Here is a 109,593-nt window from a genome sequence, read left to right on the forward strand (position 1 = left end):
GCTTCCAGGCCGTCGATCACCGAGCGCGCCTGCTTGCCCGAGCCGCCATGGCTGACGCGGACCGCCAGCTTCTGCTTCGCCTGCGTCTCCCACTGCCTGGCGAAGACGGCGTTGACATCCTGGTACAGCTCGCGTGTCGGATCGTAGGACACGTTGAGCAGGGTTGCGTCCTGGGCCTGCGCGGCAAGCGGCAGGATCAGGCTGACGGCCGCAGCCGCCAGGGCGGATTTCAGAAACTGTCGTCGCATGATGAAGTCCCCTTCTGTGTGTCTGGTGAACGCAATCTTTAACGAGGCCAATCCTCAGCGCGGGATGTCGCCCTTGATGGTGGTCCGGTGCAGCGTGCGGCGTTGGCCCGGAGTCGGGCCAACAGCCAGATGCACGGTGGCGCGGTTGTCCCAGAAGACCATGTCGCCCGGCCGCCACTGATGGCGGTAGACAAAGGCCGGCTGTGTGGAATGAGCGAACAGGAACTTCAGGAGTTCCTCGCTTTCGCCCTCCGGGATGCCCTCGATGGCAGAGGTAAAGCCCTCGCTGATAAACAGCGCCTTGCGGCCGGTTTCCGGATGGGTGCGCACCACCGGATGACTGCTGGGCGGCACCTGACGCTTCTGGTCTTCGGTCAGCGCATTGCGGGCATTGGAAACGGCACGCAGCGCATCGTATTTCAGCGTGTAGGAATGCACGGCATTGCGGCCGGCCAGACGCTGCTTGATCTCTTTCGGCAGCGTCTCGTAAGCCTGGTACATGTTGGCGAACAGCGTGTCGCCGCTGCCATCCTGCGGCAGCTCGCGCGCCAGCAGCATAGAACCCAGGCTGGGTTCGGCCACATAGGAGAGATCGGAATGCCAGTAACGGCCGGCATCGCCCAGGCCGATCTTGCGCCCGTCTTCCACCACGTTGGACACCACCAGGATTTCCGGATGGCCGGGCAGATGGAATTCCTTCAGCACGTGAATCTGCAGTGTATTGAACCGCCGACTGAAGGCGATCTGCTGCTCCGGCGTCAGGGTCTGCTGGCCACGGAAGACCAGAACCTGTGCATCAAGGAAGCTTTCACGCACGGCATTGAAGGTCTCGTCATCCAGTGGGTGCGAGAGATCGAGGCCGTGAATCTCACCACCCAGCGGCGCGTCGAACCGGCGATAGGCAAAGGCCGGCTTGGTCTGTGCAATACCCATGTGTCCCTCTTCTCTTAGCGCTGCATGCCCCAGCGGCGCACGGTGATGCGCTCAAGGCTGCGGAAAATGATGCTTTCGACCAGCAGGCCGATACCGATCACGGTGAGCAGGCCGGCAAAGACATTGGCGATTTCGAGCTGATTGCGGTTCTCGAAGATGAACCAGCCCAGACCACCCGAACCCGAGCTGACGCCGAAGACCAGCTCGGCGGCGATCAACGTACGCCAGGCGAAGGCCCAACCGATCTTCAGGCCGGTGAGAATGGCCGGGAACGCCGCCGGGATCAGAATCTTGAAAGCATAGCGTGGGCCGCGCAGGCCGAAGCTCTGCCCCGCGAGCCGCAGCGTTTCGCTCACGCCCTGGAAGCCGCTATAGGCATTGAGCGCCAGCGGCCAGAGTACTGCATGGATCAGCACGAAGATCAGGCTCTTCTCGCCCAGACCGAACCACAGCAGCGCCAGCGGCAGCAGCGCGATCGCCGGCAGCGGGTTGAACATGGCGGTGAGAAGACTGAGCAGATCAGTGCCGATGCGGTTCGAAATCGCCAGCAGCGTCAGCACGGTGGCCACTGCGATGCCGGCGAGATAACCGGCCAGCAGCAACTTCACCGAGGTCCAGGCGCGGATCAGCAGCGGCCCGGTGACGAAGCCATCCCACAGCGCCACGATGGAATCACGAAACGTCGGAATGATCAGCGGGTTGTTCAGGTAAGCCGCATAGACCTGCCAGATCGCCGCCAGGATCAGCAGCAGCGAAACCTGGCGCACCGCATCGATGCGGAAGATGCGTTCAGCCAGGTTGAGCTTGCGCTCGACCTCAACATCGCCGAAAGCGGCCTCGACCGGGCGGATGAATTCGGGCCGCTCCAGCGGATGCGGCAGGATGCCCTCAGCCATGCGCGCGGACCTCCTCATGACTGCCTTCGCTGTGAACCGGTGTATCGCCGAACAGCAGATGGTGGATGCGACGGCCCAGCGCGGTCTGTGCCTCGCCGCCGGCCGGACCATGGTTTTGCGGCACGTTCAACTCGGCGCGCACGCGACCGGGATGCGGCGACAGCAGCAGGATGCGGCTGCCGACAATGATGGCTTCCTCGATGGAATGGGTAACGAACAGCAGCGTGAAGCGCACGTCCTCCCACAGCTTCAACAGTTCATCCTGCATCTTGCGGCGGGTCAGCGCATCCAACGCCGCAAACGGTTCGTCCATCAGCAGGACTTTCGGTTCCAGCGCCATGGCGCGCGCAATCGCCACGCGCTGCTTCATGCCGCCCGACAACGTGTGCGGATAGGCGTCGCGGAACTTGTAGAGCCCGACCTTCTCCAGAAGATGATCCGCCTTCTCCACTGCGATGCTGCGCGGCACGCGGTTCTCGGTCAGCGGGAAGACCACATTCTCGCGCACGGTCTTCCAGGGCAGCAGTTGGTCGAATTCCTGGAACACCATCACGCGGTCCGGGCCCGGCCGGCGCACCGGCGCACCATCCAGCAGGATTTCGCCCTCGACCGGCGGCAGGAATCCGGCGATCGATTTCAGTAGAGTCGACTTGCCGCAGCCGCTTGGCCCCAGCAGCACGAAACGGTCGGAGTCATGCACATCGAAGCTGGCGCGCTGCACGGCGGTGACCAGGCGGTCGGCCGTCTTGTACTGCAGGGTCACGCCACGCGCCGACAACAGCGGACTGGGCAGGCGGGCGATGCTGGCCGGGCTCATCGGCTCAGCTCCCGGTCTGCGGATGAATCTCGGGGAAGAAGTAGTCCTTCCACGACGCCGGCTTGTTCTTGATCGCGCCGGTGCGATGAAGAAAATCGGCGATCTGCTGGGTGTTGAGCGGCGCCCAGCTCAGCTTGACCGACGGATCGCGCAGCAGCTTCTCGATGCCTTCAACGGTGTAGCTGCCTTTTTCCTCTTCGACGAAGATGCGCGCCGCTTCCTTCGGGTCGCGGTTGATGATCGCAAAGGCTTCTTCAAAGGCGTTGAACACGGCCTGATAGGTCTTGGGGTTTTCCTTGCGGAACTTGCCTGTGGTATAGAGCAGGTTGACGCTGGCCGGGCCACCGAGGATGTCCCACGACGTCGTCACGCGATGGATTTTCGGGTTTTCCAGCTGCTGGAAGTTGAACGGCGGCGTGCCGAAATGCGCGGTGACCTCCGACTTGCCCGACAGTAGCGCCGCCGTGGCCTCCGGATGCGGCAGCGTCACCGTCAGCGTATCGAGCTTGTTGTGCTGGCCCGGGCCCCAGGCCTTCTCGGCAGCGATCTGCAGCCACAACGACTGGATCGAAGCGCGCACGGCAGCCACCGCGATGCGGTCCTTTTCGGTGAAGTCCTTGATGGTCTTCACATTGGGATTGGTGGTGTTGAGGAAAGCGGCCGAGGCATCGAGCGCGCCAACCGCCTGCACATCCAGGTTGCCGCGCGTCTTGTCCCACAGCACCAGCACCGGCGCGATGCCGGCGGCGGCGTAATCCAGGCTGCCCGAGAGCAGCGCATCGTTGCTCGCGGCGCCGCCGCTCAGGCGCGCCCAGGTAACCTTGGCCGCCGGCAGGCCCTGCGCCACCGTATGCTTCTCGATCAGTTTCTGATTGCGCACGATGATCTGCGGCAGGTAGCCGATGCCGAACTGCTGCGCGATGCGCACTTCATTCGTTTCGGCCCGCGCCAAAGGCGCGGCGAGCGTCAGCGTGGCGACAAGTCCAAGGGCGGAAGCGAGACGGGAAAAGCGCATGGTCGATCCTTTTGTTGGTCCGGGGAGACGGACAGAAGTCTGACCATGAGGAATAAGGCGCGGTTCCAATTTCACAAACGCAAACGTTCTTGAATCTCGATATACATTTATTTGCGTGATTTTTACGCGGGACCGCGTGAAACTGGGCGCAGACACAGACTGCTGGAGGCTTTGCCATGGCGCTCGATATCCGTCCCCTTTCTGCGCAGTTCGGCGCGGAAATCCTGGGCCTCGACCTGGCGCAACCGCAGAACGAGCGACTGCTCGGCCGCGTGGTGGATGCCTGGCGGCAGGCGCGCGTGGTGGTGATCCGCAACCAGGGCCATGCCAGTGACAGCGACTTGCTGCAGTTCAGCCGCGCCCTTGGCCGCCTCGATCCGGCGCCGAATTTCGACACCGAGAAATCCAGCCTTGATGGCTTCGCCGAGATTGCGGTGGTGTCGAACATCAAGCGCGAGGGCAAGGCGCTGGGCGGCCTGGGCGATGGTGAACTGGCCTGGCACAGCGACATGACTTATGTGCAGGATCCGCCCGTCGCCTGCGCGTTGCTGGCACGCGAGCTGCCCGAGAACGGCGGCGGCGATACATACTTCCTTGATCTGCTCGGCGCCTACGAGACGCTGCCGACGGGTTTGAAAACCACCATCGCGCGCCACAGCATCTTCCACGATGCCGGCTATACCAGCGCCGGTACCGCACGCACCAATACCAAAGCGGGCGCCGGCACCTGGCATCCGATCCTCAACAGCGATCCGGTCAGCGGCCGGCCGTCCCTGTTCCTCGGCCGCACGCTGAACCGTCAGGTCGACAAGCTGGAAGCTTCAGCTGGCCATGCACTGCTGGATGATCTGTGGACGCATGCGCGCCAGGATCGCTTCGTGCTGCGGCATCAGTGGAAGCCCGGCGACCTGCTGCTGTGGAACAACATCGCCGTCATGCATCGCCGCGACGGCTTTGATCCGTCAGCCCGCCGCCGCCTGCATCGCACGCAGATCCGCACGCTGCATCCGCATTGGGAACCCTTTGCGTCCGTCGCCTAACCGGCGACTTCGCTGCGCAGCCAGTCGATGAAGGCCGTTACCTTGGCCAGCTGCAGCTTGCGCTGCGGGCCAACGATGTAATAGGCGAAGTCGATCGGCGTCTGGTCGCCGAACAGCCGCACCAGACGGCCGGCCTTGATATCGGCTTCGGCCAGCGTCGCCTTGGCCAGCGCCACGCCCTTGCCATGTAGCGCCGCTTCCAGCACCAAGCTCGATTGCGTGAAGCGCGCGCCACGATTCCAATCGACATCGCTGATGCCGGCCGCACGCAGCCACATCTGCCAAGTGGGGCAGGACTGGTCGTCATCGGGACTGTCGTCATGCACCAGCGTGACCTGCGCCAAATCCTGCGGCGATTTCAGTTTCGCGGCGAGCTCAGGCGTGGCAACGGGGAAGATCGCTTCGGGCAACAGGCGCTCGACCTGCAGGTCGGGATAGCGGCCCGAGCCGTAGCGGATCGCGAGATCGACATTGTCGTTGGCGAAATTGGCGAGCTGGTTCGAGGCGGCAACGCGCACATCGACCATCGGGAATTTCTCCTGGAAGCGATCGAGCCGCGGCACCAGCCACTTCACGGCAAACGACGGCGCCACCGAAACCGTAAGCACGCCGCCCTCGCCCAGCGTCTCAAGCTGGCTGATCGCATCACCCAGACGCTCGAAGCCGTCGCGGATGCCCGGTAGGCAAGCCTGCCCCGCATCGGTGAGGATGATGCTGCGGCCGTTGCGGCGAAACAGCGGCAGACCGAGATGCGCTTCCAGCGTGCGGATCTGATGACTGACGGCCGCCGGCGTGACGCAGAGTTCATCGGCCGCCTTGATCAGGCTGAGATGACGCGCGACAACCTCGAAGGTGCGCAGAGACATCAGCGGCGGCAGGCGCTTCTTGGCTTGGCGCGGCGACAGGATACTGGCGGCGGGCGGACGTGCCGCCTTGCTGCCGACGATCGTGTTTTTGCCATTCATAGACACGCTCTGGGGGATGCTCTGGCGCAGCATGGGGCGCGCTCCGACTCTCATTTCACATTCATGATATGAGAGCAGAAATATCTATCGCATGTCTATCGTAAAATAATTTATATAACTTATTAATAGTGTGCATTATAAAACTTAGCAATACCAATGACTAAGTTCAGCAGCTCTCGCAGGTTTCCTGCATCTCACGCTGATGCTCCTCGGGGGGACCGGACGGTGCTGGGGGATTACCCAGGTCGGTTTTCACCGTGGCCCCACCTTCCAGGGTGCGATGGACCGGGCATTTGTCGGCAATCGCGAGCAACCGCGTCGTCTGCTCGGATGTCAGCGCGCCTTCCAGGCTGATGCGGCGCGTGAAGACATCGGATGGTGTGCCGCCACCCTTCTCTTTCGCATGACCCACCGCGACCTTCACGCGCGTCAGCGGCAGCTGCTTCAGATCGGCATACAGGCGCAGCGTCATCGCCGTGCAGGCGCCCAGGCCGGCACTGACCAGATCATAAGGTGACGGGCCCGTGCCCATACCGCCGGCCGAGACCGGCTCGTCGGCGAAGAAGGTCGCGCCGGGCGTGCGCACCGCGACCTGGAACTTGCCGGCGCGGGTTTCCTCGATGATGACGCCCTCGCCGTCCCTCAGGGGGGCATCCGCCATCGCCGGAGCGGCGGCGAGATAACGCGAGGCCCATGCGGTGATCACCTCGGCCGCGTAATCGGCATCAGCGGGCCGGGTCAGCAGGTGATCCGCGCCATCAAGCGACACGAAGCTTTTCGGATGTTTCGCTGCCATAAAGATCGAGCTGGCATTGTTGATGCCAACCGTCAGGTCCTGCGGCGCATGCAGCACCAGCAGCGCCTTGTGCAAATGCGCGATGCGGTCCTTCTGATCATGCCGATGCAGGTCGTCGACGAAGGACTTGCGCACCGTAAATGGCCGCCCGCCCAAATCGACCCGTGCCTCGCCCTCGGCGATGATCTTGTGCAGCGTGTCGCCGAACTGACCGGTGACATGCTCCACATCGAAGGGCGCCGCTATGGTCGCGACCGCCTTGATCTCCGGCATCTCAAGCGCTGCCGCCAGCACGGCCGCGCCGCCCAGCGAATGCCCGATCAAAATCTGCGGCGCAAAGCCGGCTTCGGCCATGATCTTTCCAGCCGCGACAATATCCTGCACATCGGCGCTGAAAGTGCTGTCGGCGAAATCGCCTTCGCTGTCGCCCAGGCCAGTGAAGTCGTAGCGCAGCACGCCGATGCCACGCGCCGCCAGCGCGCGGGTAATGCGCACGGCGGCAATGGATTTCTTGGTGCAGGTAAAACAGTGCGCGAACAGCGCATAGGTCTTCACCGGACCATCGGGCAGTTCCAGTCTGCCGGAGAGTTTCTGTCCCTGCGCGCCGGTGAAATCGAAATTGCGGCTCTGCATGACGTCAGCCCAGCTTGGTGTGAATGGGCGTGCCGGATTTCAGCGTCAGGGTCACCGGCGTGCGTTCGGCGATATCAGCCAGCCGCGCTTTCTGCACATCGTCCAGCGCGCCCTCGAAGGTGAGCGTGCGGTCGATGCGGCCCTGGTCCTTCTCGCGCGTGTACAGCAGAGAGACATGCGCCGCCTTCAAATCCCACTCCTTGCGCTCGGCATACATCTTCAGCGTAATCGCCGTGCAGGCGCCGAGTGCCGAGAGCAGCAGCTCATATGGTGCGGGACCGACATCCCTGCCACCAAGCCCGGTGCCCTCGTCCGCCACCACGGCATGATGCCCGGCCTTGATGCTGACCGCATAACGGGCGGTTCCGATACTGGCTTGAGCGCGGGCCATGGCGGTCTCTCCTGATCTCGTCTGCAGATGAGCGGTTATATCAGAAAGACGGCGAACCGGTCCTGCGCTGCGGTGTTTCTGTTTACAGGAATACCGTCACGTATGAGGAACCGATGAGCGCAACCCAGACCCAACCGGCCCAGCAGACTGAGGCACAGGTCTCGGCCATCGTCTGGGCCTATTACGATGCCTTCCGCGAACGACGGCGCGATGTGGCCGAGACACTGACGGCGGAGCGCTTCACCTTCACCAGTCCCTATGACGACCACATCGACCGCACGGCCTTCTTCGAGCGCTGCTGGCCCAATGGCGACCGCTTCAGCGATTTCCGCGTCGAACTGGTGCAGGCGACAGCGGAGGGCGCCTTCGTGACCTATCTGTGCACGACGCGGGACGACCTCTCCTTCCGCAACACCGAATACCTGACCGTGGTGAACGGCCAGGTGGCGAGCGTGGATGTGTACTTCGGCGCCAGCTATCGCAACCGGCAATTCGTGGCCAAGGCGCCCGAGAAAAGCTGACGTTCCTATTCTGCTGGCCTACTTTGCAGGACGGCGCCCACCCCTCAGCGGTTTGGGAATCGGTGCACCCGGCAGGGGCTCGACGAACAGTTCGACCATGCGCACCCGGAGCACACGCGCCAGGCGTTCAAGCAGGTCGATACTGGAGTTGACCCGGCCGCGTTCGATGCGCGCCACCATGGAGGCATCAACCTCTGCATCACCGCCCAGCGCCTCGATCGTCAGACCCCGCTCTACGCGAATACGCCTGACATTCCAACCAACTACCCGTCGTGCTTCCATGAAGCGGAAACGAACAGCTTGAGTCAGAGTAATACAGGGCATATAGTCCCTGCGGTTGAGGAAGTATAGAATAGATCATCCAATGGTATGCAGACTGGTTCTGGTTGTCGTTCACCGGTTTCGTTCTGTCCGGCTCCGATACCATACCCGGATATGACACCGAAGATGATGGTTTCACGTCGCCGATCTGCGGACCAGTTCCGCATGTCCCGATGGTCATGGATACGTCAGCGGGCGTAACCGGCAGGCAGGCCGGCGACGTCCACGGAATGGGTGGATATGAGCTGCGATCTGAGCCATGCGCCGACGCGCAAGGATGGCGAAAGCATGCCGCCGGAGGATTTCGAACTCCGGCTGCGCAGCAGGCGCATGCGCCTGCTGACCGAATGGCTGCAACATCGCCTGGGCGCATCGGTCGAGATCGACCTGTCGAAGGTCAGTTGCCGCGTGCGCGAGATGAGCGACCGCGACCTGCTGCTCACCGTGGTGCGCCTGGTGACGCCGGCCGGCGTCGCCGCCAATGAAGTGATGCACGCCTTCGAGCGCTGCGCCGCCGAAGCGCGCCGCCAGTTGCTGGCCGAACGCGCAGGGCCGACGCCGTTTCACATGGCGTGATCGACTGCGCGCGACGCGCATCGTGCCGCGCGGCATCTGCAGAAAACCGATTGTCAGCTGATCGCCGGAAGTGGCGACCCCAACGGGAGGAAGAGACGTTTAAATCATATTGTTATATATCAATAGCTTATTAAAATAATCAAATCAAAAAATTCCTAGAAAATTTCCTAAACTTACGCCGTAAATGGATCGTTTAGACCCTGAGTGATACTGCACTCATGGCAAATCAAACCCTTACGCTTGTTGTCCCCATTACTCCCAGCCTTAAGACCTTTTTCTTCAGGTTTGGTAGAATTTCCACTAGGTACACGAGTCTCTTTTTTGAGTCGGGCAAATGGCGAAAAGCGATCTTCTTCTATCCTTAGTCAGGGCTGGAGCCTCTGGCGATAAGGATATGCTGAAATCGACCGTTGAGGCGATGGTCGCGGACGAGCGCGCCAAAAGTCACAACGGGTTGGCCGACCGTCTTCAGCGTGTGCTGAACACCATCTCCGTAAGCCCTCCCGCTCTCACCGCCTCTTCTAACAGCGTAAGTTCTGGCCGAGAGGCGGTTCTAGAAAAGCAGCCGCAAGTCAGGCTCGAAGACCTGATATTACCATTGCCGGCCATGCATACTGGCCAACAGCTTATTGAAGAACACCGGCGTGCTTCCGTATTACGCTCACACGGCGTCGAGCCTCGCCATCGCGTGCTGCTATCTGGCCCTCCAGGAAATGGCAAAACCTCTTATGCAGAGGCTATCGCTGAAGCTTTAGCACTGCCGTTTTTTGTCATTCGATACGACGTGCTAGTTGGCAGTTTCTTGGGTGAGACAAACACTAGGCTGCGCCGCCTCTTCGATTATGTGAAGACGCAACCGTGTGTGCTGTTTTTTGATGAGTTTGATGCCATTGGCAAAGAACGTGGCGATACGCATGAAACTGGCGAGATTAAGCGGGTAGTTTCATTCCTGCTTATGCAGCTTGATCAATTACCCAGTTATGTCGTCGCCATAGCAGCAACTAATCACGCCGAATTGCTAGATCGGGCTGTCTGGCGGCGTTTTGAGATACGCCTGGACTTCCCACAACCCACCCACGCCTTACAAGCTCATTATATTGAAAGGCAAATCTCTCATTGGGCCGAACTGCCTGCGTTACACCCGGATGCAATTTCTAAGCGTCTGGGTACTGCTAGTTTCGCAGAAACCCAAGATTTCCTTCAAAACGTGCGCCGCCGATATATACTCGCGCTAGGGGAAACTAGCGTCGACGATGCTCTCAAATCCGAGCTTGATTTGTGGGCATCTCGCGTAAAACCGGCAGAGCAGAATGGAAACCGACCCAACAAAGCCGCTGTTAAGGCTGGCAGCCGAGGACAACGGCGAGCGGGAACCAGGCACACGAGGGGCACCAAGAAGGCCTGATCCGTACGGCGTCCCGCATCAAAATCGACGTTTTGGCCCAAGACTTCAGCGCCTAGCACAAGTTCTACAACGTGGCGCGGCTGCTCAACTGCAGTTGCGGCAAGATCCTGCGGCGATTGCGCCTGAATCCTTACTCGTCTTTGAAGTTCGAGGATCTATTCAACGATTTGCTGAAGCAGCACGGCGTGTGCCAGGTCTGGAGTTTATCGACGAAGAAGAGCTTCCTGGTGACGACGACGATGTCACTCCTGTCGCCTATCTCTTCGTCCCCGACGCCGTCGCATTGGGACAAATCCTGAGCCTATGGGCCCGGTGGGTTGCCGGGCAACCGATGCAACGCGGCTTTACTCCTTGGCGCGATGTGTTCGCTTTATTACGAGACTTACGTCGATGGGGACCAGATGATCGCGTCTCTCACGAAGAACAGTCTATTCTGGAAGATCAAATCGAGGGTCGAGGAGAAAACGAGCTCGTCCGTATCGAAGTAGAACTTGTATACCGCGCCTCCGAAGATTCCGGAACTACAGCGCGCCGAGAACTAGAAGCAGCCATTCGCGCAGTCGGCGGCGCAATCATTTCTTCATTTCGACTCCCCGATATTGCATATCATGCAGTGCTCGCTGATTTGCCAGTTTCAGCCATACGGCAAATCATCGCACGGAGCCAGGATGGACTGGCTGGCCTAGAGCCGGTAATGCACATTCGTCCTCAAAGCCTCGCCAGTTCAATTCAAGTAGAAGAAGTGAACACCGAGGCAGTACGGCAACAACCTGAGCCAGAGGGCGCACCAATACTAGCAATTCTTGACGGCGTGCCAGTCGCCAACCATCCGCTTCTAAATGGCCGCCTTAATGTTGAAGACTTGCATGATTTGGAAGGGACGACTCTTGTCGAGCATCGCACCCACGGGACTGCGATGGCTTCCCTTGTCGTGCACGGTGATAGAAACCGCAATGAATCCGCTTTACCGCGTACGGTCTTATCAATTCCGATTATGGAAGGTGATGAAAACGGCGAAAACATACCAGCCGATAGGCTCGCCGTTGACGTAATTTACACCTCAGTCCGTGCTCTCCGGGAGGGTAGAGAGGCAATTGGACGCAACGTCATCATTGTGAACTTGTCTGTCTGCAATGAGCGCAGATCGTTCCATGGTCAGATTTCAGCATGGGCGCGTCTGCTGGACCGCTTCTCGTGGCAATACGGAATTTTATTTGTCGTTAGCGCGGGAAATTACAGAGAGCGCTTTACCGTCCCCCCCTATCGCACCTCCGCCGAAGTTGAGAGGGCCGCAGTGCGCCAAAGAGCCAATCACTTTTTGTCCGCCGTTGAGAGACAGAAGGGCGAACGCAGGATTTTATCACCCGCTGAAACGGTAAATGGAATCACAGTTGGTGCCGCGAACCAGGATGCTGTTCCTGGTAGGGAGCGCGTTCTACCTGCCAATAGCGTGTATCCTTATCAAGAATTTGACATGGCTAATCCGAGTAGCCGTCTCGGACCGGGCTTTAGTGACGCCGTCAAACCAGACGTCTTATTCTCTGGGGCACGAGAGCATTATCGCTTTTGGCGAAGCGGCGGCGACGTGGTTGAAGTTGGCCCGGTCGGTCCAGTTCGTGCTGCTGGTATTCGCGTTGCAGCGCCTCCAGTAGGAGGCAACCCTCGTCAGGAAGGCTTTACAAACGGTACTAGTGCTGCAGCCGCCTTGGCCTCCCGAACTGCGCACCGAATACACGACGCATTGGAAGAAACATATGGCAATGACTTTTTAGCATTGTCTGCCACCCAGCGTGCGTTAATTCTAAAAGCTCTCACTTGCCATCAAGCTTTATGGCCTGACACTACACGCGAGTTCATTGTCGGCGTGACCGGACCGGCCGACAATCATCAACATGTCGAGCAAAGAGACAATGTACGCCGCTACCTTGGGTACGGACTTGTCAATGCGGATGATGCAGTAGCTTGCGCTGCGGACAGAGCTACTTTCTGGGCAACCGGTACCCTCGGTCGCGAAGCTTCAATGAAAGTCCAAGTTCCAATTCCACAATGCATGGCGGGACAAGCCCGTCTCCATTCCCTCTCCGCAACACTTGCCTGGTTCACTCCCGTCCTACCGGGACGTCGTGCGTATCGTGCCGTCAGACTATCACTTATGGAACCAACCGAGCTGGAACGCCTGCGCGTGGATCCCGCCAGATCCCAACCTGATCACAATCAATCACGTCGCGGCACTTTGATTTCTAGGCGGTGGATTGGTGAACGCGCTCCTGTCGTATCGCAGGACATGATGTGTGAAATTGCCATCCAAAGAGAGAAAGAAACGGCGCGTATTGACGAGCAAGAGATCCCATTTGCTCTGGCTGTTACCGTTTCCATGCCGGAGGTAGCTCAAGTATACGATCAAGTACGCCAGCGTCTCGCTGCACGAGCTGGCGTCCGCCCGGTGCGTGCATAAACATCTGCAAGAGATAGCATCCCAGTCTGGCGCGCCAAATTTCTAAATAGGGACTACTAGAGAATTATATCTCTACGACGCCGAGGGCGAGGACCGCCCCAATACTCTCTAGTTTTTAGAGCATCAAATCCGCCACCTATAACAAGCGCCGAACATTTAACCTCTACAACACCATCATTTTTCGCAACGTCCATTACACGGGCAATACTAAAGCACACCGTCCTGCCACGCAGATGCACTCCACGAGAGGAAGACGACATTGCTTCATATCTATCTATCATGTACCAAAATCGTACATTGTTCGCTGTTCGACTAACGATAGCAGTCTGTCCCCTGCCATCGCTCCGCTTGCCATCCGATTTAAAAGTGTGCGCCCCGTGAAAACACACAAGCATCCCAGGAGAAATAACAGCTTGAACAAACCCAGAGTCTAGGCAGTCCGAGAAATTGGCAATGCTCACGCCCCGTAAAGTGGCCCTTATTACTTCTTCGACATAACTTGTAAGCATAATTATGCCTTCAAAGTCATACATGTAGAATTGAGTGCCACTACCCAACCAGCTATCCGGGTTCTTCAAAAGCCCCGTGGGAAAAATATATCCCTTCAGCCAACAATACCGGTAATGCGACAAACTTCTAAAATTGACCTTTACTTCCAAAGCAAGCTCGAAAAGACGCTGTACATTGGCATAGTCCCAACGCACCCCATCTACTTCTGATAGCTCCAAAATCAATCGAGTATCAGCCCCCTTTACTTCACTCTCCCAATTGTCTTTCGCCTGCCGCAAAGCATCAGTGGTTAGATTCCGACTGAGGTCATGTTTAGTGTGAGCTTCACCATGATGCTCGTGGCATAGGACTGCTAAATTTTCGGCCGAGTGATCACGACTACTTGCCCACGAGTCGATGTGATGAAGAATTATTTCTTTTTCCGATTTCCTACAAATGCAGCAAGTGTACTTATTCCTAAACAGGACCTGATGGATTGTATCAGTCGGTATGGGGGGCCGTTTGTCTCGAAGAGATTCGATCTCAAAATCAGCCAGCCCAATTGCAGTCAGTTTTGCATCTGACATTCTCTGCAACTTCGCAACAGTATACTTTTCTTCTGACAAACGTGCGGCCGTATCAGACCTAAAGTTTCGCCCCAAAAGCGCAAGAGATGTTGAACTCATATCTGCCTCCCAATTTTTATATCCTACCGCACGCCTCAATCAGATAAGGGCAACAATAATAATAAGGGTGCTTTATTGGCTTTTTGAAAGCTGGCTTTTCAGCCCCCCGCCCAGTCCGTTTTCTCTGTCTATGCGGCCGAAGAGATTCACGGGGACAATTCCTAAGCCTCTATGCCGTTAAACTAGCTCGGGACAACATGATCGCCCACACTGAAGGCAAGGTGGTGAGTGTTCCGTGAGATATTGTGCTTTATTAAAAGCTAACTCTTCCGTTAACATGCCACACCTCCAGACAACACGGAGGTTAGCCGACGATGACTCCCGACTTGGGGCTTGAATATCACCTATCCGACCCTGCCATCATTCAACGGGTCTTTGGCTCTAAATATCCCGCTGCCGCAGCTGAGCTAATCAGGCTCATTACCATATCGAACGCATGGCTCGATAAGAACGGATGGACCTCACAGCCGTTTTCGCGCGAACGATTGATGGACTTACTAGGGTATCTAGGATTAACCGAAGACTTCTACCGGGCGAATATCATTAAGTACGTGCTCCGATATCCAGACACGACTAGAGACCTTCAACGCACGAAGGATTCTGTTGCTTACGCCCTGGCGCTAGCGCAGTACCGCGAATGGATAGAGACGGCGCGGAACACTCGAATTAAGAGAGAGCTGGAAACCGAACCAGGGTTCTACGCTGGGTAAAAAGTCCCGGCCTTCACACCACGGCAAGGTCCCAATAACAATAACAATGGGCTTTAGCGGTTTTTTGAAAGCCGTATTTTAAACCCCCGGGGGGTCTGATTACTGATGGGTGGGACTCCTGCGCCCCCCCTCTTCGCTTGGAGAGTGAAGACGCTTCAAGAGAAGGCGGAACGTCAAGCCGCAAGCATGCACAATAGGCTTTGAACAGACGACGCATACCATTTTCCATTACGTGGCGTTGGTATTCGGCGCGCGTTTAACGCGTGAGCAATCGCATTGGCACTGGTGATACCCTCAGCTTGGATAGCAGCAACATCGGCTGCAAGGTCGGCTGCTCGCTCTCGGGCTTTGGCGGTAACGGCCTGTGCCGCTTGCTGTCGGATTTCATCGGAGGGCTTGGGGCCGCCACGCCAACCGCCTAGTACCCTGCCCCGAGCCTTCGCCGCCTGAAGCGCCGCCTTGGTGCGATCAGAAATCAGCTTCCGTTCGGCTTGGGCGACCACGGCCATGATGCCAACTACCATTTCGTTGGCTTCGGGCATATCGACGGCGACGAAGCGCACACCTGCCTTCTGTAGCCCCAGCAAGAAATGCGCGTCACGAGACAAGCGGTCGAGCTTAGCGATTACCAGCGTTGCGCCATGCACGCGGCAGGCTCGCAGCGCCTTCTGAAGCTGGGGGCGATCAGACCGCCCACCGCTCTCCACCTCGGTGTACTCGCCCTCTAGAGACCAGTGACCGCCATTCAGCCAATCCTTGACCGCCTGGCGCTGCGCATCGAGGCCCAGTCCGGAACGGCCCTGCCGGTCGGTCGAGACGCGGTAATAAGCGACGAATTTGCCTGATGGCATGAATATAGCCTATCTAACTACGTTCGTTGTCAGATTTACTATAGCATGCTGAAAACCTAGAAAACCAGCCCCAGTTTGCTGAAGAACGCGGCTGAGGTAGTATCAATTCGTGGATAAGCCATTGTTACACAATACTTATTCCACAATTGTAGAATTACTTTTTCGGAGACGTGCAAATGAGCCAGCAACGACGCGGAAAAACCGTCCACAATTGTAGAATTACCATTCCGAGCCCCGGCTACATGGGCCGGGTGGATAGCTCTGGCCCGACCGTCAAAACACGGGTGGTGGTCGAGGGCTTCAGTGTTGGTCCCCGCCAGCCGCGCATCGGCCTGGAGATCACCAGACGGCCACTCAAGGGCCGAAACATCACAGCCGAGGCGAGCACGCTGCTGTCTCTTGCAGAGGCATTGGCACTTTGCCGACACCTTCATGCAGCGATCATGACGGCACAAGAACAAGCCTGACTCATGACCACTATATGTTGTGCCATTCAGATAAATCAGTGGCATAGCTGGTAGATCATATGATTGTCCTGAAGACCTTTCTTCACACGCTGGAAGGCAAGGCTTGGGCGGAGCTGTGGGCGGCATCAGAAATCACGTCCCTGCGTCGCCCAGCCTCACCGGCAGCAGACTGCTTCATAGACCTACTGTTGGCCGAGGTGCTGGCATCGGAAAAGCGGGTTCGTGATCGCAAGAAAAAGCTGACCGCCTTCCGCGACTGTCTCTCTGGCATCGCTGGCGACCTTCTCGCCGCAGCCCGAAGCCGAGACAAACTCCGCAAGGTCTATTCACCGGAGTTGATCGACAGTGACACGGAGGTACTAAGCCGCCATGACGGTTGGTGCTACCGGTCAATGGCTGAAGGGTCATTTCGGCACAACGACGATGCCCCCTCATACGCTGACTTCAAAGCCTGTGTCACGGCGCTTGAAGCTCTGGGGTACCTGGAAAAGAAGACAGGCTATTCGCGGCCGGTAGGAGAGTTCAAATACCAAGTCGGCTACACGACCCGCTTCAGGGCCCTGCCTCTCCTCGTAGACAAGGCAACAGCCTCAGGTATTCAGCTAGCAAAACTGACTAACCATTTCCGACAGCTTGCCCCTAAGCACGTTCTTGAGCTCCGTGGAACGTCGGAAGGCTGGAGTAATAACAAGAAGCTCAAGGGCAAACGCCAGCGCCTACCCGACACCCCAGCCATACAGGCGATGAAAGCCGACATACAGGAGTTGAACGCCTATTTGAGCGGCCGGATCAAAGGCGCAAGCTTCATTGGCTATAAGCGCATCTTCAATGACGGCAGTCTCACCCGTGGAGGTCGCCTGTATTCGGTGGGTAATGAAACCTATGTTTACGACAGCAAGGCCGACCGGCTGAAGATGACCATTGATGGTGAACCGGTCTATGAGCTGGACCTAAGGGCCAGTCACCTGACCATGATCTATGGTCTCTTCGGTGTTCCGTTCAATCCTGCTGTAAGTGACCCCTATAGTGTCTCTGGGATAGAGAGACAGATTGCCAAAATCTGGCTCACCTATGCCCTGGGTAAAGGCGCATTACCCGAGCGATGGGGCAAAGGGATTCTCGCTAAGAACCCTGCTTTGCAAAAATACCCCATCACCCCCGTCCAGGAAGCAATGCTTGAACATCACCCTGTCTTACGAGACTGGCTGAGCGGTGAAAGAGACTCCAAAGACCTTCAGTACCTAGAAAGCGAAGCCATCTTTGCAACCATGCTCCGTTTAAAACGGGAGCAAGACGCCCCTTCACTGACGGTTCATGATTCGCTGATCGTAAAAGCCAAGGATGCCCGGCAAGCAATCATAACCATGAAAACCGAGTTTCACCGGCAGTGTGGGATTGTCCCTCATGTGACGATTAATGCCCCACCTGGGATGACTGTCTTCCTTAAACCGGAGGATATAGGTCCGGGGTTATCTCAGGAGTTCTAATACCGTCTCAATAATAATAGGGAGCCATAACCAGCCGGATTAAGGAGGGTTGGTGAAGCCTGAGGGGGAAATTCGCCCATGCCACAAAAGGCATTTCTAGACTCGTACAGAGGCCCTGCGTTTCACGGCCAGGGTAGTAGCCCATACGCCATCGAGGCGCTGTAGAGTCAAAAGAACGGCGGCCAGGGCCCATCCCTTTGGTGGGCTACACCTTGTCCTAATTCCAGTCCGACAAGAATCCCCAAACGAGCGGCCTGGAAATTCCCACAACTTACGATGTGCGAGTTTTACCGGTCTTTCGCTTGGGCTGTTTGCCAAGCATAAGGTCTAAAGCCTTATCGAAAGCAGCTTTGACCTGCAACAGAGCATGGCCCTGGCCGTATGTAGCCGCCACGTCTCCGGCCGCGTGACCCAGTGCCCGATTACGGAGGTCTTTATCGACCTCGATGTACCGGAGCACGTCTTCCATGGTGTGCCGGAAGGAATGGAAGACTTCGGCCTCACCAGTCTTCACCCCGATTTCCGTCAGAAAGCGGCTAGCCCATTTTGAAACGGCGCTGCTAAGTGCCTTCACGCCGCCGTAATCAAACAGCATTGCGCGCTTTTTCCGCTCGTCGGTCAGGTAGGCCTTAAACCCATTGTCCAATAGGTACTGCGGGATTGGGAGGTAGCGCACACTGGCGCTCGTCTTCACCTCACCCCGGATGTGAAGGCAGAAAACCCCGTCTCGATCCTGAAACTGCGCTGGGGCCGCCTTGGCAATTTCACCGAGGCGCGCCCCAGTCGCGAGAGCTATCAGCGTGATCCATGCACGTGCCTTGTCGTCTTCGCCGCCCAGTCCCGCGAGCGCAAGGCAGGCCTGAGCAACCTTTTGCACCTGCTCATAAGAGAATGAAGCACGCTTAGTAAAGCCCTGCTCATCTACTGATGTTTTCGGGATCAGGATGTCGGCTGCGGGACTCTGTTCAATAATGTCGTGGTCACTGGCGATCCGCAGCAGTAGCTTGATGTAGCCGAAGTGCTTGTGCCTTGACCCTTGCGCGAAGGGTTCTCCATCGGCCTGCCTGTAGTCATACAGCCAGGTCCGGAATGTCCGCATGTGAGCCTTCGTAAGCGCAAACAACGGAACAGGCTCTCCTAACGACTCTTGCAGGTATCTCACTGCGCGGCGGCACTCGCGTACCGCACTCTCAGACGGGTTACGCTCTTTGCGCCAGACTTCGATTACCTTTTCAAACGCGTCCGGCAGCGGTTGTGCATTTACACCCTCGTAAACGGCCGAGAGCTTGGCAATGTCATCCCGCAGCCCTTTAACGATCATCGCTTGAATTGGGGTGCCGTCAGAGAGGTGCGGTAGCTCACCGTCGTCTTGGAGCATCTTCGCGTCTGCTAGGATCGCAGCCGGAGGCAATCCCTCAAGATCGTTCTTCAGCTCATTCAGCAGCTCATGCACTGCTAGACGCGTAACGGTGGTGTCGCCAGGGAAGCGTTGCTCATACAGCAGCGCGCCCAGGACTTCTTTGACACGGCGCTTCACGTGCGGCTGGTTAGCCTGTTCCCGATGCGCGGCGTCAAATACCTCGTCGGTGTAAACCGCGAGCTTGCGCGCTTCCTTCTCAGCGAGGGCGCGATCTTTGATTCCTTTTAGGTGTCGGTCGAAGACGGCGAATCCGACCAGCGCCCGAATCTGCTTCGGCACAGGCCGTCTGAAGCGAAAACCACCGTTGTTCTCGTACAGGTATTTCACGCGGCACCCGTCGTCTGGCGAACGGAAAATTCCTAAGAGTGTCCTAGGAGAATTCCTAAGACAGTCTGGCTAAGTGCCTGTATTATTGCAATCAGTGTGTTGGTCTGTCCATCCAGAGAGGATGGCGACCCCAACGGGAGTCGAACCCGTGTCTTCACCGTGAAAGGGTGACGTCCTAGGCCTCTAGACGATGGGGTCGGCCTGTGGCGGATCGAATCAAACGAACCGCATCGCCGGTCGCCCGGCGTGAGGCGCTGTGTAATGGGTCCGACCTGACAAATCAATAGTCGCTGCTCTGTTGCCAGGCACACCGCGCCGATGCTGTTGGGACACCTTCGTTTTTCCGATTCCGGGGCGCGTCGAAGGCACCGAAACACCGGGCCTGAGTGAAACCAATTTTCATAATGGTTCACCTCATTCCACCCTTCCGTGCCGGAAGAGGCAGCAATTCGCCCATTAAATTGGCATTTGAATCATATGTTTAGGATTGCGGCATCCGAACCATTGTGTTTAGGTTCGTATTCATGAACGAAATGTTGCCGCGCTCGCCCCAGGCGCCAATTCCGGGGCAAATACAGGGTCAGACCGGACAGAGTCATCAGACGTCTGCCCAAGTCCCGGCCCAGCCGTTGCATACCGCCGCCGAGGCCGTCGCCATGCTGCGGCGCCTGCTGGTGGAACAGGCCGGCTTCCCTGAAAAGCCGCTGCCCACCGAGCGCGATCTATCGGCACGCTGGGGCATCAGCCGCCGCATGGTGCGCCAGGCGCTGGCCGAACTGGAATCCGAAGGCAAGATTTGGCGCCGCCAGGGCAAGGGCACCTTCATCGGCCCGGCACCCTCTTCCTCCGCGCCGACGCTGAGCCGTCTCGCCAGCCGCACGAACTTCTATGAGATCATGGAAGTGCGTCTGCACATCGAGCCCAGCATCGCGCAACTGGCAGCCCACCGCGCCAGCGCCGAACAGGTGGCGATGATCCGCAAGCTGGCCGAGCGCGTCGCCGCCGCCGGCCTCGACACCGAGCCGGCCACGCTGGAACGCTGGGACAGCGCGTTTCATCGCAGCCTGGCCGAAGCTGCTGGCAACCGCCTGTTCCTCGACCTGTTCGAGGTGATCGACAAGATCCGCTACGACGCGTCGTGGCAGAGCATGCGCCAGCGCGCCCGCACGCCCGAAGGCAAGGTGCGCTCGGCCAACCAGCATCTCGAGATCGCCGACGCCATCGCGGAGCGCGATTCCGCCAAGGCCGGCGCGATCATGCGCCAACACATCGCCTCGCATAGAGAAGCCCTGCTCCGGGCGATGAACGACGATCAGGGCCTGTCTCACGCACCATCCAGTCCTTCTGCCAGCACCCCGGACCCCTCATGACCAAGATTCCGTTCGCTTTCACCACCCGCCCCGAAATCAAAGGCAACTTCGGCGTGGTGGCCACCACCCATTGGATCGCATCGTCTGTCGCCATGGGCGTGCTGGAGCGCGGCGGCAATGCCTTTGATGCCGCCGTCACCGCCGGTTTCGTGCTGCATCTGTGCGAGCCGCATCTGAATGGCGCTGGCGGTGACCTGCCCGCCCTGCTGTGGAGCGCCAAGCACAACCGCATCGACGTGCTCTGTGGCCAGGGACCGGCGCCCGAGAAGGCGACGATCGCGCATTTCAAGGGACTGGGCCTCGACCTCATTCCCGGCTCCGGCCTGCTGGCACCCTGCGTGCCCGGCGCCGTCGACGGCTGGCTGCTGATGCTGCGCGACTACGGCACCATCGATCTGGCCGAAGCGTTGGCGCCTGCCATTCATTACGCCGAAAACGGTTGCCCGCTGGTACCGCGCGTGATCGACACCATCGGCACGGTGCAGAAACTCTTCCAGGATGAATGGAAGACCTCGGGCGCATTGTGGCTCGACAAGAGCGGTAACCTGCCCAAGCCTTACGCGATGTTCCACCAGCCCGGCCTGGCCGCCACCTATCGCAAGCTTTCCACGGCCGGCAGCGGCAGCCGCGAGCAGCGCATTGAAGCGGCACGCAAGGCATGGCGCGAAGGCTTTATCGCCGAAGCCATCGACAAATTCTCGTCCGGCACCGAAGCCATGGATGCCTCGGGCCGTCGCCATCGCGGCGTGCTGAGCGGTAACGACATGGCCAAGTGGCAGGCCTATATCGAAAAGCCGCTGACCTATGACTATCACGGCTGGACGGTGGCGAAATGCGGCCCCTGGAGCCAGGGTCCGGCCTTCCTGCAGCAGCTCGCGCTGCTGAAGGGTTTCGACCTGGCGAAGATGGACCCGGCAGGTCCGGACTTCATCCATACGCTGGTGGAAGCATCCAAGCTGGCCTTCGCTGACCGCGAGGCCTGGTATGGCGATCCCGATCATGTGGATGTGCCGATGGCGGCGCTGTTATCCGACACCTACAACGCACAGCGTCGCAAGCTGATTGGCGACACGGCATCTCTGGAGCTGCGCCCGGGCGATCCGATGGGCAAGGCGGCGAAGCTGACCTCGATCAAGGCCGGTGAAGCCGGTGGCGTCGGCGTGGGCGAGCCGACCGTCGGTCGTCTTGAAGGCAGCGACGGCAAGGTCACCGGCCGCGGCGCGGCCAGCGGCGACACCTGCCATATCGATGTGATCGACCGCTGGGGCAACATGGTCTCGGCCACGCCCTCGGGCGGCTGGCTGCAGAGCTCGCCGCTGATTCCGGAACTGGGCTTCTGCCTTGGCACGCGCGCGCAGATGTTCTGGCTGGAAGAAGGCCTGCCCAATTCGCTCAAGCCCGGCAAGCGCCCGCGCACCACGCTGTCGCCCTCGATGGCGCTGAAGGACGGCAAGCCGGCATTGGCCTTCGGCACCCCCGGCGGCGACCAGCAGGACCAGTGGTCACCCCAGATGTTCCTCAAGGTCGTGCATCATGGCATGAACCTGCAGGAAGCGATCGACAGCCCGGCCTGGCACAGCGAACACTTCCCCTCCTCCTTCTATCCGCGTCCGTCCAAGCCCGGTCATCTCGGCCTGGAAGGCCGCTTCGACAAGACGACCATCGAGGCATTGAAGGCGCGCGGCCACAAGGTGGAGGTCGGCGGCGACTGGTCCGAAGGCCGCCTCACCGCCTGCGGCACCACCGAAACGTCCGAGGGCACGCTGCTGACCGCCGGCGCCAATCCGCGCGGCATGCAGGGCTACGCAGTTGGTCGATGAGGACCGGCCGATGAGCGGAGTTCGCTGATCATGACATGGTCGATTGTCGCCCGCGATCCGGCGACCGGCGCCTATGGCGTTGCCGTGACGACAAAGTTCTTTGCCGTCGGTGCACTCTGCCCGCATGCGAAAAGCGGTCATGGCGCATTGGCGACACAGGCGCTGATCAACCCCACCTACGGTTCGCGCGGCCTGGCGATGCTGGAAAACGGCATGGCCGCCTCCGATGTGGTGAACTGGCTGGTTTTTTCCGATGAGGGTGCAGCGGCGCGGCAGCTTCATGTGGTCGACCGCGAAGGCCGCACGGCGGCTCATACCGGCGATGCCTGCATCGGCTGGTGCGGCCACAAGACCGGCGACGGTTTCTCGGTCGCCGGCAACATGCTGGCCGGTGAAGCCGTGGTGGCCACCACCTATGAAAGCTTTGCCGCCAGCACAAAGCCCTTCGCCGAGCGCTTTCTCGATGCGCTGGATGCCGGTCAGGCCCAGGGCGGCGACAAGCGCGGCAAGCAGTCAGCCGCGCTGCTGATCCATACCAGCGAGGATTATCCGACGCTCAGTCTGCGCGTCGACGACCATGCCGAGCCGCTGGCTGAACTGCGTCGCCTCTACGGTGTGTCACAGGGACGTTATGCCGCTTTTCTCAAGTTTTACGCTACGACGAGGAACCCCAGTGGAATCTGGGACCGCAGCGTGATCGAGGCGGAAGTGCAGAAACATGAAGCCATGATGGGGACGCGCTGATGGCGCTGCTCGAAGTTGATGACCTGCGTACCTTCTTTGCCAGCGACGGCGGCGAGTTCCGCGCCGTGGACGGCGTATCCTTCACGGTCGACAGCGGCAAGACCCTGGGGATCGTCGGCGAAAGCGGTTGTGGCAAGTCTGTCACCTCGCTGACCGTAATGGGCCTGTTGCCCAGCCGTGGCGCCCGCATTGCCAGTGGCAGCATCCGCTTTGCCGGACAGGACCTGAGCACCATTGCCAAGGACGAGATGCGCGATCTGCGCGGCAATCGCCTGGCGATGATCTTCCAGGAGCCCATGACCTCGCTGAACCCCGCCTTCACCATCGGCGACCAGATCATGGAAGGCCTGATCCGGCACAAGGACATGAGCAAGGCACAGGCGCGCGAGGCCGCCATCGCCATGCTGCGCAAGGTGAACATTCCCGCGCCGGAAAAGCGCGTGGACGATTATCCGCACCAGCTGTCGGGCGGCATGCGCCAGCGCGCCATGATCGCCATGGCGCTCGCCTGCGGACCCGAACTGCTGATCGCCGATGAGCCAACCACGGCACTGGATGTGACCGTGCAGGCGCAGATTCTGGACCTGCTGCGCGAATTGCAACGCGACCTGGGCACGGCCATCATGCTGATCAGCCACGACATGGGCGTGATCGCCGAGATGGCCGACCATGTCGCTGTCATGTATGCCGGCCGCATCGTCGAGCAGGCCCCGGTCGAACAACTGTTCGCCACGCCGCAGCATCCCTACACCATTGGCCTGCTGGGCTCGATCCCGCGCCTGGACCAGACCAAGGACCGCCTCGCCGCCATTGAAGGCAGCGTGCCAGATCCGATGAATCCGCCCGATGGCTGCCGCTTCAATCCGCGCTGCCCGTTTGGCGATGCGGATTGCCGCGCCGCCATACCGGAGCTGCGCGAGATCGCGCCGGGCCATGCGGTCGCCTGCATCAAGGCACCCCTGCTATGAGCAACCTTCTCGAAGTTTCCGGCCTGACCAAGCATTTCACGGCGCGCACCAACTGGTTCGGCCGTCCGGTCAGCCATGTCAGCGCCGTCGACGATGTGGATTTCAGCCTGAAGGCCGGCGAGACACTCAGCCTGGTGGGCGAAAGTGGCTGCGGCAAGTCGACCACCGGCCGGCTGGTGCTGCGCCTGATCGATCCCACCGCGGGCACCATCAAGTTCGATGGCCGCGACATCACCACGCTGCAGGGCACTGCATTGCGCGATCTGCGCCGCGACATGCAGCTCGTCTTCCAGGATCCTTACGCCTCGCTCAATCCGCGCATGACGGTGGGCGATATCCTGAGCGAGCCGCTGATGCTGCACGGCCTGGTACCGCCCGGTAAGCGCAAGGCACGCGTGGAAGAACTGCTGAGCCTGGTCGGCCTGCGACCAGCGCATGCCCGGCGCTATCCGCATGAATTTTCCGGCGGCCAGCGTCAGCGCGTCGGCATCGCCCGTGCCCTGGCTGTCGAACCTCACCTGATCGTCGCCGACGAGGCCGTTTCGGCGCTTGATGTCTCGGTGCAGGCGCAGGTGCTGAACCTCATGAAGGACCTGCAGGCGCGCCTGGGGATCGCCATGGTCTTCATCGCGCATGATCTGGCCGTGGTGCGTCATATCGCCCAGCGCATCGCCGTGATGTATCTGGGCCGGATCGTCGAGGTCGCCACCACGACCGAACTCTTCACCAATCCGCGCCATCCCTATACGCGCGCGCTGCTCTCGGCCATTCCGGTGCCGCAGCCCAATGCCGTGCGTCAGCGCGTGATCCTGACCGGCGATGTGCCAAGCCCGATCGATCCGCCGGCCGGCTGCCGGTTCCATACCCGCTGCCCCTTCGCCGTCGACTTGTGCCGCAGCAAGGTGCCTGTGATGGAAGATATCGGCGGCCACACGGTTGCCTGCCACCGCTGGCGCGAGCTGCCGGTCGCGGCACCATTGCCGGTGGAAAGCGTTTCGTCCGGCGCCGAACGGCTGGCGCGGCTGCAGGCCCGCTTTGTCAATGCCCATTCATCTGTTTCCGACCAATAACAAGGAGAGGCTGAAAATGTTGAACAAGACCACCTGGGCGGCGCTGGCCGCAGTCCTGCTTCTAGGCACGGCGACCGCCGCGTCTGCGCAGACGCTGAAATTCGGCCTGGCCGAAGACCCGGATGCGCTGGACCCGACCCTGGCCCGCACCTTCGTCAGCCGCGTCGTCTTCTCGGCGCTCTGCGACAAGCTGGTCGACATCGATCCGGACCTGAAGGTCATTCCGCAGCTGGCCACCGAGTGGAAGTGGTCGGACGACAACAAGGCGCTGACCATGAAGCTGCGCCCGAACGTCACCTTCCATGACGGTGAGAAGTTCGACGCCGAAGCGGTGAAGTACAACATCGACCGCCACAAGACCCTGCAGGGTTCGCAGCGCCGTGGCGAGCTCTCGGCTGTTACCTCCGTCGATGTGATCGATCCGCTGACCGTGCGCCTCAACACCCAGGCGCCCTTCGCGCCGCTGCTGGCCACGCTGACCGACCGCGCCGGCATGATGATCTCGCCCAAGGCCGGCAAGGAGCTTGGCGACAAGTTCGCCACCACGCCGGTCTGCGCCGGTCCGTTCAAGTTCGTCGAGCGCATCGCCCAGGATCGCATCGTCGTCGAGAAATATGCCGGCTACTGGAACAAGGACAATGTGCACCTGTCGCGCATCGAGTTCCGCCCCTTCATCGATGCCACTGTCCGCCTCGCCAATCTGAAGTCAGGCCAGCTTGACATCCTGGAGCGTCTGGCCGGTACCGATGCCAAGGAAGTGCAGAAGGACAAGCGCCTGAAGTTCGGCTCGATCACCGAGATCGGCTATTACGGCATCACCATCAACATCGGAAAGAGCGACAAGGCGAAGTCGCCGATCGGCTCCAGTGAGAAAATCCGTGAAGCCTTCGAGCTTTCGCTGGACCGCAACGGCATCTCGCAGGTGGTGTTCGATGGCCTGGCCACGCCGGGCAACCAGTGGGTTCCGCCGAGCAACGCCAACTATGTGAAGTCCGTTCCGATTCCGAAGCGTGATGTGGCCAAGGCCAAGCAGCTGCTGAAGGAAGCCGGTAATACCAATCCGGTGGTCAATCTGGTGACGCCGACCACCACCGATGCCCGTAACATCGCACAGGTGGTACAGGCGATGGCCAAGGAGGCCGGCATCGACGTTCGCATCCAGGCAACGGAGTTTGCGACCTCGCTGAACATGGCCGACAAGGGTGATTTCGAGGCCTACATCCTGGCCTGGAGCGGTCGTCCCGATCCGGACGGCAACCTGTACAGTTTCCACGGCTGCAAGCAGCCCCTGAACTATTCGGGTCTGTGCAATCCGGCGCTGGACGAAATCCTCAATGACAGCCGCCTGACCACCGACATCGCCCAGCGTCGCGTGGCCTGGGAAAAGGCAGCCAAGATCGTCAATGCCGAACGCCCCATCATCTACATGCTGCATCGCAAGTGGCTCTGGGCCTATTCCCCGAAGCTGACCGGCTTCAAGGAATATCCGGACGGCCTGATCCGCTTCGTCGGCATGAAGAACAGCTAAGCCTGCCGGGGCCGCAGAGATCTGTGGCCCCGCCCCTCTCTTTACGTTCGTGACCAGACAATGACCCGCTTCCTGTTCCGGCGCATCGCCATCCTGCTTCCGACACTGCTGTTCGTGTCGATCATCATCTTCGGGCTGCAGCAACTGCTGCCCGGCGATCCGGCCATTGCCATGGCCGGCGAGGAGCGCGATCCGCAGGCCATCGCGGAAGTCCGGGCCAAGTACAACCTCGACAAGCCCCTGCCGGTGCAATACTGGCTGTGGATCAGCGGCGTGCTGCAGGGCGACTTCGGTGAATCGATCCGCATCCAGCTGCCGGTCTCGCAGTTGCTGGTCGAGAAGCTGCCGGTCACCATCCAACTTGCCGTGATGGCCATGCTGGTGGCGCTGGCCATTGGCCTGCCGATGGGTGTGATCTCGGCGCTGCATAACGGGCGCTGGCCCGATTACCTCGCCAATGTCATTGGACTATGGGGATTGTCGACACCGAATTTCTGGCTCGGCATCATGATGATCCTGTTGTTCTCGGTCGAACTCGGCTGGCTGCCGGCCTCGGGCTACATCAGCCCGCGCGAAGACCTGCTGGGCAATCTTGAATCGATGATCATGCCGGCCTTTGTGCTGGGCAACGCCATCTCCGCCGTGATGATGCGCCATACCCGCAGCGCCATGCTGCAGGTGCTGTCGAGCGACTATATCCGGACCGCCCGCGCGAAGGGCCTGTTCGAGCGTGTGGTGATCGCCAAGCACGGCTTCCGCAATGCTGCCGTGCCTGTGATCACGCTGGGTGCGCTGGAATTCGGCCAGCTGCTGTCGGGCGCGGTGCTGACCGAGCAGATTTTCTCCATCCCGGGTTTCGGCAAGCTGATCGTTGATGCCGTGTTCAACCGCGACTACGCGGTCGTCCAAGGCGTCGTACTCTGTACCGCCACGGCCTATATCGTACTGAACCTGCTCGCTGACATTGCCTATTTCCTGGTGAACCCGAGGCTGCGCGCATGAGCGATGCCGTGATGTCAGCCCCCGTTATCAAGAAACCCGTCGTGGAACAGAGCCCGGCGCAGCGCGCCTTCCGTCGTCTGCTCAAGCGCAAGGGCGCCGTGGTCGGCCTGGTCGTCGTCGTGCTGTTCCTGCTGGCCGCCATCTTCGCACCGCTGATCGTGCCCTATGATCCCATCGAGGCCAACTGGGGCGCGGTTCGCGGTGCGCCATCATGGGCCAACTGGTTCGGCGGCGACGAACTCGGCCGCGACGTGCTCAGCCGCGTCATCTTCGGCGCCCGCGCCTCGCTGCTGGCCGGCGTGCTGTCAGTTGCCATTGCGCTCGGCCTCGGTATTCCGATCGGGCTGTTGTCCGGTTACGCCGGTGGCATCGTGGATGGTGTCCTGATGCGCATCACCGATGCCATGCTGGCCGTGCCCTTCCTGATCCTGGCGATTGCGCTGGCCGCCTTCCTCGGCCCCAGCCTAACCAATGCGATGATCGCCATCGGTATCTCGGCCACGCCGATCTTCGTGCGCCTGACGCGTGCGCAGGTGCAGGCGGTGCGCGTGGAGGATTACATCGAGGCGGCGCGTGCCGTGGGCAACTCGTCGCTGCGCATTGCCTTCCGCCATATCCTGCCCAACATCCTGCCGGCACTGATGGTGCAGGCGACGTTGACGATTGCCTCGGCCATCATCGCCGAGGCCAGCCTCTCCTTCCTCGGCCTAGGCCAGCAGCCGCCAGCACCCAGCTGGGGCAGCATGCTGAACTCGGCCAAGGATTTCCTGACCCAGGCGCCGTGGATGGCAATCTATCCCGGCATCTCGATCTTCATCATCGTGCTGTCCTTCAACCTGCTGGGCGACGGCCTGCGCGACGCGCTTGATCCCCGCCACCGGGAGTGAAGCTCTTGCCCTGAACGGCCGGCGTGCCTACCATTCGCCTATAGCGAGTGGAGGAGGCCCATGGGTCACGATCACGATCATTCTCACAGTGGGCATTCTCACAGCGGGCACGATACCGACTGGAAGCATGATGGCGTACGGGTGATCCGGGGCGACCAGCTCGACCCGACCACGGCAGGACAGACGACGGGTATGAATCGCGCCACCGCGATCAACAACGCCCGCGTCGGCGCCCAGAAGATCTGGGCCGGCACCGTACATATCCATGCCAATGCCAAGACCGGCGCACATCACCATGGCGATCTGGAAAGCGTGATCTACGTGGTCAAGGGCAAAGCCCGCATGCGCTGGGGCAACAATCTGGAATTCACCGCAGAGGCTGGCCCGGGCGACTTCATCTTCGTGCCGCCCTTCGTGCCGCATCAGGAAATCAACGCCAGCACCGATGAGGTGCTGGAATGCGTACTGGTACGGTCCGGCCAGGAGCCGGTGGTGGTCAATCTGGACATCGAGCCGGCCGAAAAGCCCGAGAACGTGCCCTGGGTTGATCCCATCCACGCCCATCCGGACGCCAAACGCTGATTCCCGACATGTCGCATTTCGACCGGTTGTTAGGCACCGGCAACCGCCGCGGTATCATTTCCTTTTCACTGGCCGTCTTCCTCTTCGTCATCAACGAAGTGCTGTGCAAACTGGTTTTTGGTGATGTCCCGGCCAGCCAGATTCTCGCCATCCGTGGCCTGATCGCCACCACGATCATCCTAGGCGTGATCATGGCCACCGAGGCCAGACGCCGCATCGGCCGGATGTTCGATCGTCAGGTGGTGCTGCGCAGCGGTGTCGACCTGGTCAGCAGCTATCTCTACATGATTGCACTGTTTCACACGCCGATCAGCAACGTGATGGCGATTCACATGTCCTCGCCCCTGATGATGACGGCAGCGGTCGCCGTACTGCTGCGCGAGCCGGTGGGCTGGCGGCGCTGGGCCGCGGTGGTGGCCGGCTTTCTTGGCGTGCTGCTGGTGGTGCAGCCAAGTGCTGCGAACTTCAACGCCTATTCAATTCTTGGCGTCGGTGCGGCCATCTTCATTGTCGCGCGCGACCTGATGACCCGGCGCATTGCGGCCGAAATCCCCTCCTCGATCATCATTCTTACCAATGTCGGCCTACTGACCGTCGTGGCGCTCGGCCTGACCCTGGCCGAAGGTTGGGTGGCGATGAGCTGGCGCGGTCTCGGTTTCCTGGCGCTGGCCGCCTGCTGCATCGCACTTGGCTATCAGCTCGCCGTCGATGCCTTCCGGCATGCCGAAGTCGCGGTGATCGTGCCGCTGCGCTATACCGGCCTGCCGCTCGCCCTGCTAGTCGGTTATCTGGTCTGGGGCGATGTGCCGAACGAACTGGCCGCAGTTGGCATCGCCCTGATCGTGGCCAGCGGCCTGTATATCCTGCACCGCGAGCGGGTGCGGGGCATCACTCCACCGGCAGCCGAACCGCCGCCCTGATCAACTCGGCAGCGCGGCGTCTTCCAGCAGGAACTGCACGCGCTTTTCGCCGCGCCAGTGATTGGGCCGTAGATGGCCGCCCACATGCAGCGCTGCGCCGGTCTGGCGCGCCTGCAGTAACGCGGCGCCGAGTTCATTATCAATGGATCGGAACGCCATGGCATTGAGGCGCGGACCACTGCCGTCGCCGGTGGTGATCAAGCAGCGCACATGTTTCTCTGCCACCACATCCGCCTGCACCACGCGCACGCCGGTCAGCGCAAAGCGCGGCTCCGAATTGCCTGAGCCATAGGGGCCGAGCTGTTCCAGCTTGTCGCAGAGTTCAGCATTGCAGCCACCGATGGCCAGCGCACCATCGAAACCGAGCGAGGATGACGCGCCAGCCTTTGTTACAGCGGCGGCAAGGCGCTCGTTGAGGAAGGCCTTCAGCTCGTTCAGCTTGGCAGCCTCTACCGTCAGGCCCGCCGCCATGGCATGGCCGCCGCCATTCATCAGCAGCCCGGCCTGCCCGGCCGCGACCACCGCCGCGCCAAGATCGACGCCGGGGATCGAACGGCCCGAGCCCTTGCCGATGCCGTTTTCATCCAGCGCGATGACAAAGCTCGGCCGCCCGGCCTTTTCGCGCACGCGCGCCGCCACGATGCCGATCACGCCCGGATGCCAGCCCTGCCGCGCCACCAGCGCCAGTGCTGCCGTCTCGGGTACATGTTCGAGTTCCTGCATGGCCTCATGCAGCACGCCGGCCTCGATCTCCTGTCGCTCGCGATTGTAGCGGTCGAGTTCGCCAGCCATCTGCTGCGCCAGCCGCGCATCGTCGGTCGAAAGCAGCCTTGTTCCCAGATCAGCCTGGCCGACGCGTCCGCCGGCATTGACGCGCGGCCCCAGCAGGAAGCCGAGATGATAGGCACCCGGCGGCTCGCTGACACCGGCCACATCGGCCAGTGCCGCCAGTCCGACATTGCCGCGCGACCGCAAGATTTTCAGACCCTGCGTCACCAGCGCACGATTGAGGCCGGTCAGCGGCACGACGTCGCAGACGGTGCCCAGCGCAACCAGATCGAGCCAGGCCATCAGATCAGGTTGCGGGTTGTCGCTGGTATAATAACCGCGCTCGCGCAGGCGACGGTTGACGCCGACAATCAGCAGGAAGGTGACGCCCACGGCGGCGAGCTGGCCGAAGCCCGGCGTCTCGTCCAGACGGTTGGGATTGACCACCGCGACAGCCCTGGGCAGTTCCGGCTCGGCCAGATGATGATCGGCGACGATGACGTCCAGTCCAACACTGGCAGCGTCTTCGAGAGGCGCGAAGGCCAGCGTGCCGCAATCAACGGTCACTACCACCTTCACGCCATCCTGCGCCAGCCGGCGCAAAGCAGGCGCATTTGGACCGTAACCTTCCTTCAGGCGATCCGGGATGTAGACACGCAGCTCGCGCCCGATGGCGCGGAAAAAACGATTCAGCAGTGCTGTCGAAGTCGCACCGTCAACGTCGTAATCGCCGAAGACGGCAACCTTCTCGCCTTGGACGATGGCATCAGCCAGCCGGTCGGTGGCGACATCCATGTCGCGAAAACGCGAAGGATCGGGCAGCATACGCCGCAGTGACGGATTGAGATGGTCTTCCAGGTCCTCAATGGCGATACCACGCCCGGCCAACACACGGCCGAGGATTTCCGGCAAGCCGGCCTGCTGCGCCAGTGCCATGGCCAGACGGTCATCGGTATTGCGCAGACGCCAGCGCTGCCCCTTTACGGAACTCGTGACGCCCAGGAAAGCCGGCACGGTATCGACCAGCATGGTCAAGTGACGCTGGGAGTACGGATCACCGCCTCGATGCGGCGGATGGTGCCGGTCTGCGAGCGCATGACCAGCGAATTGACCCGGAAGCCGCCGCGCACGCGCTTCACGCCCTGCAGCATGGTGCCGTCGGTGACGCCAGTGGCCGAGAAGATGACATCGCCCGAAGCCATGTCGGTCAGGCTGTATTTGCGGTCCAGCTTCTCGATCCCCAGACGCCGCGCGCGGCTGCGCTCATCCTCGTTGCGGAAGATCAGGCGCGCCTGCATCTGGCCGCCGATGCAGCGCAGCGCCGCAGCCGCCAGCACGCCTTCCGGCGCGCCGCCCGAGCCCATGTAGATATCGATGCCGGTGGCAGGATCGGTGGTGGCGATAATGCCGGCCACGTCACCATCGGAGATCAACGACACACGCGCACCGGTATCGCGCACCTGCTGGATCAGGTCCATATGCCGCGGGCGATCAAGAATACAGACCGTCAGTTCCGACACCGCCACGCCCCGGGCATTGGCCAGTCGCTTGAGGTTTTCCGCCGGTGGCAGGTCAAGGTCGACGACATTGTCTGGCAGGTCGGCGCCGACTGCGATCTTGTCCATATAGACGTCGGGCGCATTGAGGAAGCAGCCGGCATTGGCGAAGGCGATGACGCAGAGGGCATTGCCGCCACCCTTGGCGGTCGCCGAGGTGCCTTCCAGTGGATCCAGCGCGATATCGATCCGCGCACCTTTGCCGCGGCCGACCTTCTCGCCGATATAGAGCATCGGCGTGGAATCGCGTTCACCCTCGCCAATCACGATGGTGCCGTCAATATCGAGATCATTCAGCGCCGTGCGCATGGCGTCGACGGCGGCCTGGTCGGCCGCCATCTCGTCGCCAAGACCGGTCAGCCGCGCCGCCGCGATGGCGGCGGCTTCGGTGACGCGTACGACTTCAAGCGTGAGGTTGCGTTCCACCGAAATCGTCACGGCGGGACTTTCCACTGCCTTCTCCGGCTTGGCTTTCTTAACGCTGGCTGTCTTGGTCGCGGCCATGGCGGCCCCCGTCTGTCAGAGCGGTTCGATACGGATCAGCGCCGGCGCCTGCAGCACCGAACGTAACTTGCCGATCTTCTTCATCGCGCGGGTCATATCGGCCTCGCGCGCCTCATGGCTGATCAGCATGACGGCAACCGGCTGGTTCTCGGCTTCCGAGCGGCCACGCTGCACTAGGCTTTCAATGGAGATCTTCTCGTCGCGCAGCACGGCCGACACATCAGCCAGCACGCCGGGCTGGTCGCGCACGATCAGGCGGATGTAGTAGCGCCCGACATGCTCGGACATCGCGGCCGCCTTCAGCGGCTGCAGGCTGGCCGCCGGCACACCGAATGCCGGCGCATAGCGGCCAGCCGCCATATCGGCAAGATCGGCCACCACGGCCGAAGCCGTCGGGTTGCTGCCGGCGCCACGGCCTTCAAACATCACGCGACCGACGTAGTCGCCTTCGGCGGCGACGGCGTTGAACACGCCGTCCACATGGGCAATCGGCGTGTTGGCCGGCACCATGCAGGGATGCACACGCTGCTCGACGCCCTTGGGCGTGCGGCGGGCAATCGCCAGCAGCTTGATGCGGTAGCCGAATTCCTTGGCAAAGGCGATATCGACTGCCGAGACGTTGCGGATGCCTTCCACATGAACGGCCTTGAAATCGACCTTGGTGTTGAAAGCCAGCGAGGTCAACACTGCCAGCTTATGCGCGGCATCGACGCCGTCGATATCGAAGCTCGGATCGGCTTCGGCATAACCAAGCTGCTGCGCTTCCTTGAGCACGTCGCGGAAATCGCGGCCGGTCTCGCGCATTTCGGTCAGGATGTAGTTGCAGGTGCCGTTCAGAATACCGGTGATGCCCTGCACGCGATTGCCGATCAGGCCCTCGCGCAGTGCCTTCAGGATCGGAATGCCGCCGGCGACCGCCGCCTCGAAGCCCAGCGGGGCGGCCTTCTGCTCGGCCAGGGCGGCGATCTTCGCGCCATGCATGGCCAGCATCGCCTTGTTGGCAGTGACCACGCCCTTGCCCGCTTTGAGCGCGGCCTCGACCAGATTGCGCGCCACGCCATCGGCGCCGCCGATCAACTCAACCACGACCTCGACCTCGGGGTCGGCCACCAGATCGATGGCCTTGGCATGCCAGCGCCAGTTGCCCTTCGGGATGTCGCGCTTCTTGCGCTTGTCGCGCGAGGACACGGCGGCGACCTTGATCGACCGCCCGGTACGCGCGGCCAATGCATCGGCATGCTGATGCAGCAGGCGCAACACGCCCTGCCCCACCACACCCAGACCGGCTACGCCGACTCTCAGCGGCGCCGGGGCCGTCTTGTACGCCTTAACCATTCACGGCCGCCTTCTCGTCCGGGAGATTGGACGGCGACGCCAGCAGCTTCTTGATGTTCTTCACGGCCTGCCGCGTGCGATGCTCGTTCTCGACGAAGGCCAGACGCACGAAGTTGTCGCCGTATTCGCCGAATCCGATGCCCGGCGCGACCGCCACTTCGGCCTCGCGCAGCAGCAGCTTGGAGAACTCGACCGAGCCCATATGCGCATAGCGCTCCGGGATCGGCGCCCAGCAGAACATCGACGCACCCGGCATCGGAATATCCCAGCCGGCAGCGTTCAACCCCTTCACCAGCACATCGCGGCGCGACTGGTAGGTCTGGCGGATTTCCTGCACGCAGTCCTGCGGGCCGTTCAGCGCCGCGGTGGCGGCTACCTGGATCGGCGTGAAGGCGCCGTAATCGAGATACGACTTCACGCGCGCGAGCGCGCCGACCAGCGTGGAATTGCCGGCGCCGAAACCGATACGCCAGCCCGGCATGTTGTAGGTCTTGCTGAGCGAGGTGAACTCAATCGCAACATCGCGCGCACCCTTCACCTGCAGGATCGAGGGCGGCGGATTGCCGTCGAAATAGATTTCCGAATAAGCCAGGTCGGAAATCACCCACATGTTGCGCTTCTTGGCGAAGTCGACGATGGCCTCGTAGAAAGCCAGATCGACCGTCATCGCCGTGGGATTGGCCGGGAAGCTGACGATCAGCGCGATCGGCGCCGGCACGCTGTGACGATAGGCGCGATCCAGACCGGCGAAGAAATCGAAGCCCGGGCCGATCGGCACGCTACGCACATTGGCGCCGGCGATGACGAAGCCGAAGGCATGCATCGGATAGCTGGGATTGGGCACCAGCACCGTGTCGCCCGGCGCCGAGATCGCCATGGCCAGATTGGCCAGACCTTCCTTGGAACCGAGCGTGACAATGGCTTCCTTTTCCGCATCCAGCGTCACGCCGAAACGGCGGCCATAGTAATTTGCCAGCGCCTTGCGCAGGCCGGGCACGCCGCGGCTGGACGAATAACGATGCGCGCGCGGATTGGTGGCAGCCTCCACCAGCTTGGCCACGATATGCGGCGGCGTGGCGTTGTCGGGGTTGCCCATGCCGAAGTCGATGATGTCCTCACCGCGAGCTCGTGCGGCAGCCTTCATACGGTTCACTTCCTCGAACACGTAGGGCGGCAGGCGCTTGATGCGGTAGAACTCGGTATCCATGGTCTTCGGGTCCACTGACAATACTGATTGCAGGAAGTTTACAGGGCTTCAGTTACACGAAGGCGCGGCAGCTGTTCGCCCCGCGCCCCCGCCGATCCTTAGCTGAAATCTGTTTAGTTTACGATGTAGATTTCAACCCGGCGGTTTTGATCGGTAGCTCGTGCTGCCGTCTCGTAATAAGCCGGTGCAGTCGACGCGGTCTGGCTGTCGAGCCGGATCTGCGCGGCCGGAATGCCGCGACGGCGCAGTTCGGACGCGACCTGTTCGGCGCGGCGCTGCGCGACGACACCCTGATTGGCCGGCGCATAGCTGACCACGCGCAGCGTACCCTTGCCGCCCACGCCCTTGGCGTATTCGGCCACCTTGTTGACCAGCGCCTTGTCGTCGCTGCCAAGCGAGGTCTCGTTGCCGTTGAAACGCACGATGGCCAGAAGCTGCGACGAGCCGGGCAGCGGCACCGATGCATAGGACGCACCACCACTGCCCTGCTGCAGGCCGGTCGGCAGGGTCGTCGCCGAGGACTGCGCCAGATACTGGGAGTAAGTGTCATTCGTATTGGCCGGACGTGCGGCCTGCATGGCCTGCGGCTGCTGCGCCATCTGCTGAGGAGGCGGCTGCAGCGTCTGCTGGCCGTTCCCCGGCTGCACGGCGCCGCGCGGCTGGGCCGACGGTGCGGCAGCCGGAAGCTGGGTCACCGGTGCGCGGGGCGCGGGCGGCGGCGTGGTGGTATCGGCCGGACGCGCGCGCAGTTCCTCGTCGGTATAGCGGGAATTGCTGCGGTCGGCGGCCAGATTGTCGAGCGCCTGGCGGCGTTCGCCGGTGGATGTGGTCTCGACCGGACGAGCCGGCACACGGGCCAGATTGGGGAAACGGTCGCTGTTCGGGGCATTGCCCGACGTGGCGCTGGCCGCGGTCGGCGGGGCATCGTCGTCATCGCCGCCAAACAGCTGCGTCGGGTCCGCCCAGGTGCCGCAGGCGCTGAGGCCCAGCATGGTGGCCAGCAATGCCGCAGCCGTAGCGCCGCGCAGACTGAGAGCAAAATGGCCCCGGTCGCGCAGACCCTGCATGCCCCGCGTCGCTATGCCGGCGGAAGCCGTGCCGATCCCAGCCATATGTTCCTACCCCTTAAAGCCCAAAAAAACGCCCGGGTCACCCCGGGATCACCCTGGTCGGCCTGACAGCCTTGCAGGGGGATTCCCTATCCCTTAACCTCAATCCGTGCCGAGAAAATCCGGCCAAGAGCCGGAATCGTACAGGCGAGGAAACGGGCCCCGAGAATAAGGACTGTCGGATGGCGAAGCAACCGGACAGTGGCAGACCGGACAGCAACTTAAAGCCTGACAGTGATATTCCGCTGCCGGACCCGGCTGTCTGGGCCCAGACCTGGGCCCGGGTGGCCGAGCAGAGCCAGAAGCTGCTGGCCGATTATACCGCCCGGCAGCAGGCCGAGGCGGCCCAGAATCCCCAGGGCAGGCCCCCTGCCCCCGCCAATCCCGACCCGCTGAACCTAGCCGGGGCCTATATGGAGATCGCCCAGAAGCTGATGGCCGATCCGGCCAAGCTGGCCGAGGCGCAGATGAAGCTGTGGCAGGACTACGCTGCGCTCTGGGCCAATGCCACCGACCGCTTCCTGGGCAAGGAAACCGCCCCGATGGTGCTGCCCGACAAGGGCGACAAGCGGTTCAAGGACCCCGCCTGGCAGGATGGCGCCGTCTTCGACTACCTGAAGCAGTCCTACCTACTGACCGCACGCTGGGTGCAGAAGACTGTCACCGATGTGGACGGCGTCGATCCCAAGGTCGCCCGCAAGGTCGACTTCTATACCCGCCAGTTCGTTGATGCGCTGTCACCGTCGAATTTCGCACTGACCAATCCCGAAGTCCTGCGCGCCACCATGGACAGCAAGGGCGAGAATCTGGTCAAGGGGCTGGAAAACCTGCTGGAGGACATCGACCGCGGCCACGGCAAGCTCAACATCAAGATGGTGGACTCCAAGGCCTTCACCGTGGGCGAGAATATCGCCGTCACGCCGGGCAAGGTGGTCTACCAGAACGACCTGATGCAGCTGATCCAGTACGAGCCGACGACCAAGGAGGTCTACAAGCGACCGCTTTATATCGTGCCCCCCTGGATCAACAAATTCTACATCCTCGACCTGAAGCCGCAGAATTCCTTCATCAAGTGGATGACGGAAAAGGGCTACACCGTTTTCGTGGTGTCCTGGAACCAGCCCGACGAGACGCTGGTCGACAAGACCTTCGAGAGCTACATGCGCGAAGGCATCCTTGACGGCCTCGATGCCGTGAAGAGGGCCACCGGCGAGGATGAGGTCACCGCCATCGGCTACTGCATCGGCGGCACGCTGATGGCCTCGGCGCTGGCCTGGATGGCCGCGAAGAACGACGATCGCATCAAGGCCGTCACCTTCTTCGCCGCCCAGGTCGACTTCTCAGAAGCCGGCGAACTCAGCGTTTTCACTGACGAAGATACGGTGAAATACCTGGAAAGCCTGATGTCGGAAAAAGGCTATCTCGATGGTGGCGAGATGGCGACCAGCTTCAACATGCTGCGCGCCAATGACCTGATCTGGTCGTTTGTCATCAACAATTACCTGCTGGGCAAAGAGCCCTTCCCCTTCGACCTGCTATACTGGAATTCCGACTGCACGCGCATGCCGGCCAAGATGCACGGCTTCTACTTGCGCAACATGTACCAGCAGAATCTGCTGTCGCAGCCTGGCAAGCTGGAACTGGCCGGCGAAAGACTCGATCTGCGCAAGATCAAGATTCCCGTCTATATCCAGGCCAGCAAGGACGACCATATCGCGCCCTACAAGTCGGTCTACAAGGCGACGCAGCTTTATGGCGGTCCGGTGCGCTTCATGATGGCCGGCTCGGGCCATATCGCCGGCGTGATCAATCACCCGGATGCCAAGAAGTACCAGCATTGGCTGAACGACACGAAAACCAATCCCCCCAATGTGGAGGACTGGATCAAGGATGCGAAGGAATATCCCGGCTCCTGGTGGAGCGACTGGGACAAGTGGCTGTCTGCCAAGTCCGGGCCGAAGGTGCCGGCGCGCAAGCCGGGCGACGGCAAACTCAAGGTAGTCGAGCCCGCACCGGGCTCGTTCGTGAAAAAGCGTATTGTAGGCTGAGGATTTTCAGATGCTGTTCATGATCGATGTGAAGTTCAATTTCACCAGCCTGGGCGATAAGGCACAGCAGCTCGTGCGTGCCGAGTGGGATGAAGAAGAGCGGCTGCTGGCCAAGGGCCAGTTCGTCGGCATCTGGCGTAAGGCCAACGGCATGGGCACGATGTTCATCATCGACGTGCCGACCAACGAGGCCGCCGGCAACCAGGTCCGCGCGATGCCGCTCTACCCCTTCTTCACCGACGTGACCGTCACGCCGCTGATCGGCCATCCGAACTTCCCCCAATTCGCGCGCGGCGCGTCGGCGCATGAAAAGCCCGACAGCAACCCCAAGCCGGACAGCAACCTGTATCTAGTGGATGTACGCATCGAATATCTGCGCGCCGGCGACAAGTTCCAGGAACTAGTGCAGGCGGAATGGCGCAAGTCGGAAGAGATGCTGGCCAAGCGTCAGCTCGTCGGCGTCTGGCGCCGCGCCAACGCGCTGGGCACCATGGTGTTGTGGAACCTGCCCGATGCCGATACCGTGGCGGCCACGCTGCGCGGCATGCCGCTCTATCCGTGCTTCACCAAGGTGGATGTAATCCCGCTGGCGATGCATCCGAACTTCCCGCAATTCGCCCGCCCGGCCGAGACGCACGAGAAGCCGGCGTAAGCGCAGATCGCCGATCAGCCGCCGCCAAAGCATTCCTTGCCGATCTGCGCACTGGCCTCGACGCCGAGCGCCTGCTGGTTGCCATTGACCTTGCCATCCATGGCCAGCGCCTTCACCTGCATGGACACGGCATTCAGGATGCCGGGCTGACCGGACTGGCATAGCTTTGCATTGTCGGGGTGCGCCTGTTTGGTGGCAGCGACCACATTCGCGACTTCGGCCGGATCTTCGGCGGCACGAACGCCCAGCGCCACCAGGATCAGCAGGAGCGCGGCGGCCGGCGCCGCAATCGGCACAGTCATCTTGGCTGGCATTTTCATGGCTGATCCCTTCACACGCATACGGCCCGGACAGCCGCCTGACAGGTATCGAGTTATAGCAAGGCCTTCCTGTGTCGTTGCGGGCGCAGAGGGGGTATTTCGCAGCCCTTTTGGGGTATGCGATTTCATTGAAAAGCCAGGTCTGGGCCGCTGCCGCCGGCTGACATTCTCTGCCACTTGCGGTATGCTGTGTCGAAACATACCGGATGTTGGGTTGACATCCGGTTCGGCACGACCGGGGGTAGCAGACAATTTAATGGGACGGATGCTGGAAGGCGCACCGCAACTGACGCTGGAAACGCTCCAGGCGCTGTATGCCTATTGGGCCGGCAAGCGCGATGGCCGCCCCATGCCCGACCGTGCCGATATCGACCCCATCGAGATGAAGCCCTGGCTGGGCAACCTGATGCTGGTCGAACGCAAGGACGACGGTGACTACTTATATCGTCTCTACGGCTCCACCTTTGTGAACCAGTTCAAGGTCGACATGACCGGCAAACGGGTCAACGAGCTGCCGGCCCAGCAGGCCGAACTGCTGCGCACCGAATATGACGCTGTGGTACACAGCCGGATGCCGATGTCACGGCGCTATACCGCCACCTTTGATTACACCTCCCGCGACAAGCGCTCGCAGTGGCAGGTGGAGCGTAGCTGGGAGCGCCTGGCCCTGCCCCTGACCGCCGGATCCGACGAGGTCCGGATGCTGCTGGTCGCCGCCTTCCCGATCGAGCCTTCGGCGGAAGACCGCTACACCCAATAATCTGCGGAAAACAGACATTTTATATGGCTGCTTACCCCCCTGGATTTGACAAGGGGGATTCCATCGCCCATGTTCCCCGGGCCGCGACGGGTCCCCGTTCGCCCCCATTTTTTTGATTTTTTGTTGGAAAACCGCGCCTTATGAAAGTCGTAGTTGTCGAGAGCCCGGCGAAGGCCAAGACCATCGAGAAGTACCTCGGTCCCGGCCATACGGTCCTGGCCTCCTTCGGCCATGTCCGCGATCTGCCGGCCAAGGACGGTTCGGTCGAGCCGGACAAAGACTTCGCCATGCACTACGAAATGTCGGGCCGCGGATCGGAATCAATCCGTGCCATCGCCGGTGCGCTGAAAGACGCCGACACCCTGATCCTGGCGACTGACCCGGATCGCGAGGGAGAGGCGATTTCCTGGCATGTGCTGGAAGCGCTCAACAACCGCAAGGTCGTAAAGAGCAAGACCGTGCGGCGCGTGGTCTTCAACGAGATCACCAAGTCCGCCGTGCTGGAGGCGATGGCCAATCCGCGCGACATTGATATGGACCTGGTCAATGCCCAGCAGGCGCGCCGCGCGCTGGATTACCTGGTCGGCTTCACCCTCTCGCCCGTGTTGTGGCGCAAGCTGCCCTCGGCCAAGTCGGCCGGCCGCGTGCAGTCGGTGGCGCTGCGCCTGATCTGCGAGCGCGAGACCGAGATCGAAGCCTTCCGTGCTCGCGAATACTGGACCATCGGCGCCGATTTCGGCACCAAGTCGAGCCAGACGGTCAACGCACGCCTGATCGAGCTGGGTGGCAAGAAGCTCGACAAGTTCGACATCAATAATGAAACTGCCGCCACCAGCGCCGTCGCCAAGCTGACCGGCCTGAGCTATTCGGTCGCCGACGTCTCGATCAAGCCGGCCAAGCGCAATCCGGCACCGCCCTTCACCACCTCGACCCTGCAGCAGGAAGCGGCCCGCAAGCTCGGCTTCTCGGCGCAGATGACCATGCAGATCGCCCAGCGTTTGTATGAAGGCGTGACTATCGGCGGCGAGACTACCGGTCTCATCTCTTATATGCGTACCGACGGCGTCAGCATGGCCGACGAAGCCATCCGCGCCGCCCGCGACGTAATCGCCGAGGATTTCGGCCGCGAGGCCGTGCCGGAAAGCTGGCGCGTTTACAAGACCAAGCAGAAGAACGCGCAGGAGGCCCACGAGGCGATCCGCCCCACAGATTTCCGTCGTCGCCCCAAGGCGGTCGCACGCTACCTCGATGAAGTGCAGCTCAAGCTGTATGAACTGATCTGGGTGCGTGCGCTGGCCAGCCAGATGGAATCCGCCGAACTGGAACGCACCACGGTGGATATCACCGATGCGAAGAAGACCGGCGTGTTCCGCGTCACCGGTACCGTCGTGCTGTCGCCCGGCTTCCTCAAGCTCTACGAGGAAGGCGTCGACGACAAGACGGGCGACGATGAAGAAGGCGCACGCCTGCCGAAGATGGCCGTCGGCGAAGCGCTGAAGGAAAACGGCATCAAGCCGGAACAGCATTTCACCGAACCGCCGCCGCGCTATTCGGAAGCCAGCCTCGTGCGCAAGCTGGAAGAGCTCGGCATCGGCCGGCCGTCGACTTACGCCGCCATTCTGGAAGTGCTGAAGGCGCGCTCCTACGTGAAGCTGGAAACCAAGCGCTTCTCGCCGGAAGACGCCGGCTGGCTCGCCTATGCCTTCCTGGTCTGCTTCTTCGAACAGTATTTCGCCTACGATTTCACCGCCGGCCTTGAAGAGAAGCTGGACGAGATCGCCGAGCACAAGCTCGAATGGAAGAAAGTGCTGGAAGATTTCTGGCAGGACTTCAGCCTGCATGACGCCAAGGAAAACCCAATCCCCTTCTCGGTGAAGGATGCGGTGACCCGCATCGACGAGAAGATGGGCCGTCGCGGCGAAGTGCTGGATGCCATCAATGCGCTGCTGGAAAACCATTTCTTCCCGCCGCGCGAAGACGGCAAAAGCGCCCGCCTCTGCCCCGCCTGCAACAAGGGCCAGCTGGCAATCAAGGCCGGCCGCACCGGCGCCTTCATCGGCTGCTCGGACTATCCGGAATGCAGCTACACCCGGCCCTTGAGCGCCGGCGGCAACGGTCATGGCGACATCGCCATCTCCGGCCCGCAGGAAATCGGCGCCGATCCGGCCACCGGCCAGATGATCACCCTGCGCCAGGGTCCCTTCGGTCCCTACGTGCAGCTGGGTGAAGCGGAAGGCGAAGGCAAGGCGAAGACCAAGCCCAAGCGTGCCTCGCTGCCCAAGGGCGTGACCATCGAAGACGTCACGCTGGAAATGGCGCTGAAACTGCTGGCGCTGCCGCGCATCGTCGGCATGCATCCGGTCACAGCTAAGGAAATCCTCGCAGGCCTGGGCCGCTTTGGCCCCTACCTGCTGCATGACGGTGCCTATACCAAACTGAAGGACGCCATGGAGGCGCTCGAGATCGGCATCAACCATGCCGTCGAGAAGATCGCCGAGGCCGATGCGCGTCGCAAAGGCCCGCGCCAGCGCGCCGAGCTGAAGGTGCTGCGCGACGTGGGCAAGCATCCTGATGACGACGCACCGATCCAGGTGATCGATGGCCGCTATGGCCCCTATCTGAAGCATGGCGCCACCAACGCCCCGATCCCGCGCGGCACCGAAGTCGATGCGATGACCATGGACATGGCCCTCCTGGCGATTGCCAGCCGCGCCAAGAAGGGTGGCAAGGGCAAGAAGAAAGCCGCTGCACCCAAGGCGAAGAAGGCTGCCGCTCCGAAGGCGGCAAAGGCCGCCAAGGCTGACAAGCCCGAGGCCAAGCCCAAGGCAGCCGCCAAGAAGGCTACCGGGGCCAAGAAGGCCGCACCGAAGAAGAAAGCTGCGGCCAAGAAAGCCGTAGCAGCGTAAGCGGCGTGGCCAAGAAGAAAGATCATCCCGGTCTTCCGTCCAAACAGGACATCCTGAAGTTCATTGCCGACAATCCCGGCAAGGTGGGCAAGCGCGAGATCGCGAAAGCCTTCGGCGTCGGTCCGGAGCTGCGCGTCCAGCTCAAGGGCCTACTGCGCGAACTGAAGGCCGAGGGCGACGTCAACACCACGCATGGCAAGCGCATGACGCCGAAGGGCGAGTTGCCCGAGGTGACGCTGGTCGACATTTTCCGCATCGACCGCGACGGTGACCTGATGGGCCGGCCGGTGGAATGGACCGGCGAAGGCGAAGCGCCGCGTATCGTCTTTGAAGTCAGCGGCAAGCAGCGCCGCCGCGAGCTGGCCGATGTCGGCGTCGGTGACCGCGTGCTGGCCCGCCTGCAGCGCGCCGGCCGCAACCGTTATGTCGGCCGCGTCATCAAACGGCTGGAAAAGGAAGAACAGCCGGTGCTGGGCGTCTTCGCCCTCACCGAGACCGGCGAAGGCCGCCTGCAGCCGACCGACAAGAAGGTTCGGCACGAATACATCATCGCGCCTGAACATCGCGGCCACGCCAAGGCTGGCGAGATCGTGGTGGCACAGCCGATGTCCGGCCGCCGGTTCGGACTGAAGACCGCTAAGGTGATCGAGGTGATCGGCAGCAGCACCGATCCGAAAGCGCTGAGCCTCATCGCCATCCACACGCTGGGCATCCCGACCAAGTTCAGCGATGCCGCCCTGCATGACGCGCAGAAAGCCAAGCCGGTCACGCTGGGCAAGCGCGACGACCTGCGCGACATCCCGCTGATCACCATCGATCCGGAAGACGCGCGCGACCATGACGACGCCGTCTTCGCTGAACCCGACGACGATCCGAAGAATGCCGGCGGCTGGCATGCCATCGTCGCCATCGCCGATGTCGCCCATTATGTGCGGCCGGGTGCCGCGTTGGACCACGATGCGCGCCAGCGCGGCAACTCCACTTACTTCCCGGACCGTGTCGTGCCGATGCTGCCCGAGGCGCTGTCAGCCGACCTCTGCTCGCTGGTCGAGGGCAAGGACCGCGCCTGCATGGCCGTGCATCTGTGGTTCGACGCCAACGGCAACAAGATCCGCCACAAATTCGTGCGCGGCCTGATGCGTTGCGCCGCCGGGCTGAACTATCGCCAGGTGCAGATGGCCATCGACGGCGAGCCCGACGAAGCGGCGAAGCCCTTCCTCGAACCGGTGCTGAAACCGCTCTACGCCTGTCATGCCGCCATGAACAAGGCGCGTGCCGCACGCCAGCCATTGGCCATCAATGCGCCTGAGCGCCGGGTGGTAATGGGCAAGGACGGGCATATCGCGGCGATCAAGCCGCGTGAGCATATGCTGAGCCACCAGGTGATCGAAGATTTCATGATCACGGCCAATGTCGCGGCCGCCGAGGAACTGGAAAAGCGGAAGCAGCCCTGCATGTACCGCGTGCACGAGCAGCCATCCGACGAGAAAATCGACAGCCTGCGCAAGTTTCTCGCCACGCTGGATTACCGCCTGGCCAAGGGCCAGGGCCTGCGGCCCATGCATTTCAACGCCATCCTCGAGGCCGCGAAGGGCAGCGAGCATGAGCGGCTGATCAACGAAGTGGTGCTGCGCAGCCAGATGCAGGCGACCTACTCGCCAGAGAACCGCGGCCATTTCGGCCTCAACCTGAACAAATACGCGCATTTCACCTCGCCCATCCGCCGCTATGCCGACGTGCTGGTGCATCGCGCGCTGATCCGCGGCCTTGGTCTGGGCGACGAGGGCCTGCCACCTGAGGATGATGCGAATTTCGAGGGCATCGCCGAGCATATCTCGCTGACCGAGCGCCGCTCGATGCAGGCCGAGCGTGATGCCCTGAACCGCTTCGTCGCCGCCTTCATGGTCGATCATGTCGGCGCCGAATTCGAGGGCCGCATCACCGGCGTCACCCGCTTCGGCCTCTTCGTCGAGCTGGACGAGACCGGCGCCGATGGCTTCGTGCCGATCGCCACGCTGGGCGACGACTATTACGAGCATGACGAGGCCCATCGCGCCCTGGTCGGCAAACGCACCCGCAAGCGCTATCGTCTGGGCGATGCTGCCACCGTGCTGCTGGCTGAAGCCACACCGGTGACCGGCGGCCTGCGTTTCGAGATCGTCGGCAGCGGCGGCGCACGCCCGCGCCGCCAGCATAGTGGCGGCGACGCAAAACCCGTGATCAAGAAACCGACCAATCGCCCGAGCTGGGCCAAGCACAGGAGCAAGAAGAACCGATGATCCGCCATCTTGCTCCTGCCATCGTCACGCTTCTGATCGCAGCGCCCGCCCTCGCCTTCGACCTGCAGGGCCATCGCGGCGCCCGCGGTCTTGCCCCCGAGAACACCCTGCCGGCTTTCGCCACGGCGTTGTCGCTGGGCGTCTCTACCCTGGAATTCGATGTCAACCTGACCCAGGACGGCCATCTTGTGGTCGGCCATGATCCGATGCTGTTGCCGCATCTGGCGCGCCTGGACGGCAAGTGGATCGCCACGCCCGGCCCGGTCATCTGGCAGACGCCGCTGGCCGAGCTGCAGCGCTATGATGTCGGCCGGCTCGATCCGAGCAGCCGCTATGGCCAGACCTATCCGGACCAGAGGCCGGTGGATGGTACGCGGATGCCACTGCTGGGCGATGTCTTCGCGCTGGTCGCCAAAAGCGGTAACACCGCCGTGCGTTTCAACATCGAGACCAAGATCAACCCCGCAAAGCCGGATGAGAGCGCGCCGCCTGAGCGCTTCGCTACCGCGCTGGTGCTCGCCATCCACAGTGCCGGCCTCGCCGGCCGTGCCTCGATCCAGTCCTTCGACTGGCGCACGCTGAAAGTGGCAGGCCGTCTCGCGCCGGAAATCCCGCGCGCCTATCTCACCATCGAGGGCGGCAATTCCGACAATGTGCAGCGTGGCCAGCCCGGCGCCAGCCCCTGGCTCGGCGGGCTGGATGCCGATGACCATGCCTCGACGCCGGCGCTCGTCAAAGCGGCAGGCGGACAGATCTGGTCGCCCTTCTGGCGCAATGTGACGCCGGAGCTGGTGGCCGAGGCGCAGCAACTGGGCCTGCAGGTAATCCCCTGGACGGTGAACGACCCCGCCATCATGGAACAACTGATTGCCATGAAGGTGGACGGCCTGATCTCGGATTATCCCGACCGCCTGCGCAGCGTCATGCAGGCCCGCAGCCTGCCCCTGCCCGCGCCCACGCCCGTCTCTCCCTAAGCCTGGTCCGCCATAAAACTGCCCTATCCGCAGGCCATGATCCTCCCTGCGGCAAATTTGCCGCAGGTGGGTTTTCAGGGCTTCCCAGGCCCGGCTTACAGGGCTACAAGGGCGCCGCGCTGCACCGCCGGGACAGCGCCGGAACACCAGGGACGGCCAGCATGATCACTGCCTACCTGCCGCAAAGCGGCCAACTACAGCGCCTTGAGCTTACCCCCAACTCGACCCTCCCCGAGGGCGTCGTGTGGATCGACCTGCTTGAACCAAGCCAGGCCGAAGAGAAGGCCATTGAGACGCTGCTGGGCATCGAAGTCCCGACCCGCGAAGAGATGCAGGAGATCGAAATCTCCAGCCGTCTGTATCGCGAGGGCGATGCCAGCTTCATGACCGCCAACGTGCTGTATCAGGCCGAGACGCCGCAGCCGCTGACCACCGCCGTCACCTTCATGCGGACCCCGCGCGCCACCGTGACGCTGCGCTACGCCGATCCGCTCGCCTTCCGCCAGTTTGTCGCCCGCGCCCAGCGCCAGCCGCCGCTGATGGCCTCGCCCGATGCAGCGCTCTGCGGCATCCTAGATTCGATCATCGACCGCGCCGCCGACGTGCTTGAAATCGCCGGCAAGGATCTGGATGGAATCTCGCGCACCATCTTTGGCTACAAGAAACAGACTGATCAGCCGCAGACCGCCGAGGTCGATCTTGAAGAAGCCGTGCGCACGCTGGGCCATGTCGAGGACCTGACCTCGCGCATCCGCGACAGCCTGCTGTCGCTGACGCGCCTGATCGCCTTCCTGACGCTGACCATGGCCGAGCAGCGCGGCACCAAGGAAAGCCGCGTCTGGCTGAAGACGCTGGCGCGCGACGTGCAGTCACTGAACGAGCAAGCCGCCTTCCTGGCGCACAAGGGCAACTTCCTGCTCGATGCGACGCTGGGCCTGATCAACATCCAGCAGACCAAGATCATCAAGATCTTCTCGGTCGCCGCCACCGTGTTCCTGCCGCCGACCCTGATCGCCAGCATCTACGGCATGAACTTCAAGACGCTGCCCGAACTAGAATGGGCGCTGGGCTATCCCTTCGCGCTGGCATTGATGGTCGCTTCCGCGATCCTGCCCTACTGGTGGTTCCGGCGGAAAGGCTGGCTGTAATGCCGCTGTCGCTCGACGACCTGATCGAGCGGCCGACGGGACAGGCGATGTGGCGCGGCTGGAAGCAGCGCTGTCCACAATGCGGCACCGGCCGGATGTATGGCCGATTCCTGAAGGTCAACGACACCTGCGCCGACTGCGGCCTCGACATGGCCGGCCACCGCGCCGACGATGCCCCGCCCTATTTCACCATCCTGATCGTCGCCCATATCATCGTGCCACTGATGCTGCTGCTGGAACAGAAGGTCCAGCCGCAGGAATGGGTGCATATGGTGCTGTGGCTGCCATTGACCGTACTGCTCAGCCTGTGGCTGCCGCCCCGCATCAAGGGCGTGCTGATTGGTTTGCAATGGGCCAGACGTATGCATGGCTTCGGCAGCGAGCCGCACTGAAGCTATACTGTCCCCGATGGGAAACGCCGACTCGAAGCTGCAAGCGATCCGCGATGCCGCCACGCTGGTGCTGTATCGCCGGCAGGGTAACCGCCTCGAAGTCCTGATGGGCGAGCGCCATGGCGCCAGCGCCTTCATGCCCAACCGTTATGTCTTTCCCGGGGGGCGCCTCGATCTGGCCGACTACCGCATTCGTCCCGCCGCGCCGCTCAATCCGGTCAGCACCGCGCGGCTGGATCGCGCCAAGGGCACCGGCCCGCGCAAGGCGCTGGCGCTGGCGCTCGCTGCCATCCGCGAGACCTTCGAGGAATCCGGCCTGCGCATCGCCGGCCGGGCCAAAGTGCAGAAAGACCTGCCACCAAACTGGACCGAATTCTGCGCCGGGGGCCTCGCGCCCGATCCTTCCACGCTCCTCTATATCTGTCGCGCCATCACGCCGCCCGGACGGCCGCGCCGCTTCGATGCCCGCTTCTTCGCTGCCCCGGCCGAGGCGGCCGAGGGCGCGCTGCGCCCCTCGCCCGAACTGGACAAGCTGACCTGGATCGCCCCGGCCGATACCGGCGACCTGCTGCTGCCCGGCATCACCCAGTTCGTGCTGGCCGAGTTGGCGGCCTGGCTCAGCCCGGCTGCCGCCGCCGATCCGGCCCGACCGGTGCCCTTCCACTACATGCGCCGGGGCCAGAGGCAGCAGGACCTGGTATGACCCGGCCGGTCATTCCCCGGGATGCCGCCAGTTTGGTGCTGGTCCGCCGAAGCCCCGCCGGGCCGGAGGTCCTGATAGGCCGGCGCGCTGGGAAGCATCGCTTCCTGCCCGGTGTTTACGCCTTCCCGGGCGGCCGGCTCGACTCATCTGACAGATCAGAAAAGCCAATCAAGCCGTTGATCATAAAACATGATCGTATCGATGAAGTTCTGGCCATAGCCGCCGTTCGCGAAACCTGGGAAGAGACCGGCATCCTGCTCGGCCAACTGGAACATGGCCGGCTGCGGCCCGACCTGTCGGGCCTGCGCTACCTCTGCCGGGCTATCACACCGTCGGACAGCCCGATCCGTTTCCATGCCCGCTTCTTCCTGCAGGACGTCACCGGTTTGCCAGTCATTCTGGCCGGTTCAGGCGAACTGCTGGACCTGGCCTTCCGACCGGTCCCGGTGGCGCTCCGGCTGCCGCTGGCCGACATCACCGAGTTCATACTGGGTCTGGTGGCCGGGCTGGAACCGGACCTGCAGCCCAAACGCACGGCTTTCTGGCGCTATCGCCAAGGTAAGCCCATGATCCGTTGGGATAATCCTGGTAGTGTCTCAGTTTGAAAGTTTCCGGTAAGCGCCTGAGCTTCCTTTAAAAAGTGCCGTGAACTAGACTTTCTCCCGCAAAAGGGAGCGATTCATGGCCAACGGCGCTTTTAAGTCATTGCTTGCATTCTTCAATTTACCGGCGCGCGTAGAAGTGCTGGAGGTCAAGGTTGAGGAGTTGAGCACACTGGGGCGTGCCGCCTTGGAACTGGCCAATGCTGCGGACGCCTTAATCGCCGCCGTGAAGTATTACGTCGGCCCCCTGCTGGGCAATCTCCGGGAGCCCATCCGGGAACTAGAGGATAAATCCCGGGCTGTCCGGGGGCTCTTGGCCAAGGAGGCCGAATAAGCCCCGAGAGGGGTTTATATGGTCAACACTCTGCCTATCCCGCGCCCGATTGAATTCATGTTGCGCGGTTATAGCGTCCTCCAGATGCGGCACATTCTGAAGCACTGGAATAATCTCAGCGAAGATGATCTTACCCGGTTGGGCTTTAGCGCCCTCGGTTCTGAACCAGCAGTGTTCGAATCTGGGCTATTTCACTCCCCACCTTCGCCAGCCCATTCTCCCGCTGGGCCGCATTTGACAGTTGTTCAAGGTGACCTTCTATCCGATCCAGATAATGAGCGATGAACTCCAGGGCTCGCGCTTGACGGTCAGCGGCCGTTATATGCGCCCCACCATCATCGCCGAATGAAAACGTAGCTTTCTGACTTGCCATCTTCCCCTCCTATTTTAAGGGGGAAACGATACTCGCCTTAATCAGCCAAGGCAGCGATTTCTTCGAGCGTCCACAAATGATCGCTCACACCAGCCTGCATAGCGGGGCTCACGCGCAGGCTCTTATGGATGCGGCCGAAGTTGTAGAACATGAAATGCAGCGCAATTGCGTGGCTGTGGTTCTCGACTTTCTTTGAAAAGCCGTTCGTCAGGCGTGTGAAGCGCCGCATGGACATCCGCATAGTCAGGTTCTGGCGCTCTACGAAGCTAGTGGAAATGTGCTTCTTGTCGGGCCGCCCTTCCAGCACTTCCTTCTTGATGCCAATGCATTCGCCGGGGCTGTATTTCCCCTCACGCGCGACACTGCGGTACTGCTTGATCAGCGCGGCATAATCGATATCCGAGCCGAAGGTGATCTGAACCGCATCCGGATAGGCGTGGTGGCCATCGCTGGTAAGTTGGATGCGATCCGTCATGCGGACCCGCAGATCGTCGAGAAACTCAACGGCCGCTTCTCGGCTGCGATCCGAGACGAGCCACGACGGGACAATCTTGGTATCGGCGCAGATGCTGGTCCAGGTCCACACATCGCCAACACCAAACTCGCCCTTCATTTCATCGGGGACGTTCTTCTGCTTGGCGTAGACGAAGGACCAGATCTCATCGACCTGAATGCGCTTGCACGGCAGATTCCGCAGTGCCTGGTCCTGATAGGCCGCACAGGCCGTACCCACATCTACCAGCAGCTTCGTGACGGTGTTGATCGACACATCCGCCAGTCGCGAAGTCGCCCGCAGGCTGGTGCCCTCAACCAGAAGGCCGAGGATTTGGGCACGCTTCTTGATGTCTAGCCTGTTCAGTTTCAGTAATCCCCGAAATCGAACTCTGGAGTTTCGTGCAATCTAGGTGCGGAGCGTTGAAGGGCACGATAAAAAGGTGCCCAAGTCGTGTGGCCCTTCATCATGAACATCAAGTTGCTGATGTGCTCTCGCAACTTCGGGTGTCCATGTTCGCGAGTTAGCCATTGGTGATGCTTTCTTGCGCGTCGGCCTGTTTCTTCGACGACCGGGTTCTTCTCGCGCAATGCCTCTAATACCCCAGGAGCCAATCTGGAATAAACGATATCGTTTGTTATGTGACCCAATACTCCCGGCTTAGCCAATGAATCTGGGTCATGCTTCCAGCCTCGTAATCGGAAAACTTGCTCGTAAAATTCATCTGGGAAAGTTTTCGCCCACTCTGCCCAATGTTGGGCGAGATACTTCTCCAGCAGTTTATTAAGTGCGTCGCGTGCTCGCACATTCTGAAACCCGGTGGCTTCATCAATCCAAGCATCGATGCCCATTCGGCCAAACGCATACAAAAGCGCTTCGCAATAACGAGCATATCGTCTCTGCACTTCGGTTCGCAGAAGCCCAGCAGAATGAGCTTTGGAGAAACCAACGCAGAAATCGTAGAGGACGTTTGACTGATACCCATGCGTGGGTGTGTTGGTGAGGGAGAGAAATAAAATCGGATTTTGGATGTCCACCAAAATATTGTTTGGAATAAATGAGTTAATTGCTGGATCGGCCAGAATTTTGACTAATCGATGTCCACTATTTGCACCACGTCCTTTAGCGCCGATGACCGCCAAAAAACCACGCTCCGACATGACGCGGCGGCCATCAGATAAATTGTAGACGGGGACTACATACCCTCCGACCGGCTGCTCACCAGCATGAGTAGCCTTTGGCAAATCACCAGGGGCGTCACGAATTGCAGCCCAACGGGCCTGAGCGCCTTGGCGCGCTATTGCGCGCCGTTCCTCGGGACTCAGTCTCTTGGCTCGCTCATCGCCCCCCTTTTTTTGACGCGCACTATCATCCGCCATCCGCGAAGCCTCCATGCTTGCAGACCGAAATTACCTCCATGCTTGCTTTTAAGCAAGCATAATAATAATTCTATGCTTGCTTATTCCAGCGTGCTTTTGCAGCTTTTTTAGCAATCTGCTGACGCTTTTTAGACGTTAAACTCTCAGCACGAGCTTTGCCGCCCTTGAGGCCGCCTAGGCGCCCCAGGGCCACGGCAGCGGGGTTCTTGCCAGCATCTGGCTGAACCGGCTTCTTGGCCTCCCCGGTGGCCATGTCGGCGACCAGCTTGGCCAATTGGTTAATATCGCGGGGGCGTTTGGGTTTCGTCACCATGTTGCGATTATAGCAACTTACGGGCTGACCTGCATTACCGGTCAAGCATCCCCTTGATAACTCAGGGGGTTCAAACTGAGACAGTACCATAATCCTTAAGAGATTGACATCGGGGTGCGAATCCCTATGCTGCGCCGCCAATCCCAGCCACACGCTATTTTGGAACACGAGTCATGGCCAAGCCGACCACCCTCAAGATCAAGCTTCTGAGCACCGCCGACACCGGCTTCTTCTATGTGACCAAGAAGAACCCGCGCACCAAGACCGAGAAGCTGTCGTTCAAGAAGTACGACCCGGTGGCGCGCAAGCACGTCGAATTCAAGGAAACCAAGATCAAGTAAGGTTTCCCGTCCAGAGCGCGTTTCGCGCCGGACCTGAAATGCAAAAGCCCCGATCTTCAGCGGGGCTTTTTGTTTGCCTTGAAAGCAGTAGCCGTCAGACCTTGCGGTAGACGATGCGGTTGCGACCGCCGTTCTTGGCCTCGTAGAGCGCATCGTCGGCGCGCTTGAGCAGGGTATCCGCCGTATCGGCGTCATTCGATGACGTGCAGCCGATCGAGCAGGTCACCGTCAGGTCCCCCGCGCCGCGTGTGACGATCGGCTTGGTGCCGATGGCCTGCAGCAGACGGCTGGCCACAACCTCGGAGGATTCCAGATCGGTGTCGGGCATCAGCACGACAAATTCCTCACCGCCGTAACGGCAGGCCATGTCAATGCCGCGGATGTTGCGCACGATGCGGTTGCCCAGCTCGCGCAGCACCTCGTCGCCCACCGGATGGCCGTGGGTGTCATTGATCGACTTGAAGTGATCCAGATCGAGAATCGCCACCGCCGTGCCATGCTGGCTTGCACTCTGGCTCAACAGCGTAGACAGATGCGAGGCCATATAGCGACGGTTGTACAGGCCGGTCAGCGGGTCGGTGACCGCCATCTCCATGCTCTGCTGGTAATGCAGGCGCAGACGATCCTGATAGCGCTTGCGGCGCACCTGGGCGCGCAGGCGGGCGATGAATTCGTTGCGGTCGATCGGACGCACGACGTAGTCCGTGACACCGATCTCCAGCCCCTTCACCAGCTGCTTCTGGTCGTCCGGTCCCACCAGCAGCAGGATCGGCACGTTGCGGGTTTCTTCCGTGGTGCGAAACTGCGAGCAAAGCCGCAGGCCATCGGGATTCTGCAGGCCCAGGCTGATCACGATGGAATCGTATTCGGTCTGGCGCGCACGGCTCAACGCTTCCATGCCGTCGGCCAGAATCTCGATCTGAAACTGGCCTTCGATCATGCGCTGCAGGCGTACCTGGTCGCGCGGATTGTCTTCCACCAGCAGAATCCGCGCCGAGACGTAATCTTCATCCAGGCTGGGCACCGGCGGCGAGATCACGCCGAGCGATGCAGACGTCCGTTCGCGCATGCGTAGCTCGTCGAGCATCAGCTTGACACGCAGCAGCGAGCGAACGCGCGCGAACATGGCAATGTCATCGACTGGTTTGGTCAGGAAGTCATCGGCGCCAGCGCTCAGGCCCTGCACGCGATCCTCGGGATCGCCCAAGGCGGTCACCATGATCACCGGCACATGGGCCGTCTCCGGATCGGCCTTCAGACGGCGACAGACCTCGAAGCCATCCATGCCAGGCATCATCACATCCAGCAGGATCAGATCAGGCTTCTGGGCGACAGCCGCCCGCAGCGCCTCCGGGCCACTGGCGGCGGTGATCACTTCGTAATATTCGCTGGTCAGCTTCGCTTCCAGCACCTTGATGTTGGTGCGGATGTCGTCGACGACCAGAATGCGCGCGGTCATCGGTCTACTCTATCTGCTGCAAATCAGGTTTTGGGCTCGAGAAACTGCTTCACCGTCTCGATGAACTTGCCCACCGAGATCGGCTTGGCGATATAAGCGTCGCAACCGCCTTCGCGCATCTTCTCTTCGTCACCCTTCATGGCAAAGGCCGTGACGGCCACGACAGGGATGGTGCGCAGGTTGTCGTCTTCCTTGATCCACTTGATGACTTCCAGACCGGAAACTTCCGGCAGCTGGATATCCATCAGGATCAGATCGGGGCGATGCTTGCGGACCATGGCCAGCGCTTCCATGCCGTCCTTGGTCTGCAGGGTCTGGTAGCCATGGGCATCCAGCAGGTCGTGGAACAACTTCATGTTGAGTTCGTTGTCCTCAACGATCAATACGGTCTTGCTCATCAGCCCCCGTCCCCGGATAGTGTCTACTGCCTACGCCCGACACGATTTTCCTGTGTATCCAGTATTTTGTAGCATTCTGATCGGTCCGGGCCAAGCCGTTTACGATGACATTAACGCTGACAGATGAGCCTGAAATCCACACCTTTGCCTGAGCTTCCCGCCCCGGTTGCCGAACAGCTGGCCACTCTGCCCCTGCAGGCCGGCAAACCGCTGCTGATCGTCGATGCCGACGAGGTGCTGTTTTACTTCATGCGCGGCCTGGAAACCTTCCTGGCCACCCGTGAGCTCTATTTCGACTGGGCCTCCTATGCCCTGCACGGCAATATCCGCCGTCGCGGCGACGACAGTCCGGTGGATGCCGAGGTTCTGCATCCCCTGCTGCAGCGGTTCTTCGCCGAGGCCACCGAGATGATGGACCCGGTCGAGGGTGCGGCCGATGCCCTTGCGGAACTGGGCAAAGCAGCCCAGATCGTGATCCTGAGCAATGTACCGATGGCGGCGCGGGCCGCACGCAGCCGGGCACTGGCCAGACATGGCATGCCCTTCCCGCTGATCGCCAACAGCGGTCCCAAGGGGCCAGCCGTCGCCGCCATGCTGCGGCAGACCGCTGCGGCAGCCGTGTTTATCGACGACATTCCACACAACCACAGTTCGGTCGCCCAGATGGCACCGGCGGTGCACCGCCTGCATTACATCGCCGATCCGCGGCTGGCGGCCCTGCTCGGGCCCGCGCCGGATTGCCATCACCGGATCGAAAGCTGGCCGCTGATGCAGACCCACGTGACGACATTGCTGACAGAAACGTGATGGGCATGCGGATCGGAATTGATCTCGGCGGCACGAAAATCGAAGCCATCGCACTGGATGAAGACGGCAGCATCCGCGCACGCCGTCGGGTGCCTGCACCGCGCGGCGATTACAACGCCACGGTGCAGGCGCTGCGCGACCTCAGCCTGGCCGTCGAATCCGAGGCTGGCGCACAGGGGCCGATCGGCGTCGGCATCCCGGGCACCATTTCGCCCGCCACCGGGCTGATCAAGAATGCCAACTCGGTCTGGCTGATTGGTCATCCGCTGGACCAAGACCTGACCGCGGCAACCGGCCGGCCGGTGCGGCTCGCCAACGACGCCAACTGCTTTGCGCTGTCGGAAGCCAGCGACGGCGCGGCAACCGGCCATGGCGTCGTATTCGGCGCCATCCTCGGCACCGGCTGCGGTTCAGGGATTGTCGTGGATGGCCGCGTGATCAGCGGGCCCAATGCAATTGCCGGCGAATGGGGCCACAATCCCCTGCCCTGGCCGCAGCCCGACGAACTGCCCGGCCCGCAATGCTATTGCGGCAAGCGCGGCTGCCAGGAGACCTATATGTCCGGCACCGGCCTGGAGCGTGATTTCGTCGAGGCGACGGGCCGCGCTCTGAAAGGCAGCGAGATTGCCGCCGCCGCCGAAGCTGGCGATGCGCAGGCGGAGGCCGCGTTGCAGCGTTATGAGAACCGTCTGGCGCGCGGACTGGCCACCATTCTCAACGTGCTGGATCCCGATGTGGTGGTGCTGGGCGGTGGTCTGTCGAATCTCGACCGCCTATATCGCAACGTGCCGCGCCTGTGGGGCGCCTTTGTCTTCTCGGATGTGGTGACGACGCCGCTGGTGAAGAACAAACACGGCGACAGCTCTGGCGTGCGCGGCGCGGCCTGGCTCTGGCCACCAGAAGCAAAGGGCGGCTCGATACTTTAGCAGGCGTCGCGCGGCTTTATTTCCAGCAGCTTCAGCGATGCGCGGATCGCCCAGTCGCCATAATCGAACACGATGTCGTCGGCGACGCCATTCTCATACAGGCGATAGGCGATCTCGTATTCCGGCGTATCGGACTGCTTGTCAGACGAGAAATACGCCAGACGAATGCGCCAGGAACGCTGGCCTTTCAGCGGCCCCAGCACCGGATTCTCACCGGTTTCCACTGCCATCTCGCCGCCGATAAAGCCGCCAACTTCACTGTATGAGTCGGCTGACGAACCATCATAGACCGAGGTCTGCAGCCAGTTGCCGCCGCTGCGCGCCAGTCCCAGCAGCCGCACTGTATGATCGGTGGGGAACAGCGTGCCGGCCGGCAGCGACAGATCAGTATCCTCGGGCAACGTGAAGCGCACTTCGCCACCCGTGCCGCCCTTCAGTTTCGCCTCGCCGTTCAGCTCCTGCTCAAGGTCGCCGTTGACCTCGTCCTTCATCTTGAAGCGGAACCGCTGCCCATCCAGCGCCTCCCAGGAATTCAGAGTCATGTTGGTCAGCACGGCACCGTCTTCGGTGCTGGTCTCGATCACGAAGCGCTGGTTCAGCACATAACCGTCGCAGGCGTGGACGAATTCCAGGCTCAGGCCACCGGCGACGCCGTTGCGGTAATTGCGGGGGTCAAGACGGGCGACAGAGAGGGTGTAAAGCGCCCGGTGGCTGACCAGTCCCTTGGCAATGGCCTGAAGCTCGGCGCTGTTATCGACCGCCGGAGCGGGACGAACCGGCAGACCGGCCAAGCCAAGCAGCAAAAACAGCGAAAACAACGCGCGGCGCATCGACACGGCCAAATCCGGGCTGGGGGTAAATCCAAAAAACGCTGTTCGAGAATAGCCTTAGCCGAATTGGAAAGAAACATGTCGCTCTGCACACAAACAGCAACCCGACTGCGCACCCGTCCATGCAACATCGGCAACGCGCCGCGATTGAGCACGCGGGGACGCCATTCCCGGCCCGTCCGGCCCGCTTGGTCCATCTCGCCGCCATTTGGCCTTGCTGCCCCTGCGATGATCGGCAAAATCTGCCTGAGTCCATCTAAATAAATGGCTGTTTTCCGTCATTTTACCCTTGGCACACCGCTTGCTATGCCTAAGGGGCAAGAGTGGATGAGTGTCATGAAACCTGCCAACGACAGTTCTGTTTTCAATCTGGCCGCCCCGCACGCGGAGAGTCACACCACGCCGGGTTTCGCCAGTCTGGTTCTGCGGCTGCGCCTGGCGCTGCGCCGCGACCCCGATCCGCGCAAGCATGATCTGGTCGAGCAGATTCTCACCGCCGCCGCCGAAAGCGAGCAGCAGCTTGTCGATCAGGCACGCCGCATCGCCGAACTGCAGGCGATTTCCACCACCGACGAACTCACCGGCCTGCCCAACCGTCGCGCCTTTGAAAGCTTCATGCAGGCCGAACTGGCCCGCGCCAAGCGCGAAAATCGTGGCGGCACACTGGCTTTCTTCGATCTCGACCGTTTCAAGGCGATCAATGACCGCCATGGCCACGCCGCCGGCGATGCCGTGCTGCGTCATGTGGCCGAGCGCTTGGCTCCGATTGCCCGCGCCACCGACTGTCTCGCCCGCCTGCATGGCGATGAATTCGTGCTGGCGATGCCCGGCGCCTGTCCGACCCAGGCCGAAAGCCGCTTGGGCGAACTGGTGACCCGGATCGAACGCCAGCCGCTGCGCCATGGCGACAGCCTGATCCCCACCAGCATCAGCTATGGTCTCGCCGCCTATGACGGCTCCACCATGCTCGAAACCCTGCTGCGGGATTGCGACCGGGCGATGTACAGCCGCAAACAGGCCCGCCACCTGCAATAACCGCCGGCCGGTGGGCAGGCGCGTTGCCAGCCGCGCGTCATCCGGGCTAGAACCGGCACAGGTTTTCCGTGCCGTTCAACCCCCAGGATTCGCCATGAGCCACGACGCCCGCCTCGCCGCCCTCAAGATTGAATTGCCTGCCCCGGCCGCACCGGCCGCCAACTACGTACCGACCGTGATCGCCGGCAACCTGCTGTTCGTCGCCGGCCAGATCACCATCTTCAACGGCGAAGTACGCTATATCGGCAAACTGGGTGCCGGCATCGATATCGAAACCGGCAAGCAGGCTGCCCGCCTCTGCGGCCTCAACATCATCTCGCAGGCCCGTCACGCACTTGGCGGCAGCCTGAACCGCATCGTGCGCTGCGCCAAGCTTGGCGGCTTCGTCAACTGCACGCCCGAGTTCATCGACCACCCGCAGGTGGTGAATGGCGCGTCCGATCTGATGGTCGATGTCTTCGGCGATGCCGGCAAGCATGCGCGCTTCGCCGTCGGCGCGGTGTCGCTGCCGCGCGGCGTAGCCGTCGAAGTGGATGCCATCTTCGAGATCGCCTGATCCATGAGCGGCAAGGTCGCTGAGGCTCTCAAGGCCAAGGGCCTTGTGCTTCCGCCGGCCCCGCAGCCGGTGGCGACCTATGTCGGCTTCGTCACGGTGGGCAAGCTGGTGCATGTGGCCGGCGTCGGTCCTACCTGGGGACCGGAAATCCGCTATCGTGGCAAGGTCGGGCGCGATCTGAGCTTCGAGGAAGGTTATGCCGCCGCCGGTCTGACCGTGTTGAACCTGCTGGCGCATATGAACGTTGCCTGCAACGGCGAACTCGATCGCATCGACCGTTGCGTCAAGCTGCTCTGCCTGGTGAATACGACGCCGGATTTCGTCGACGCGCAGAAGGTTGCCAACGGCGCCACCGATCTGCTGACTGACCTGTTCGGCGTCGACAACCGCCCGGCACGAACCACCACAGCGGCGCCGTCCTTGCCGATGGACATCGCCTTCGAGGCCGATGCCGTTTTCCTCTTACGTTGAGACTGCCATGACCCGCCCGGATGATCTTCCCAAATGGCTGACCAAGACGCCGGTGGCACATCGCGGTCTGCATGACATCGCCATGGGCGTGCCGGAGAACTCGCGCCTCGCCTTCCAGAAAGCCATCGATGCCGGCTACGCCATCGAGACCGATGTGCGCATCACCGGCGACCGCCAGGTGGTGGTATTCCACGATCCCGATCTCAAACGCCTCTGCGGCCAGGACGGCATCGTCTGCCAGATGGCGCTGGCCGACCTGAAGCCGCTCAAGCTGCTTGGCACCGAGGAAACCGTACCCAGCTTCCGCGACCTGCTGGACCAGGTGCAGGGCGCCGTTCCGCTGGTGGTGGAGATCAAGAAGGACAAGGGTGAGCCGGTCGGACCGCTGGAAACCAGCGTCGCCCGCATGCTGCAGCATTATCCCGGCCCCTTCGTGGTGCAATCCTTCAATCCGCGTACCGTGAAGTGGTTCCAGAAGAATGCACCGCAGATCGTACGCGGCCAGATATCGACGGACCTTGCCAATATGACCAAGGGCCTTAACTGGTTTACCCGGATGCAACTGAAGCGCGCCCTGATGACCGGTTACGGCAATCCCGACTTCCTGGCCTATGACGTGCGTGACCTCCCCTCCGAGATCACTGCGGCGGCGCGGCGACGCGGCTTGCCTCTTTTGAGCTGGACCGTGCGCACCGCCGCCGAACGTGCGCGGGCAGCCGCCCATGCCGACAACGTGATCTTCGAGGATCTGTCTACGACGGTATGACAGCCGGCGGCACAGGCGGAGCAGAAACCGGGATCAGCATCCGCGCACTGGCGCGGATCGCCGATATCCCGGCTACTGACTGGGACGCCTGCGCCGGACGCGACAATCCCTTCATTGCCCATGCCTTCCTCGATGCCCTTGAGCAATCCGGCTGCGTCACGCCACGCACCGGCTGGCAGCCCACGCATCTGGTGGCCGAGAGCAACGGCCGCGTGATCGGTTGCCTGCCGCTCTATATCAAGGGCCATAGCCAGGGCGAATACATCTTCGATCACAACTGGGCCGAGGCTTATAGCCGCGCCGGCGGGCAGTATTACCCCAAGCTGCTTTCCGCCGTGCCTTTCTCGCCAGTCACCGGGCCGCGCTTCCTCGTGGCGCCCGATCAGGATTTCGCCAGCATCGCTGATGTGCTGCTGCAAGGCGCCGAAGAAGTGATGCGGCGTTACGGCCTCTCCTCCTTGCATGTGAACTTCCTGACCAAGGCCGAAAGCGATCAACTGGCCGACAATGACGAAATCCTGCTGCGGGTCGGCGAGCAGTTTCACTGGCAGAATGACGGCTATCGCGACTTTGACGCCTTCCTCGAGCAGCTCGCTTCCCGCAAACGCAAGGCGATCCGCAAGGAACGCCGCGAGGCGGTGGCGTCCGGCATCGAGATTGAAATCTTCCAGGGCAATAGCCTGACGGATGCGCACTGGGATGCCTTCTTCGAGTTCTATATGGATACCGGCAGCCGCAAATGGGGCCGGCCGTATCTCAATCGCGACTTCTTCCATCGCCTGCAGGCGACGATGCCGAACCGCATTGTGCTGGTGATGGCAAAACGTGAAGGCCGCTGGATCGCCGGTGCCTGGAACATGCTGGGCAGCGACACGCTCTACGGCCGCAACTGGGGCTGCATCGAGTATCACCCCGGTTTACATTTTGAATGCTGCTACTATCAGGCCATTGAGTACGCAATCCGTCATGGCCTCGGTCGCGTGGAAGCCGGTGCGCAGGGCGAGCACAAGCTGGCGCGTGGATACCTGCCGGTGGCGATCTATTCTATCCACAAGCTGGCCGATCCCGGTTTTCACGATGCCGTGGCCCGTTACCTGAAACAGGAACGCGCCCATATGGGTGACATGATCGCCGCTTTGGACGAACATTCACCATTTCGTCAAGTGCAACCTGTCGAGGAAAGCGAATAGCATCCCTCCAAAGGCCGCGCTAACATGCGGGAAAAGACGGGAGGGAAGCATGGCCGGGTTGCCGCACGACAAAAGCTGCATCTTCTGCAAGATCGTGCAGGGTGAAGCGCCGAGCTTCAAACTCTACGAAGACGACCGCAGCTTCGCCATCATGGACATCAACCCCTTCAATCACGGCCATGCCCTGGTGCTGAGCAAGGGGCATTATCCCAATCTTCTGGAAGCCGATGACGACAGCATCGCTGCCGTCGCCCGCACCGCGAAGAAGATCGCCGCCGCGGTGGTGGATGCCGTGCCGAACGACGGCTTCAATATCGTGCAGGCCAATGGTCAGGGCGCGGCGCAGTCGGTGCAGCATTATCACGTTCATGTGCTGCCGCGCCGGCTGGGCGATAACGCAAAACTGAACTGGAGCCTCTCGCCCGGCGATCACGAGGCCATTGCGAAACTGGCTGCCGATATCAAGGCCAGGCTCTGACGCCGGCCATGACCAAAATCTGGCGCGTCTTTCTCCTGCTGTGTGCCCTCTGGGCCATGCCGGCGCTTGCCGAGGATGACGTGACCCTGTGTCATCGCGAAGCCGATCGCGGCCAGACCTCGGCCTGCGAACGCGCCATTGCCGCCCGGCCGCAGGATGCCGAATTGCATGCCCTGCTGGGGCAGGCCTATTTCGCCAGCGGCTTCTATCCCGAAGGCCTGCAGTCCTTCCGCCAGGCCATCCAGGTGTCCAGGGGTGATTCCGGCTACCGCTACCGGTTCGCCGGCTATGCCGCACTGGTGAATGAATATCCGCAGGCCGCCAAGGAACTGGAGCTGGCCGTGCTCGACACGCCGAAGGATGCGCGGCTGTGGACGCTGCTGGCCGACTGCTATCGCTTCATGAAGGATACGCCCAAAGTGCTGCGCGCCAGCCGCAAGGCTGCCGAGCTTGGCGATCTGGCGGAGGCCTATGCACTGGGCCTGCATTACGCCACCAGCGAGGATGGCGATGCCAATCCGAAGGAAGAGCTGCACTGGCTGGAACGGGCGGCCAAGGGCGGCCATGTCGCTGCCATGCAGGATCTGGCGCGGCTTTATGCCGATGGCCGACCCGGCATCCCTGCCGATGCGGCCAGGCAGAAATACTGGAAGGACAAGGCGCGCAAGGTGGTGAACTAGCGCGCAATCCCCTTCTTACTGCAGCTTCGGGTTCAGGGCATCCCGCAGCCAGTCCCCCAGCACATTCACGGCCAGCACCAGCAGCACCAGCGTCAGTGCCGGGAAGAAGGTGATCCACCATTCACCGCTGAACAGGAAGCTCTGGCCAACGCGGATCAGGGTGCCCAGCGAGGGCTGGGTCGGCGGCACGCCAACGCCGAGGAAGCTCAGCGTCGCTTCCGACAGCACTGCCAGCGCCAGACCCACGGTGGCCAGCACCAGCACCGGGCCCAGCGTATTGGGCAGCACATGCCGGAACACGATCACCCAGGACGGCTGGCCGATGACGCGGGCGGCCGAGACATAGTCCTTGTGGCGCTCGACCATGGCGGCAGAGCGCGCGACACGGGCAAATTGTGGCCAGTCGGCGATGCCGATGGCAAAGATCAGCACGAAAATGGCGATCTCGTTATGCAGCTCGCGCGGCAGCGCCGTGCGGGCCACACCATCGATGGTCAGCGCGATCAGGATGCTAGGGATGGTCAACTGCACATCGGCCGTGCGCATGACAGCCATGTCGAGCCAGCCACCGCGATAGCCGCACAGCACGCCGATCAGTGTGCCGAACACGGCCGCAAAAGCGATGGCGGAAAATCCGACCAGCAGCGATATGCGGCTGCCATACAGGATGGTGGACAGCAGATCACGCCCCTGGTCATCGGTGCCAAGCAGATAGGTCAACTTGCCCTCTTCCGTCCAGGCCGGCGGCGTGAAGGCATCCATCAGCTTCAGCGCGCCCGGATTGAAGGGATTGAATGGCGACACCAGTGGCGCGAAGACGGCCGCCAGGATGATCACCAGCGCCACCACGGCCGCGATCACCACGGCGGGCGAACGACGGAAGCTGTAGGCCAGATCGCTGTCATACCAGCGGCGCAACATGGTGACAGCGCTCATGTCGCGCGCCCCGCTGCCTTGGAGCGGTCGATGCGCAGGCGCGGGTCGATCATGAAATAGGCCAGATCAACCATCAGGTTCAGCACGACGAACATGGCGCCGACCATCACCAAATAAGCAGCCATCACCGGCACGTCGGCGAAGCTGACGGCCTGGATGAACAGCAGTCCCATGCCGGGCCACTGAAACACGGTTTCGGTGACAATCGAGAATGCAATCAGACCACCAATCTGCAAACCGACGATGGTGACCACCGGCATCATGGTGTTCTTCAGGGCATGGTGGAAATGGACGATGCGGTTACTCAGGCCCCGCGCGCGGGCGAACTTGATATATTCGGTGCGCAGCACTTCCAGCATTTCGGTGCGCACCAGCCGCAGCACCAGGGTGAGCTGATACAGGCTCAGCGTGATGGCCGGCATGATGATCGCGGCCCAGCCGGATTTGGTGAGGAAACCGGTGCTCCACCAGCCGAGCTGGACCACCTGCCCGCGCCCGAAACTGGGCAGCAGGTCGAACTGCACTGACAGCAGATAGATCAGTCCGATGCCGATCACGAAGGTAGGCAGCGAGACACCAACCAGACTGGTAGTCAGTATCATCCGGCTCAGCCAGCCATCGCGACGCAACGCCGTATAGACGCCAAGCGGCAGCCCGACCACCACGGCGACCAGCGCCGAAAGGAAAACCAGCTCCAAGGTTGCCGGCATGCGTTCGCGGATCAGGGCCGATACCGGACGTTTCAGGCGATAGGACAGGCCGAAATTGCCCTGCGCGGCATTGCCCAGAAAGCGGCCGAACTGCAGGACCGCGGGATCATTGAGACCGAGTTGTTCGCGTAGATCGGCGCGATCGGCCGTGGTGGCGTCCTGCCCCACCATGTTGTTGATGGGATCACCGACGTAATTGAACAGCAGGAATGCGACCAGCGCGACAGCGAGCATCACCGCCAGCGCCTGCGCCAATCGTCCGACAATGTAACCGAGCATGGGACCTAACGCATAAATGGCGCCGTGCCCGGCCAACGACCGGGCACGGCGGGAACTTACTTCATCTTGGCGAAGTGGAAGCGCGGCACGTTGTCCGCGATGATCGGCATGTCCAGCTTCTCGGCCATCGCCCAGTTCAGCACCTGGTGATGCAGCGGCAGATAGATCACCTCGTCGTTGATCATCTGCCAGGAGTCGGCGATCAGCTTGTCACGCTTGGCCATATCCAGCTCGCTCAGCATGGCATTGAACATGCCATCCAGCTTCGGGTTGGAGTAGTTGGTGAAGTTCCAGCTGCCGTTCTTGCCGTCCGGGGTCTGCACCAGATACGAGAAGACGTAGTGGCTGTCGAAGGTCGGCACGCCCCAACCGAGCAGGAAGAAGCTGGTATCCTTCTTCTGCAGCTTGGGGAAATACAGCGTCTTGGTCTGCGCTGCCAGGTCGACCTTGATGCCGGCCTGGGCCAGCATGCCGACCACGGCCTGGCAGATGCCCTCGTCGTTCACATAGCGGTCGTTCGAACAATCAAGCTTGATGCCGAAGCCGTTCGGATAACCGGCATCCTTCAGCAGCGCCTTGGCCTTGTTGACGTCATAAGGCAGACGCTTGTCCAGGTCCTTGCTGTAGCCATGCACGCCCGGCGAGGTGACCATGCCGGCGACCACGGCATCGCCGCGCATCACCTTCTGCGAGATCGCCTGCATGTCGATGGCATGGTAGAAGGCCTGACGCACGCGCTTGTCGGCGAAGGGGTTTTTGCCCTTCACATCCGAATACTTCAGTTCCGGGCTGCCGACGTCGAAGCCCAGGAAGATCGAGCGGATCTCGTTGGTCTTCTTCACCTGCAGGCCCGGCGAACGCTTGACGCGCTCCACGTCCTGCACCGGCACATCGAGCACGAAATCGAGCTGGCCCGAGACCAGAGCCGCGACGCGGGTCGCCGGCGTGGTGACCGGGGTATAGACGATCTCGTCGATGTTATGCGGATTGTCCTTCAGGCCCCACCAGGTGGCATTGCGCACCATCACGGTGCGCACATCCTGCTCACGCTGCTTCAGCATGAAGGGACCGGTGCCATTCGAATTGCGAACAGCGAAGGTCTCTTCCTTGTCCTTGTAGGATTGCGGATTGACGGCGCTGTTCTTTTCCGCCCAGGCCTTCGACATGATAAAGATGTTGGCGATCTGGTTCGGCAGGATCGGGTTGGCGCCATTGGTCTCGACATGCACGGTCTGCGCGTCGATCTTCTTCACGTCCTTGACGCTGGCGATGTAGGTCTTGAAGTCCGAATTGGGATGCTGGGCGCGCTTGATCGAGAACACCACGTCGTCAGCGGTGAAGTCGGAGCCGTCATGGAACTTCACGCCCTGGCGCAGCTTGAATTCCCAGATGGTGTCGGTGGCCGCCTTCCACGAAGTGGCGAGCGCGGGCACGAATTTCAGATCGGCACTGTAACCGACCAGGCCTTCATAGCTCTGGAAGCTGCCGGTACGGGTCAGCCCCTCGTTCTGGCTATGCGGATCCATGGTGAGATAGTCGCCCTGGCTGGCCCAGCGCAGGACCTTGCCCTGTGCAAATGCCGGCGCCACCATCAGCGGCAGAGCGAGGGTGAGAGCGCCGGCAAGCAGCGCCGCCTTCATGCGGATATTAGCCATATAGCCTCCTGTTTCTTTTTTGGCCGGCCGCACGTCAACCATGCGGCCCTTGCGGCGCCAACCGGATCAACCGGTCGGCGCCCCATGGCACCACTGTAATTTTACGGAGATTTTATGTCTATGGATTCGGGAGAAAACTGTGTCCCGAACCCTTAATGCGCGTATTCAGGGATCTTGCCGTCCGGCGTGCCGTCGGTCGCCCCGCCCTTCCCGCCAGCTTTCTCGGCGGTGAATTCGAAGGCGAGCTTATCGTCCACGACCTTGACCAGCACATGACCACCCTTAGCCAGCTGCCCGAACAGCAGTTCGTCGGCCAACGGCTTCTTGATGTGTTCCTGGATGACGCGGCTGAGCGGCCGCGCGCCATAGAGCTTGTCGTAGCCGCGCTCGGCCAGCCAGGCGCGGGCCTCGTCGGTCAGGGCGACAGTGACGTTGCGGTCGGCAAGCTGGCCCTCCAGCTGGGCGACGAACTTGTCGACCACGCGGTTGATCACCTCGGTCGACAGCGGCGCGAACGGGATCACGGCATCCAGACGGTTGCGGAATTCCGGCGTGAACAGGCGCTTGATCGCCTCTTCGTCTTCGCCTTCCTTCATGTCGCGACCGAAGCCGATGGCGTTCTTCGACATTTCCGACGCGCCGGCATTGGTGGTCATGATCAGCACGACGTTGCGGAAGTCGACGCTCTTGCCGTTGTTGTCGGTCAGCTTGCCGTGGTCCATCACCTGCAGCAGGATGTTGAACAGGTCGCCATGGGCCTTCTCGATCTCGTCGAGCAGCAGCACGCAATGCGGATGCTGATCGACCGCATCGGTCAGCAGGCCGCCCTGGTCGAAGCCGACATAACCCGGCGGCGCGCCGATCAGGCGGCTGACGCTATGGCGCTCCATGTATTCCGACATGTCGAAGCGGATCAGCTCGACGCCCATGATGGTGGCGAGCTGGCGTGCGACCTCGGTCTTGCCGACACCGGTAGGACCCGAGAACAGATAGTTGCCGATCGGCTTTTCCGGTTCGCGCAGGCCGGCGCGGGCCAGCTTGATGGCGCTGGACAGCGCATCAATGGCAAAATCCTGGCCATAAACGACGCGCTTCAGCTCGGCGTCCAGGTTGCGCAACGACTCCTTGTCTTCGCGCGAGACCGACTTGGGGGGAATACGGGCGATCTTGGCGACGATGGCCTCGATCTCCTTCACGCCGATGGTCTTGCGGCGCTTGCTTTCCGGCTTCATCAGTTCGGCCGCGCCGACTTCGTCGATCACGTCGATGGCCTTATCAGGCAGCTTGCGGTCGTTGATGTATTTCGACGACAGCTCGACCGCCGCCTTGATGGCATCCTCGGTATAGCGCACGCCGTGATGCTGCTCGTAATAGCCCTTGATGCCCTTCAGAATCTTCACGGCATCAGCCGGGGTCGGCTCGTTGACGTCGATCTTCTGGAAGCGGCGCAGCAGCGCACGGTCCTTCTCGATATAGGACCGGAACTCCTTATAGGTCGTCGAGCCGATGCAGCGTAGCGCACCAGACGCCAGCGCTGGCTTCAGCAGGTTTGACGCATCCATCGCGCCGCCCGAGGTGGCGCCGGCGCCGATCACGGTGTGAATCTCGTCGATGAACAGGATCGAACCGGGCTGGCTCTCCAGCTCCTGCATCACCTGCTTCAGACGTTCCTCGAAATCGCCGCGATAGCGCGTGCCAGCCAGCAGGCTGCCCATATCGAGCGCATAGATCACCGCATCCTTCAGGATGTCGGGGACTTCTGCGCGCACGATGCGACGCGCGAGACCTTCCGCAATCGCGGTCTTGCCCACGCCGGGATCGCCGACATAGAGCGGATTGTTCTTGGTGCGGCGGCACAGGATCTGGATCGTGCGCTCGAGCTCGGCCTCGCGGCCGATCAGGGCGTCGATCTTGCCGGCCTTGGCCTTCTCGTTGAGATTGACGCAGTAGGCGCTCAGCGCCTCCTTGTCTTTGTTCGCGGCATTACGGTCGGCACTGCCACGCTCCCGCTCGCCACGGTCGGCACGTTCGGCCCGCTGCTCGATATCGCTGTCGGCACCGCGCACCGGACGACGCTCGCCGCCCCGGCCCGGCGACTTGGCGACGCCATGGCTGATATAGCTGACGGCATCCAGGCGGGTCATGTCCTGCTCCTGCAGGAAATGCACGGCATGGCTTTCGCGTTCGGAGAAGATCGCCACCAGCACATTGGCGCCAGTCACTTCCTCACGGCCCGACGACTGCACATGGAACAGCGCACGCTGCACGGCGCGCTGGAAGCTCAGGGTCGGCTTGGCATCCTGTGCCGCCCCCACCACCAGGCCGCGCAGGTCTTCATCGATGAAGGTGCCGATCCGCCCCCGCAGCTTTTCGACATCCACGTTGCAGGCGCGCAAGACCGCGATCGCATCCTGATCTTCGGTCAGGGCGAACAGCAGATGCTCCAGCGTGGCGAATTCATGCTTCTTCGCCCCAGCGAGCGAGAGCGCGCGGTGCAGGGTCTGTTCGAGCGTACGGGAGAAAGATGCCATGCGCCTTCCGCCTTCCTCAGTCGCGTTCCATCGTGCACTGCAGCGGGTGCTGGTGCTGGCGCGCGAAATCGATCACCTGGGTTACTTTGGTCTCAGCCACTTCATAGGTAAAGACGCCGCAGATGCCGACGCCCTTCTGGTGGACATGCAGCATGATCTGCGTCGCATCTTCGCGCGCCTTGTTGAAAAAGCGCTCCAGCACGTGAACGACAAACTCCATCGGAGTGTAATCGTCGTTCAGCAGCAGCACTTTATACATGGGCGGCTTCTGCGTTTTCGGACGGGTCTTGGTGACCACACCCACTTCGGTGCGTCCACGCCCGTCTCGTCCGTCCCGTTCGCTCATGCCTCAATCCAGCCACTGTGGCACCAAAAGGGGTGCACGGAGGATGATATGGCCTCACAGGTTAAAAATACCAGCACCCTTGGGACAAAAAAAGGCCCGGCTTTGCAGCCGGGCCCGGTATTGCACTCTAACTCCGGGGAGGAAATGTGACGGCGATCAAGCCGTCCCAGATCATCCGCCCGATTAGGCGGCGCCTGTTAGGCGGCGAGCGGCTTGACCATCTTTTCGACAGTCGCCTGAACCTGCGCATTGATCGGCGCGAAGGTGTCCTGCGCAACCTTGGTGGCCACTTCGCTCAGCTTGGTGCTGTAGGCGGTGTAGGCCTCGAAGGCGCTCTTGGCGTAATCGTTCTGCAGCTCGATGAATTCCTGCAGGGTCTTCGCACCCATCATCGCCTTGGCGGCAGAAACCTGGTCTTCGAACTGGCTCTTGCTGTAGGCGATCACTTCGGCATTGATGGTCTCAAAGCCCTTGGCCGCAACGTTGCCGGCGGTCACGAAGGCGTCGACCTGGTCCTTGCCAGCGGCCATGGCGTTTTCCAGGGCTTCGGTGCTGGCCTTGATGGCCTTCTCGACCTGCTCCTTGGAAGCAACGATCACGGATTCATACGAGGCGCCGTTGAGGGCTTCGGTTTCGATCTTCTTGGTCTTGGTGGTCATTGGGGTTCGTCCTTGCTGTCCGGGTTTGTAACGGGGCCAGACCCGCCTGCGCGGGGACGGCAGAAATGCTGCATCGCAACGCCCCGAATTTAGGCATCCCTAAGCGTGTGGTCAATGGAAAAATGGTGCGGTGCACAAAAATCTTGTGCGCCGCACCAGAATCGGCTGAAAACTACGAAACCCTTAGAACAACGTACCCTGACTATACCGCAGACCCTGTTTCCCGACCTGATACTGATGCGGCGGCGGCCCGCCATGGTAGCGGGAGTCATTATTGACCAGCAGGCTGTAGGGCGGCAGCGGGATCTCATAGGGCCTGGTCGCCTCCACCCCGGTCTTGTCGTACGGGGCCAGCGCCTCGATCATCGGCACGGCCATGCGGTCGAATTCCGGCGACGGGTAGCCCCAGGCATGGAAGTGGAATTTGCCGTCCCGGCAGGCGCTGGCAGTCCAGTAGAAGCTATCGCCGCGCAGGAACAGGCCGTCGGGTGCCGGCGCCTCGAAACCGGCTGAGGTCATCGCGGCCTTTACCTTGGCCATCTCGGCCGGCGTCAGGCGATACAGGGCCTGTGGGCCGCGCCAGGGTCCCATGGGATCGCGGATCGAGATCGGGGTCTTGGGATCGTTCAGATTGCCGCGGCCCACCACCCGGGCTTCCAGCATCGCCCCGCCATCGGGCTGGGCCGAGAAGTCATAGGACTTCTGCTGGTAGTACTGCCGGGCATTATAGACCAGCCGGATGCGATCGGGCTGGCCGGGCGCGCAAGCCCGGAAGATGTCGTCGCCGCCGACATAACGGTCCCAGCTCATGTTGCGCCGGATCGGGTTGTCGGTCGGTCCCTGGGAGGCGCAGCCCGCCACGGGCGCGGCCAGAATGGCCGTCAGAGCCAACACTTTCTTAAACGTCGTCGACATAGAGTTCCTGTTCTCTGCAGTTTTCTGCGGGACGTTAGTCGCCTTGAATCCAAGTAGATTCAAGCCGTTACTGAACAATATTCTGGACAAAGGGTGCCATGGTTAAATATCCTGCATCCGATTCGCGGCCTGGGGGGCTCCCGGTCGTCGTCCGAGTATTAGGGCAATCGAGGAAGGCATAATGAAGGCGAACCGCGTGGCCAAGGGGTGGAATCTGCCCGTTCTTGTAACAATCTGTTTCATCCTGATTACCGCCATATTCGCCTCTCCCGCGAAGGCGATCGGCTATTCCGCCATCGTGATCGATGCCGATACCGGCCGCGTCCTGCATGCCCATGAAGCCGACACTGCGCGCTACCCGGCCTCGCTGACCAAGATGATGACCCTGTATATGGCCTTCGACGCCCTGAAGGAGGGTCGCCTCCGCCTGGACCAGCGCATCCCCGTTTCGCCCCATGCCGCCACCCAGGCCCCCTCCGCCATCGGCCTCAGCCCCGGCCAGACCCTGACCGTGAAGGACGCCATTCTGGCCGCCGTCACCAAGTCGGCCAACGACGCCACCGTCGCGCTCGGCGAAGCCATCGCCGGCGGCAACGAAGCCGTCTTCGCCGACATGATGACCCGCCGCGCCCGCACGCTCGGCATGACCAGCACCACCTTCAAGAATGCCTCGGGCCTGCCCAACCCGGCCCAGAAGACCACCGCGCGCGACATGTCGGTTCTGGCGCTGGCGCTGCTGAAGAACCACCGGAACTACTACGCGTATTTCCAGACCCCGGAATTCGAGTGGAACGACAAGGTCTTCAACAATCACAATCATCTGCTGAAGCGCTATGAAGGCGTGGACGGCATCAAGACCGGCTTCATCCGTGCCTCGGGCTTCAACCTGGTCGCCTCCGCCAAGCGCGACGGCCATCGCGTCATCGGCGTGGTGTTCGGCGGCTCCAGCGTGGTCGCCCGCGACAACCAGATGATCAAGCTGCTGGATGCCGCCTTCGACAAGATCGAGAACGGCGACACCAACGCCCCGGTCATGGCCGACAGCAGCAAGCCGGATCGTCATTTCGGCCTGATCTCCAGCGCCGAGGCGGCGACCGTCGCGCCCACCCCGGCCAAGACCAAGAAGGCCAAGAAAGCCGCTGTCTCTGCGAAGGCCAGCAACGGCCAGTGGGCGGTGCAGCTCGGCGCCTTCCGTCAGGCCGCCGCCGCCGAGAAGCTGGTCGCCAGGGCGCGCACCACGCTGCCGGCCGCCGAGCCGCTGGTCGACGCCGTCGACACCGGCAACAAGATCACGCTCTACCGCGCCCGCCTCACCGGCCTGACGCAGGCCGATGCCCGTCAGGCCTGCGAGCAGCTCAAGCGCGAGAAGATGACCTGCTCGGTCGTTTCGCCCGACGCCTGAGTCTCCCGTCATCATCCAGTCATCAGGGCCGCGGCGATGCAGATTGCCGCGGCCCTTTCCATTTTTGTGCCCGGCAACACAGCACAGCGGCCGGCCCGCCTTTCCACCCCTGCCCGGGCTTTCTATGATCGGCAGGCATTTTTCATAAAGCCCCCATGGACCTGACCCACACCCGTCGCCGCCGTCTGAAGCTGCTGCTCATGTTCATGATGCTCGGCATTGTGCTCGGCGCCGCCTATGGCACCGCCGTGGCCACCATCATGGATCTGGAGCTGGGCGCCCATACCTTCCTGCATGGCAGCCTGCGCGGCGCTTTCACCGGCATGGTCGTCAGCGGCGTGATCGCCTCATTCGAGCTTTATCTGGTCGAGGGCGCCCATGGCCTGCGTCGCCGTCCGTTCTGGCAGCTGCTGGCGATCAAGGAGATCGTCTATACCGCCGCCATCCTGGGTGGCGACTGGCTGGGCAGCAGCCTGCTCGGCTCACCCGGCGATCCGGGCTTCGGCCTCAACCGCATCACCGCGGTCACCTTCGTCTTCTCGGTCGGCTTCGCCCTGCTGATCAACTTCGTCATGGAAATGTCGATGCTGCTCGGGCCGGGCGTGCTGGGCGCCATGCTGCGCGGCCGATACCACCGGCCGCGCCAGGAGCACCGGCTGATGGTCTTTTTCGACATGCGCGGATCGACTGCCATCGCCGAAAAGATCGGCGACATGGCCTTCCACGGCCTGCTCAATCGCTTCTTCGTCGATCTGACCGAAGCCGTGCTCGCCTGGGGCGGCATCGTGCACAAATATGTAGGCGACGAGATGATCGCCACCTGGTCGCTGGAGAACGGCAAGGATCCGGCCGGCGCCTATGCCGCCGCCCGGGACGCCCATCAGAGATTCGACCAGCGGGCCGATCGCTATCGCAGCGAGTTCGGCGTCGCGCCGGATTTCCGGGCCGTGCTGCATGCCGGTCCGGTGATCGCCGGCGAAATGGGCGAGGTCAAGCGCGAGATCGTTCTGCTGGGCGACACGGTCAACACCACCGCCAAGATCGAGGTGGTGGCAAAGACGTTATCCGGCGGGATCATCGCCTCGGCCGAGGCCCTTGCCGCGGCATCCCTGCCCAGGGGCATGGCATCCCAAAGCCTTGGCACCTTCCCGCTGCCGGGAAAATCCGCCCCCGTCGACCTGTACAGCATCACGTAGGCCGTCACTAAAAAGCCTATCGTCTTGACGCTGACAAATGCGTCGATTGCCTCTAATATCACCACCGCCCGAAGCCCTGATTTGCCGTCCCGATCCGTCGGGTGGCATGGCATCCCGCCCCTTGGTTGCTTCCCTCTGTCCGGTCACCCGGGCCGGCTGGACGGCATAACCTAAGAGGATCGTGTGTGATGTCGGCTTCTCCTTTCAGCATGGCTTTCGTGGCCTTCCGCGTCCTGCTGCCGTTCGCCTGCGGCTATTTCATGTCTTACCTGTTCCGCAGCGTGAACGCCGTGATCGCGCCGAACCTGCAGCGCGACCTTGGCATCGGCGCCGCCGATCTCGGCACACTGACTGCCGCCTACTTCATCACCTTCGCCCTTGTGCAGCTGCCGCTGGGCATCCTGCTCGACCGCTTCGGTCCGCGCCGGGTGCAGGCCATGTTCCTGCTCTCGGCCGCGCTGGGTGCCGTCGTCTTTGCCGTGGGCAGTGGTCTCAGCCATCTGGTCATCGGCCGCGCGCTGGTCGGTCTGGGCGTTGCCGGTGGACTGATGTCGGCCATGAAGGCGATTGCACTGTGGCTGCCCAAGGAACGCTGGGCGCTGGCCAACGGCGTGTTCATGACCGCCGGCGGCCTGGGTGCGCTGGCCGCAACCCTGCCCGTCGAACTGGCGCTGGAACATTTCCACTGGACCGCGCTGTTCTGGGGCCTGGCCGCGCTGACGCTCGGCGCATCGGCTGCGATCTTCTTCGTGGTGCCCGAGCGCGAGCGCGCCACGCCGGTCGCGACCAGCAGCCTGGCCACCCAGCTGCGCGAATGCGGACAGTTCCTGATGGACCGCCGTTTCTGGCGTATCGCGCCGGTCTCGATGATGGGCATGGGTAGCGGCCTGTCGATTCAGGGCCTGTGGGCCGGACCTTATCTGCGCGACGTGGGCAGCCTCGACCGCGCCGCCGCCGCACAGGTGCTGTTCATCGTGGCCGCCGCACTGACCGCCGGCTTCACGCTGACCGGCATCGCCGCCGACCGGCTGCAGCAGCGCGGCTTCCCGCTCTCGCGCACCATGGTCTGGGGCGTGGCGCTCTATATCATCGTGCTGGCAGCACTGACCTCGGGCTGGATCCCGACCAATCCGCTGCTGTGGATCGCCTTCGGCCTGCTCAGCAACACCACCGTGCTGGCCTATCCGATCCTGAGCAGCCAGTTCAGCCTGGAACAGGCCGGCCGGGTCAACACCCTGCTGAATGGTGTAGTCTTCGGCTTCGCCTTCTTCGCGCAGGCCGGCATGGGCTGGCTGATCGGCCAGTGGCCGCGCGGTGCGGATGGCAGCTATCCGGTCGCGGCCTATCAGTGGACTTTCGGCCTGGCCATGACGCTGCTGGTGCTGACGCTGGGCTGGTACCTGATACCGGAAAAGAAAAAGCCTTAGGGCTTAACCGGCGGCCGGCCGACCGAATAATAGGTGTAGCCGGCCTGCCGCATTTCGGCCGGCTTGTAGACGTTGCGCAGGTCGACGACCAGCGGCTGCTTGAGCAGGCCCTTCAGGCGCGTCAGGTCCAGCGCGCGGAACTGGTTCCATTCGGTGATCAGCACCAGTACGTCGGCGCCAGCGGCGACGTCATAGGCGTCCTCGCACCAGACCATGTCCTTCAACAGCTTCTTGGCTTCCGGCATGCCCTCGGGATCGTAGGCGCGGATGCTGGCGCCGGCCGCCTGCAATGCCGGCACGATCTCCAGGCTGGGGCTGTCGCGCATGTCATCGGTTTCGGGCTTGAAGGTCAGGCCCAGCACACCGACGGTTTTGCCCTTCACCGAGCCGCCGCAAGCCGCGATCACCTTCTCGGCCATGCTGCGCTTGCGGCGATCATTGATGTCGATCACTGTCTCGACGATGCGCATGGGTGCGGCATTCTTCTTGCCGATGGCGACCAGCGCCTGGGTATCCTTCGGGAAACAGGAACCGCCATAGCCCGGACCGGCATGCAGGAACTTGCCGCCGATGCGGCCATCCAGGCCGATGCCGCGCGCCACATCCTGCACATTCACATTCACCTTCTCGCAAAGATCGGCGATCTCGTTGATGAAGGTGATCTTGGTGGCCAGGAAGGCATTGGCCGCATATTTAATCAGTTCGGCCGTTTCCAGCGCGGTGAACAGGATCGGCGTCTCGTTCAGGTACAGCGGCCGGTAGAGATTGCGCAGCAGCTCGCGCGCCCGGTCGCTTTCGGCGCCGCAGACCACGCGGTCGGGCCGCATGAAATCCTCGATGGCCGCGCCCTCGCGCAGGAATTCCGGATTGGAGGCCACCTCGAAATCGGCCTTCGGCGCGGTCTCGCGGATGATGCGCTCGACCTCGCGGCCAGTGCCCACCGGCACGGTGGACTTGGTCACCACCAGTGTATAGCCCTGCAGCGAGGCGGCGATCTCCTTGGCGGCGGCATAGACATAGGTCAGGTCAGCCTCGCCGTCGCCACGCCGCGACGGCGTGCCCACCGCAATGAACACCGCATCGGCATTGGCGACAGCGGCGGCGACATCATGGCTGAAGGACAGCCGGCCGGCGCGCACATTGCGGGCCACCAGATCATCCAGGCCCGGTTCGAAGATCGGGCTCTGGCCGCGCTTCAGGCTTTCGATGCGATCAGGATTCTTGTCGACGCATGTGACGGTATGGCCGAATTCGGAGAAGCATGTCCCGGACACCAGGCCGACATAGCCGGTGCCGATCATCGCTACACGCATTGGTCTGTTCCCCCGGCTAGGCCGTCAACGATTAAAGCGTCTTGTAACCCTGCAGGATTTCCGTGACATCCTTGCGCATGTCCGGACGGTCGAGCGCGAAAGCGATATTGGCATGCAGGAAGCCGATCTTGTCGCCGCAGTCATAGCGCGTGCCGCTGAAGCGCAGGCCGTTGAACGGCACTTCGCCGATCATGCGGGCCAGCGCGTCGGTCAGCTGGATTTCGCCGCCGGCACCACGCTGCACCTTGTCCAGATGGTCGAAGACCTGGGGCTGCACGATATAGCGACCGATGACCGCCGTCTTGCTGGGCGCGGCATCCGGGCTCGGCTTTTCCACCAGACCCTTCACTTCCACCAGCTTGTCGGCATCCTTGCCCGGCTTGATGATGCCATAGCGCTTGGTGTGCTCGTGCGGCACATCCATGGCGGCGATCATGTTGCCGCCAACCTTGTTGTAGGCCGCGACCATTTCAGCCAAGCAGCCGTCCTTCGACAGGATCAGGTCATCCGCCAGCAGCACGGCAAAAGGTTCATCGCCAACCAGCGCCTTGGCGCAGCGCACGGCATGGCCGAGGCCCAGCGGCTCCATCTGGCGGGTATAGGAAACGGCGCCCGCCGGCGGCATCCAGCTGTTGATCGCCTCCAGCAGCTCGGTCTTGCTGCGATCCTTCAGCACGTCTTCCAGTTCGTAGGAGCGGTCGAAATGATCCTCGATAGCCTGCTTGCCGCGACCGGTGACGAAGATGAATTCCTCGATGCCGGCGGCACGGGCTTCCTCGACCGCATACTGGATCAGCGGCTTGTCGACGACCGGCAGCATTTCCTTCGGCATCGCCTTGGTGGCGGGCAGGAAACGGGTGCCGAGGCCACCCACCGGGAACACGGCTTTACGGATCGGACGGATCATGGATGCAGGACTTTCTTGTTGTTCGGCATGCGCCCGAAGCTTGCGATTCGAGCCGTGGCCTTTGCGCGGTTTTACGCCGGCCGGGGATGTGGCGCAACGGGGCCGCGGGGGGCCGGGTTCCGCTTTCATGGCCCGGTAATGGGGCAAAAATGCGGCTCCGGGCAAGAGGTCGCCCGGCAGCTTCCCCCGGCGCGTTCACCCCCCTATCATGGATACCATTACCCCTTCGGAGAAGCCTGTGTCCGCCGCGCCCGACCTTACCCCGTCATCCGCCCCCGTTCTGCGCGACCAGCCGGAAGCCGGGATCGTCCGGCTGACCCTCAATCGTCCGCAGGCCTATAACAGCCTCTCGACCGGGATGATGAATGCGCTGCAGGCCGAGCTGGATGCCATCCGGCAGGACCGCAGTGTCAAAGCTGTGATTGTGGCCGCCAATGGTCCGGGCTTCTGCGCCGGCCATGACCTGAAAGAGGTGCGCGCCAATCCCGGCCAGAAGCATTACGAGGCGCTGTTCCGCCAGTGCTCGATGCTGATGCAGTCCATCGTCGCCCTGCCCCAGCCGGTGATCGCCCAGGTGCATGGCGTAGCTTCGGCCGCCGGTTGCCAGCTGGTGGCAAGCTGCGATCTGGCGATGGCGGCCGAGAGCGCGCGTTTCGCCACGCCGGGCGTCAATATCGGACTCTTCTGTTCGACGCCGATGGTGGCGCTGTCGCGCAATATCGCACCCAAGCATGCCATGGAAATGCTGCTGACGGGGGACCTGCAGTCGGCCGCACGCGCCGCCGAGATTGGCCTGGTCAATCGCGTGGTACCCGATGCCGATCTGGCCCGGGCGGCGCTGGCGCTGGCGAAGCAGATTGCCGACAAGTCGCCGCTGACTGTGAAGATCGGCAAGGAAGCCTTCTATCGCCAGATCGACCTGCCGCTGGCGCAGGCCTATGACTATGCCAGCCAGGTGATGACCATGAACATGCTGGCGCGCGATGCCGAGGAAGGCATCGATGCCTTTATCGAAAAACGCGACCCGCAATGGGAAGGCCGCTGAAGTCATGAGTACGACGCTAGAAAAGACCGATCACGACAATTACGACGACGACTACATCCGCAGCATCCTGCGCAAGGTGAACGTCATCGCCATGGTGGGCGCCAGCGCCAACTGGAACCGCCCCTCCTTCTTTGCGATGAAATACCTGCAGCAGAAGGGCTACCGCGTCATTCCGGTGAACCCGAAGGAAGCCGGCAAGGACATCCTGGGCGAGAAGTCCTATGCGTCGCTGGCCGATATTCCGGTGAAGGTCGACATGGTCGACTGCTTCCGCAATTCAGAAGCCATCCCGCCGATTGCCGCTGAAGCCATAAAGATCGGCGCGAAAGTGCTGTGGATGCAGTTGGGCGTGCGCAATGACGATGCCGCGCGCACGGCTGAAGCCGCCGGACTGGACGTCGTCATGAACCGCTGCCCCAAGATCGAATACGGACGGCTCAGCCAGGAAATCGGCTGGATGGGTGTGAACACCCGCGTCATCAATTCCAAGCGCAATCGCAGGATTTAAGCCTATGGCTGACAAGAACAAGGCTGCGGCTCCCACCGGCCGCGCGGCCGAAAACACCTCGCCCTACGGCTTCGATACGCTGCAGGTTCATGCCGGCACCGCGCCCGACCCGACCACCGGTGCGCGCTCGACGCCGATCTACCAGACCACCGCATTTGTGTTCGAGGATGCCGACCAGGCCGCCTCGCTGTTCAACCTGCAGAGCTTCGGCAACATCTACACCCGCCTGACCAACCCGACGACAGCGGTGCTGGAGCAGAAAGTTGCAGCTTTAGAAAACGGCCGCGCCGCGACTGCCGTGGCCAGCGGCCATGCGTCTCAGGCCGTCGCCTTCCACATGCTGATGAATCCGGGCGACCATATCGTGTCGTCCAGCAAGCTCTATGGCGGCTCGATCACCCAGCTCGGCGTCAGCTTCAAGCGCTTTGACTGGCATACCACCTTTGTCGACCCTGACGACCTTGCCGGTTTCGAGAAAGCCATCACGCCAAAGACCAAGGCGATCTATGCCGAAAGTCTGTCCAATCCCGGCGGCGTGATCGTCGATATCGCGGCACTGGCCGAGATCGCGCATCGCCACGGCATTCCGCTGATCATCGACAACACCATGGCCTCGCCGTATCTGTGCCGCCCGATCGAGCATGGCGCCGATATCGTGCTGCATTCCGCCACCAAGTTCCTCGGCGGCCACGGCAACTCGATGGGCGGCGTGATTGTCGATTCCGGCAAGTTCGACTGGGGCCAGAACGACAAGTTCCCGCATCTGTCGCAACCGTCGCCGGCCTATCACGGCCTCACCTTCTGGGAGACCTTCGGCGACATGGCTTTCGCGGTGGCCTGCCGCGCGATCTCCTTGCGCGATCTCGGCCCGGCGATCTCGCCCTTCAATTCCTTCATGATCCTGACCGGCATGGAGACGCTGTCGCTCCGCATGCGCAAGCATTGCGACAATGCCCAGGCCGTGGCCGAGTTCCTGTCGAACCATCCCAAGGTCGAGTGGGTGTCCTACGCCGGCCTGAAGGGCGACAAGTATCATCAGCTTGCGCAGCGCTACATGCCCAAAGGCGCAGGCTCGGTCTTTACCTTCGGCCTCAAGGGCGGCTATGACGCCGGCATGACGTTTGTCGACACCGTGCAGATATTCTCGCATCTCGCCAATGTGGGCGACACGCGCAGCCTGGTGATCCACCCGGCTTCGACGACGCATCGCCAGCTCGCGCCCGAACAGCGCACGGCGGCTGGTGCCGGCGACAATGTCATTCGCCTGTCCATCGGCATCGAGGACGTGGCCGATCTGATCAAGGATTTGGATCGGGCCCTGAACGCGGCCTGATTACTCGGCCGGCTGCGCCACAGCGTTTGACGCTTCGGCTTTATCACGCGGCAGCAGCAGCGCGAAGATGCCCGCACCGACGGCAGCAACCGCCAGCAGGATGAACAGCCCGTCCAGCGTGCCGGTGACGCGGTAGATCACCGGGATCACGGCGACGCCCAGTGACGACACGCCGAGCGTCAGCACGAATTTCGCGCCGAACGCGCGCCCGCGCCATTGCGGCGGGGTGTATTTCGCCAGCAGCGAATTCTCGGCCGCCTGCCCCGCTACATTGAGGCTGACCATCAGCGCCGCTACCGGCACCAAGGCTGGATGGATCAGCATCATCGCTGTGATAATCACCGGTATCTGCAGCCACTGCACGGCGGCATAGACGCTACGTAGCGCATAGCGATCGGCCAGTTCACCGCCGACAAGCTGCGACAGCGCCGAGACGGTATAGACGATGGTCACCATGCCGCCGATGCCCAGCATGCTGTCGTTGAACACACCAGACAGGCGCGTGTCGAACACCTTGGGCAGCGCAAAGGCGGTGGCCTGGAAGATCAGTCCGGTGCACAGCATGGTGGCCGACATCACCCAGAAGACGCGCCAGATGTCGCTCTTGCCCGGCGGTGCACTCGGCACCAGATCATCGCCGCGATCCAGCAGCAGATTCGACTGCCGCGCCCATATGAAGGCGGCAGCGACGATCAAGCAGACGATGCCCGGAATAATGAAAGCAGCACGCCATCCGTAAAGATCGGCGAGCAGGCCGGCAACGATGGCGGCAGCCGCCGTGCCGACCGAGCCGAAGACACCGTTGATGCCGAGCGCGCGGCCGCGGTTGACCGCATTGCGCACCAGCCATGGAATCCCGACCGGATGATAGATGGCGGCGAACAGTCCAAGGCCCGCCAGCCCGAGACAGATGGTCAGCGGTGTATCAGCAAAGCCGGTGAGGATCGAACAGGCGCCGACGCCGAGGAAGAACAACGCCATCATCCCCGACGCGCTCCACTTGTCGCCCAGCCAGCCGGCAGGCAATGCCGCGGCGCCGAACAGCACGCTCATCGGAATCGAGAGCGCGAACAGCGTGTCGTAGCCCATGCCCCATTCGCGTTCGAGCACCAGAACCACGGTGGCGTAGAGCAGCGTGAAAAGATGGGAAAAGGTATGGGCGACGCTGGAAAAAGTCAGCGTCAGGAAACCGGAATAGCGGGACATCGCGACTCTCCTGGGGATACCGCGAAGCCTACTCCCACAGCCCGCTCAGGCAAGCCCGAAAATGTACCGCAACAATCAGGACCCGGCCTTCACCAGCACCGGCTTATCGCGATAAACCGCCGGGAAGAACTTCTTCAACTCGCCGATCTTGGGCAGGTCGTTGAAGGCGATATAGGGCTGGGTCGGATGCAGGGTCATGTAATCCTGATGATAGTCCTCGGCCACGTGGAAGGCCTTGCCCGGCTCGATGGTTGTCACGACCGGCTTGTCGAAAGCCTTGGCCTGATTGAGCTGGGCGATATAGGCCTTGGCCACCCGCTCCTGCTCGCCATCGATCGGGAAGATCGTCGAGCGGTATTGCGGCCCCACATCAGGACCCTGCCGGTTGAGCTGGGTCGGGTTATGGGCGACCGAGAAATAAATCTGCAGCAGCTTGCCATAACTGATCTTGGCCGGGTCGTAGGTGATCTCGACAGCCTCGGCATGGGCGGTGACGCCGCTGCTCACCTTCTTGTAGTCGGCCGAGGCCTGGTCGCCGCCGGCATAGCCCGACACGGCATTAAGCACGCCCTCGGTATGCTGGAACACGCCCTGGACACCCCAGAAGCAGCCGCCGGCAAAGATGGCGACGGCCGAGGCTGAGCCCTTCGCGGCCACATCCGTCACCGGCGCCGGAATGGCGCGGCCCTTCTCGAACGCAAAGGCGGCCGGCGCGGCGGCCACCAGCATCAGGGCGGCAAAGGCGGAAGCAATGGTCAGGCGGGACATGGCGGGCTCCAGGGGCTGATCACTCAGATGTAGTCCTCGTGGCGTCCCGGGAAAAGACCGATCACGACCTTGTGGTCTCTTTGAGCAGCCAGGCGATGTAATCCGGATTGCCGCCTTGCCCGACGGTCAGCGGCAGCACGCAGGGCACGCTGTAGCTATGGGCGGCCTTCACGGCGGCGGTGGCAGCGTCCACCAGATCAGGGCGGGTCTTGAGGATCAGCACGGCTTCCTCGCCCTTCTCCATCTTGCCCTGCCACCAGTAGACGGACTTCATGCCCGGAATGATGTTGGCGCAGGCGGCCAGCTTCTGCCCCACCACCGTCTCGGCGATCGCCTCGGCTTCGGTGACGCTCGCGGTTGTGCAGTAGAGCAGGACAATCTCAGTCATCGCTGGCGGCCTTCAGCGCCTGGTCATGCCACAGCGCCACGACGACACCCATCACCACCACCGCGCCGGCCTGATGCAGCGTGCCCAGGGCGACCGGCACATGATGCAGCAGCGTGGCGATGCCCAGTCCCGCCTGCACCAGCACGGCAGTGAGCAGGCCATGGCGCAGGCCAGTGGGTGCGCGCTGCTTCAGCATCACTGACGTGGCGAGCGCCATCACGAAGATGGTGTAGGCCAGCATCCGATGCTGGAACTGCACGGTCATCGCGTTCTCGAAAAAGTTTATCCACCAGGGCTGCACGATCAGCAGGCCATCGGGGATGAAGGCGCCGTCCATCAGCGGCCAGGTATTATACGCAAGGCCGGCATTCATACCGGCAACCAGACCGCCCGACAGCACCTGCAGGAAGACGACGACCGTCAGCACCGCGGCAATACCGCCGCCTTTCGCCGACACCATGCCGCCGTGACGGATGAGCGATAGCGCACCCCAGAGCAGATAGGCATAGATGAAGAAGGCCAGACCCAGATGCGCGGTCAGGCGGTAGTGGCTGACATCAGGATGATCGACCAGCCCGCTGGCCACCATGAACCAGCCCAGCGCGCCCTGGCTGCCGCCGAGCAGGAACATCAGCACCAGATGCCGCTTCATGCCGGCAGGAATGCGGCCGCCAATCCAGAAGGCGATCATCGGCAGCGCGAAGGCGACGCCGATCAGGCGGCCGAGCAGGCGATGGATGTATTCAAGCCAGAAGATGCTTTTGAAGCCTTCCAGCGTCATCCCGATATTCACTTTCTGGTATTCGGGAAACTGCTTGTACTTCTCGAACTCGGCTGCCCAGGCCGCATCCGACAGCGGCGGCAGCCAGCCGGTGATCGGCTTCCACTCCACCATGGACAGGCCGGACTCGGTCAGGCGGGTGAGACCGCCGATCACCACCATCAGGGCCACCAATCCGGCGACGGCGAACAGCCACAGCGCCACGGCGCGAGCATCCTGCTGCCGCCGTTCCGTCACCATCGCCGTAATCGTCGTCGCCATGATCAAATCCCTCGATAATTCCGGTCCAGAACAAAGACCGGCACCCAGCATCGGTCAAGACCGGGGCTACGCACATCATGTCGCAGTCTAGCGCTTCTTCCGGCCACGCAGGTCGATAATCCCCGGGCGCTGGCGCGGGTCCTCCCCGCTTCTGAAAATCTGCGTCTTCTGCACCTTCTGGGTGCCGGTGGTGGGCAGGCTGTCGACAAACAGCACCCAGCCCGGCGCCTTGAAATAGGCAAGCCGCTCGAAGCACCAGTCGAACAGCTGCGCCGCGAGTTCCGGCCCGGCCGCCTGCCCGGCCATCGGCACAACACAGGCCATCACTTCCTCTTCGCGGATTTCATCCGGCGCGGCCAGCACCGCCACCTGCGCCACGGCGTCATGGGCCTGCAGGCAGGCCTCGATCTCGGCGGCGGCAATATTCTCACCCGAGCGACGAATGATATTCTTCTTGCGGTCGACGAACACCATCATGCCGTCTTCGGCCTGCCGCACCACATCGCCGGTGTGGAACCAGCCGCCGCGCCAGGAGTCTTCAGTCGCCGCATCATTCTTCAGGTAGCCGGCAAAGAAACCGTAGCGCGGCGTGGTGGCCGAATGCCGCACCAGCAATTCGCCCTCCTGCCCGCGCGGCACTTCGTTGCCCGCTTCATCGGCCACCATGGCCTGCAGGCCGGGCAGCGGCCGTCCGAAGGCGCGGGTGTCAATCTGGCGTGGCTCGATGCAGTCGCAGAAGATGCGCCCCGTCTCGGTCATGCCCCAGACCTCGCAGAGCGGAAAGCCGAAGCGATCCTCAAACGGCTTGTGCAACTGCGGCTCGACACCGGCGCCCAGGCCGAAGCGCACCGTGTGCTGCTTCTCTTCCGCGCTGACCGGCTGGTTGAGCAGCAACGGCGGCACCACGCCGAGATAATGGATAATGGTGGCCTTCGTCTGCGCGATCTCCTGCCACCAGCGGTTCGGACTGAAGCGTTCAGTCAGGATCAGGCAATGCGCGCCGAGGATGGCGCAGGCCACCGTGATCGCGCCATGGTTCATGTGGAACAGTGGCAGCGGATTGTAGAAGCGCTCCTGCCCGTGCCGCATCGCCAGCCGGCCACCAAGCCGCGCATACCACTGCCCGGCATTCAGCGTGTAGAAGTTGGTCAGCACGCAGCCCTTGGGCTGGCCGGTGGTGCCTGACGTATAGAGCAGCGAATATTCGGTATCGTGATCCGGCTTGCCGGCGCGCGGTTTCGTCTGCGGTGTGGGCAGATCGACCGGCATGTCGAGGCCGTTCAGCACCGGCAGCGGCTTGGCCCTGCGCTCGGCCGCCACCTTGCACAGGTCATCGATGCGATTGGGCAGCACCACGGCGAGGTCGGCTTCGGAATGTTCGGCGAGGAACAGCATCTCGTCATGGCGGTAATCAGGATTGACCGGCACGATTCCGCAGCCAAGACCGTTCAGCGCCAGATAGTGAAAAAAGAATTCCGGCCGCATGTCGAGCAGCAACGCGACGCGATGGCCCAGGCCATAGCCGGCGGCGGCATAGCGGTCCTTCAGCGCATCGACGATGGCCAGAACCGCGCCGTAGGTCAACTCCAGACCTTCCGGCGCCCAGTCACGGCCAACACGCGCCGGCACGCAGAGAAAACTGCTTTCGCGATGCGCCGTCGCCGTCTGCCGGAAAGCCGCGTAGACGGAGGACGGCAGCCCCTCATGTTGCATGAGCGGTTCCTCCCTTTCCCGGCATTCTTCTATCGCAGCGACAGGACGGCAAGCATCACGAGGCCGATGGCAATGCGGTAATAGGCAAACGGCGTGAAGCCGTAGCGGTTGATGAAGCCGATCACCGCCCGCACCACCAGCAGGGCGCAAAGGAAGGCGGTGATAAAGCCGACGGCGATCAGCCCCGCGCCGTCCAGGGTCAGGCTCTTCCAGTTCTTGAACAGGTCATAGGCCGTGGCGGCCACCATGGTGGGCACGGCGAGGAAGAAGGAGAACTCCGCCGCCGCCGCGCGCTGCACGCCCAGCAGGCGCGCCCCCATGATGGTGGCGCCCGAGCGCGACACGCCGGGAATCATGGCCAGGCATTGCAGGAAGCCGATCTTCAGGCTGAGGCGGAATTTGAAGTCGTCGACGCTTTCGACCTCGCCCGTCCCTACCCGGCGCTCGATCAGCAGGATCAGCAGCCCGCCGACCACCAGCGCCACCGACACGACCCAGGGATTGAACAGCACGCTCTTGATGAAGCCATGGGCGAAGAAGCCGATCACCAGCGCCGGCAGGAAGCCGAACAGCACATTGACGGCGAAACGGTTGGCGGTGTCGTTGCGCCCCAGCCCCGAAAGCGTGCCCCAGAGGCGCGGCCAGTAGACCAGGCAGATGGCCAGGATGGCGCCAAGCTGGATGGCGATCTCGAAAACCTTGCCCGGCGGGCCCTCGAAACCGAGCAGATCGACCAGCAGGATCAGGTGGCCGGTCGAGGAGACCGGGATAAACTCCGTCAATCCCTCGACAATTCCCAGGAACGCAGCCTGCAGGTAATCCATCAGCATGGGCCAGCCCCGGTGCCATTCTTGGCCAGTTGGAGCCTACCAGCGGCCAAATACGGCCCAACCAGAGCCAATCTAAGCCTATTCGAGCCTATTCCAGCCAATCCTGACCAATTTTGGCCAATCCTGACCAACCCTGCCGCCTGCAATGTCATGCAGAACACCCCTCGCCAGCCCACCCGGCACCTAAAGAACAAATATAGTACAAGCGGCGAGACTCGGCAACACCGCTGCCCTATCAGACAGCCTTCGCGCGACGGCGTGAAGCGGCGGCGCAAACGTGAAACGAAATGTCGCATCAAGCGTTTATGGGGAGGTTATTTATGGAAAGAGGAGTTTTGAGATGCGTGGCATTTTACTGTGGCTGATCGGTATTCCGATCCCGATCATCATTCTGCTTTATCTCTTTGGCGTTCTGTAAGCGCCACAAACCATACCGTGACTGACATCCGGCCGGTCTGACCTCGTCAGGCCGGCCTTTTGATTCAGTCCCGCTCCTCCACCAGTCCGAGCCGGACCAGCCGTGAGGCCACGGCATCGCGCGAGCGACCGACACGACGGGCGATATCGTCGGCCCGCAACCCGCGCCGGAACAGCGCGCAGATCGCCAGTTCCTCCTGCCGCGTCCAGGCCTTACCGGTGTTGATCCGCTGGCCCAGGTCGCGCACACGCTGCTGCCGACGCTGCTCGCGGCCAGGATGCGGCGGTGGTTCCACCTCCTCCGCCAGACCATCGCCTAAGTCAGGCTCCAGACGCGGCGCACCAAAGCCTTCGCTGCGCGCATCATGCCAAAGTCGACGACGCGCATCTCCATCGGACGGCACATTCAGCAACATGCTGCCGCGCAGCCGCAGCAGGCCGATCCAGAATGTCTCCGCCGCCATCAGGCGATCAGCAGGTACATCAGCCTGCAGAATGACGACCAGCGGCAGCAGACCGTTCTTGCGGATGACCTTGATCTTCTCGCCGGATACGGAATGACCGCCGGCGAAATGCATGCGCTTGCGTGTTTCGATATCGCGGGTCTGACCGACATAGAAAATGCAGTGGTCGCGCGGATCAATCAGCGCATAGATCCACCCGATTGGCCGACTGGCCTGCATATCATCACAATCAGTCATCGACTGATCGTCTGCACTGCCTACCCCGGCCATGCTCGACATCACAATTACACCCGCGTTCTAACTCATTGCCGAATTACGGCGAGAGCATGACGGATGCAACGCAAGAGCTGTCCAGCGGAAAGAATTTCTCTCTTCGCTTGCATACACTGATCATCGTACTACAGAAGGAGTATCAGCCGCGCGGCTTGCGCCCCACCACAGGCGGCGCTTTCGATACGCCATCGAAAGCATCGTTGAACTTGCGCAGCAGCCGCAGGAACTCGGCCGCTTCCTGCTTGGTGAAAGGCGCGAGCAGCGCCTCGCGCACCGCATTCGCATCCACTGCACAGGACTGCACCAGCTTCTTGCCTGCCGGCGTGAGCGTGAGCGCGAATTTGCGACGGTCTTTCGCATCGGCGGTCTTGGCGATCAGCTTGCGCTTCACCAGCAGTCCGACGACGAGTGCGGTGGTGGAACGGTCGAAGCCCAGGCTGCGTGCGAGATCGATCTGGCTGATCGGCCCCCATCGCAGCACGACCGACAGGGCGCCATATTGCGGTGGCGTCAGGTCATGCGGCTTGAGCATCTGCAAAAACGTCGACACCGAATTCTGGTGTGCGCGCCGAATCTGAAACCCGGCACGGTCGTATATCTCAGGTACCGGATGCTCGTTGCGTTCTGTCTTGGCCATGATCGTCCCCGTCCCCGATCCCATAACATATTTCGTGAATTGACACAGGCATCGGCCGGCGTAATAGTCAGACGTATGCTGAATATGGGTGCCCGCCGGGGACGCCCCAAGGGAGAAAAATCATGACCGCCGTCCGCACTGCCCCGCTTCGCTCGACCCGCCGCGCCCTGCTGGCCGCCTGCGCCGTCGCGGCCGCCGCCACCTTCAGCCTGCCGGCCCTGTCTCCATCAGCGGCTGCCCAGTCGCTGATCCAGCGCCCGATCAAGATCATCGTCCCCTTCACGCCGGGCACCGGCATGGACATCCTGGCCCGCGTGATCGGCGAGCAGATGCGCGCCCGTTCCGGCCAGCCGGTGATCGTGGAAAACCGCGTCGGCGCCTCGGGCAACATCGGCAGCCAGGTGGTAGCCACCTCGCCGGCCGACGGCTACACGCTGATGGTGACGGCCAACACCTTCACCATGACGCCGTCGCTGTACAAGAACGTGCCCTATGACGTGAACAAGGACTTCGCGCCGATCGGCCTGATCGCGCAAGGCCAGATGGCGCTGACCGTGCACCCTTCCGTGAAGGCAACGAACGCGAAGGAGTTCATCGCCCTGGCCAAGGCCAACCCGGGCAAGATCGACTATGCCTCGCCTGGCAACGGCACACCGCAGCATCTGGCCATGGAATCCTTCAAGCTGGCCGCCGGCATCAACCTCAACCACATCCCCTACAAGGGGTCGGGCGGCGCGGTGCAGGACCTGTTGGGCGGCACCGTCGGCGTGATGATCCTGCCGGTGCATACCGCACTGCCCTTCCTGCCCGACAACCGCCTGCGCGTGCTGGGCGTGACCAGCGCCGAGCGCTCGCCGATCGCGACGCAGCTGCCGACGCTGGCCGAACAGGGCGTCACCGGCTTTGATGTCGACCTGTGGTACGCCATGTATGCCCCGGCCAAGACGCCGGACGCGATGGTGAAGGCGCTGAACAGCGAGCTGAACGCCATCCTGGGCGAAGCCGGCGTGCGCGACACCATCCAGAAGCAGGGCCTGGTGGTGAAGACCAGCACGCCTGATGCGCTGGCCAAGCTGACCGCCAGCGACCTCGCGCGCTGGAACAAGGTCGTCACCGAAGCCAAGATCGAAGCCGAGTAAGCGTCGCGTTCAGCACATAGTTAAGGGTACCAGTATGGATGTGATCATCATCGGCGGCGGCATCGGCGGTCTCACGCTGGCGCTGAGCCTGCACGAGCGCGGCATTCCCTGCCGCGTCTTCGAGATGGCGCCGCAGATCAGGCCGATCGGCGTCGGCGTCAACCTGCTGCCGCACAGCACCAAGGAGCTGATCCGGCTGGGGCTGGAAAGCGAACTGGCGAAGGTGGCGGTCACCACCAAGGATGCGGCCTTTTTTAACCGCTTCGGCCAGCTGATCCATCGCGAGCCGCTCGGCCGCGCCGCCGGCTATGACTGGCCGCAATTCTCGATCCATCGCGGCGATCTTCAAATGCTGTTGCTCGACGCGGCACAACGACGCCTCGGCAAGGACCGCATCCAGACCGGCTGGCAATGCACCGGCTATACGCAGGACGCGCAAAAGGCCACGGCAACGTTCCGCAATCCCGAGACCGGCGAAGCCCTGCCCGACCAGAGCGCCGATGTTATCATCGCCTGCGACGGCATTCATTCCGCCATCCGCAAGCAGATGCATCCGGGTGAAGGCGAGCCGCGCTATTCCGGCGTCAACATGTGGCGCGGCGTGACGCGCATGCAGCCGATCCTGTCGGGCGCCTGCATGGTGCGCGCCGGCTGGCTCAGCCATGGCAAGATGGTGATCTACCCGATCCGCGAAAACATCGACGCCGCCGGCAACCAGCTGATGAACTGGGTGGCCGAGATCGAGACGCCGACCTACCGCAAGCGCGACTGGAGCCGGCCAGGAAACCTGGACGACTTCCTGCCCGCCTTTGCCGACTGGCATTTCGACTGGCTGGACGTGCCGAAGATGATCCGCGACGCCGACATGGCGCTGGAATTCCCGATGGTGGACCAGGAGCCGCTGGAGCGCTGGACCGACGGCCGCGTCACGCTGCTGGGCGATGCGGCGCATCCGATGGTGCCGCGCGGTTCCAACGGCGCCGGCCAGGCGATCATCGATACCCGCGTGCTGACCGACCTGCTGGGCGAAAGCGCCGACCCGCGCGAGGCGCTGCAGGCCTATGAAGCCAAGCGCCTGCCGGCGACGACCAACGTGGTGCTGACCAACCGCATCAACCCGCCGGATGCGATCCTGCGCGAGGTGTTCGAGCGCACCGGCGACAAGCCGTTTGGCAAGATCGAGGATGTGATCAGCCCGGCCGAACTGACCGCGATCACCGACAACTACAAGCGTGTCGCCGGCTACGAAAAAGACAAGCTGAAGGCGGCGAGCTAAGAGAAGACCGTCACCCTAGGGCTTGTCCCTGGGGTCCATCCCAACCATCCATGCATCGGAACACACAAATGGACCCTCGGAATAAATCCGAGGGTGACAACCTGTGGCGTTACGAGAACCGGCCGTTCTTGTTGAAGCCGCGCGGCACGATGCGGCCGGCCTGCGCCCGCTCGCCGCGATATTCCTTCAGGTCGGTCTCGGTCTTGGTGCGACCCGAGGAATCCGTCCAGGTCAGGCCCTGCTTGTAGGTGAAGGTCTTGGCGTCCAGCAGGCCGCCATCCTTGTATTTCTGCAGGGTGATGCCGCGTCCCTTGGTCATCTCGGGCAGTTCCGACAACGGGAACAGCAACAGCTTGCGGTTCTCGCCCACCACCGCAACCGTGTCGCCTTCCACCTGGGTCAGCACACAGGCCTCGGCCGGGGTTTGCAGATTCAGAATCTGCTTGCCGGTGCGGGTGGCCGCCTGCATCTCCTCTTCGGCGCAGATGAAACCGCGTCCGTCGGAGCCGGCGACCAGGAACTTGCGGTCGCCCTGATACTTGAACAGCGTGACGATGTCCTGGTCGTTGCCCAGATCGATCATCAGGCGCACCGGCTCGCCATGGCCGCGACCGCGCGGCAGCTTGTCACAGGCGATGGTGTAGGCGCGACCGTTGGTACCGAACAGCAGCAGCTTGTCGGTGGTCTCGGCATGCATCCAGAAGCGGCCCTTATCCCCTTCCTTAAAGGAAGCAGTGCCGTCATCGGCGACATGGCCCTTGATGGCGCGGATCCAACCCTTGGCCGAGCAGATCACGGTGATCGGTTCGCGCTCGACCAGCACCTCGAAGGCTTCTTCCGAAATCACCGGCGCATCACCAACCAGCGTGCGGCGCTTGCCCAGTGCAGTCTTGGGGCCGAACTGCTTCTTCAGTTCCTGGATTTCGCCGGCAATCGCGCTCCAGCGCAGGTCTTCGTCGCCCAGCAGTTTCTTCAGATCGGCCAGTTCTTTCGACAGTTCCTTATGCTCGCCGCGCAGCTCCATCTCCTCCAGCTTGCGCAGGGAGCGCAGGCGCATGTTGAGGATGGCTTCGGCCTGCACATCGGTGAGCTTGAAGCGCTTGATCATCGCCGGCTTGGGCTCATCCTCGCGGCGGATGATCTCGATCAGCTCGTCGAGGTTCAGATAGGCGATCAGGTAGCCGTCGAGCACCTCAAGGCGATGCTCGATCTTGCCCTGGCGGTATTTGCTCTTGCGCTCCAGAACCTCGTGGCGGTGATCCAGATAGGCCTGCAGCACTTCGCGCAGGTTCATCACGCGCGGCAGCTTGCCGCCGTCCAGTACATTCAGGTTCAGCGGGAAGCGCGTCTCCAGATCGGTGGTGCGGAACAGGCTTTCCATCAGCACGGCGGGATCGATGGTGCGGTTCTTCGGGATGATGACCAGACGGATGTCTTCCGCCGATTCATCGCGCACATCGTCGACCAGCATCGCCTTCTTGTCGGTGATCAGCTCGGCGATGCGCTCGATCAGCTTCGACTTCTGCACCTGATAGGGAATTTCGGTGACGACAATCTGCCACATGCCGCGCGGCAGCTCTTCCTTCACCCATTTGGCACGATGACGGAAGCTGCCGCGACCGGTCTTGTAGGCCTCGATGCGGCTCGACAGCGGCTCGACCAGAATACCGCCGGTGGGGAAATCCGGGCCCTGCACGAACTCGACCAGCTTTTCGATGGTGGCGTTCTTGTGCTTGATCAGATGCAGCAGCGCGTCGCAGAGCTCGGGCAGGTTATGCGGCGGAATGGACGTCGCCATGCCGACGGCGATACCGGTGGCGCCATTGGCCATGAGATTCGGCAGGCCGGCCGGCAGCACGACGGGCTCGTCATTCTCGCCGTCATAATTGGGACGGAAGTCGACGGTCTCGTCATCCAGATTGGCCAGCAGCACATGCGCGATCTCGGTGAGGCGCGCTTCGGTGTATCGCATGGCCGCAGCGTTATCGCCGTCGATATTGCCGAAGTTGCCCTGCCCATCCACGAGCGGATAGCGTTGGGCGAAATCCTGCGCCAGACGCACCAGGGCGTCATAGACCGACTGGTCGCCGTGCGGATGGTATTTACCGATCACGTCACCGACGACGCGGGCGCATTTCTTGTAGCCGGCGCCCGGATCGAGCTTGAGCAGCCGCATGGCGAACAGCACGCGGCGCTGCACCGGCTTCAGGCCGTCGCGGGCATCGGGCAGCGAGCGCGAGGTGATGGTGGAGAGCGCGTAGGCCAGGTAGCGCTCGGACAGCGCGTCCGGCAGCGGGACGGCGCGGATGTCTTCGGGAATCTCTTTGGGCGGGAGGTGCTTGCTCATGGCGGTGTTCTTACAACAAACGGGCTGATTCTTCTACGGATGCAGGCTGCGATGCACCACTTCCAGCAGGCGGCCACGGGCCTGCGGCACGGCCTTATGGAGCTGGGCGAACAGCCGGTTTTCCAGGAAATGCCCGGTCAGGGCCAGGCCCGATTCGACATCGGTCAACGGGTGATTCGCCGGCAGCGCCCCGCTGCGTCCGGGCACCAGGAAGGCCGGCAGGGTCAGCATCCGGTCGGCGTAAGGCGCTGCCGCGGCGGCCGAGACGGCCCGGCCGGTGCGCGGCGAGACATGGGTCAGGCCCGTGGTGGCGCCGGTGGCGGCGCAGCTGGCGAGGTCGATGCCGTACCCCATCTCGGCCAGCAGGCCGATTTCCCAGCGCACATAGAGCGCGCCCCAGTCGCCGGGTTCGTCCATCTGGGCCATCAGCGTGAACAGCGATTTGGTAGCATTGAACAGCGCCGGATGCGGCTCGCGCTCGGGCAAGGCCGTGTCGATCAGGGCGCAGACCGAACTGAGCGCCGCCAGCCGCGCCGGATCGTCCAGCATCATGGCGGCCGGATGGCCGAGCGATTCAAGGGTGAAGTAGCCGAGCTGTTCGGAAAGACGCGCGCGCCAGTCGGCGCGGACGATCTGGCCCGGCTGCAAGGCGCCGCCAAGCGACCGCCCCTGCCCCGTGCCGCTGCCGCGCAGCAGCCCGGCATGGCGGCCGTGATGCTCGGTCAGCAGCGCGACGATACGGGCGCTTTCGCCATGATGGCGCACGCTGAGGACCACGCCGTCATCCTGCCATTCCATGCACTGGAAGTAATGCGATTCGCCCCCAGCAGCAAGGCGGCGGACCGCCCTTTCCGGACAAGATCGGTCAGGCGACGACCAGGGCCCCGATGCGACCGTTGTAAATGGTGATTTTCGACAGATCCACGCCCTGGGCCATGACCTGCTTCAGGACGCTCCGCTCCATCATCACCACGATCGGGCACTTATACTTCTGCTTGAAGTGGTCGAAGTTCAGGTGCGGCTGCCAGTAGGTCGGGAAATCCTCCTGCATGTCGGCCAAGCCGCGCTCGTTGTACACGAAGGGATAGAGGAAGCGCAGCTTCTTGCCGGTGTTCAGGGACGACAGCATGTAGGAGAATTTGGCCGGCATGGTGATCACCAGGGTATCGCCATACTTGTCGGCGAACCGGTTGGCGATGGCGAGCAGGTCCTGGAATTCCTTCATCTCCTCGGGACCGACACCCGGCAACGCCGCCTTGAGCGATTGCACGAAGCCGGAATAGTTCAGGAACCACAGCGTCCCCTGCGAGATGGCGAGATGCACGGCGACCATGCCGGCAAGCACCAGCCAGCCATCTGCGCCGACCTGCAGCACCAGCCAGGCGAACAGCAGCGTGACGAAGGGAATGACGAAGTTGAAATAGCGCTCGGCCTCGCCTAGATGCAGGCCCCAGGGGCTGGAAGTGTAGAGGAAGGTGGCCAGCGCCGCCGCCGCCGAGATCACGCAGAACTTCAGGTACGGACTGTCCCAGATGATGCTGAACACCGCCGGGTCGGCCAGCTTCCAGGCGATATAGACGCCCTCGGGCATCGCCAGCAGCAGGATGCCATAGCTGTTGATCGAGAAAAAGAAGGTCAGGAATTTCTCGGGATTGCGCACCAGGTTGCGCGGCAGGTCCAGAAAATCCTTCACCTTGTTGCGGCTGGACGGCACCAGCGAGGCGATGTTCTTGTAGTACCAGCGGATGTGGTGCACGCGCGCCAGCAGGATGGCGCGGAACGGCGAGCGCGGCATGAACCAGCCCAGCGCAACGACAACGACCGGAACCGCAATCGGTATCGGCGAGGCATAGAGCGCGGCGAAGACAAAGGCGAAAAAGAACGAGCCCTGGATCGCCATCTGCGAACTGAGGATCACCAGGGCGCAGAACAGGCCCGAGACGACCACGAAGCCCCAGTGGCCGGAAATGAAATATCCGCCGAGCGCGGCGTGCTGCAGGATGCAGAAGAACTCACCGATGGCGCGGGCCTTGATGCCCATCAGGCGGGCCGCCGTCGGCATCAGCAGCGGGCTGCTGAGATAGAGCGCGACGATCACGATGGCGAAATGCTCGATCGCCACACCGGCCGGCGGCAGGGTGGGATCCAAGCCGACCACTGCGATCACGGCGACATAGATCAGCACCGCCATCGCGATATCGAGGAGCGGACTGACCAGGCGGCCGGCGATGTAGAGATAGCGTTCGGGTAGGAAGCCGATCAGCGTGAACAGCAGTGGCGGATAGCCGATATAGCCCGGATAGGCGGAATCGGTGTAGCGCATGTCCAGCGGCGCGGCCTTCTGTTGGCCGAGGTACCACTTGGTGAACCAGTCATCGCCGGTGGCGCCGCGCAGAAACCCGAAACGCAACATGAAGCCGGCGAAGCACACCATTGCCAGAACGATCCAGGACGCCATCACCGTACACTCTCCACACAAGCTCAAGACCACTCTTCAAGGTGGCAATACAATCTAAAAGAAGGATTAATACCCACTCCGCCGGCATCGGGTCAGGGATGACCTCGATGGTCATCGGCATGACGCCGAACCGGAGGACCTGGTATTCCAGCCGGGTGACGGTGCCCCAGTTGATGCCGCTATGGGCATCACGGCCGGTCACCACCCTGCGGCCGTTGACATGGGTGATCGTGTCGCCGACCAGCAGCCCGGCCCGCTCGCCGGCAAAGCCCTGCACCAGGATCGCCACCACGGCGCCGTTGGCGTCGTTGCGCATCATCTTTTCAGCCTGGGTAAGATCGCGCAGGGTCGGTTGGCCCGCGAAAGGCGGCAGGTCCTTGCGCGTCTGTACCAAGCCTAGACCGAATGGCACTGCCACGCATGAAAAAAAGTGGCCCCGAGGCCGCTTTTCCCTATTGCCCGATGCGAGCACCGCTTTCCGCAATCACAACAATTCTCTCAGCATTGTTTTCGCAGCCCAGCCCAGATCCTGGCGATTAAAAACGCCGGGATTGTCATTCAGGATCGCTTTGGCGAGAGCCGCCGCATCGTCTTTCCTTCCCATCCGCGACAGGATCATGGCATGCCTGATTTTGACGGTCGTACTGTTCGGGTCGATGAACATGGCCCGGTTTATCAGTGCCAGTGCCTCAGCCTGATTGCCCAGCCATGATGCCGTATAGGCGGCGTTCGAGAACGCGAACATATGGCTGCCATCAACCCTGATCGCCTTCAGGAATGCGTCATGGGCAGCGCGGTGCGCCCTGGTCTGTTCTTCTGGGACGGCCTGTTCCTGCCTGAACAGATACATCTCGCCAATCTGATTATAGCATGGTGCGTATTTCTGCTTCTGGCTGCAGGCCATTTCGAACTGCGCCAAGGCTTCGCTCAGCTTTCCGTATCGATAGGACGGATCGGCATTCGCCGGCGGGGTAGCCGCCTGTGTGCGGAAGATCCGGCCTTTTTCATGATAGCCGTAAGGGGATTCTTTGTTGGCTTCGATACCCCGGTCCGCCAGGACCAGGGCTTCATCGAAGCGATTCTGGCGCCGCTTGAGATCAACCAGCCCCACAAGCCCAAGATGGAATTTGGGATCGATCTCCAGCGCCTCGAGCAGATCGGCTTCCTCCTGGGCTTGCGAGGAAATTTTTGCCCTCAGCCAAAGCGCATATTTGCGATCCTCGAGCGAGCCTTCAGCCACGATGCGTTGCAGCGAAGCGCGCGCCGCGTCGTAATCCTTAAGTCGGTAAGCCGCCAGAGCAGACCCGAAGGGCTCGAAATGGGCGAACAGATCGTAGGCGAATTTCTTGATGATGGCCGCTTCGCCGGTGACATTGACCGGCTTTGAAATGGCGACATTGTCGACGCGCAACCGTCCATTCAATTCACCGGGTTTCCCCGACAGCACGATTTCACCGGTGATGATCCTGGGTTCGTTGCCCAGCAGCGAACTGGCCAGCTTCTGGACATTGGTCGCGGACAGACCGCCGACGTTCAGATCTATTTTCTGCGTGGGCGCCAGCGCCTTGTCGAAGAACGCCACGTTGGCCCGCTCGCTGCGGGACAGATTCTGAAGCGTGCGAACCTCATCCAGGATCTGCTGGATGACGACCTCGCTTTTGTATCCCTTCTCCTCCAGAGCGGCCGGCAGTTCGATCCGCTCCATCAGGACAGGCTGCTGGGTCAGCGCCGCGTTCACAACCCAGCCCGATCCACCAAGCGCAATCAGCGACATGATTGCGGACGTCATGGTTCTGAAAAGAGTCTGTATCTTTTCCAGCATGGAAATTCCCCCTGCAGCGTGCCCCACCGTGAGTGCGTCGATGCGTAAGGCGATACTGCCGGCTGCCATCAGTCCTGCAATAATTGCTTAGGATTAGTGCTGCCCCCATAACGCAAAAAGGGCGGCCCAGAAGACCGCCCTTTCCATCAGCTTCATACCAAGGGGCTATTCGGTCGGCATCGGGGCGAAGGGCACCGTGAAGGTCTGCGGTTTTCCATCGCGCAGGACCCGGTAGTCCAGGGCGCTCATGGAATGGGAGTCGAAGACCTTCTGGGCATCCTTGGCGTTGATCACTTCGACGCCGGCGATATGGGTGACGATGTCTCCCACCTTGAGGCCCGAGCTTTCGCCGGGGAAACCCTTGATCAGCAGATGAATCGCAACACCGTTTGAATCGCCGCGCGCAATCGCCTCTTCCTGGCTCAGATTGCGGACGATCACGCCGCCGCCATAGGGCTTGCGGCGGCGCCAGAACGTCGCCGTGTAGTAGTTCACCGCATAGCTAGTGGGCATGTAGAACATGCTGGTGCCGGTGGAAACCGGGGTTACCGAATTCGACATGCCGGTGCCGGCGCGGAACTTGATCACCCGCTCGGCTCTGATCTCCTTCGCCTTGGCAATCAGCTGCTGCTGCGCCGTCAGGTTGTCGGCATAGCGGCTCTCGCCGATCATCGCCCAGCCCTGTCCGTAGAGATAATGAATCTCGTAATTCGGATTGCCGCCATCCACGATCATCGGTTCGCCGTCGAAGGGGATCAGGTCCTTGCGCCCCTCGAATTCCTGCGGCGTGTAATACATCCTGAAACCGTTTTCGACATGATTGCAGGCGGCCAGCAACGCGAGCGCCAGCACGGCGACAATCTTCTGCATCTTTCCCCCGGATCGGTACGACTCTGCCGGGGCAAATTTTACACAACTCGCCATAACGAAAAAAGGGCGGCCCAGAGGACCGCCCTTCTCTATTGGCTATGAGCCTGCGGCTTATTCGGCGGCGTCGCCGACGGCAGCCTGCAGTTCGCTTTCCAGGGCATCCGCGAAGTCGCGGTCGCGCTGGGCGGCGAGGCCCTTCATGCGGTTCATGATCGCACCGGTGCCGACCGGGATCAGGCGACCGACGATGACGTTCTCCTTGAGGCCGACCAGCTTGTCCACCTTGCCGCCGACGGCAGCTTCGGTGAGCACGCGGGTGGTTTCCTGGAAGGACGCGGCCGAGAAGAACGACCGGGTCTGCAGGCTCGCCTTGGTGATGCCGAGCAGGACCGGCATGCCCTTGGCCACCTTGCGGCCTTCGGCTTCGGTCTTGGCATTCACTTCCTCGAACTCGCTGCGGTCAACCTGCTCGCCGATCAGGAAGGTGGTTTCCGCCGGGTCGATGATCTCGATCTTCTGCAGCATCTGGCGGCAAATCACCTCGATGTGCTTGTCGTTGATCTTCACGCCCTGCAGACGATAGACCTCCTGAATCTCGTTCACGAGATAGTTGGCCAGCGCCTCGATGCCCAGCACCTTGAGGATGTCGTGCGGCGCCGGGTTGCCATCGAGCAGATGGTCACCAACACGGACGAAATCGCCTTCCTGAACGGCAATGTGCTTGCCCTTCGGGATCAGGTACTCGACAGCCTCGACGCCCTCTTCGGCCGGCTTCAGGATCAGGCGGCGCTTGGCCTTGTAATCCTTGCCGAACTCGACGCGACCGTCGATCTCCGCGATGATCGCGTGATCCTTCGGGCGGCGGGCTTCGAAGAGTTCCGCCACACGCGGCAGACCGCCGGTGATGTCGCGGGTCTTGGTGCCTTCCACCGGGATACGCGCCAGCACGTCGCCGGCATGGACCTGCGCACCATCTTCCACCGACAGAATGGCGTCGGCCGAGAGGTAGTAGCGGGCCTCGGAGCCACTGACGAGCATGAGCACTTCGCCCTTACTGTCACGCAGCGTGATGCGCGGACGCAGTTCATTACCCTTCGGGTTCTGCTTCCAGTCGGAAACGACCTTGTAGGAAATGCCGGTCGACTCATCGGTCGCTTCGCGCATCGACACACCCTCGACCAGGTCGCGGTAGTGCACGATACCCTCGCGCTCGGTGATGACCGGGCGGGTGTACGGATCCCAATCAGCGATGCGCTGCCCCTTCTTCACCTTGCCGCCTTCATCGGCGACCAGACGGGCGCCGTAGGGCACCTTGTGGCGGGCGCGCTCGCGGCCATTCTGGTCAACCAGGATGACTTCGCAATTACGGCCCATCACCACGAAGCGGCCCTGGCTGTCGGTCACCAGGTTGCGGTTGGCGATCTTGAGGGTCGCGTCATAGGCGGCCTCAAGGCTCGACTGCTCCGCCACCTGGGCGGTGCCGCCGATGTGGAAGGTACGCATGGTGAGCTGGGTGCCCGGCTCGCCGATCGACTGCGCCGCGATGACGCCGACGGCTTCGCCGATGTTCACCTTGGTGCCGCGGGCCAGATCGCGGCCGTAGCACTTGCCGCAGACGCCAACCTGGCTGTCGCAGGTCAGCACCGAACGGATCAGCATGGATTCCACGCCGGCCGTCTCGATGATGTCGACATCCTTTTCCTCGATCAGGGTGCCGGCCGAAACCAGAACCTCACCGGTGAGCGGATGCTTGACGTCCAGGCTGGGCGTACGGCCCAGGATGCGCTCGCCAAGGGTGGCGATCACTTCGGCGCCCTCGACCACTTCGCGCACGGTCAGGCCGCGCTCGGTGCCGCAATCGTCCTCGGTGATGATGCAGTCCTGCGCCACGTCGACGAGACGACGGGTCAGGTAGCCCGAGTTCGCGGTCTTCAAGGCGGTATCGGCCAGACCCTTACGGGCGCCGTGGGTCGAGTTGAAGTACTCGAGCACGGTCAGGCCTTCCTTGAAGTTCGAGATGATCGGCGTCTCGATGATCTCACCCGACGGCTTGGCCATAAGGCCGCGCATGCCGGCGAGCTGCTTCATCTGCGCCGCCGAACCACGAGCGCCCGAATGGGCCATCATCCAGATCGAGTTGATCGGCTTGCGCTGACCGCTGACCTGATCGATGTCGGTCTGAATGACCTTCATCATTTCATCGGCCACGCGATCGGTGCACTGGGACCAGGCATCGACGACCTTGTTGTACTTTTCGCCCTGGGTGATCAGGCCGTCCTGGTACTGCTGCTCGTATTCGCCGACCAGCTTCTTGGTGTCGTCGATATGCTTTTCCTTCGTCAGCGGCACGACCATGTCGTCCTTGCCGAAGGAAATGCCGGCCTTGAAGGCGCGGGTGAAGCCGAGCGACATCATGCGATCGCAGAAGATGACGGTCTCTTTCTGGCCGCAATGGCGATACACCACGTCGATGACGTTGGTGATCTCCTTCTTGGTCAGCTGCTGGTTGATCACGCGGAACGGTACGTTCTTGTGACGCGGCAGGATCTCGCTGAGCAGCATGCGGCCCGGCGTGGTGGTGACGCGGGCAATGATCGGATTGCCGTCCGAATCCACCGTGTGCAGACGCGCCTTGATGCGGTGATGCAGGGTGATCGTCTTGGCATCCAGCGCCTGCTGGATTTCCGCGATCGTCGAGAACACCGGGGTGCGTTCGACGATAGCACCGTTCTGCAGCACGCGCTCCAGCTCGGCCTTCACGGCCGTCTTCGGCACTTCCACCTTGGTCTTCGGATCGTAAACGATAACGTCGTCTTCGGCCCAGGCCTTCAGAACGGCGTTGACGTCCTTGATCTTCAGCACATCGCCCAGCGGGCTGTTGCGCTCCATGGTGGTGTAATACAGGCCAAGCACGATGTCCTGCGACGGCACGATGATCGGCTTGCCGTTCGCGGGGCTGAGGATGTTGTTGGTCGACATCATCAGGACGCGGGCTTCGAGCTGGGCTTCCAGCGACAGCGGCACGTGCACCGCCATCTGGTCACCGTCGAAGTCGGCGTTGAAGGCGGCGCAGACCAGCGGATGCAGCTGGATGGCCTTACCTTCGATCAGGGTCGGCTCGAAGGCCTGGATGCCCAGACGATGCAGGGTCGGCGCGCGGTTCAGCAGCACCGGATGCTCGCGGATGACCTCTTCGAGGATATCCCAGACTTCCGGACGCTCCTTCTCCACCATCTTCTTCGCCATCTTGACGGTGGCGGCCAGGCCGCGCAGCTCAAGCTTGGAGTAGATGAAGGGCTTGAAGAGTTCGAGCGCCATCTTCTTCGGCAGGCCGCACTGGTGCAGCTTCAGCTCCGGACCGACGACGATCACCGAACGGCCAGAATAGTCGACGCGCTTGCCGAGCAGGTTCTGACGGAAGCGGCCCTGCTTGCCCTTCAGCATGTCGGACAGCGACTTCAGCGGACGCTTGTTGGCGCCGGTGATGACGCGGCCGCGACGGCCGTTGTCGAACAGGGCGTCGACGGCTTCCTGCAGCATGCGCTTTTCGTTACGCACGATGATGTCGGGCGCACGCAGCTCGATCAGGCGCTTCAGGCGGTTGTTGCGGTTGATGACGCGGCGATACAGATCGTTCAGATCCGAAGTCGCGAAGCGGCCACCATCCAGCGGCACCAGCGGACGCAGTTCCGGCGGAATCACCGGCACCACGGTCAGCACCATCCATTCCGGCTTGTTGCCGGACTCGATGAAGCTTTCAACCAGCTTCAGACGCTTGACCAGCTTCTTCGGCTTCAGTTCCGAGGTCGTCTCGGCCAGTTCCTGGCGGATGTTGTCGCGCTCTTTTTCGAGGTCGAGCGCCATCAGCAGGTCGCGGATGGCTTCGGCGCCGATCTTGGCAACGAAGCTGTCATCGCCGTATTCGTCCTGGGCGGTGAAGAGCTGCTCTTCCGTCAGCAGGTCGAACTGCTTCAACGGGCTGAGGCCCGGCTCCACCACGACGTAGTTTTCGAAGTACAGGATGCGCTCGAGGTCTTTCAGCGTCATGTCGAGCATGAGGCCGATGCGGCTCGGCAGCGACTTCAGGAACCAGATATGCGCAACCGGCGACGCCAGTTCGATATGGCCCATGCGCTCGCGACGCACCTTCGAGAGCGTGACTTCAACGCCGCACTTCTCGCAGATCACGCCGCGATACTTCATGCGCTTGTACTTGCCGCACAGGCACTCGTAGTCCTTGATCGGGCCAAAGATGCGCGCGCAGAAGAGACCGTCACGCTCCGGCTTGAAGGTGCGGTAGTTGATGGTTTCCGGCTTCTTGATCTCGCCGTAGGACCAGGAACGGATGCGCTCCGGCGATGCGATCGAGATCTGGATCTGATCGAAGGCCTGGGCGCCCTGGGGCTGGCCGAATACGTTGCTCAGTTCGTTCATGTCTGTCGTCTCCTATCGGAGGAAAGGTTTCGTGGCGATCAGTAGGAGCGCTGCGAGAGCTCGACATTCAAGCCGAGCGACCGCATCTCCTTGACCAGCACGTTGAACGATTCCGGAATACCGGCTTCGAAGTTGGTGTCGCCGCGCACGATCGACTCGTAAACCTTCGAGCGACCCGCCACGTCGTCCGACTTCACCGTCAGCATTTCCTGCAGGGTGTAGGCGGCACCGTAGGCCTGGAGAGCCCAGACCTCCATTTCACCGAAGCGCTGACCGCCGAACTGGGCCTTACCACCGAGCGGCTGCTGGGTGACGAGGCTGTACGGACCGATCGAACGAGCATGGATCTTGTCGTCGACCAGGTGGTGCAGCTTCAGCATGTAGATGTAGCCGACGGTGACCTTACGATCGAAGGATTCACCGGTGCGGCCATCGATCAAGGTCGACTGACCCGAGCTGTGCAGGCTCGCCTTCTCCAGCATCTCGACGATGTCGGGCTCATGCGCGCCATCGAACACCGGGGTGGCCATCGGCACACCGCGGCGCAGGTTGGCACTGAGCTCGAGCACCTGGTCATCCGACAGATCGTTGATCTTGTCGGCATATTCCTGCTTGGAGTAGACGCCCTTCATGATCGTGCGCAAGTCGGCCGCCTTGGCCGCATTGCGGTTGACCTTGTCGAGCATCTCGCCGATCTGGCGACCCAGGCCGGCCGAAGCCCAGCCCAGATGGGTTTCCAGAATCTGGCCGACGTTCATGCGCGAGGGCACGCCCAGCGGGTTCAGCACGATATCGACCGGCTGACCGTCTTCCAGGTAGGGCATGTCTTCTTCCGGCACGATGCGGGAGATGACGCCCTTGTTGCCGTGACGGCCGGCCATCTTGTCGCCGGGCTGCAGCTTGCGCTTCACCGCGACGAAGACCTTGACCATCTTCATCACGCCGGGCGGCAGTTCGTCACCGCGCTGCAGCTTTTCCACCTTGTCCTCAAAGCGCTTCTGGATGCGCGAGGTCGCGGCATCATACTGCTTCTTCAAGGCCTCGATGTCGGCCATGTTCTTTTCGTTCTTGACGCTGATCTGCCACCACTGACCGGGGGTCAGCTCGTGCAGGATCTCGTCGGTGATCTTGCCACCATCCTTGAAGCCCTTCGGACCCTTGTCGGCCTGCTTGCCGTTCAGGAGTTCCTTCAGACGACCGTAGATGGAGCGTTCGATGATCGCCTTCTCGTCGTCGCGGTCCTTGGCCAGACGCTCGATCTCGGCGCGCTCGATGGCAAGGGCGCGTTCATCCTTCTCCACGCCGTGGCGGGAGAAGACGCGCACTTCCACGATGGTGCCCGAGACGCCCGGCGGCACGCGCAGCGAACTGTCGCGCACGTCGGAGGCCTTTTCGCCGAAGATGGCGCGCAGCAGCTTCTCTTCCGGCGTCATCGGGCTTTCGCCCTTCGGCGTGATCTTGCCGACCATGATGTCGCCCGGATGAACTTCGGCGCCGATGTAGACGATGCCGGCTTCGTCGAGGTTCTTGAGGCCTTCTTCACCGACGTTCGGGATGTCGCGGGTGATTTCCTCAGGCCCCAGCTTCGTGTCGCGGGCCATCACTTCGAATTCCTCGATGTGGATCGAGGTGAAGACGTCGTCCTTGGCGATGCGCTCGCTGATCAGGATCGAATCTTCGAAGTTGTAGCCATTCCACGGCATGAAGGCGACGAGCACGTTGCGGCCCAGGGCCAGCTCGCCCAGCTCGGTCGACGGACCGTCGGCGATGATGTCGCCGGCACGCACCTGATCGCCCACCTTCACCAGCGGACGCTGGGTGATGCAGGTGTTCTGGTTCGAGCGCTGGAACTTCAGCAGCTTGTAGATGTCGACGTTCGACTTCGACATGTCGGCTTCATCCGACACGCGGACGACGATACGGGTACCGTCGATCTGGTCGATCACGCCGGTGCGCTTGGCAACGATCGTGGCGCCGGAATCGCGGGCCACCACCTCTTCCATGCCGGTGCCGACCAGCGGCGCTTCGGCGCGGATCAGCGGCACGGCCTGACGCTGCATGTTCGAGCCCATCAGCGCGCGGTTCGCGTCATCGTTCTCAAGGAACGGGATCAGCGCCGCGGCGACGGAGACGAGCTGCTTGGGCGACACGTCCATGAAGTCGACGCCCTCGGGGCGGACCATGACGAAATCGCCGTTGCGGCGGCACGAGACCAGGTCGCCCATCAGCTTGCCCTTGTCGATTTCGACATTGGCCTGCGCGATGGTGTACTTGCCCTCTTCCATAGCGGTCAGATAGACGACCTCGTCGGTCACCTTGCCGTCGCGGATGCGGCGGTACGGGCTCTCGATGAAGCCGTACTGGTTCACGCGGGCATAGGTCGCGAGGCTGTTGATCAGACCGATGTTCGGGCCTTCCGGCGTCTCAATCGGGCAGATGCGGCCGTAATGGGTCGGATGCACGTCGCGCACTTCGAAACCGGCGCGCTCGCGGGTCAGACCGCCCGGGCCAAGCGCCGAGAGACGGCGCTTGTGGGTGATCTCCGACAGCGGGTTGGTCTGGTCCATGAACTGCGAAAGCTGGCTGGAGCCAAAGAACTCGCGGACGGCAGCAGCAGCCGGCTTGGCGTTGATCAGGTCATGCGGCATGACCGTGTCGATCTCGACCGAGCTCATGCGCTCGCGGATCGCGCGCTCCATGCGCACCAGACCGATGCGGTACTGGTTTTCCATCAGCTCGCCGACCGAGCGGACGCGGCGGTTGCCGAGATGGTCGATGTCGTCGATTTCGCCGCGGCCATCCTTGAGTTCGGTCAGCGTGCGCACGCAGGCCAGGATGTCCTCGGTGCGCAGCACGCGCACGGTGTCCTCGGCTTCCAGGCCGAGACGGGCGTTCATCTTCACGCGGCCGACGGCCGAGAGGTCATAACGCTCGGCGTCGAAGAACAGGCCGTGGAACAGCGCTTCGGCCGTATCCATGGTCGGCGGCTCACCCGGACGCATGACGCGGTAGATTTCAAACAGCGCCTGCTCGCGGCCCTGGTGCTTGTCGGCAACCATGGTGTTGCGGATGTAGGAGCCGATGGTGACGTGGTCGACGTCGAGCACCGAAATCTGCTCGATGCCGGCAGCTTCCAGCATCTCGATCTTCTTGATGTCGAGCTCTTCGCCCGCCTCGAGATAGATTTCGCCGCTTTCCTCGTTGACGATGTCGAGCGAGTTATACTTGCCGACCATGTCCTGCGGGGAAACCAGCAGTTCCTTCAGGCCTTCCTCGGCCAGCTTCTTGGCCAGACGCGGCGTGATCTTGGTCGCGGCCTCGGCCACCACCTTGCCGGTCTTGGCATTGATCAGGTCGGCATTCAGGCGGACGCCGCGCATGCGCTCGGCGTTGTAATCGGTGCGCCAGCCCTTTTTGTCGCGCTTGTAGATCACCTTCTTGTAGAAGGAATCCAGAATCTCTTCCTGGGTCAGGCCGAGCGCGAAGAACAGCGTGGTGACGGGCAGCTTGCGGCGGCGGTCGATGCGGACATGCACGATGTCCTTGGCGTCGAACTCGAAGTCCAGCCACGAGCCGCGATAGGGAATGACGCGGGCGGTGTAGAGATACTTGCCCGACGAATGGGTCTTGCCCTTGTCGTGATCGAAGAACACGCCCGGGCTGCGGTGCATCTGCGAAACGATGACGCGCTCGGTGCCGTTGATGATGAAGGTGCCCTTGTCGGTCATGAGCGGCATGTCGCCCATGTACACGTCCTGCTCCTTGATGCCCTTGACCGACTTGGCCTGGGTGTCCGGATCGACTTCGAAGACGATCAGGCGCAGCGTCACCTTCAGCGGCGCGGCGAAGGTCATGCCACGCTGCATGCACTCGTCGACGTCGTACTTCGGCGCTTCGAACTCATACTTGACGAATTCGAGCGACGAGCTGTCGCTGAAATCCTTGATCGGGAAGACCGACTTGAAGACGGCCTGCAGCCCCGCGTCGGGACGCTGGTCGCCAGCGTCGTGCATCATCAGGAAACTGTCGTAGGAGCTCTTCTGAACCTCGATGAGGTTCGGCATCGAGGCAACACTCGGGATGCGTCCGAAGCTTTTGCGAACGCGCTTGCGGCCGGTGAACGACAAGGTCATGTCTGTCCCAAATCTATCTGGTGCGGCGACTGTAATGTCGCGCCGCGCGGCTTCGGACCAAGCGATGATTTTCGCGGGCCTATTAATCCCGCCGGGCGATCGCCGCGCCCAAAGATCCGAAACCGTATCGACCCGCCGAAATCCGCGGCGGACGGGGTGTGGGGCTAATTACATAGGGCAGCTTTGGGGCAGGTCCACACCGGACCCGCCCCGCTGCTTACGCGATACTGATTACTTGACGTCGACCTTGGCGCCAGCGGCTTCCAGCTGGGCCTTGATCTTGCCGGCTTCGTCCTTGTTGACGCCTTCCTTGACGGGCTTCGGAGCGCCTTCGACGAGGTCCTTGGCTTCCTTCAGGCCCAGACCGGTGATGGCGCGGACTTCCTTGATCACGTTGATCTTGTTCGCGCCGGCATCGGTGAGGATGACGTTGAACTCGGTCTTCTCTTCAGCAGCCGGGGCAGCAGCGCCACCGCCAGCAGCGGCAACAGCAACCGGAGCAGCAGCCGAAACGCCCCACTTCTCTTCGAGAAGCTTGGCGAGTTCAGCAGCTTCGAGGACGGTCAGCGTCGACAGTTCGTCAACGATCTTGTTCAAATCAGCCATTTGAGTGACTCCTTAGTGTGTAGGTTCGATACCTGGTTTGACAGTTACGGTTCGGCTTACAGCCTTAACCCTTCGTGGCATACGCATTGAGCAGGCGGGCCAACTGGCCAGCCGGCGCCTGCACGACGCCGGCGACCTTGGTCGCAGGCGCGTTGAGCAGGCCGATGATCTTGCCGCGCAGTTCGTCGAGCGACGGCAGAGTCGCCAAGGCTTTGACACCATCAGCATTCAGGACGGTTTCGCCCATGGCGCCGCCAACAACGACGAACTTGTCGTTCTTCTTGGCGAACTCCACGGCGACCTTCGCTGCGGCGACCGGATCATTGGCATAGGCAATGCCGGTCGGCCCCTTGAAGAGGGTCTTCAGGGATGCGTAGGTGGTGCCCTCGAGGGCAAGGCAGACAAGACGGTTTTTCGCGACCTTGAAGCTGGCGCCAGCGGCACGCATCTGACGACGCAGCTCAGATACCTGAGCAACGGTCAGACCGTTATTCTGGGTTACCACAACAACTTCGGCCTTGTTAAAGACCTGGTTGAGGATGGTCACCATCTCCTGTTTTTGAGCACGATCCACTGTTCGTCTCCTAAACAAGGAATCAGGTTGCCCTGATCCTGGTTGGCACTTGAGCGATCGATTTGGTCGCTCCGGCTTTCGCTGTTGCCAGCTTGGCCGCCGCGGCAAACCGATTACCCGGTTCGCCTGTCCCAGGGCTCGAACCTTCCTGAATCCGGTCGTAACCGGATTCCTGAAAATTCTGTTCCCCGTCTATGCAGGTGGCACTTCCCTTAAACACCTCGGCTAAAAAGCTCCGGTGCGCCTGCAGTCTCGGACAGGTTCGATGCTCCGATTTCTCGAAACATCGCTCCCTCAGCCTTCCAAAGAAGGCTGAGGAAACTCGTATTGATTACGCAGCGGCCTTATTGTCGCCGCCACCAATCGCGTCGGTCAGATCGAGACGCACGCCCGGACCCATGGTCGAGCTGATCGCGATCTTCTTGACGTAGTGACCCTTCACGCCGGTCGGCTTGGCCTTCATCACGGCATCGATGAACGCCTTCACGTTGGCGAGAATCTGCTCCTCGGTGAAGGACGCCTTGGCGATGCCAGCCTGCAGCAGGCCGGCCTTCTCAACGCGGAACTCAACCTGGCCGCCCTTGGCCGCCTTGACGGCGCCAGCGACGTCCATGGTGACCGAGCCGAGCTTCGGGTTCGGCATCAGGCCGCGCGGGCCCAGCACCTTACCCAGCTTGCCCACGACAGCCATCATGTCAGGCGTCGCGATGCAGCGATCGAACTCGATCTTGCCGGTGTTGATGATCTCGGCCAGATCGTCGGCGCCGACGAGATCGGCACCGGCCTTCTTGGCTTCCTCGGCCTTCGGGCCCTTGGCGAAGACGGCGACGCGCACGGTCTTGCCGGTGCCCGACGGCATCGTGACGACGCCACGAACCATCTGGTCGGCGTGACGCGGGTCAACGCCCAGGTTCACGGCGATCTCGATGGTCTCGTCGAACTTGGCCTTCGCATTGGCCTTCACCATCTTCACGGCCTCATTGACGCCGTAACGATGGTCGGGGTTCACGGTCTTGGAAGCCGCAGTGTAACGCTTGCCTTTGGTCATTGTCCGGATCTCCCCTTATTCGCCACGAACGTCCAGGCCCATCGAGCGGGCCGAACCAACAATCATGCGGGACGCCGCATCGATGTCGTGAGCGTTGAGATCCTTCATCTTGGCCTTGGCGATCTCGCGCACCTGATCCATCGTCACCGAACCGACCTTGTCACCACGACCGGTCGTCTTCGAACCGGACTTGATGTTGGCGGCCTTCTTCAGGAAGTAGGTCACCGGCGGGGTCTTGGTGATGAAGGTGAACGAACGGTCCGAATACACGGTGATAACCACCGGGATCGGCATGTCCTGCTCGAGGTCCTTGGTCTGCGCGTTGAACGCCTTGCAGAATTCCATGATGTTGACGCCGCGCTGGCCCAGGGCCGGGCCGATCGGCGGCGACGGGTTGGCCTTACCGGCTGGAACCTGCAGCTTGATATAGCCTTCAATCTTCTTCGCCATACTGGTCTTCCTTTCCTGCTTCGAGGAGCCATGCTCCCCCGCTAGCGGATGCGTGGTGCGACAGGGTCGGTCCGGCGAATGTGGACCTTAGCTGTCTCCCACGCGGTGAACCGGGCGATACGCTGCCCGGGTACGCAAGCAATCAGATCAGAGCTTCTCGACCTGACTGTATTCCAGCTCCACCGGGGTGGCGCGACCGAAGATCGACACAGCCACCTTGAGGCGCGCGCGCTCTTCGTCCACTTCTTCCACCACGCCGGAGAACGACGTGAACGGGCCGTCGGCAACGCGCACCTGCTCGCCCACCTCGAAGGTGACCGAAGGCTTGGGATGCTCCACGCCTTCCTTCACCTGATTGGCGATACGCTGCGCCTCGGCCTCCGTGATCGGCGACGGCTTGCCGCCCGAACTCAGGAAGCCGGTGACCTTCGGTGTATTCTTGACGAGATGATAGGTCTCGTCGGTCATGGTCATCTTCACCAGCACATAGCCGGGGAAGAACTTACGCTCGGCATTGACCTTCTGGCCGCGGCGGACTTCCACCACTTCCTCGGTCGGGACCAGCACTTCTTCAAAGTGCTCGGCCATACCCTTCTGTGCCGCGCCATCGCGGATCGCCTGCGCGACCTTCTTTTCGAAGTTCGCGTAGACATGGACGATGTACCACCGCGCCGCCATCGTCTTCAGCTCCCCAGGCCGAGGATCGTCTGCACACCAAAGCGCAGGATCGTGTCGACCACAAAAAAGAACAGCGCGGCCACCAGTCCCATCACGAACACCATCGCGGTGGTGATCAGGGTTTCCTTACGGCTCGGCCAGGTGACCTTGACGGTCTCCTGCCGGACCTGCCGGAAAAACTCGATCGGACTGACTTTGGCCATCGCCTTGTTATCCTAAACTCTAAACTCGTTACGTCTGCCACGCTGGCAGGGGCGGAGGGAGTCGAACCCCCAACCCCCGGTTTTGGAGACCGGTGCTCTAGCCAGTTGAGCTACACCCCTGCATGCGCGTCAGTCGTCGCGTTACTTTACGCGATGACCTTGGCGACGACGCCTGCACCGACGGTGCGGCCGCCTTCGCGGATGGCGAAGCGCAGACCTTCAT

General features: G+C 62.0%; 101 protein-coding genes, 2 tRNA genes and 1 pseudogene. 46 read left to right on the top strand and 58 right to left on the bottom strand.

All coding sequences use genetic code 11. From position 1 onward, the window contains the following. From AC1RRE_RS19470 to AC1RRE_RS19490, 5 genes and pseudogenes are all read right to left on the bottom strand, one after another. Positions 1 to 248, bottom strand: a pseudogene (locus tag AC1RRE_RS19470) (sulfate transporter subunit); the annotation flags it as partial. Positions 249 to 302: 54 nt separating this feature from the next. Next, positions 303 to 1,181, bottom strand: coding sequence for a TauD/TfdA dioxygenase family protein (locus AC1RRE_RS19475; RefSeq protein ID WP_492983609.1), 879 nt, complete (start codon positions 1,179 to 1,181; stop codon positions 303 to 305). Positions 1,182 to 1,195: 14 nt separating this feature from the next. Beyond that, the gene (locus tag AC1RRE_RS19480) at positions 1,196 to 2,077 is read right to left on the bottom strand and encodes an ABC transporter permease (RefSeq protein ID WP_492983611.1); all 882 of its coding nucleotides are present in this window, start codon (positions 2,075 to 2,077) and stop codon (positions 1,196 to 1,198) included. Continuing rightward, positions 2,070 to 2,894: an ABC transporter ATP-binding protein gene (locus tag AC1RRE_RS19485; RefSeq protein ID WP_492983613.1), complete on the bottom strand. Its 825-nt coding sequence runs from the start codon at positions 2,892 to 2,894 to the stop codon at positions 2,070 to 2,072. Before AC1RRE_RS19485 ends, AC1RRE_RS19480 begins: the two co-directional genes overlap by 8 nt. A 4-nt stretch (positions 2,895 to 2,898) precedes the next feature. Beyond that, on the bottom strand, positions 2,899 to 3,909 hold the full coding sequence (locus tag AC1RRE_RS19490; RefSeq protein ID WP_492983615.1) for an ABC transporter substrate-binding protein: 1,011 nt from the start codon (positions 3,907 to 3,909) through the stop codon (positions 2,899 to 2,901). A 176-nt stretch (positions 3,910 to 4,085) separates the two neighbouring features. Between AC1RRE_RS19490 and AC1RRE_RS19495 the strand changes: the two genes are divergently transcribed. Beyond that, a complete protein-coding gene (locus tag AC1RRE_RS19495) occupies positions 4,086 to 4,949 on the top strand; it encodes a TauD/TfdA dioxygenase family protein (RefSeq protein ID WP_492983617.1) in 864 nt (287 codons plus the stop codon). Here AC1RRE_RS19495 and AC1RRE_RS19500 read toward each other — a convergent pair. The 3 genes from AC1RRE_RS19500 to AC1RRE_RS19510 all read right to left on the bottom strand — a co-directional run bounded on the left by AC1RRE_RS19500 (position 4,946) and on the right by AC1RRE_RS19510 (position 7,734). Further along, positions 4,946 to 5,947 carry a transcriptional regulator GcvA gene (locus AC1RRE_RS19500; protein WP_492983619.1) on the bottom strand — a complete coding sequence of 334 codons (1,002 nt, stop codon included), beginning with the start codon at positions 5,945 to 5,947 and terminating at the stop codon, positions 4,946 to 4,948. The genes AC1RRE_RS19495 and AC1RRE_RS19500 overlap by 4 nt on opposite strands. A gap of 133 nt (positions 5,948 to 6,080) precedes the next feature. Beyond that, complete coding sequence (locus AC1RRE_RS19505; RefSeq protein WP_492983621.1) at positions 6,081 to 7,343, bottom strand: bifunctional alpha/beta hydrolase/OsmC family protein; 1,263 nt, start codon at positions 7,341 to 7,343, stop codon at positions 6,081 to 6,083. Positions 7,344 to 7,347: 4 nt separating this feature from the next. After that, a complete protein-coding gene (locus AC1RRE_RS19510) occupies positions 7,348 to 7,734 on the bottom strand; it encodes an OsmC family protein (RefSeq protein ID WP_492983623.1) in 387 nt (128 codons plus the stop codon). Between the two features lie 113 nt (positions 7,735 to 7,847). Between AC1RRE_RS19510 and AC1RRE_RS19515 the strand changes: the two genes are divergently transcribed. Continuing rightward, entirely contained in the window at positions 7,848 to 8,255 is a 408-nt protein-coding gene (locus AC1RRE_RS19515) for a nuclear transport factor 2 family protein (protein ID WP_492983625.1), read from the top strand. 18 nt (positions 8,256 to 8,273) lie between these two features. Here the strand turns inward: AC1RRE_RS19515 and AC1RRE_RS19520 are convergent, their stop codons facing one another. Further along, positions 8,274 to 8,579 carry a helix-turn-helix domain-containing protein gene (locus tag AC1RRE_RS19520; protein WP_492983627.1) on the bottom strand — a complete coding sequence of 102 codons (306 nt, stop codon included), beginning with the start codon at positions 8,577 to 8,579 and terminating at the stop codon, positions 8,274 to 8,276. Between the two features lie 237 nt (positions 8,580 to 8,816). Between AC1RRE_RS19520 and AC1RRE_RS19525 the strand changes: the two genes are divergently transcribed. The 3 genes from AC1RRE_RS19525 to AC1RRE_RS19535 all read left to right on the top strand — a co-directional run bounded on the left by AC1RRE_RS19525 (position 8,817) and on the right by AC1RRE_RS19535 (position 13,012). Then, a complete protein-coding gene (locus AC1RRE_RS19525; RefSeq protein WP_492983629.1) occupies positions 8,817 to 9,152 on the top strand; it encodes a hypothetical protein in 336 nt (111 codons plus the stop codon). 394 nt (positions 9,153 to 9,546) lie between these two features. Then, on the top strand, positions 9,547 to 10,557 hold the full coding sequence (locus AC1RRE_RS19530; protein ID WP_492983631.1) for an AAA family ATPase: 1,011 nt from the start codon (positions 9,547 to 9,549) through the stop codon (positions 10,555 to 10,557). A gap of 187 nt (positions 10,558 to 10,744) precedes the next feature. Next, positions 10,745 to 13,012: a S8 family peptidase gene (locus AC1RRE_RS19535; RefSeq protein ID WP_492983633.1), complete on the top strand. Its 2,268-nt coding sequence runs from the start codon at positions 10,745 to 10,747 to the stop codon at positions 13,010 to 13,012. Between the two features lie 56 nt (positions 13,013 to 13,068). Here AC1RRE_RS19535 and AC1RRE_RS19540 read toward each other — a convergent pair whose 3' ends face one another. Then, positions 13,069 to 14,187: an HNH endonuclease gene (locus AC1RRE_RS19540; protein ID WP_492983635.1), complete on the bottom strand. Its 1,119-nt coding sequence runs from the start codon at positions 14,185 to 14,187 to the stop codon at positions 13,069 to 13,071. 883 nt (positions 14,188 to 15,070) lie between these two features. Further along, entirely contained in the window at positions 15,071 to 15,748 is a 678-nt protein-coding gene (locus AC1RRE_RS19545; protein WP_492983637.1) for a recombinase family protein, read from the bottom strand. Between the two features lie 176 nt (positions 15,749 to 15,924). Between AC1RRE_RS19545 and AC1RRE_RS19550 the strand changes: the two genes are divergently transcribed. Together AC1RRE_RS19550 and AC1RRE_RS19555 are read left to right on the top strand one after the other, a co-directional pair. Next, complete coding sequence (locus AC1RRE_RS19550) at positions 15,925 to 16,215, top strand: hypothetical protein (protein ID WP_492983639.1); 291 nt, start codon at positions 15,925 to 15,927, stop codon at positions 16,213 to 16,215. A gap of 59 nt (positions 16,216 to 16,274) precedes the next feature. Beyond that, positions 16,275 to 17,702, top strand: a complete 1,428-nt coding sequence (locus tag AC1RRE_RS19555) for a hypothetical protein (protein WP_492983641.1) — start codon at positions 16,275 to 16,277, stop codon at positions 17,700 to 17,702. 271 nt (positions 17,703 to 17,973) lie between these two features. Here the strand turns inward: AC1RRE_RS19555 and AC1RRE_RS19560 are convergent, their stop codons facing one another. Together AC1RRE_RS19560 and AC1RRE_RS19565 are read right to left on the bottom strand one after the other, a co-directional pair. After that, complete coding sequence (locus AC1RRE_RS19560) at positions 17,974 to 19,449, bottom strand: phage integrase SAM-like domain-containing protein (RefSeq protein WP_492983643.1); 1,476 nt, start codon at positions 19,447 to 19,449, stop codon at positions 17,974 to 17,976. A gap of 122 nt (positions 19,450 to 19,571) precedes the next feature. Beyond that, a tRNA-Glu gene (locus AC1RRE_RS19565) sits at positions 19,572 to 19,647 on the bottom strand. A 431-nt stretch (positions 19,648 to 20,078) separates the two neighbouring features. Between AC1RRE_RS19565 and AC1RRE_RS19570 the strand changes: the two genes are divergently transcribed. From AC1RRE_RS19570 to AC1RRE_RS19615, 10 genes are read left to right on the top strand one after another with little or no spacing between them, the layout of a single operon-like run. Next, entirely contained in the window at positions 20,079 to 20,819 is a 741-nt protein-coding gene (locus AC1RRE_RS19570) for a FadR/GntR family transcriptional regulator (RefSeq protein WP_492983645.1), read from the top strand. Then, complete coding sequence (locus AC1RRE_RS19575; protein ID WP_492983647.1) at positions 20,816 to 22,639, top strand: gamma-glutamyltransferase family protein; 1,824 nt, start codon at positions 20,816 to 20,818, stop codon at positions 22,637 to 22,639. Before AC1RRE_RS19570 ends, AC1RRE_RS19575 begins: the two co-directional genes overlap by 4 nt. 30 nt (positions 22,640 to 22,669) lie before the next feature. Continuing rightward, a complete protein-coding gene (locus AC1RRE_RS19580; protein WP_492983649.1) occupies positions 22,670 to 23,383 on the top strand; it encodes a DUF1028 domain-containing protein in 714 nt (237 codons plus the stop codon). Continuing rightward, positions 23,383 to 24,351 (top strand): ABC transporter ATP-binding protein, encoded by a 969-nt coding sequence (locus AC1RRE_RS19585; RefSeq protein WP_492983651.1) that lies wholly within the window; start codon positions 23,383 to 23,385, stop codon positions 24,349 to 24,351. The genes AC1RRE_RS19580 and AC1RRE_RS19585 overlap by 1 nt, the downstream gene beginning before the upstream one ends. Further along, entirely contained in the window at positions 24,348 to 25,421 is a 1,074-nt protein-coding gene (locus tag AC1RRE_RS19590; protein WP_492983653.1) for an ABC transporter ATP-binding protein, read from the top strand. Before AC1RRE_RS19585 ends, AC1RRE_RS19590 begins: the two co-directional genes overlap by 4 nt. Positions 25,422 to 25,437: 16 nt before the next feature. Next, positions 25,438 to 26,949, top strand: a complete 1,512-nt coding sequence (locus tag AC1RRE_RS19595; protein ID WP_492983655.1) for an ABC transporter substrate-binding protein — start codon at positions 25,438 to 25,440, stop codon at positions 26,947 to 26,949. 60 nt (positions 26,950 to 27,009) lie between these two features. Next, the gene (locus tag AC1RRE_RS19600; protein WP_492983657.1) at positions 27,010 to 27,951 is read left to right on the top strand and encodes an ABC transporter permease; all 942 of its coding nucleotides are present in this window, start codon (positions 27,010 to 27,012) and stop codon (positions 27,949 to 27,951) included. Further along, on the top strand, positions 27,948 to 28,838 hold the full coding sequence (locus tag AC1RRE_RS19605) for an ABC transporter permease (protein ID WP_492983659.1): 891 nt from the start codon (positions 27,948 to 27,950) through the stop codon (positions 28,836 to 28,838). The genes AC1RRE_RS19600 and AC1RRE_RS19605 overlap by 4 nt, the downstream gene beginning before the upstream one ends. Before the next feature lie 60 nt (positions 28,839 to 28,898). Further along, positions 28,899 to 29,420 (top strand): cupin domain-containing protein, encoded by a 522-nt coding sequence (locus tag AC1RRE_RS19610; protein WP_492983661.1) that lies wholly within the window; start codon positions 28,899 to 28,901, stop codon positions 29,418 to 29,420. An 8-nt stretch (positions 29,421 to 29,428) separates the two neighbouring features. Continuing rightward, positions 29,429 to 30,340: a DMT family transporter gene (locus AC1RRE_RS19615; protein ID WP_492983663.1), complete on the top strand. Its 912-nt coding sequence runs from the start codon at positions 29,429 to 29,431 to the stop codon at positions 30,338 to 30,340. On the opposite strand, the gene recJ is transcribed toward AC1RRE_RS19615, so the two are convergent. The 5 genes from recJ to AC1RRE_RS19640 form a co-directional block, all read right to left on the bottom strand. Then, entirely contained in the window at positions 30,341 to 32,137 is a 1,797-nt protein-coding gene (gene recJ, locus AC1RRE_RS19620) for a single-stranded-DNA-specific exonuclease RecJ (protein ID WP_492983665.1), read from the bottom strand. A 2-nt stretch (positions 32,138 to 32,139) separates the two neighbouring features. Further along, the gene (gene glpX, locus AC1RRE_RS19625; RefSeq protein ID WP_492983797.1) at positions 32,140 to 33,090 is read right to left on the bottom strand and encodes a class II fructose-bisphosphatase; all 951 of its coding nucleotides are present in this window, start codon (positions 33,088 to 33,090) and stop codon (positions 32,140 to 32,142) included. Between the two features lie 93 nt (positions 33,091 to 33,183). Next, positions 33,184 to 34,503, bottom strand: coding sequence for a homoserine dehydrogenase (locus AC1RRE_RS19630; protein WP_492983667.1), 1,320 nt, complete (start codon positions 34,501 to 34,503; stop codon positions 33,184 to 33,186). Further along, positions 34,496 to 35,710, bottom strand: a complete 1,215-nt coding sequence (locus tag AC1RRE_RS19635; protein ID WP_492983669.1) for an LL-diaminopimelate aminotransferase — start codon at positions 35,708 to 35,710, stop codon at positions 34,496 to 34,498. The genes AC1RRE_RS19630 and AC1RRE_RS19635 overlap by 8 nt, the downstream gene beginning before the upstream one ends. 113 nt (positions 35,711 to 35,823) lie before the next feature. Beyond that, positions 35,824 to 36,822 (bottom strand): OmpA family protein, encoded by a 999-nt coding sequence (locus tag AC1RRE_RS19640; RefSeq protein WP_492983671.1) that lies wholly within the window; start codon positions 36,820 to 36,822, stop codon positions 35,824 to 35,826. Between the two features lie 179 nt (positions 36,823 to 37,001). Here AC1RRE_RS19640 and AC1RRE_RS19645 point away from each other — a divergent pair, with 179 nt between their 5' ends. Beyond that, positions 37,002 to 38,867, top strand: a complete 1,866-nt coding sequence (locus tag AC1RRE_RS19645; RefSeq protein WP_492983673.1) for a PHA/PHB synthase family protein — start codon at positions 37,002 to 37,004, stop codon at positions 38,865 to 38,867. Positions 38,868 to 38,877: 10 nt separating this feature from the next. Beyond that, complete coding sequence (locus AC1RRE_RS19650; RefSeq protein WP_492983675.1) at positions 38,878 to 39,519, top strand: muconolactone Delta-isomerase family protein; 642 nt, start codon at positions 38,878 to 38,880, stop codon at positions 39,517 to 39,519. Positions 39,520 to 39,533: 14 nt separating this feature from the next. Here AC1RRE_RS19650 and AC1RRE_RS19655 read toward each other — a convergent pair whose 3' ends face one another. Further along, positions 39,534 to 39,839, bottom strand: a complete 306-nt coding sequence (locus AC1RRE_RS19655; protein WP_492983677.1) for a hypothetical protein — start codon at positions 39,837 to 39,839, stop codon at positions 39,534 to 39,536. A 256-nt stretch (positions 39,840 to 40,095) separates the two neighbouring features. On the opposite strand from AC1RRE_RS19655, the gene AC1RRE_RS19660 reads away from it, so the two are divergent. The 9 genes from AC1RRE_RS19660 (at position 40,096) to AC1RRE_RS19700 (ending at position 49,937) form a co-directional block, all read left to right on the top strand. Next, positions 40,096 to 40,599, top strand: coding sequence for a PAS domain-containing protein (locus AC1RRE_RS19660; protein WP_492983679.1), 504 nt, complete (start codon positions 40,096 to 40,098; stop codon positions 40,597 to 40,599). A gap of 140 nt (positions 40,600 to 40,739) precedes the next feature. Further along, positions 40,740 to 43,505 carry a type I DNA topoisomerase gene (topA, locus tag AC1RRE_RS19665; protein WP_492983681.1) on the top strand — a complete coding sequence of 922 codons (2,766 nt, stop codon included), beginning with the start codon at positions 40,740 to 40,742 and terminating at the stop codon, positions 43,503 to 43,505. 5 nt (positions 43,506 to 43,510) lie between these two features. Continuing rightward, positions 43,511 to 45,784, top strand: a complete 2,274-nt coding sequence (rnr, locus tag AC1RRE_RS19670; RefSeq protein WP_492983683.1) for a ribonuclease R — start codon at positions 43,511 to 43,513, stop codon at positions 45,782 to 45,784. Further along, positions 45,781 to 46,758: a glycerophosphodiester phosphodiesterase gene (locus AC1RRE_RS19675; protein WP_492983685.1), complete on the top strand. Its 978-nt coding sequence runs from the start codon at positions 45,781 to 45,783 to the stop codon at positions 46,756 to 46,758. The genes rnr and AC1RRE_RS19675 overlap by 4 nt, the downstream gene beginning before the upstream one ends. Positions 46,759 to 46,919: 161 nt before the next feature. Next, positions 46,920 to 47,906: a magnesium transporter CorA family protein gene (locus AC1RRE_RS19680; RefSeq protein ID WP_492983687.1), complete on the top strand. Its 987-nt coding sequence runs from the start codon at positions 46,920 to 46,922 to the stop codon at positions 47,904 to 47,906. Next, a complete protein-coding gene (locus AC1RRE_RS19685) occupies positions 47,906 to 48,298 on the top strand; it encodes a DUF983 domain-containing protein (protein WP_492983689.1) in 393 nt (130 codons plus the stop codon). Before AC1RRE_RS19680 ends, AC1RRE_RS19685 begins: the two co-directional genes overlap by 1 nt. A gap of 16 nt (positions 48,299 to 48,314) precedes the next feature. After that, the gene (locus tag AC1RRE_RS19690; protein WP_492983691.1) at positions 48,315 to 49,001 is read left to right on the top strand and encodes an NUDIX hydrolase; all 687 of its coding nucleotides are present in this window, start codon (positions 48,315 to 48,317) and stop codon (positions 48,999 to 49,001) included. Then, the gene (locus AC1RRE_RS19695; RefSeq protein WP_492983693.1) at positions 48,998 to 49,606 is read left to right on the top strand and encodes an NUDIX hydrolase; all 609 of its coding nucleotides are present in this window, start codon (positions 48,998 to 49,000) and stop codon (positions 49,604 to 49,606) included. Before AC1RRE_RS19690 ends, AC1RRE_RS19695 begins: the two co-directional genes overlap by 4 nt. Positions 49,607 to 49,682: 76 nt before the next feature. Beyond that, a complete protein-coding gene (locus tag AC1RRE_RS19700) occupies positions 49,683 to 49,937 on the top strand; it encodes a hypothetical protein (RefSeq protein WP_492983695.1) in 255 nt (84 codons plus the stop codon). A 410-nt stretch (positions 49,938 to 50,347) separates the two neighbouring features. Here AC1RRE_RS19700 and AC1RRE_RS19705 read toward each other — a convergent pair whose 3' ends face one another. From AC1RRE_RS19705 to AC1RRE_RS19715, 3 genes are all read right to left on the bottom strand, one after another. Next, positions 50,348 to 51,169, bottom strand: a complete 822-nt coding sequence (locus AC1RRE_RS19705; protein ID WP_492983799.1) for an IS1 family transposase — start codon at positions 51,167 to 51,169, stop codon at positions 50,348 to 50,350. Between the two features lie 2 nt (positions 51,170 to 51,171). Further along, a complete protein-coding gene (locus AC1RRE_RS19710; protein ID WP_492983697.1) occupies positions 51,172 to 52,182 on the bottom strand; it encodes a P63C domain-containing protein in 1,011 nt (336 codons plus the stop codon). A gap of 70 nt (positions 52,183 to 52,252) precedes the next feature. Next, positions 52,253 to 52,495 carry a hypothetical protein gene (locus AC1RRE_RS19715; protein ID WP_492983699.1) on the bottom strand — a complete coding sequence of 81 codons (243 nt, stop codon included), beginning with the start codon at positions 52,493 to 52,495 and terminating at the stop codon, positions 52,253 to 52,255. Positions 52,496 to 52,668: 173 nt separating this feature from the next. Between AC1RRE_RS19715 and rpmG the strand changes: the two genes are divergently transcribed. Continuing rightward, positions 52,669 to 52,836: a 50S ribosomal protein L33 gene (rpmG, locus tag AC1RRE_RS19720; RefSeq protein ID WP_297684618.1), complete on the top strand. Its 168-nt coding sequence runs from the start codon at positions 52,669 to 52,671 to the stop codon at positions 52,834 to 52,836. A gap of 94 nt (positions 52,837 to 52,930) precedes the next feature. Here the strand turns inward: rpmG and AC1RRE_RS19725 are convergent, their stop codons facing one another. Beyond that, on the bottom strand, positions 52,931 to 54,295 hold the full coding sequence (locus AC1RRE_RS19725) for a PleD family two-component system response regulator (RefSeq protein WP_492983701.1): 1,365 nt from the start codon (positions 54,293 to 54,295) through the stop codon (positions 52,931 to 52,933). Between the two features lie 23 nt (positions 54,296 to 54,318). Next, entirely contained in the window at positions 54,319 to 54,693 is a 375-nt protein-coding gene (locus tag AC1RRE_RS19730; protein WP_492983703.1) for a response regulator, read from the bottom strand. 123 nt (positions 54,694 to 54,816) lie between these two features. Here AC1RRE_RS19730 and AC1RRE_RS19735 point away from each other — a divergent pair, with 123 nt between their 5' ends. Together AC1RRE_RS19735 and AC1RRE_RS19740 are read left to right on the top strand one after the other, a co-directional pair. Beyond that, on the top strand, positions 54,817 to 55,500 hold the full coding sequence (locus AC1RRE_RS19735; protein WP_492983705.1) for an HAD family hydrolase: 684 nt from the start codon (positions 54,817 to 54,819) through the stop codon (positions 55,498 to 55,500). After that, positions 55,500 to 56,426 (top strand): ROK family protein, encoded by a 927-nt coding sequence (locus AC1RRE_RS19740; RefSeq protein ID WP_492983707.1) that lies wholly within the window; start codon positions 55,500 to 55,502, stop codon positions 56,424 to 56,426. The genes AC1RRE_RS19735 and AC1RRE_RS19740 overlap by 1 nt, the downstream gene beginning before the upstream one ends. Here AC1RRE_RS19740 and AC1RRE_RS19745 read toward each other — a convergent pair. Continuing rightward, complete coding sequence (locus AC1RRE_RS19745) at positions 56,423 to 57,256, bottom strand: EipB family protein (protein WP_492983801.1); 834 nt, start codon at positions 57,254 to 57,256, stop codon at positions 56,423 to 56,425. The two genes, AC1RRE_RS19740 and AC1RRE_RS19745, sit on opposite strands and share 4 nt — an antisense overlap. A gap of 336 nt (positions 57,257 to 57,592) precedes the next feature. Here AC1RRE_RS19745 and AC1RRE_RS19750 point away from each other — a divergent pair, with 336 nt between their 5' ends. The 7 genes from AC1RRE_RS19750 (at position 57,593) to AC1RRE_RS19780 (ending at position 62,432) form a co-directional block, all read left to right on the top strand. Next, entirely contained in the window at positions 57,593 to 58,291 is a 699-nt protein-coding gene (locus AC1RRE_RS19750) for a GGDEF domain-containing protein (protein ID WP_492983709.1), read from the top strand. Positions 58,292 to 58,385: 94 nt separating this feature from the next. After that, positions 58,386 to 58,847 (top strand): RidA family protein, encoded by a 462-nt coding sequence (locus AC1RRE_RS19755; RefSeq protein ID WP_492983711.1) that lies wholly within the window; start codon positions 58,386 to 58,388, stop codon positions 58,845 to 58,847. Between the two features lie 3 nt (positions 58,848 to 58,850). Next, positions 58,851 to 59,318, top strand: coding sequence for a RidA family protein (locus AC1RRE_RS19760; RefSeq protein WP_492983713.1), 468 nt, complete (start codon positions 58,851 to 58,853; stop codon positions 59,316 to 59,318). A 7-nt stretch (positions 59,319 to 59,325) separates the two neighbouring features. After that, positions 59,326 to 60,084, top strand: a complete 759-nt coding sequence (locus AC1RRE_RS19765; protein WP_492983715.1) for a glycerophosphodiester phosphodiesterase family protein — start codon at positions 59,326 to 59,328, stop codon at positions 60,082 to 60,084. Then, on the top strand, positions 60,081 to 61,274 hold the full coding sequence (locus AC1RRE_RS19770; protein WP_492983717.1) for a GNAT family N-acetyltransferase: 1,194 nt from the start codon (positions 60,081 to 60,083) through the stop codon (positions 61,272 to 61,274). Before AC1RRE_RS19765 ends, AC1RRE_RS19770 begins: the two co-directional genes overlap by 4 nt. Before the next feature lie 49 nt (positions 61,275 to 61,323). Continuing rightward, positions 61,324 to 61,752 carry an HIT family protein gene (locus AC1RRE_RS19775; RefSeq protein ID WP_492983719.1) on the top strand — a complete coding sequence of 143 codons (429 nt, stop codon included), beginning with the start codon at positions 61,324 to 61,326 and terminating at the stop codon, positions 61,750 to 61,752. Between the two features lie 8 nt (positions 61,753 to 61,760). Next, a complete protein-coding gene (locus AC1RRE_RS19780; protein WP_492983721.1) occupies positions 61,761 to 62,432 on the top strand; it encodes a hypothetical protein in 672 nt (223 codons plus the stop codon). Positions 62,433 to 62,447: 15 nt separating this feature from the next. Here the strand turns inward: AC1RRE_RS19780 and AC1RRE_RS19785 are convergent, their stop codons facing one another. The 7 genes from AC1RRE_RS19785 to AC1RRE_RS19815 all read right to left on the bottom strand — a co-directional run bounded on the left by AC1RRE_RS19785 (position 62,448) and on the right by AC1RRE_RS19815 (position 70,463). Further along, entirely contained in the window at positions 62,448 to 63,368 is a 921-nt protein-coding gene (locus AC1RRE_RS19785) for an ABC transporter permease (protein ID WP_492983723.1), read from the bottom strand. Further along, positions 63,365 to 64,357, bottom strand: a complete 993-nt coding sequence (locus AC1RRE_RS19790; protein WP_492983725.1) for an ABC transporter permease — start codon at positions 64,355 to 64,357, stop codon at positions 63,365 to 63,367. The genes AC1RRE_RS19785 and AC1RRE_RS19790 overlap by 4 nt, the downstream gene beginning before the upstream one ends. A 56-nt stretch (positions 64,358 to 64,413) precedes the next feature. Next, the gene (locus tag AC1RRE_RS19795; RefSeq protein ID WP_492983727.1) at positions 64,414 to 66,012 is read right to left on the bottom strand and encodes an ABC transporter substrate-binding protein; all 1,599 of its coding nucleotides are present in this window, start codon (positions 66,010 to 66,012) and stop codon (positions 64,414 to 64,416) included. 152 nt (positions 66,013 to 66,164) lie between these two features. Further along, complete coding sequence (gene clpA, locus AC1RRE_RS19800; RefSeq protein WP_492983729.1) at positions 66,165 to 68,543, bottom strand: ATP-dependent Clp protease ATP-binding subunit ClpA; 2,379 nt, start codon at positions 68,541 to 68,543, stop codon at positions 66,165 to 66,167. A 16-nt stretch (positions 68,544 to 68,559) separates the two neighbouring features. Next, positions 68,560 to 68,889, bottom strand: a complete 330-nt coding sequence (clpS, locus tag AC1RRE_RS19805) for an ATP-dependent Clp protease adapter ClpS (protein ID WP_492973249.1) — start codon at positions 68,887 to 68,889, stop codon at positions 68,560 to 68,562. 197 nt (positions 68,890 to 69,086) lie between these two features. Then, the gene (locus AC1RRE_RS19810) at positions 69,087 to 69,548 is read right to left on the bottom strand and encodes a phasin family protein (RefSeq protein ID WP_492983731.1); all 462 of its coding nucleotides are present in this window, start codon (positions 69,546 to 69,548) and stop codon (positions 69,087 to 69,089) included. Positions 69,549 to 69,731: 183 nt separating this feature from the next. Next, positions 69,732 to 70,463, bottom strand: coding sequence for a hypothetical protein (locus tag AC1RRE_RS19815; RefSeq protein ID WP_492983733.1), 732 nt, complete (start codon positions 70,461 to 70,463; stop codon positions 69,732 to 69,734). 181 nt (positions 70,464 to 70,644) lie between these two features. On the opposite strand from AC1RRE_RS19815, the gene AC1RRE_RS19820 reads away from it, so the two are divergent. The 3 genes from AC1RRE_RS19820 (at position 70,645) to AC1RRE_RS19830 (ending at position 74,488) form a co-directional block, all read left to right on the top strand. Beyond that, complete coding sequence (locus AC1RRE_RS19820; protein ID WP_492983735.1) at positions 70,645 to 71,865, top strand: D-alanyl-D-alanine carboxypeptidase; 1,221 nt, start codon at positions 70,645 to 70,647, stop codon at positions 71,863 to 71,865. A gap of 155 nt (positions 71,866 to 72,020) precedes the next feature. After that, positions 72,021 to 73,061: an adenylate/guanylate cyclase domain-containing protein gene (locus tag AC1RRE_RS19825; RefSeq protein ID WP_492983737.1), complete on the top strand. Its 1,041-nt coding sequence runs from the start codon at positions 72,021 to 72,023 to the stop codon at positions 73,059 to 73,061. 188 nt (positions 73,062 to 73,249) lie between these two features. Further along, a complete protein-coding gene (locus AC1RRE_RS19830; protein ID WP_492983739.1) occupies positions 73,250 to 74,488 on the top strand; it encodes an MFS transporter in 1,239 nt (412 codons plus the stop codon). On the opposite strand, the gene AC1RRE_RS19835 is transcribed toward AC1RRE_RS19830, so the two are convergent. Both AC1RRE_RS19835 and galU read right to left on the bottom strand, forming a co-directional pair. Next, positions 74,485 to 75,801: a UDP-glucose dehydrogenase family protein gene (locus AC1RRE_RS19835; protein ID WP_492983741.1), complete on the bottom strand. Its 1,317-nt coding sequence runs from the start codon at positions 75,799 to 75,801 to the stop codon at positions 74,485 to 74,487. The two genes, AC1RRE_RS19830 and AC1RRE_RS19835, sit on opposite strands and share 4 nt — an antisense overlap. Positions 75,802 to 75,832: 31 nt before the next feature. Then, positions 75,833 to 76,708: a UTP--glucose-1-phosphate uridylyltransferase GalU gene (galU, locus tag AC1RRE_RS19840; RefSeq protein WP_492983743.1), complete on the bottom strand. Its 876-nt coding sequence runs from the start codon at positions 76,706 to 76,708 to the stop codon at positions 75,833 to 75,835. Between the two features lie 238 nt (positions 76,709 to 76,946). On the opposite strand from galU, the gene AC1RRE_RS19845 reads away from it, so the two are divergent. Genes AC1RRE_RS19845 through AC1RRE_RS19855 form a run of 3 tightly spaced genes read left to right on the top strand, consistent with a single transcriptional unit; the run spans position 76,947 to position 79,594 of the window. Further along, positions 76,947 to 77,753: an enoyl-CoA hydratase gene (locus tag AC1RRE_RS19845; protein WP_492983745.1), complete on the top strand. Its 807-nt coding sequence runs from the start codon at positions 76,947 to 76,949 to the stop codon at positions 77,751 to 77,753. 4 nt (positions 77,754 to 77,757) lie between these two features. Further along, positions 77,758 to 78,261, top strand: a complete 504-nt coding sequence (locus tag AC1RRE_RS19850; RefSeq protein WP_492983747.1) for a CoA-binding protein — start codon at positions 77,758 to 77,760, stop codon at positions 78,259 to 78,261. Positions 78,262 to 78,265: 4 nt separating this feature from the next. Beyond that, the gene (locus AC1RRE_RS19855; protein ID WP_492983749.1) at positions 78,266 to 79,594 is read left to right on the top strand and encodes an O-acetylhomoserine aminocarboxypropyltransferase; all 1,329 of its coding nucleotides are present in this window, start codon (positions 78,266 to 78,268) and stop codon (positions 79,592 to 79,594) included. Here the strand turns inward: AC1RRE_RS19855 and AC1RRE_RS19860 are convergent, their stop codons facing one another. From AC1RRE_RS19860 to AC1RRE_RS19895, 8 genes are all read right to left on the bottom strand, one after another. After that, positions 79,595 to 80,800 (bottom strand): MFS transporter, encoded by a 1,206-nt coding sequence (locus AC1RRE_RS19860; RefSeq protein WP_492983751.1) that lies wholly within the window; start codon positions 80,798 to 80,800, stop codon positions 79,595 to 79,597. 75 nt (positions 80,801 to 80,875) lie between these two features. Beyond that, positions 80,876 to 81,568 (bottom strand): peptide-methionine (S)-S-oxide reductase MsrA, encoded by a 693-nt coding sequence (gene msrA, locus AC1RRE_RS19865; protein WP_492983753.1) that lies wholly within the window; start codon positions 81,566 to 81,568, stop codon positions 80,876 to 80,878. 61 nt (positions 81,569 to 81,629) lie between these two features. Next, positions 81,630 to 81,956, bottom strand: a complete 327-nt coding sequence (gene cutA / locus AC1RRE_RS19870; protein ID WP_492983755.1) for a divalent-cation tolerance protein CutA — start codon at positions 81,954 to 81,956, stop codon at positions 81,630 to 81,632. Continuing rightward, a complete protein-coding gene (locus AC1RRE_RS19875) occupies positions 81,949 to 82,998 on the bottom strand; it encodes a COX15/CtaA family protein (protein ID WP_492983757.1) in 1,050 nt (349 codons plus the stop codon). Before AC1RRE_RS19875 ends, cutA begins: the two co-directional genes overlap by 8 nt. Before the next feature lie 87 nt (positions 82,999 to 83,085). Then, complete coding sequence (locus AC1RRE_RS19880; RefSeq protein ID WP_492983759.1) at positions 83,086 to 84,711, bottom strand: AMP-binding protein; 1,626 nt, start codon at positions 84,709 to 84,711, stop codon at positions 83,086 to 83,088. A gap of 29 nt (positions 84,712 to 84,740) precedes the next feature. Further along, positions 84,741 to 85,541, bottom strand: coding sequence for an undecaprenyl-diphosphate phosphatase (locus tag AC1RRE_RS19885; protein ID WP_492983761.1), 801 nt, complete (start codon positions 85,539 to 85,541; stop codon positions 84,741 to 84,743). 482 nt (positions 85,542 to 86,023) lie between these two features. Next, a complete protein-coding gene (locus tag AC1RRE_RS19890) occupies positions 86,024 to 86,659 on the bottom strand; it encodes a GIY-YIG nuclease family protein (RefSeq protein WP_492983763.1) in 636 nt (211 codons plus the stop codon). A 175-nt stretch (positions 86,660 to 86,834) separates the two neighbouring features. After that, a complete protein-coding gene (locus tag AC1RRE_RS19895) occupies positions 86,835 to 87,332 on the bottom strand; it encodes a MarR family winged helix-turn-helix transcriptional regulator (protein WP_492983765.1) in 498 nt (165 codons plus the stop codon). Between the two features lie 122 nt (positions 87,333 to 87,454). Here AC1RRE_RS19895 and AC1RRE_RS19900 point away from each other — a divergent pair, with 122 nt between their 5' ends. Together AC1RRE_RS19900 and AC1RRE_RS19905 are read left to right on the top strand one after the other, a co-directional pair. Beyond that, the gene (locus tag AC1RRE_RS19900; RefSeq protein WP_492983767.1) at positions 87,455 to 88,471 is read left to right on the top strand and encodes a Bug family tripartite tricarboxylate transporter substrate binding protein; all 1,017 of its coding nucleotides are present in this window, start codon (positions 87,455 to 87,457) and stop codon (positions 88,469 to 88,471) included. Positions 88,472 to 88,505: 34 nt separating this feature from the next. After that, positions 88,506 to 89,747 (top strand): flavin-dependent oxidoreductase, encoded by a 1,242-nt coding sequence (locus AC1RRE_RS19905; RefSeq protein ID WP_492983769.1) that lies wholly within the window; start codon positions 88,506 to 88,508, stop codon positions 89,745 to 89,747. 109 nt (positions 89,748 to 89,856) lie between these two features. Here AC1RRE_RS19905 and parC read toward each other — a convergent pair whose 3' ends face one another. From parC to AC1RRE_RS19985, 16 genes are all read right to left on the bottom strand, one after another. Further along, positions 89,857 to 92,094: a DNA topoisomerase IV subunit A gene (gene parC, locus AC1RRE_RS19910; protein WP_492983771.1), complete on the bottom strand. Its 2,238-nt coding sequence runs from the start codon at positions 92,092 to 92,094 to the stop codon at positions 89,857 to 89,859. Between the two features lie 33 nt (positions 92,095 to 92,127). After that, positions 92,128 to 92,892, bottom strand: coding sequence for a DNA repair protein RecO (gene recO / locus AC1RRE_RS19915; RefSeq protein ID WP_492983773.1), 765 nt, complete (start codon positions 92,890 to 92,892; stop codon positions 92,128 to 92,130). A 67-nt stretch (positions 92,893 to 92,959) separates the two neighbouring features. Beyond that, positions 92,960 to 94,555, bottom strand: coding sequence for a hypothetical protein (locus AC1RRE_RS19920; protein ID WP_492983775.1), 1,596 nt, complete (start codon positions 94,553 to 94,555; stop codon positions 92,960 to 92,962). Then, positions 94,467 to 94,946, bottom strand: a complete 480-nt coding sequence (locus AC1RRE_RS19925) for a hypothetical protein (RefSeq protein WP_492983777.1) — start codon at positions 94,944 to 94,946, stop codon at positions 94,467 to 94,469. Before AC1RRE_RS19925 ends, AC1RRE_RS19920 begins: the two co-directional genes overlap by 89 nt. Positions 94,947 to 95,036: 90 nt before the next feature. Beyond that, complete coding sequence (locus AC1RRE_RS19930) at positions 95,037 to 96,443, bottom strand: tetratricopeptide repeat protein (protein ID WP_492983779.1); 1,407 nt, start codon at positions 96,441 to 96,443, stop codon at positions 95,037 to 95,039. Positions 96,444 to 96,539: 96 nt separating this feature from the next. Further along, positions 96,540 to 97,244: a hypothetical protein gene (locus tag AC1RRE_RS19935; protein ID WP_492983781.1), complete on the bottom strand. Its 705-nt coding sequence runs from the start codon at positions 97,242 to 97,244 to the stop codon at positions 96,540 to 96,542. 111 nt (positions 97,245 to 97,355) lie between these two features. Further along, positions 97,356 to 101,678: a DNA-directed RNA polymerase subunit beta' gene (gene rpoC, locus AC1RRE_RS19940; RefSeq protein ID WP_492983783.1), complete on the bottom strand. Its 4,323-nt coding sequence runs from the start codon at positions 101,676 to 101,678 to the stop codon at positions 97,356 to 97,358. A gap of 38 nt (positions 101,679 to 101,716) precedes the next feature. Next, the gene (gene rpoB / locus AC1RRE_RS19945; protein WP_492983785.1) at positions 101,717 to 105,811 is read right to left on the bottom strand and encodes a DNA-directed RNA polymerase subunit beta; all 4,095 of its coding nucleotides are present in this window, start codon (positions 105,809 to 105,811) and stop codon (positions 101,717 to 101,719) included. 231 nt (positions 105,812 to 106,042) lie between these two features. Continuing rightward, positions 106,043 to 106,417 carry a 50S ribosomal protein L7/L12 gene (rplL, locus tag AC1RRE_RS19950; RefSeq protein WP_492983787.1) on the bottom strand — a complete coding sequence of 125 codons (375 nt, stop codon included), beginning with the start codon at positions 106,415 to 106,417 and terminating at the stop codon, positions 106,043 to 106,045. Between the two features lie 64 nt (positions 106,418 to 106,481). Next, a complete protein-coding gene (gene rplJ, locus AC1RRE_RS19955; RefSeq protein WP_492983789.1) occupies positions 106,482 to 106,991 on the bottom strand; it encodes a 50S ribosomal protein L10 in 510 nt (169 codons plus the stop codon). A 331-nt stretch (positions 106,992 to 107,322) separates the two neighbouring features. Further along, on the bottom strand, positions 107,323 to 108,039 hold the full coding sequence (gene rplA, locus AC1RRE_RS19960; protein ID WP_492983791.1) for a 50S ribosomal protein L1: 717 nt from the start codon (positions 108,037 to 108,039) through the stop codon (positions 107,323 to 107,325). Positions 108,040 to 108,054: 15 nt separating this feature from the next. Beyond that, the gene (gene rplK / locus AC1RRE_RS19965) at positions 108,055 to 108,489 is read right to left on the bottom strand and encodes a 50S ribosomal protein L11 (protein WP_492983793.1); all 435 of its coding nucleotides are present in this window, start codon (positions 108,487 to 108,489) and stop codon (positions 108,055 to 108,057) included. A 147-nt stretch (positions 108,490 to 108,636) separates the two neighbouring features. Further along, positions 108,637 to 109,167, bottom strand: coding sequence for a transcription termination/antitermination protein NusG (nusG, locus tag AC1RRE_RS19970; RefSeq protein ID WP_492983795.1), 531 nt, complete (start codon positions 109,165 to 109,167; stop codon positions 108,637 to 108,639). Positions 109,168 to 109,172: 5 nt separating this feature from the next. After that, positions 109,173 to 109,370, bottom strand: coding sequence for a preprotein translocase subunit SecE (gene secE, locus AC1RRE_RS19975; protein ID WP_492973279.1), 198 nt, complete (start codon positions 109,368 to 109,370; stop codon positions 109,173 to 109,175). A 43-nt stretch (positions 109,371 to 109,413) separates the two neighbouring features. Continuing rightward, positions 109,414 to 109,490: transfer RNA gene (locus AC1RRE_RS19980), tRNA-Trp, on the bottom strand. Between the two features lie 26 nt (positions 109,491 to 109,516). Continuing rightward, positions 109,517 to 109,593: EF-Tu C-terminal domain-related protein (locus AC1RRE_RS19985; protein ID WP_445808136.1), on the bottom strand; the 77-nt coding region annotated here is incomplete at its 5' end.

Source organism: Ferrovibrio sp. GW821-FHT12D07 (assembly GCF_058807275.1).

What these genes read in the sequence shown, in the direction of transcription:
- AC1RRE_RS19475 (WP_492983609.1), bottom strand. Translation starts at nt 1,181, where the DNA reads ATGGGTATTGCACAGACCAAGCCGGCCTTTGCCTATCGCCGGTTCGAC.
- AC1RRE_RS19480 (WP_492983611.1), bottom strand. Translation starts at nt 2,077, where the DNA reads ATGGCTGAGGGCATCCTGCCGCATCCGCTGGAGCGGCCCGAATTCATC.
- AC1RRE_RS19485 (WP_492983613.1), bottom strand. Translation starts at nt 2,894, where the DNA reads ATGAGCCCGGCCAGCATCGCCCGCCTGCCCAGTCCGCTGTTGTCGGCG.
- AC1RRE_RS19490 (WP_492983615.1), bottom strand. Translation starts at nt 3,909, where the DNA reads ATGCGCTTTTCCCGTCTCGCTTCCGCCCTTGGACTTGTCGCCACGCTG.
- AC1RRE_RS19495 (WP_492983617.1), top strand. Translation starts at nt 4,086, where the DNA reads ATGGCGCTCGATATCCGTCCCCTTTCTGCGCAGTTCGGCGCGGAAATC.
- AC1RRE_RS19500 (WP_492983619.1), bottom strand. Translation starts at nt 5,947, where the DNA reads ATGCTGCGCCAGAGCATCCCCCAGAGCGTGTCTATGAATGGCAAAAAC.
- AC1RRE_RS19505 (WP_492983621.1), bottom strand. Translation starts at nt 7,343, where the DNA reads ATGCAGAGCCGCAATTTCGATTTCACCGGCGCGCAGGGACAGAAACTC.
- AC1RRE_RS19510 (WP_492983623.1), bottom strand. Translation starts at nt 7,734, where the DNA reads ATGGCCCGCGCTCAAGCCAGTATCGGAACCGCCCGTTATGCGGTCAGC.
- AC1RRE_RS19515 (WP_492983625.1), top strand. Translation starts at nt 7,848, where the DNA reads ATGAGCGCAACCCAGACCCAACCGGCCCAGCAGACTGAGGCACAGGTC.
- AC1RRE_RS19520 (WP_492983627.1), bottom strand. Translation starts at nt 8,579, where the DNA reads ATGCCCTGTATTACTCTGACTCAAGCTGTTCGTTTCCGCTTCATGGAA.
- AC1RRE_RS19525 (WP_492983629.1), top strand. Translation starts at nt 8,817, where the DNA reads ATGAGCTGCGATCTGAGCCATGCGCCGACGCGCAAGGATGGCGAAAGC.
- AC1RRE_RS19530 (WP_492983631.1), top strand. Translation starts at nt 9,547, where the DNA reads ATGCTGAAATCGACCGTTGAGGCGATGGTCGCGGACGAGCGCGCCAAA.
- AC1RRE_RS19540 (WP_492983635.1), bottom strand. Translation starts at nt 14,187, where the DNA reads ATGAGTTCAACATCTCTTGCGCTTTTGGGGCGAAACTTTAGGTCTGAT.
- AC1RRE_RS19545 (WP_492983637.1), bottom strand. Translation starts at nt 15,748, where the DNA reads ATGCCATCAGGCAAATTCGTCGCTTATTACCGCGTCTCGACCGACCGG.
- AC1RRE_RS19550 (WP_492983639.1), top strand. Translation starts at nt 15,925, where the DNA reads ATGAGCCAGCAACGACGCGGAAAAACCGTCCACAATTGTAGAATTACC.
- AC1RRE_RS19555 (WP_492983641.1), top strand. Translation starts at nt 16,275, where the DNA reads ATGATTGTCCTGAAGACCTTTCTTCACACGCTGGAAGGCAAGGCTTGG.
- AC1RRE_RS19575 (WP_492983647.1), top strand. Translation starts at nt 20,816, where the DNA reads ATGACCAAGATTCCGTTCGCTTTCACCACCCGCCCCGAAATCAAAGGC.
- AC1RRE_RS19580 (WP_492983649.1), top strand. Translation starts at nt 22,670, where the DNA reads ATGACATGGTCGATTGTCGCCCGCGATCCGGCGACCGGCGCCTATGGC.
- AC1RRE_RS19585 (WP_492983651.1), top strand. Translation starts at nt 23,383, where the DNA reads ATGGCGCTGCTCGAAGTTGATGACCTGCGTACCTTCTTTGCCAGCGAC.
- AC1RRE_RS19590 (WP_492983653.1), top strand. Translation starts at nt 24,348, where the DNA reads ATGAGCAACCTTCTCGAAGTTTCCGGCCTGACCAAGCATTTCACGGCG.
- AC1RRE_RS19595 (WP_492983655.1), top strand. Translation starts at nt 25,438, where the DNA reads ATGTTGAACAAGACCACCTGGGCGGCGCTGGCCGCAGTCCTGCTTCTA.
- AC1RRE_RS19600 (WP_492983657.1), top strand. Translation starts at nt 27,010, where the DNA reads ATGACCCGCTTCCTGTTCCGGCGCATCGCCATCCTGCTTCCGACACTG.
- AC1RRE_RS19605 (WP_492983659.1), top strand. Translation starts at nt 27,948, where the DNA reads ATGAGCGATGCCGTGATGTCAGCCCCCGTTATCAAGAAACCCGTCGTG.
- AC1RRE_RS19610 (WP_492983661.1), top strand. Translation starts at nt 28,899, where the DNA reads ATGGGTCACGATCACGATCATTCTCACAGTGGGCATTCTCACAGCGGG.
- AC1RRE_RS19615 (WP_492983663.1), top strand. Translation starts at nt 29,429, where the DNA reads ATGTCGCATTTCGACCGGTTGTTAGGCACCGGCAACCGCCGCGGTATC.
- recJ (WP_492983665.1), bottom strand. Translation starts at nt 32,137, where the DNA reads ATGCTGGTCGATACCGTGCCGGCTTTCCTGGGCGTCACGAGTTCCGTA.
- AC1RRE_RS19630 (WP_492983667.1), bottom strand. Translation starts at nt 34,503, where the DNA reads ATGGTTAAGGCGTACAAGACGGCCCCGGCGCCGCTGAGAGTCGGCGTA.
- AC1RRE_RS19635 (WP_492983669.1), bottom strand. Translation starts at nt 35,710, where the DNA reads ATGGATACCGAGTTCTACCGCATCAAGCGCCTGCCGCCCTACGTGTTC.
- AC1RRE_RS19640 (WP_492983671.1), bottom strand. Translation starts at nt 36,822, where the DNA reads ATGGCTGGGATCGGCACGGCTTCCGCCGGCATAGCGACGCGGGGCATG.
- AC1RRE_RS19645 (WP_492983673.1), top strand. Translation starts at nt 37,002, where the DNA reads ATGGCGAAGCAACCGGACAGTGGCAGACCGGACAGCAACTTAAAGCCT.
- AC1RRE_RS19650 (WP_492983675.1), top strand. Translation starts at nt 38,878, where the DNA reads ATGCTGTTCATGATCGATGTGAAGTTCAATTTCACCAGCCTGGGCGAT.
- AC1RRE_RS19655 (WP_492983677.1), bottom strand. Translation starts at nt 39,839, where the DNA reads ATGAAAATGCCAGCCAAGATGACTGTGCCGATTGCGGCGCCGGCCGCC.
- AC1RRE_RS19660 (WP_492983679.1), top strand. Translation starts at nt 40,096, where the DNA reads ATGGGACGGATGCTGGAAGGCGCACCGCAACTGACGCTGGAAACGCTC.
- topA (WP_492983681.1), top strand. Translation starts at nt 40,740, where the DNA reads ATGAAAGTCGTAGTTGTCGAGAGCCCGGCGAAGGCCAAGACCATCGAG.
- AC1RRE_RS19675 (WP_492983685.1), top strand. Translation starts at nt 45,781, where the DNA reads ATGATCCGCCATCTTGCTCCTGCCATCGTCACGCTTCTGATCGCAGCG.
- AC1RRE_RS19680 (WP_492983687.1), top strand. Translation starts at nt 46,920, where the DNA reads ATGATCACTGCCTACCTGCCGCAAAGCGGCCAACTACAGCGCCTTGAG.
- AC1RRE_RS19685 (WP_492983689.1), top strand. Translation starts at nt 47,906, where the DNA reads ATGCCGCTGTCGCTCGACGACCTGATCGAGCGGCCGACGGGACAGGCG.
- AC1RRE_RS19690 (WP_492983691.1), top strand. Translation starts at nt 48,315, where the DNA reads ATGGGAAACGCCGACTCGAAGCTGCAAGCGATCCGCGATGCCGCCACG.
- AC1RRE_RS19695 (WP_492983693.1), top strand. Translation starts at nt 48,998, where the DNA reads ATGACCCGGCCGGTCATTCCCCGGGATGCCGCCAGTTTGGTGCTGGTC.
- AC1RRE_RS19700 (WP_492983695.1), top strand. Translation starts at nt 49,683, where the DNA reads ATGGCCAACGGCGCTTTTAAGTCATTGCTTGCATTCTTCAATTTACCG.
- AC1RRE_RS19710 (WP_492983697.1), bottom strand. Translation starts at nt 52,182, where the DNA reads ATGGCGGATGATAGTGCGCGTCAAAAAAAGGGGGGCGATGAGCGAGCC.
- AC1RRE_RS19715 (WP_492983699.1), bottom strand. Translation starts at nt 52,495, where the DNA reads ATGGTGACGAAACCCAAACGCCCCCGCGATATTAACCAATTGGCCAAG.
- rpmG (WP_297684618.1), top strand. Translation starts at nt 52,669, where the DNA reads ATGGCCAAGCCGACCACCCTCAAGATCAAGCTTCTGAGCACCGCCGAC.
- AC1RRE_RS19725 (WP_492983701.1), bottom strand. Translation starts at nt 54,295, where the DNA reads ATGACCGCGCGCATTCTGGTCGTCGACGACATCCGCACCAACATCAAG.
- AC1RRE_RS19730 (WP_492983703.1), bottom strand. Translation starts at nt 54,693, where the DNA reads ATGAGCAAGACCGTATTGATCGTTGAGGACAACGAACTCAACATGAAG.
- AC1RRE_RS19735 (WP_492983705.1), top strand. Translation starts at nt 54,817, where the DNA reads ATGAGCCTGAAATCCACACCTTTGCCTGAGCTTCCCGCCCCGGTTGCC.
- AC1RRE_RS19740 (WP_492983707.1), top strand. Translation starts at nt 55,500, where the DNA reads ATGGGCATGCGGATCGGAATTGATCTCGGCGGCACGAAAATCGAAGCC.
- AC1RRE_RS19745 (WP_492983801.1), bottom strand. Translation starts at nt 57,256, where the DNA reads ATGCGCCGCGCGTTGTTTTCGCTGTTTTTGCTGCTTGGCTTGGCCGGT.
- AC1RRE_RS19750 (WP_492983709.1), top strand. Translation starts at nt 57,593, where the DNA reads ATGAAACCTGCCAACGACAGTTCTGTTTTCAATCTGGCCGCCCCGCAC.
- AC1RRE_RS19755 (WP_492983711.1), top strand. Translation starts at nt 58,386, where the DNA reads ATGAGCCACGACGCCCGCCTCGCCGCCCTCAAGATTGAATTGCCTGCC.
- AC1RRE_RS19760 (WP_492983713.1), top strand. Translation starts at nt 58,851, where the DNA reads ATGAGCGGCAAGGTCGCTGAGGCTCTCAAGGCCAAGGGCCTTGTGCTT.
- AC1RRE_RS19765 (WP_492983715.1), top strand. Translation starts at nt 59,326, where the DNA reads ATGACCCGCCCGGATGATCTTCCCAAATGGCTGACCAAGACGCCGGTG.
- AC1RRE_RS19770 (WP_492983717.1), top strand. Translation starts at nt 60,081, where the DNA reads ATGACAGCCGGCGGCACAGGCGGAGCAGAAACCGGGATCAGCATCCGC.
- AC1RRE_RS19775 (WP_492983719.1), top strand. Translation starts at nt 61,324, where the DNA reads ATGGCCGGGTTGCCGCACGACAAAAGCTGCATCTTCTGCAAGATCGTG.
- AC1RRE_RS19780 (WP_492983721.1), top strand. Translation starts at nt 61,761, where the DNA reads ATGACCAAAATCTGGCGCGTCTTTCTCCTGCTGTGTGCCCTCTGGGCC.
- AC1RRE_RS19785 (WP_492983723.1), bottom strand. Translation starts at nt 63,368, where the DNA reads ATGAGCGCTGTCACCATGTTGCGCCGCTGGTATGACAGCGATCTGGCC.
- AC1RRE_RS19790 (WP_492983725.1), bottom strand. Translation starts at nt 64,357, where the DNA reads ATGCTCGGTTACATTGTCGGACGATTGGCGCAGGCGCTGGCGGTGATG.
- AC1RRE_RS19795 (WP_492983727.1), bottom strand. Translation starts at nt 66,012, where the DNA reads ATGGCTAATATCCGCATGAAGGCGGCGCTGCTTGCCGGCGCTCTCACC.
- clpA (WP_492983729.1), bottom strand. Translation starts at nt 68,543, where the DNA reads ATGGCATCTTTCTCCCGTACGCTCGAACAGACCCTGCACCGCGCGCTC.
- clpS (WP_492973249.1), bottom strand. Translation starts at nt 68,889, where the DNA reads ATGAGCGAACGGGACGGACGAGACGGGCGTGGACGCACCGAAGTGGGT.
- AC1RRE_RS19810 (WP_492983731.1), bottom strand. Translation starts at nt 69,548, where the DNA reads ATGACCACCAAGACCAAGAAGATCGAAACCGAAGCCCTCAACGGCGCC.
- AC1RRE_RS19815 (WP_492983733.1), bottom strand. Translation starts at nt 70,463, where the DNA reads ATGTCGACGACGTTTAAGAAAGTGTTGGCTCTGACGGCCATTCTGGCC.
- AC1RRE_RS19820 (WP_492983735.1), top strand. Translation starts at nt 70,645, where the DNA reads ATGAAGGCGAACCGCGTGGCCAAGGGGTGGAATCTGCCCGTTCTTGTA.
- AC1RRE_RS19825 (WP_492983737.1), top strand. Translation starts at nt 72,021, where the DNA reads ATGGACCTGACCCACACCCGTCGCCGCCGTCTGAAGCTGCTGCTCATG.
- AC1RRE_RS19830 (WP_492983739.1), top strand. Translation starts at nt 73,250, where the DNA reads ATGTCGGCTTCTCCTTTCAGCATGGCTTTCGTGGCCTTCCGCGTCCTG.
- AC1RRE_RS19835 (WP_492983741.1), bottom strand. Translation starts at nt 75,801, where the DNA reads ATGCGTGTAGCGATGATCGGCACCGGCTATGTCGGCCTGGTGTCCGGG.
- galU (WP_492983743.1), bottom strand. Translation starts at nt 76,708, where the DNA reads ATGATCCGTCCGATCCGTAAAGCCGTGTTCCCGGTGGGTGGCCTCGGC.
- AC1RRE_RS19850 (WP_492983747.1), top strand. Translation starts at nt 77,758, where the DNA reads ATGAGTACGACGCTAGAAAAGACCGATCACGACAATTACGACGACGAC.
- AC1RRE_RS19855 (WP_492983749.1), top strand. Translation starts at nt 78,266, where the DNA reads ATGGCTGACAAGAACAAGGCTGCGGCTCCCACCGGCCGCGCGGCCGAA.
- AC1RRE_RS19860 (WP_492983751.1), bottom strand. Translation starts at nt 80,800, where the DNA reads ATGTCCCGCTATTCCGGTTTCCTGACGCTGACTTTTTCCAGCGTCGCC.
- msrA (WP_492983753.1), bottom strand. Translation starts at nt 81,568, where the DNA reads ATGTCCCGCCTGACCATTGCTTCCGCCTTTGCCGCCCTGATGCTGGTG.
- cutA (WP_492983755.1), bottom strand. Translation starts at nt 81,956, where the DNA reads ATGACTGAGATTGTCCTGCTCTACTGCACAACCGCGAGCGTCACCGAA.
- AC1RRE_RS19875 (WP_492983757.1), bottom strand. Translation starts at nt 82,998, where the DNA reads ATGGCGACGACGATTACGGCGATGGTGACGGAACGGCGGCAGCAGGAT.
- AC1RRE_RS19880 (WP_492983759.1), bottom strand. Translation starts at nt 84,711, where the DNA reads ATGCAACATGAGGGGCTGCCGTCCTCCGTCTACGCGGCTTTCCGGCAG.
- AC1RRE_RS19885 (WP_492983761.1), bottom strand. Translation starts at nt 85,541, where the DNA reads ATGCTGATGGATTACCTGCAGGCTGCGTTCCTGGGAATTGTCGAGGGA.
- AC1RRE_RS19890 (WP_492983763.1), bottom strand. Translation starts at nt 86,659, where the DNA reads ATGACTGATTGTGATGATATGCAGGCCAGTCGGCCAATCGGGTGGATC.
- AC1RRE_RS19895 (WP_492983765.1), bottom strand. Translation starts at nt 87,332, where the DNA reads ATGGCCAAGACAGAACGCAACGAGCATCCGGTACCTGAGATATACGAC.
- AC1RRE_RS19900 (WP_492983767.1), top strand. Translation starts at nt 87,455, where the DNA reads ATGACCGCCGTCCGCACTGCCCCGCTTCGCTCGACCCGCCGCGCCCTG.
- AC1RRE_RS19905 (WP_492983769.1), top strand. Translation starts at nt 88,506, where the DNA reads ATGGATGTGATCATCATCGGCGGCGGCATCGGCGGTCTCACGCTGGCG.
- parC (WP_492983771.1), bottom strand. Translation starts at nt 92,094, where the DNA reads ATGAGCAAGCACCTCCCGCCCAAAGAGATTCCCGAAGACATCCGCGCC.
- recO (WP_492983773.1), bottom strand. Translation starts at nt 92,892, where the DNA reads ATGGAATGGCAGGATGACGGCGTGGTCCTCAGCGTGCGCCATCATGGC.
- AC1RRE_RS19930 (WP_492983779.1), bottom strand. Translation starts at nt 96,443, where the DNA reads ATGGCAGCCGGCAGTATCGCCTTACGCATCGACGCACTCACGGTGGGG.
- AC1RRE_RS19935 (WP_492983781.1), bottom strand. Translation starts at nt 97,244, where the DNA reads ATGCAGAAGATTGTCGCCGTGCTGGCGCTCGCGTTGCTGGCCGCCTGC.
- rpoC (WP_492983783.1), bottom strand. Translation starts at nt 101,678, where the DNA reads ATGAACGAACTGAGCAACGTATTCGGCCAGCCCCAGGGCGCCCAGGCC.
- rpoB (WP_492983785.1), bottom strand. Translation starts at nt 105,811, where the DNA reads ATGACCTTGTCGTTCACCGGCCGCAAGCGCGTTCGCAAAAGCTTCGGA.
- rplL (WP_492983787.1), bottom strand. Translation starts at nt 106,417, where the DNA reads ATGGCTGATTTGAACAAGATCGTTGACGAACTGTCGACGCTGACCGTC.
- rplA (WP_492983791.1), bottom strand. Translation starts at nt 108,039, where the DNA reads ATGACCAAAGGCAAGCGTTACACTGCGGCTTCCAAGACCGTGAACCCC.
- rplK (WP_492983793.1), bottom strand. Translation starts at nt 108,489, where the DNA reads ATGGCGAAGAAGATTGAAGGCTATATCAAGCTGCAGGTTCCAGCCGGT.
- nusG (WP_492983795.1), bottom strand. Translation starts at nt 109,167, where the DNA reads ATGGCGGCGCGGTGGTACATCGTCCATGTCTACGCGAACTTCGAAAAG.
- secE (WP_492973279.1), bottom strand. Translation starts at nt 109,370, where the DNA reads ATGGCCAAAGTCAGTCCGATCGAGTTTTTCCGGCAGGTCCGGCAGGAG.